The following is a 115,343-nucleotide window of genomic DNA, read 5'->3' as shown; positions in this document are numbered from 1 at the left end:
ACAAACACCAAAAATGAAAAACAGATCACGATCGAATTTCATGAACTTAGAGTCTTTTTTGATGGCGTTAAGGCTAGTTTTTTTCCGAACGAAGCTTCTTTTAAGGAGATCTCAACAGGCATGAGCGCTGACTACAAAATTGCCATAGAAGAAGGGAGTACAATGGTTCGTATAGGAAGCAGTATTTTCGGTAAGAGAATAATCAAGCATTTTAAAAATATATCGCCAAACTAATGAACTTAAATATTAGAATAGCCAAAGCAGATGATTGCCCAAGGATTTTGGAATTGATCCATGAACTGGCTGTATATGAAAAAGCTCCCGAAGAGGTAACCGTAGATATTAATCACTTTATCGATGCTGGTTTTGGAGAAAATCCTGTTTGGAAAGCTTTCGTTGCAGAAGTAGATACGGAAATTGTAGGTTTCGCCTTATTTTACACGAGATACTCTACCTGGAAAGGTTGTAGATTATACTTAGAAGATTTTATCGTAACAGAAGAAATGCGTGGCAAAGGTATAGGTAAAGTACTTTTTGAAAAGGTGATTGAAGAAGCCAAAAGTGAAAAATATACCGGAATGGTTTGGCAGGTATTGGATTGGAATGAGCCGGCAATAAATTTTTACAATAAATATACAGCACATTTAGAAAGTGGCTGGTTAAATGCAGCACTTTCTAAAGAACAAGTAAAGGCACTTTAATATGGATATTTTTAAGTTTGGGGGTGCATCGGTTAGGGATGCGGCAGGGGTAAGAAATTTAGCCACTATTGTTCATGATTATAGAAAAGGAAACCTTGTGATTGTGGTTTCCGCAATGGGAAAAATCACTAATCAATTGGAAGATTTAACCAAAGCCTATTTATCACAGGGTGACGAAACACATGCTATTTTCGATGAGATAAAAAATTTTCACTTTCAGATAATAGAAGCGCTTTTTGAAGGCAGAGCAAATCCGGTTTATAATGACGTAGCAAATTCTTTCGTAGAAATTGATTGGTTGATTGAAGACGAACCCGATAATGACGTCGACTATATTTACGATCAGATTGTTTCCATTGGCGAGGTAGTTTCAACTAAAATTGTAGCGGCATGGCTGAATGAAACCGGGAATAAATCACTTTGGGTTGACGCCAGAAATTACATCCAAACCGACAACACCTATCGGGAAGGGAAAGTAGATTGGCTAAAAACAAATCAAATTATTCAGCGTGACCTGGTGCCGATATTAGCAGAGAACATTGTGGTTACCCAAGGTTTTATCGGTGGAACAAGCGAAAATTATACGACCACGCTAGGTAGGGAAGGCTCTGATTATTCTGCTGCAATTTTTGCATCCTGCCTTGATGCCGCTGCACTAACCATTTGGAAAGATGTACCCGGGGTTTTGAATGCTGACCCTAAATGGTTCGATGAGACAGAGAAAATTCCGCAATTATCTTATCATGATGCGATTGAACTGACTTATTATGGCGCAACTGTTATTCATCCGAAAACCATTAAACCATTACAAAATAAAGGGATTCCTTTATTGGTTAAATCATTTATTCAGCCAGAAGGATCAGGTACTGCGATTACGGGCGAGAACAATCCCCTACCCATCCCCTCTTTTATCTTCAAAGTAAATCAGGCGTTAATTTCTATCTTTCCGAAAGACTATTCATTTATTATTGAAGAAAATTTGAGCAACATTTTCGAACTCTTTCACAAGCATAAAATCAAAATCAACACCATGCTGAATTCCGCCATTAGCTTTTCTGTTAGTGTTGATGATCATCCGGCCCAGATTGAAAAACTGATTAAAGACCTATCAGCAGAATTTACGGTAAAATATAATAAAGGCCTGGAATTAGTTACCATTAGATATTACAATCAAAATACGATTGATCGGGTTACGGTTGATAAAGATATTTTATTAGAGGTTAAAAGCCGTCATACCTGCCAAATGGTAATGAGGGGTAAAGGTAAATTTGCCTCAAATTAAGTGATACTTAAAAAGGATGAACAAAAATATTTTAGATGATGCAACTCAAAAATACATCGATGCAAACCTTGATGCTGATGTAAATAAAATTGTTTTGTCTAAAAGTAGTTTTGAAAAAGTTTCTTCCGTTGAACTGGCTCAACAGATTAGTGCAAAGAAAAAAGCACAAAAGAAATTGATTACCTGGTACAACACACCAAAAATCTATTATCCAGCGCCACTCTCGATTGAGCAAACCTCATCAGAAGTTACCGCCAAATACAAAGCAAAACTTGCAAAAGGCAATACTTTGATCGATATAACTGGCGGTTTTGGCGTAGATGCGTATTACTTTGCGCATGAAATCAAAGAGGTAACGCATGTTGAATACAATGACGATCTATCGCAGCTTGCTGAATATAATGCATCGATTTTAAATGTCAAAAACATCGGTTTTTTTGCTGGCGATGGAATCGAATACTTGAGAACAACGCCAAAAAGTTTCGATACCATTTATGTAGATCCAGCAAGAAGAGTTGATAGCGGCAAAGTTTTCATGCTGAAAGATTGTACACCAGACGTAGTTAGCAATCTTGATTTATTGTTATCGAAATCATCAAGGATTATCATTAAAACCGCTCCGCTACTAGACATTTCAGCAGGTTTATCAGAATTAAAAAACATAAGTGAAATACATATTGTAAGTGTAAAAAACGAGTGTAAGGAATTGCTTTGGGTTATCGACAGCAACTCGGATAAAGAAGTAAAAATTCATGCTGTTACCATAAACGATACTGAAAAAACCTTTTCTTTTCTACAACATGAATCAAATATCTCCACCACTTTTATCGAAAGTGTTTTACCACAAGATTATTTATATGAGCCGGATGCAGCATTACTTAAATCAGGTGCCTTTAATCTGATAGGAGAAAGATTTGGTTTAAGGAAACTTCATCCGCAAACACAACTCTATACCTCCGCAAAACTAAACACCGATTTTCCTGGAAGAATATTTATGATAAATGAAATTTTATCAGCCAAAGATTTGAAAAAAGGCTCAGCTTTAATTGGAAATATTATCGTAAGAAACTACCCTGCAAAACCAGAAGATTTAGCTAAAAAGTATAAAATAAAAGCGGGGAAAGATGAGTTCCTTATTTTCACCAAAGATATTTCAGGGAATAACATTATCCTAGAATCAACTATTCTTCAATATTACTAAAACGCAAAAAGCCTCTCCATAGAAAGGCCTAATGTGAGGATGATTAAGTTTATATATGTTCGCTTAAATCTTTTTAACGTTTACTGCTTGTAAACCTTTTCTGCCTTCAGCTACTTCAAATTCTACTGTGTCATTCTCTTTGATGCTTTCAATTCCGCCCAAAACATCTTTAAAATGGACAAATAAATCCTTGTTGTCTTCTTGAACAATAAATCCAAAGCCTTTTTGCGTATTGAACCACTTAACTTTTCCGGTTGCCATAAAAAATAAAAAATTGTATAAAAAAATAAACCCTTATGCTTTGATTCACCTCTTAATTAATCATTTTTTATCAAATAAATAAGCAAACAACCAGATTAAGCGCCAATTCCGAAACAAAACTATCAAATATAATAATTTGCAACCTTAAAACAACCTAACTGGCGCAACTCAACAAAAATGTTGCGAACAAAATCACTGATTCACGAAATTACTTGTTAGGCTGAGGTGTTGTACGCAAATATGGCTTAATCACCTGGTGTCCTTTCGGAAATTTTGCAGGTATATCTTCTGTTTTTATACTGTTTACCACAATTACATCTTCGCCATCTTTCCAATCGGCTGGTGTTGCCACACTATATTTTGCAGTTAGTTGAAGGGAATCGATTACCCTCAACACCTCGTTAAAATTCCTACCTGTCGAGGCTGGATAAGTAATGATCAGCTTGACTTTTTTATCAGGGCTAATGATAAAGAGAGAACGAACGGTTAAAGTTTCTGATGCATTGGGATGAATCATGTCATACAAATTAGCAACAACTCTATCAGGGTCAGCAATAATTGGAAATTCAACAGAGGTGTTCTGCGTTTCATTAATATCACTAATCCAACCTTTGTGTGATTCAGCAGTATCTACACTAATAGCCAAGACTTTTACATTACGCTTTTCAAATTCATCTTTCAGTGCAGCTGTGCGCCCAAGTTCAGTAGTGCAAACGGGTGTGTAATCTGCCGGGTGAGAAAACAAAACACCCCAGCTATCGCCCAGGTAATCGTAAAAATCTATTTCGCCAATGGAAGTATTTGCTTGAAAATTTGGTGCGGTATCGCCTAATCTTATACTCATAATATTCTTATTTTATAGTTGATTTAAACAAATCTAAACATTACTATACTAAATACATAGGCTTTGTATTATTTTAATACACTGAAATTATAATTGCAACAAAAAACCCTGAAGAGGTTAATCAACAGGGTTTCAAGAATATTAATTTGTTTGGGTAATTAATTATAAACTTTAATCATGAATACATAATCTTGCAATTTTTCAATTTGCTTCGTACGTTTTAAACCAGAAAGCAAACTCTTTTTACTACTTGCTGATAGTTTATTTGTGCCTAAAGAATCTTGAGGAATTGCTCTCATCGCTTCTAAGATATATTTTGATTTGATAGCAAAAGCTGCGCCCTCTGTTTGATCGGGTTTTCCACTGATAATACCAACCAAGTTGCCATTATTATCAAGCAGCGGTCCGCCACTGTTACCTGGATTCACAGGGATAGATACCTGATATTGCGTAGTATCACCAATAAATCCATTTTTCGAACTTACATATCCCTCACCTAAAACAGCATCATCCTTCGGATAGCCTAATGTATAAACCGTTTCGCCAATACTACTTGTTGTTTTTTTAATCGAATATGGAATAGAAGAAAGATGGCTAAAGTTTTTATCGCTGATTTTTAGAATAGCTATATCATTTTGCGAATCGGTGTAAATTGATTTCACTTTGAAAGATTCGCCTTTATTGTTTTGAACATATAAAGAATCTGCGCCGTTGATTACATGAAGATTTGTTAAAATGTAACCATTTGTAGATATGGCAAACCCAGTACCACCAAAGCTATTTTGTACAGCAGGTTTACCAGTTGTATTGGTGGTATTATTAATTTTTCTGATTAAATTATTTTGCGTTTTAATGGCTTTATTAACCTGATTACTCAATAAAACAAGTTGTTCTTTCTGTTTCGAGTTATGCTGAATAGAATAAACTGAAACCAGCGACAATACTAAAAACGAAGCGGCTACAGCAATGGCAGATTTATGTTTTCTCCATAATTGAACCACTTTTGATGGATGAGGCCTTAAAGCCGAAGCCAAGCCTTCTACATCGATCTCACTATGAATGGTATTCAACTGATCTTTTAAGCGTGATTGCGCAGCAAACACCTCCATCGATTCTAAAAAGAATTTATGTGAAACCACCTTATGATCAACTGCTGCATCATTACGGCGCAAAGTTTCAAAGGCTTCTGTTTCCTGTGGATTAAGTTTACCTAAAAGATAATCTTCAATAATTGCATCTAACTCCAAATCGTTTCTCATTTCAATTACTATGGTTGAAAAAATATTTTCTTTAACCTTTGCAGGCATTTATACTTTTGTGTTTTTGCGTTATCAGTATTGGTATAACCAAACTTTTCGCAAATATCCTGCATGGATAAATTGTGGATATAAAAATCCTGAATAATGGTTTTGCAAGGTTCGCCCAAATGATCAAGGGCGGATTGCATTTTAACAAATTGCAAATCCTTTTCCTCGTGCTCCTCCACATCTTCCTCAACAATTAAAACATCTTCGTAATCAGTAATGTTGCCGGCTTTTTTACTATTTAAGCTTAACTTTTTAAGCCAAATACGCCTGCAAACTGAATAAATATATGTTTTAAGCTTGCTACTGAGTTCAAAATTACCTTCCTTAATTTTGTTATATAAAATTATTATAGCCTCCTGGTAAACATCTTTTGCATCATCTTCATCTCCATTATTATTGAGAATAAACTGCAAAACCATTGTATAATAAGCCTTGTATAACTTGTTAAGTGTATCTTCAGAGTTATTTAGAATACCTAAAATAACCTCTCTATCTGTTGGAACTGAACTCTTTAAACTGTTATTCACTAGTTAATACATTTTTCTAAAAATAGTAACCCAATATTAGATAAAAAATTATTTATAGCTACTATCATTACTTAATACAATCTCCACAAATGTGGTAACCCAAGCCGGATAAAAAATATTTTCATTTTTTTGAAAATTGTTGGGTTACCTTTTTACCTTTGCGGCATTAACAAGAAAATTAATTACTTAAAAAATTCAAAAATGAAAAATGCATTCAAATTAGGCTTTTTAGCTATCGCTTTATCTTTATCAGTTGTTGCTTGTAACTCAGAGAAAAAAGCTGAAGGTACAGATACTTTAGGTGCTGATACTACTATCACTGCTGATACTACTGTTAAAGCTGATACTGTAAAACACTAGTTGATAGTCTAATAAGATATAGAAAAGCTTCAATCCTTTAAGGGCTGAAGCTTTTTTTTATTTTTTTTTATTTTCACGGGTTACCTTTTTAGGTTTCGTGTATTAAAAGTAAATTAATTAATCACTAAAACGAATTTTCAAAATGAAAAATGCATTCAAATTAGGCTTTTTAGCTATCGCTTTATCTTTGTCAGTTGTTGCTTGTAACTCAGAGAAAAAAGCTGAAGGTACAGATACTTTAGGTGCTGATACTACTATCACTGCTGATACTACTGTTAAARCTGATACTGTTGTAAAACACTAGTTAATAGTTTAATAAAATATGGAAAAACTTCAATCTTAATGGGTTGGAGTTTTTTTTTATTTAAATTAATTTTTCTGGGTTACCTTTTTACTTATTAGGTATTAAGAGTAAATTAATTAATCACCTAAAACAAAATTAAAATGAAAAATGCATTCAAATTAGGCTTCTTAGCTATCGCTTTATCTTTATCAGTTGCTGCTTGTAACTCAGAGAAAAAAGGCGAAGGTACTGATACTTTAGGYGCTGATACTACTATCACTGCTGATACTACTGTTAAAGCTGAYACTACWGTTGCYGAYACAGTTGTTAAAACTGATACTACTGTTGTTAAAAACTAATTAACGGTTTATATAAAAAAGCTCCAATCATAACTGATTGGAGCTTTTTTCGTTTATATCTTCGACCACAAAAAATGAAATAGTCCTGTAGGCTCAAATTTTATTTCATTCAGTCTATTTAATCCATCAATTGTAGTAAATTTGCGGCAAAATTATAATCCGCATAATGAATTTAACTTCGCTACAAGCAATCTCACCTATTGATGGTCGTTACAGAAAAACGACCGAACGTTTATCCAGCTATTTTTCTGAAGAAGCGCTCATAAAATATCGTGTCTTTGTCGAAATTGAATACTTTATCGCCTTATGCGAAATTAATTTACCTGGTTTAGAAAATTTCGACAAGTCGTTGTTCGCTAAATTAAGAACGATACACAAGAATTTTTCAGAAACTGATGCGCTAGAAATTAAGGAAACTGAAAAAGTTACCAATCACGATGTTAAAGCTGTTGAATATTTTATCAAAGCAAAATTTGATGCACTTTCATTACAAGACTATAAAGAATTTATCCATTTCGGCTTAACGTCGCAAGACATTAATAATACAGCCATTCCATATTCAATAAAACTAGCCTTAAACGAAAGTTATTATCCAGCCATTGATTCCCTAATTCATAAATTAAACGAGCTGGCTAGTGAATGGAAGGATATTCCAATGTTGGCGCACACGCATGGTCAACCGGCCTCACCTACTAAATTAGGAAAGGAATTTTTAGTATTTTCAGAAAGATTAAGTATTCAATTGGAAAGCCTGAAGACGATTCCAAACAGCGCAAAATTTGGTGGCGCAACAGGAAACTTTAATGCACATCACATTGCTTACCCACAAGTTAATTGGGTTGATTTCTCAAACAATTTCGTAAACTCAACGCTAGGCTTAACAAGAGCGCAACACACCACCCAAATTGAACATTATGATCAGTTTGCAGCACAATGTGATGCTTTAAAGCGCATTAATAACATTATCATTGACCTGGACCGCGATATCTGGACTTATATATCGAAGAATTATTTCAAACAAAAAATCAAAGCAGGCGAAATTGGTTCATCGGCAATGCCGCATAAGGTTAATCCAATCGATTTTGAAAATGCGGAAGGAAATGCAGGAATCGCTAATGCTTTATTTGAGTTTTTTGCAGCAAAACTTCCCATCTCCAGGTTGCAGAGAGATTTAACAGATTCTACCGTGTTAAGGAATGTAGGTGTTCCCTTTGGGCATACTTTAATCGCAATCAATTCTACTTTACGTGGTTTAAATAAAATTTTATTAAACGAAGGTGCTTTACACGCAGATTTAGATGATAATTGGGCTGTCGTTGCGGAAGCCATCCAAACGGTGTTACGTAGAGAAAACTTTCCAAACCCATACGAGGCATTAAAAGAATTAACCAGAACAAATTCAAAAATCAATGCGGCGAGCATTGCAGAATTTATTGAAGGGTTGGCTGTTACTGAGGAAGTTAAAGTACAATTAAGGAAGATAACTCCATTTAATTACACAGGCGTTTTTTAGCAGAATTAAATTGACGCTAAACAGACAGCAGTCAAAAGTATTATTGGCCACTAATTGTTAATTTTGTTTATTCAAATTGATTAAGACATGACGATTAACGTATATACAGAGCAAACTCCAAATCCGGCAACCATGAAATTCATGGTTAATAAGCTTTTAATTAACGGTAGTGAAGATTTCGCAACTAAAGAAAGCGCTGAACATTCTCCTTTCGCAAAGGAATTGTTCAAGTTTAATTTTGTTTCTGGTGTTTTTTTCGCCAGTAACTTTGTAACTATTACGAAAACTGACGATGCAGACTGGGCTGATATCGAAGCTATTTTAAAGGAATTTGTTAAGGGTGCGGTAGAATCTGAATTAAAGATAAAAGAAGCAACAGCTGAAGAAGCTCCAGCATTCGAAGGTTCAGAAACGGAGATTAAAATTCAACAAATTTTGCATGATTACGTTCGCCCTGCCGTTGAGCAAGATGGTGGTGCAATCACCTATAAATCTTTTGACGACGGTGTGGTAACTGTAGAATTACGTGGATCTTGCAGTGGTTGTCCTTCATCAACCATAACGCTTAAATCTGGTATTCAAAATTTATTACAAAGAATGGTTCCTGAAGTTACTGATGTAGTTTCTGAAGCTTTGTAACTAAGCATATTTATCAAACAATAAAGGCTCACTTTTCAAAATGAGCTTTTATTGTTTATGTTCTTTTTATTTAACTGAAATGCCTTTTAATGGCTTCTGATATTTCTTTGGTCAACTTACCGTTAGTGGCTAGAATTTCTCTTTTTGTGAAGTATTCATCTCCGCCAGAAAAATCATAAACCTCTCCGCCAGCTTGCTGAACGATAAAACATCCGGCAGCAAAATCCCACTGTTGTAAATTGTATTCAAAAAATGCATCGAAACGGCCGCAGGCCGTATAAACTAAATCTATCGCTGCTGCTCCTATCCTACGCACGCCGTGGCTTTTTTGCATCATTTCTTCCAGCAACTTCAAATACTGAGCTTGCTTATCGAACTGGTAATAAGGAAAACCTGTGGCTAAAAGACTGGATTTTAAATCAGGATTTATAGAAACCTGAATCTCTTTCTTATTTAAAAAAGCTTTTCCACCTTTATACGAGTAAAACATCTCACCCCTGTTGAGTTCGTAAACTACACCAATAACAGGCAAACCATCTTCGTAAAGTGCTACACTTATTCCATACGCAGGTATGCCATGAATAAAATTCGTTGTTCCATCTAACGGATCAATAATCCAGGTATGGCTTTTACCTTCTCTCGAAATAGTTTTCTCTTCGGTTATAAAGCCAGCATCGGGAATTAATTTTTCAAGGTTTTGAACCAATTTCAGCTCCGCAGTTTTATCAACGTAGGAAACCATATCATTTAACCCTTTGTATTCAATTTTTGTAGCATCAAATTGCATCGACTCTTTACGGATAAAATTTCCTGTAAGCCTTACAATGGATATTACTTTATTGCATAGTAATTCGTAATTCATAGCTGTTTAACAAAAACCTAGCAAGGTTGTTGGATTTAAAATGAATTTTTGGAAAGGATTTTAGGCGAGTTTATTCTTATTTCTTAAAGCATAAATACTTAAGGCAATACCGCCTAACACTAAGAAGGTAGAAATCATTTCAGCCTGAGTAAACCGCAAACCGAATACATGATATTTTGAATTTACACGAATCAATTCAATACAGAAACGTTCTATTCCATTCAAAATCATATAAATACCGAACATTAATCCTGGTGCTTTTATTTTATCACGGATGCTCCATAGAAATGCAAAAAGAATAAGGCAAACAATTACTTCATACAACGGTGTTGGATATACGCCTTGCGCCAACTCGTTACAAAATTTACCAGTACAGCCCGGAATTGGAATCCCTTCGCCCACCACATTGTTTGGATAAGTGTAAGACCACATCCAATCTGGCAACCAAGAAAATGGTTTCGGATTCGAATTTACAATTCCCCAATCGCCATCACCAGATAAATGACAACCAATACGGCCAACAGCGTAAGCCAGCATCATACCCGGTCCGCCAACATCCAGCATGTGTAAAGGTTTTATTCCATTTCTTTTGGCAATGATAAGTACTGCTGCACCCCCACAAATTAAACCGCCATAAAAGGTAAGGCCACTAAAGGATAACAATCTCTCAATTGGATTTTTAACAAAATCATCCCAATACTCTAAATTATCGAAAAATTTAGCACCCAAAAAACCCCAAATAGCAGCCCAAACAATTAAATTACTCATTAACTGATACGGATGAACTGTAACCTGCGTCTCTTTCGGCTTATCTAACTTGTTTTTATCTTTCTCTTTATAATCCCAATAAGCAAACAGACCAGCAAAAAACAAACCCCCAATAATGTTCCCCTTGGTAGACATTAAAATAGATTGAGCATCACTAACAAAGAGCGAATAATTTAGAAGTGCATAAACCAGCTTGTAACCGATAATGAAGCCAAAAAGTGCATTCATTATAATTTCTGATGTGGTAGCCGGTTTACCAATAACAACAGTTTTCTTTATGGGATGAAGAATTCCCAGTGCTTCTTTGCGTTTCAATTCTTTAGTGAAGGCCCAATAACCAGCTATAAATGCAATGGCAACAAAAACGCCAAAAGTGTTAAATGGCAATGGCAAATTAATACCAAACAGATATTCTAAAAAATGCGAAACGGTAGGAAACATAAAAATTATTTGTTGCGAAGATAGGAAAGAAACACCAAAGCTGAAAGGTATGGCGTAACTCTTAACAAGCCATGTTAAATTGAAAGATTTTATTACGATATTAAAGATTTGTTATGATTTGGAAAGCAATCTTCGGCTAAAATCGGCTGCCTCTGTCCTGCTCTACGCTTTATTCGCCAGCAGCCAGAAAAAGGCTGTTTCTCATGTTCGCTTCGATCAGGTTTAGACTACATCACTAAGTAATTCTTGGCATAACGAGGGGATCATACCAGAGTTTATAGCAATTTTTTGGGCGTATAGACGGGATAGCAGCGATATCCTTTTTGTTTCATTCACTTATATTAAAAATTAAGCAGATAGCCCGGGTAGTTTTAAAAGCAGCTTATAGATTGCGCTCTAAAAAATTAAATTCAGTTTAATGATGTGCGTATGTAGTTTCCAGTTCAGCCACTTCAACTTCTCCATCAGCTGTCATTTCCAAAAGCTTAACAGCCTTAAGTTCATTAACCATGATAGGATCGTATTTGGCACGTACTTTAACATAGTTTTTGGTGAACCCATGCATGTAACCCATTTTTTGATCAGCTTCAAACAGCACCTCTGCTTCGCTTCCAATTTGCGATTCGTAGAAAGCTCTGCGTTTCTTATCGGAAAGGATATGTAACATTTTACTCCGTTCGTTTCTTTGACTTCCAGGAACAACACCAGCCATTTCGGCAGCTACTGTTAATTCACGCTCAGAGTAAGTAAAAACATGCAAGTAGCTAATATCTAACTGGTTCAGAAACTGGTAAGTATCGAGAAAGTCCTCTTTTGTTTCTCCAGGAAACCCTACAATAACATCAACACCGATACAACAATGAGGCATTACTTCCTTAATCTTAGCAACACGTTCTACATACAAATCTGTACGGTAGCGACGGCGCATTAAACCTAAAATTTTATCAGAACCAGATTGTAAAGGGATATGAAAATGTGGAACAAAACGTTTCGAAGTAGAAACAAACTCAATAATTTCATTGCTCAATAGATTCGGTTCTATAGAGGAAATACGAATCCTTTCAATACCATCAACTTCGTCCAAAGCTTGAACCAGGTCGAAAAATTTATCTTCACGTTCGCCATTACGGATACCAAAATCGCCAAGATTAACCCCTGTCAGCACAATTTCTTTAACACCACCTTCTGCTATCATCCTCGCTCTACTTACTACATTTTCAATAGTATCGCTACGACTAGCGCCACGAGCTAATGGAATTGTACAATAAGTGCATGGATAATCGCAACCATCCTGAACTTTAAGGAATGTTCGGGTTCTATCTCCGATAGAATATGATGCAATAAAGTTATGATTTACCTTTTCAATGTTTTGTTGGTGAACTACAGCTTTAGGATTTTTCGTTAAGTCGGTGATGAAATCAACAATTCTAAATTTTTCAGCAGCGCCCAACACCATATCAACGCCTTCAATCTCCGCAATTTCCTGCGGTTTCAGCTGTGCATAACAACCAACAATCGTCACGAATGCATTTGGTGAATATTTTAAAGCTTCTTTAACAACTTTACGGCATTTTTTATCAGCGTGTTCAGTAACAGAGCAAGTATTGATTACATAAATGTCGGCCTGATCCTGAAATTCTACAACAAAATAACCCGCATCGGTAAATAACCGACCGATTGTGGAAGTTTCAGAGAAATTTAATTTACAACCTAATGTATAAAATGCGACCTTTTTCATTGAGCCTGCAAAGATAGGAAAATAGATTAGAGTATTGGAATAGGAGATTTGAGATATAAAGTAAATTACAGTGAATCAACATTCGAAATCAGGCTGCTCCATCGAACCAAAGCTTCAAACTCTATTACTTTTCATTCCAGCGATAACTTTCTTGCTCAAAACCTGCTAAGTCTAGCACCCGGCTAATTACAGTTCCAGCTACTTCTTCAATTGTTTTTGGAAGGCTGTAAAACGATGGATTTGCCGGACATATGATTCCTCCTGCTTCTGTTACCACTTTCATATTAGTGATATGGATTAAGCTAAATGGAGTATCACGAACCACTGCAATTAGTTTTCTTCGTTCTTTTAATACCACATCTGCAGCTCTCGAAATTAAGTCATTCGAGATGCCGTGAGCAATTCGACCTAATGTACCCATTGAGCATGGAACAATAATCATCGTGTCGTATTTTGCTGACCCAGAGGCGAATGGCGCATTAAAATCGTTTTTATTATAAAAAGTAAAGTCTTGATAGCTGCTGTAATCTTGGTTTCCGAGTTCGAACTGCCAAACCTCTTTAGCATTATCGCTCATCACTACCCCAACTGCTGCAATCTGATCGCTTAACTGTGCCAGCTTATCAAACAATACCTTTGCATAAATTGAACCGCTTGCTCCCGTTACCGCAACTACAACTTTCTTTTTATTCATAGTACAAAATTAGCGTTTTATAAATAGAATAAGCGACTATAAAAAAGGGCCAGAACAATGTTCTGACCCTACATCTACCTATGAAAAACATACCCTCGAAAGGGTAAGAACAAATATATATAAATTTTTAAAAAAAGATAATCAAGAAGTGTTAAATGGTAAAAATCAGATATTTGAGCTTGGACACATCTTAACAAACTGAATGATAACAGTTTATATAAATTTAATTCTTATCTTTTTAACGATCAGCGTATTTTTCCTGCACAATTGCAACATTGGAAGTAAAAATTAAATGGATTAAGGCTTGAAAAAACGTATAAATACTTAAAATATCGGCTGAATAAATAAGACTATAAGAAGGACTGATTAGCTTTATTAACTTTCAGCTGAGATTTTAGACCTCAATCTACTTAAAGTCTCCAATCGCATGCACAGAAAAGATGCAATATATTTTAGTGGTACACGATTGACCAGTTCAGGGTAGCTCTGCGAAAAACGCTTGTATCTCTTTTCAGCTGACTGCAATCTAGATATATAAGCCCTTTCGCAGGCATATAAGTAATGGATTTGTGTCATCTTTCTTCCTACATAATTGGCAATTTCGAAGTTATTATAAAGTTGCCTCGACATCGCATGCGGAACAGCAATAGCCTCTACGTCTTCCAAAGCTTGTACATACTCTTCTGTTGGCTGTTGCTCATCCCACAAGTTTCTGATGTTGCCCACAAGTTCATGTTCCTTTGCAATCCAGGTGGTTATTTCTTTATCTTCCTCCTTCATATACCCCCTGGCAACTCCCTTTAACAATAAAAAGATGAATTTATTGCGATGTAATGGAGATGAAATAAATTTGTTTTTTCTAAAAGCTACCGGAAATGTTTGCTCGTTTATGATCTGTTCAATTTCGGGAGACAAATCGTGAAAGGTGCGAAAGACAGTAATTAAAGGTGAAAATCCGCCATACGCTAACCACTTATCTGCATTATAGATTTTTTCGGGATTCATTTTAAAAATTTAGGGACGTGGAAAATGTTTTCGAGCCGTAAATTAGATATTAGGGAATAATGAATAACAATAATAAGAAAAAGTTTTAGAATTTGGAGTTCATGACATCAATTATGATGAATTGCAGTTAAAATTATCTTCGATTTAAATGATTTGAAAGTGATTAAGAGATCTAGAAAATATTTAACTAAAGAATTGAAATATTGACGGCTTTTAAACCATCTTCTAAGGTAATTTCGAAAGAAACCTGATCATCAACCTTCACAAAACCATTAACGAATTCCATACTAAATGTAATATCTTGAGCATTCTCATCTACGATTACGCCCAATTGTTTCTCGCTATCAATGTAGGTTATAGTGCCTACTCTCAATTTACTCATTTATATACTCCTAAAAATTCGACAAAAATAATTAAATATGTAGAATTAAAAATACATTAAGCTTGGTTTTAAACAACTTTTATCTATAATAAGATAAAAATATGCAAAAGAGATAAAAAAACACTGAGAACATTTGACTTGAAAAATTTCGAAAAAAGTTTAACAATGTAAGATAAATGCACAAATTAATTATCAACTTAGAATTACAAGCTCCATTTGCTTATTCATTGTTTAATAAAAACTAAAAAAACTGTTTTTATGAACAATCTACCTTCAGCATCTAACCAGAAAGCAGAAATTGTAAGCATTTCCGAAGAAAAAGATCTAATTTATTGGACCATTAAACCTGGAATTACAACGGAAGTACTTAAATCTGCAATCAGAGCAACCAGATGTGTCACTTTAAATGATATTTTCGTTTACTTGGACAAGAAAGACATCAAGCACTTTGCGTGAATGTATCCGCGTTATTTTGATCTACCGTAAATTGAAGTAATATCTGCTAGCCAATGTTTGATTGCTTTGAGCTTTTCCAGATCCAAGCGCCATAACCAGTTGCCATTTGCATTACCTGGAATATTCATCCTTGCTTCTTCATTTAAACCTAAAACATCCTGGATCGGCAAAATGGCTATTTTAGCGGTTGATGAAAATGCAAGTCTGATGAATTCCTGATGAATATTCTTTTCGTCAATCTGGCGACCGCAGTAGATTGTTATGCGCTCCTTTGTTTGTTGGTCAATGTCTTTATCATACCAACCAACTAATGTATTATTATCATGTGTACCAGAATAAACGATACAATTTTGGCTTGTAAAGTTATGCGGAATATGCGAAGATGCAGAAAGATCGCTTCCAAAAGCAAACTGTAGTACTTTCATTCCAGGCAATTTAAATTCATCCCTAAGCTTCTCTACTTCAGTGCTTATTTCCCCCAAATCTTCGGCAATAAAAGGCATGTCTGGAAATTTAGTTTTAATTAAGCTAAAGAAATTTTCGCCCCCACCCTTTTCCCATTTCCCATGAATAGCATTTTCTCTATCTGCAGGTATTTCCCAGTAGGATGAAAAAGCAATAAAGTGGTCTAAACGGAGCAGATCGAACATTTCCATATTCTTCTGTAATCTTTTAATCCACCACTCATAATTAGTGCTTTCCAGTACTGTCCAGTTAAAAACAGGCATCCCCCATAATTGGCCATTCTCATTAAAGTAATCAGGAGGAACACCAGCTACAAATGTCGGTTTCAAATCAGTATCCAATTTAAAAAGCTCGGGATCAGACCAAACTTCCACAGAATCATAATCTAAATAAAATGGCAGATCGCCTATGATTTTAATACCCTTTAAGTTCGAATAATCTTTAAGTTTATGCCACTGCTTAAAAAATACATACTGCTGCCATTTTACTTCATCAATTTCTTCAGTAAATTCGCTACGAAAAACATCGATTTTTTTGGTTTCCCTTTTTTTAAATTCTGCCGGCCAGTTATACCACTCTAATTGTTGATGATGATTTTTGATAGCGGTATATAAACCAAAATCGTTAAGCCATTCACTTTCTTTGGTACAGAAGTTGAAAAATCCTAAGTCATTATTTTCCGCATTGTTCTTTTTGAAAGCTTTATAAGCTTTTTTAAGCAACATGAATTTCGTCTGCTCGACATTAGAAAAGTCAACTTTATCTTCAAAAGGCAAAACGGAAGTATTCAAATCATCAACCGTAAGCCAACCTTCATCTACCAATTGCTCTAAATCAATTAGTAAGATATTACCCGCCTTAGCTGAATTACTTGAGTATGGACTATAGCCATTTCCAACTTTCGTGGGATTTAGCGGTAATATTTGCCAGTATTTTTGATTTGTATCTGCTAGAAAATCGACAAATCGATTGGCTTCAGCTCCAAAATCACCGATTCCGTATTTAGAAGGTAAGGAGGTAATGTGCATCAGGATCCCTGCAGATCGTTCAACAGGCTTATTTTTTAGCTCAATTAAACCAATTTGCAAATCACCAAATAATTGGTTCACCGAAATATTTTCGTTTAGGATATCTTTTACTTCATCTTTTTCAGTTATAATGTTGCGCCAGCTTGCAGGAAACTCTTTCGGAAGTATAATCTGGGTATCTAACCAATTAAAATTCACGATTTCTTCGGATATGCTTATCGTCGCTAAGCCTAAAGGAACCGCGATAACAACATATTTCTCTTTGTATTTACGAGCAAAAGCTAAAATATTATCATGATAAGTACCTTCTACTTTTAATGGAATATAATCCCCTTTAGTGAAAACATCCTGATTCGCTTTTCTAAAATTGATGAGTTTTTTAGTTAACCATAATTTGATTTTCCCGGAGTATCTTGAAGACCAAAGTTCTTTTAGCGATGATTCTTCTTTTATAAACTGATTTCGTTTTTCATAATCAACCGGCCTGCGATTGTCTGGATCAACCAAACTTAAGTCCCAAAGTTCTGTTCCCTGGTAAACATCTGGGATGCCTGGACAAACAAATTTCAAAATCAATTGAGACAAACTATTTAAAATTCCAAAATCTGCAATGCGTTTGAGAAGCTTAGATATTATGGAGAAGCTTTCTTCATTTTTATCAATTAATTGAAGTGCGAAATCCTGTAATAGTTTTTCGTATTCTTCATTCGGTTCTGCCCAATCAGACCTTTTCTTGGCTTCTCTTAATGCCTTTTCTATAAACTGAATCAAACGATTATCAAACTCATCTGCATCCTCGCCGGGGTAAGGGATAGCACCTAAAATAGTCTGGAAAATAAGATAAAAATCATTATTGTGGATTGACTTATAGATTTCGTTTAGTTTTTGAGAGTTTTTTATTGCTGAAATAAAATCCTGAACCGCTACTTGCCATACCTCCGGGAGATCGGTAAGTATATTTATTCTAGCTCTAAAGTCTTCACCCTTCTTGGTATCGTGGGTAGAACTTCCATTTAAAGACAATGGCCAATGCAACTGACGGTCAACCATTTTCTTATGGAATTCGCTGGCACTGAAACCAAATGCATCTGGTGCATCGCCAACTTCCGAGTGTCCAACAAAACGATTATAGGTAAACATTACGGTATCTTCTACGCCTTTAGCCATTAACGGCCCGCTAAACTGCATTAATCGCTGGTAAAATTTGCTCAGTTTACCATTATATTCAGCATCCGAGTCTAATGGTACCACTAGAAACATTCGTTTTAAAGCAGAAGCAGCTTCTTTTAGGTCTTCCTGATTTGCAGCGGTATCCAATAATGCTTTTAAATTTTCGCTATCGTTTTCTGGAAGTGGAAAATTGTAATTGTAATAGCGATAAACAGGCATCTGAATCAATAGCTCTGCGATTGCCCGTTTCAATTTTTCAGGCTTAACCCTGTTAATTTCTTCAGTTGAAAAAAGCTTTAAATCCGTAAATAAATCAAATAAATTATTTAGCTCTCCTTGCATGTATTGGAAAAGGAAAGTTTCTTTTTTTTCATTTATTAATATCTTTGGATCAAGATTTTTACCCGTGATTTCTTTATAAATTTCATCGAACTTGCCCCTATTCGTTTGGTTGGTGAATAGATTATTTGTCATGGCCAAAAAGTCATATCCTGTGTTGCCTTGTACCGGCCAATCGGACGGCAATTGTTCATCTCGCTCCAAAATCTTCTCTACAACAATATAAACTTCATCCCCAACAGCTTTTCTCAATCTATCTAAGTACCCTTTTGGATCATAAAGTCCATCAATGTGATCAATGCGTAGACCTTGAAAAATATCCTTTTTAATTAGCTCTAAAATGTATTTATGGTAAATGTTGAAGTTTTCCTGATCCTGAATATTCAAACAGATTAGTGCATTTACTGTAAAAAACCTTCTATAATTGATGGTATGATTAGTTTCTTGCCAGTTACACAGGCGATAAAATTGCTCATTTGCAACTTCTTTGATCAGTTTCTTGTCGATGATTTCATCGTCATTTTTACCAGCAAGCCTTTCATGAGTAGCCTGATTTATTGGCCAGTTTGAATCTCCATTGTTTAGAAAGTATTCACCTTTATTTTTGATTAATTTTAACGCTGAGCTTTCAATGGCATCTTCCAGATCTGAACCTAAAAAAGGTACCATCAGTTTTTGGTTATTCGAAATATCGATATCAAAAAAAGAGGCATATTTTGACTCGCTCCCATTTTTCAAGACATCCATTAACCATTTATTTTTTGGTGAGAATGCCATATGATTAGGAACAATATCCTGAATCCAGCTAATCTTGGCCGCCTTTAGCTTTGTGGAGATTTCTAACAATTCATCCTCGGTACCAATTTCGGGGTTTACCCTAAGTGGATTTAGAACATCGTAACCATGAGTACTACCTTCAACGGCTTCAAATATCGGTGAGGCGTAAATGGTATCGATCCCTAGTTTTTGTAAATAGGGAATGATGTTGTTTAATGATTTAAAATTAAAATCTTTATGAAATTGAATGCGGTATGTTGAAGTCGGTTTAAACATTTTGGCTAGTAAAAATTAGGATCGATTCTGGAAAAATGTTGAGGGCATTATCTGTAAAATCTACATCGTTATTGTGGTTTCCTCCCCACTGATCGCCTGCAGAATTTAAAATAAGTTTATAATCCAATCCATTCAAGATCGGCAAAACTTGCTGTTGCTTTGAAAAATTTAATGCGCATAATACTTTTTGATTTTGATGCCATCGGATCATCGTTAAACAATTTTGATCTCGATAAACATCAACCTTTAATTGTTGACGGTTAAGATGGGCCAATGCAGGTAAGGATTTTCGCAGCTTTATAATTGCCTTATAAAATGCGTGCATGATCTGGTGTTTACCCTGAAGCTGGCTTTGCCAATTTAGTTTTGAATAATTAAATGTTTCCTCACTTTGCGGATCAGGAACTTCTTCACCGTTGTGGAATGCGGCAAATTCTCTTTTTCTCCCTTCCCTTACTAGTCCGACCAGTTCTTCATCAATATGTGAGATAAAAAACATAAACGGATTTTCTTCAGCGTATTCTTCACCCATAAAAATGAGTGGTAGATAAGGACTCACAAATACAGTTGCAGCCATCAGCTTTAGCATTTCAAAACTTACAAGCTGGCTTGTCCGCTCGCCAAGCATTCTATTGCCAACCTGATCGTGGTTTTGAGAGAAAACGATAAATTGCTTTCCAGGATTGTCTTTTGCTTTTGTTCCGAATTGCTTTTCTCGATGAGCCGAAAACTGACCATCATATACGTAAGCATCTGTTAGGGCTTTACCCAAATGCTCAATTCCATCGAAATCTGAATAATAGCCGTATTTACGTTGACCCGCAGTTACGCGAAGCGCATGATGGAATTCGTCGATCCATTGTGCATCCATGCCGTAACCACCCTGCTCTATTGGATTGATGTATTTATTATCATTTAAATCAAGTTCAACTATAAGATTGAAATCCCTGCCAACAGTTTCAGAAAGAAGGTTTACGTTTTCCTTAATTTCTCTTAAAATGTGCTTGGCACTTCCATCCTTAATCGCATGAACGGCATCTAGTCTCAACGCATCGATATGGAAATCGCGAAACCACATCAATACGTTTTCGATATAATACTGCCTTACGGGGTCGCATTTTTCATCATCAAAATTGATTGCGCTGCCCCAGGGAGTATGATATTTATCCGTAAAATAGGGCCCAAAATCGCTGAAGTAATTTCCTTCCGGTCCTAAATGATTGTAAACTACATCCAAAATCACTGCAATGCCCTTTTCGTGACAAAGGCTTACCAGATGCTGTAATTCTGTTGGGCCGCCATAGGTATTTTGTGCAGCAAACGGATATACACCATCGTAACCCCAGTTGCGGTTGCCAGGAAATTGTGCCACAGGCATGATTTCGATCGCATTTATGCCCAAATCAACTAAATAATCCAGTTTGTTTTCAATGGATTTAAAATCTCCATCAGGAGTAAAAGTACCAGTGTGAAGCTCGTAAATAATATAATCTTCTAACGAGATGCCCTTCCATTCTTTATCTGTCCAATGAAATGATTTCAAATTTAACGCAGTTGACATTCCAGAAATGCCATCTTTTTGGTAAATTGATGCAGGATCTGCTCTTGTGATAAATTTTGCATCAGAAAGATCTTCGTTTGTTTCACCAGATTGCCAGATTTTAAAAGAGTATTGATCACCTTCGGAAATATAAGATGAGAGCGCATACCAGTAACCAAAATTTTGTTTCAATAATGGTATTTCTAAGTCTTTTTCTGTAATTAATAATGATACATTGTTAGCACTTGGAGCCCAAAGCCAGATTTCGACTTTATTATTTTTCAAAAAATTCAAACCAATGCTTCGCTTTCGGATATCTATTTTCATAATACCTGATATTATTGGTTTAGCGCAAAGCTGTAGATTTCCTTTCCTTCAGGGGTAACAAAATCAATTTTTGCTAACGTGATTTCGTCTACAATTTCCCCGATATGAGTTTTAAGATCAGCAGAAAGCTGATCAACATCTTCCATTTCCCCGATAACTATTTCCACCTCGGCAGGTCCTTTGCTTCGCACTTCTTCAACCCTGTTTCCTAAATATTTTTTTAATTGATTGATTAGCTCTTCCATAATTTTGTATATGAACAATCGCTAAAGGATAGAAAATGTTTGAATGAATTGTGATGCGGATGAAATTTTTTATTGATTAGATTGATATGGTTATTAATTTGATATAATTTGTAATAAAAAAAGAGCCTGAATCAATAAAATGACCAGGCTCTTAGCTTAACTAATTCGTTATTTTATTTTTGAGATGCTTCGGGTGCTTTGCCAATCAGATCCATAAATTGATCTAATTTAGGGGTTATGATGATTTGAGTCCGTCTGTTCTTAGCCTTACCAGCTGGCGTATTATTATCGGCCACCGGATTGTATTCACCTCTTCCACCTGCCGTCAAACGTTTTGGATCGACAGAATATTTGTTTTGTAATACCTGAACAACAGAAGAAGCACGTAGAGCACTTAAATCCCAATTGTTGCGAATATTAGGCTGCGAAATTGGAACATTATCTGTGTTACCTTCGATTAGTACATCATAAGAACTGTAATCTTGAATAATTTTAGCGATTTTACTTAGGGTTTCTCCTGCTTTATCGCTTACTTCAAATCCACCTGATTTATATAACATATTGTCGGCCAAAGAGATGTACACTACGCCTTTTAATACTTGAACATCAACATCACTTAATTCTTCCCTACTTAATGAGCGGGTTAAGTTATTTGTTAACACCATGTTGAGTGAGTCGCTTTTGTTTTTAGCATTAACCAATTGCTTGATGTATTTATTTGAACTGTTGATTTCATCAACCAATTTTGAAATGTTAACATTTCCCTGGCTGCTTGAACTTAAACATTTATTCAATGCATCTTGAAGGGAGGTCACATTTGCTTTTTCTGATGCAATTTGTTCTTCTAAACTTTTAACCCTGCTGGTTACACCAGTAATTTCTCTTTGACTATCCTGATATTTATTACTCAGCTCCTGGTTTCGTTCTCTGAGTTTAGCATAAGTATCCTGCAACTCTGTATATTTTTTGTTGCTAACACAACCAGATACCAGTACAATCGCCAGAAGCACTAATGGGAATGATTTGTATATTTTCATAATCTTATTTTTTCCAAATCCTTAACAAATTCCTTGCCGTAATATCAAAAACCCAGTTTCAGGCCAATTGAAGCATGTTGGCTCTTAGAGGAAGAACTCATTCTGCTTGAAAAAGTAATCCAAAGTCCATCTATTCTGATTAGAAGTGGCGACCGGTTATAAAAATTTTGAATATCTCGCGTGATAATCAATACCAAATAAAATGACTGATAGTAAACATATTTAATGAGATGTTGAACCTTTGGAACCAATAAATCGCCTTACTGATTTTTTTAACAATATTAAACTACTATAATTCAATAAGTTTCGTAAAAAAAGAGGTCAATTACATTTGTTTCTCCTTTAATATTGCTTATTTTGCAACATTATTAATATAAATGGCGATTATCAGGTCATATTAATAATTAAAATTATCCTTAGATTAACTTTCTTAATATGATTAAGCTTTTTGTCGGTGGTTTAGCAGATAATATCCAGGAAATGGATCTGGCAATTTTTATCAGCCTACATGGTAAAATTGAAACCATAAAAATTGTTAGAGATAGAGCAACCGGAAAATGTAAGGGTTATGCCTTTATAGAAGTACTCAATCAATCAGATGCTAGCAATATTATTTCTATGTTAAATGGTGAAACCTTTAAAGGAAATGTAATTACAGTGAAACAAAGCGCTGAAGAAGCACCGAAGAAAGTATTTAAGCCAAAACCTTCTGGTTCACAGCCTCAAAAAAGTAAAAGACCAAGAATGCAACGTTAAAATACCCAGTGTGAAATTAATTGCAACCAGAATAAATAAGGCCTATATTATTTAAACCTTATTTATCAACTAAAATTTAAGTAACCAACTCGGATCCATTATCTGTTTGTACCACGTAGGCATCAAGTTCCAGATTGAATCGCTTTTTATAGTCTATTTTCGCCCGAACAATCAGTTCGTCAATAGCTTCATCTTTTACAATATTGATGGTACAGCCTCCAAACCCACCTCCCATCATTCGTGCGCCAAGAACAGCATTGTCATTTTTTACAAGTTCTACCAGAAAATCAAGTTCAGCGCAACTCACCTCATAATCTTTGCTCAGGCCTTCATGGGTTTGGAACATCAGATTACCTAAAGCGGCAAGATCGCCATTTGCAAGTTGATCAGCAGATTTCACTACTCTTTCAATTTCTTCTACTACGAAGTTACATTTCTGGAAAACCTCTAAACTTTTTGGCTTAACGTATTGCTCAAGCATAACTCGGTTAACATCCCGTAAGCTCGTTACACCCGCAACAAATTCGCTTACCCATGCTACCCCTTGTTCGCATTGCGATCTTCTGGTGTTGTATGCCGAGTCGGACAGTGAATGTTTAACATTCGTATTTAATAAAACCAATTTATAGCCATCTAACTTAAGGGGGATGTAAACGTATTTCATCGAACGGCAATCCAGCATTACGGCATAATCTTTTTTACCAAAAACGGAAGCAAATTGATCCATAATCCCGCAGTTCACGCCTGCAAAAACATGCTCCGCTTTCTGTGAGATTAGCGCCCTATCCATTTGAGAGATACCGAGGTTGTTGAGATAATCAATGGCAAATACAGTAGCACACTCCAATGCAGCAGAAGAAGACAAGCCAGCTCCTAGCGGAACGTTACCATCCAAATAAAGATTAAATCCACCAAACTTATAACCTCTCTTCTTTAGCTGATCTGCAACACCTAAGATATAGTTTGCCCAGCCTTTGCCTGATTTCTCAATGCTTTCAATACTACAGTGGTGAAATTGCTGATAGCTTTCTGAATAAAGATGGATTTCGTTATCTGTCCGTTTAGAAACAGCAACATAAATGGCTTTGTTTATGGCAGCAGGCATCACAAAGCCTCCATTGTAATCGGTATGTTCGCCAATAATATTAATTCTACCAGGCGATTTTACAATGATTGGCTCCGCTTGAAAAAGGTTTTTGAAGGAAGCTTTTAGTCGTTCAATATCCATAACTGATTTTTTTTTAGTTTTGGGTTAATTTATAGTGTGTAGCCGGCATTTCTTTTAGCCTTTTGGCGGCAAACTCTGCGGTGATATCTCTTTGAGGACTAGCCAACATTTCGTATCCAACCATGAACTTTTTTACCGTTGCTGAGCGTAACAAAGGAGGATAAAAATGCATATGCCAGTGCCATTCAGGAAAATCACCACTATTTACCGGCGACTGATGCATTCCAGCTGAGTAAGGAAATGCGGTTTCAAAAAGATTATCATATTTCACTGTTAAGATTTTAATCGCATCTGCCAACGACTCGCATTCTGCTTTGGTAAAATATTTAATGCTTGTGATATGCCTTTTTGAAATGATCATCGTTTCATACGGCCAAACTGCCCAAAATGGAACCACTACCACGAAATGTTGATTTTCGTAAATGATTCTTTCTTGTTTTTTCAGTTCAAGTTTTAGGTAGGCTGATAATAAGCTCTGGCGATGTATGGCGTAATAGTTTTTTTGTCGTTCGGTTTCTTTTGCAATTTCTGCAGGAATATCGCTTTGAGCCCAAATCTGTCCGTGTGGATGTGGATTGCTGCAGCCCATGATCTCACCTTTATTTTCAAAAATCTGAATATATTTAATCCATTCAAACTCTGATAAACTATCAAATTCCTTTTGCCATAACGAAACCACAGCCGATATTTCCATGGTTTTCATTTCGGGCAAGGTTAAGTTATGTTTTGGACTGAAACTGATTACTTTACAAAGCCCTTTCTGATTTGTTGCTACCAATAAATCCTCTTCATTGAATATTCCTTCTGGTGTATTTTCCAAAAGTGCAGAGAAATCGTTTTTGAACACAAAACTCTCGGTGTATTCGGGGTTGGTATCTCCATCTGCCCTCTCATTACCTGGACATAAATAACATTTCTGGTCATATTCAGGCCTATTATCCGGTGTTAAATCTTCTAACTTGCCTTGCCAAGGGCGCTTGGTACGGTGAGGAGATACTAACACCCATTCTCCGGTTAAAATATTTAACCGCGTATGCGGGTTAGAATCTAGTTCGAAATTGTTATCCATTTGAGTTAAAAATTTTAGAAAGATTTGAACAAAGCTATTCATAATATATTAAATGTCAAAACGACAATTAATAATTTTGTTAATATTTTATATTTTAGTGGAAATTTAAATCATCACCCGATAATTACTAAACATGTTAGAATATTCTAGTCAACCTCATTATTTAGTCGCTGTAGATTGCATTGTGTTTGGATTTGACGGAGAACACTTGAAAATTTTACTCGTGAAGCGAGGCTTGGAACCAGAAATCAATAAGTGGAGTTTAATTGGGGGCTTTGTGGGCAGTAACGAAAGTCCGGATGAAGCCGCTCAACGTGTTTTAAAAAAGAATACTGGCTTAGAAGGAATTTATCTGGAACAATTGCAAATCTACGGAGAGCCTGCCCGAGACCCGATCGAGCGAACGTTTTCCGTTGGTTATTTTGCATTGATTGATATCAATAAATACAAAACGCAACTAAATGATGATTACCACGCGGAATGGTTTTTGATTAGCGAGCGACCTAAACTCATTTTCGACCACGACAGGATGGTGGGAGATGCGAGAGAAAAATTACGCTATAAAGCAGCCTTGCACCCTATTTTGTTCGAAATGTTACCTAAAAAATTCACCATTCCTCAGTTACAAATTTTATTTGAGGAGGTAAATGATACCAAGATTGACACCAGAAACTTCAGCAGGAAGATCAGCTCAACGGGCTTACTGATTAAGTTGGAAGAAAAAGACAAATCAGGTTCTAAAAAAGGCGCCTATTATTTTAAACTGGATAAGAAAAAATATCAGGCAAACCTTCAGGCGTTTTTAAATCTGATTCCAAACCTAAAACCTCTTTAGCCACCATCACTTTAATCCCAATTTAACATCATATCACTATTTTTGTAAATGCTTAAAATAGGAATAGCTGAAGATGATCCAAAAATTGCAGCATTGTTGCAAACTGCCCTGGAAGAAAACGGCTATCAGATAACTGTTGTTTCCAATGGAATTGATGCGTCGGAAAACTTCGGTCAGGAACAGTTTAACCTGCTAATTATCGACATTATGATGCCGGGTTTAAGTGGCATCCAGGTTTGTAAACGCCTTCGCGAGAAAAACATCCAGACTCCTATCCTAATGCTCACCGCTATGGGTACCGTTGATGATAAAGTTACTGGTTTAGATGCTGGCGCTGACGATTATTTGGTCAAACCTTTTCATTTGAAGGAACTGCTGGCCCGTGTTTCTGCACTTCTAAGACGACAAACTTCTTTAGAAAACGTTCCAAATCATCAACTTATTTTCGAGGATTTGATAATGGATACCTTAAGCAAAGAGGTAAGCAGGGCCGGGAAAATCATCGACCTCAGTGCCAAAGAATTTGTTTTATTAGAGTTGTTTTTACGAAATCCCAACCGCTTATTATCCCGTCGGTATATTGCTGAAATAGCCTGGGATATTAATTTCGATACGGGGACAAACGTAATAGACGTTTATGTTAATTTTCTGCGAAAGAAAATAGACAAAGACTTCGACAGAAAATTAATTCACACTAAAATAAACATGGGCTACATTTTTAAATAATGAAAATAAAAGATCGCATTGCGTTGTATTTTACTTTGATCAGCACTTCTTTGCTTTTCGCGGTGCTTTGCGTAGTGTATTTTACTTTCATGAAATTTCTGCAGGCTGATTTTTTTGAACGCCTTACAGATAGAACTATGGTTACGGCGAAATTGTATCTGGAAGCCGACGAAATTAGCAGAGATGCCTTAAATGAGGTGCGGCATAAATACCTGCAGAAGTTAAATGGTGAAGTTACCCGTATTTACGACTATAAAAATAGGGCAACCTTTATTGGCGATTCCGCACAATATTGGACAAAAGCTACAATAGAAAAGGTTAGAAAAAACAAACGCCTAAAATATACAGATGGAGAGCGGCAGGTTGTTGGCATTTATTACAAAGATAACCAAGGCGATTTTGTTATTCTGGCTTCAGCAACCGACCAGGGCTCTCATGACAGGCTTGTAAAGCTTTTGAAAATTATGGTTTTTGTTTTCGTAATGATTTCCATTATCGTTTTGCTTTTTAGTAGATGGATTGCTGAAAAAATGCTGCAGCCATTAAAAAAGTTTATGACCGAAGTGAAACAAATTGGCTTGAAAAACATGGAATTTAGAGTTGAAGAGCGCAACACAGAAGACGAAATCGGTCTTATCGCAAAAAACTTCAATCAATTGATGAACGAGTTGGAGCAGGCTTTTATCCTTCAGAAAACTTTTGTTGCGAATGCTTCGCATGAGTTGCGCACACCCGTTACGAGGATGATGATGGCAGCAGAACTGGCGCTATCTAAAGAGCGTGATAGTGATTCCTATCAAAAAGCGATTCAATCCATGCTGGATGACGCAGAAAAGATGGACCATATTATTACCGGATTACTGGCCCTGGCAAAAATGGATGTCGAATTGATTCAGTCACAGCTTTCTCCTGTTCGGGTAGATGAGCTGTTGATAAAAATTCAGCAGGAATGGCAGCAGCAAAAAAATCTAGAGATTGAAATAATAAACAATTTGGCAGGCAGCCAACCCCAGGTGTTGGCAAATGTTGTATTGTTACAAATCGTGTTTGATAACATTATTTCAAATGGTTTTAAATTCTCCGACAACAAAAAGGTAACCTGTGCACTGCAACCAAATGCTGAAAATTTAGTTATCGAAATAAGTGATCAGGGAAAAGGAATTTCTGCGTCGGAGCGAGAAGAAGTTTTTAAACCATTTTACACCCGCTCTAAAGAATTGGGGAAAACCGGGGAAGGAATGGGCTTATATATGGCTCAAAAAATTATAAATCTATTTAAAGGAAAAATTGAGATTTCAAGCTCAAGCACTCAAAAAAGCACCTTTATTATTACCCTGCCTTTATTTTAATCCGCTTTTAATTTCGATTTAATTCATGTTTAATTCGGCAAAGATAGTTTTGCCGCATGATGAGAATAAGTATTTTCCTACTTTTTATAATTACTATTTCTACCAAGGTAAGCTTTGCACAAACTGACTCTTTAAAGCTGAATCTAAAGCAAGCCGAGGTTTTTTTTCTGAAAAATAATTTTGACCTATTATTACGTAGTTATGAAATAGATGCAGCTAAAGCCGAAGTAATTACGGCAAAGCTTTTTGATAATCCAGAGCTAGAATACGAAAATCTTTTTTACAACCACGAAACAAAGAAATTCCTGCAAACATCCTTTGAATATGGCCAATATGCGGCTTCAATTTCTCAATTAATTAAACTCGCCGGCAAGCGAAACAAGAACATTAAGCTTGCCCAAACAGGCGTAAAATTGGCGGAACTGGAATATTTCGATTTGATACGCACACTTAAGTATGAGCTGCGCAATACTTTTTACAAGACTTATTTCTCCGCCCAAACAATAAAGGTTTATGATGACCAGATCAAATCGACTGAAAGCCTTTTAAAGGCGTACGATTTGCAGTTGAAAGCGGGTAATATTGCACTAAAAGATGTAATCAGAATAAAATCATTAATTATTGGTTTAAAATCAGAAAGGGTAAACCTGCTGAATGATTTAGAAGATCATTACAAAGACTTGCGGTTACTGTGCGGCCTGGAACCTAATGTTTCCCTGGTTTTAGAACTTCCAGAAAAAATGGAAAAGGATATATCATTAAATCAAATCCCCTATTCCAATCTGCTCGACTCTGCCAGAACACACAGGGCAGATTTAAAACTTGCCAAAACTGATCTGGAATATAACGAACTCAATTTAAAGCTTCAAAAAGCAATGGCCATTCCTGATGTTGAAATCTCACTGGCTTATGATTTAAAAGGCAATTACCCTGAAAAATATACGGGTTTAGGTCTAAAGATTCCTATTCCATTATTCAATAGAAACCAGGGAGAAATTAAAAAGGCAAAGGTTGGAATTGATGCTGCTACTTCGAACATAAGAAAGCAGGAGATCTTACTATCGAACGAGGTTTTTAACAGCTATCACACTGCTTTGAGAAATGAAAAACTTTCTTCAGAAATCGATCCTGCCTTCAATGGCGAATTTGATAAACTGATCATTGGGTTAATCAAAAACTTCAAAGAAAGAAACATCAGTTTGATCGAATTCCTCGACTTATATGAATCCTACAAGGAAAATATCCTGCAAATAAACAATCTGAAATTCGAAAGAATGAGTTCGAGAGAGGAATTAAACTACGTTACTGGTACGAACATTTTCAAATAACTAATATGCAAACCATCCACAAAAATATCATTAAGGCCTTTCTATTCACTTCAGTAAGTTTCGGCTTTGGCTGTAGCGATAAAAAAGCAGTGCCTCCATCTGAAAAATTTGCCATTACAGATTCGCTGTTGAACAGGCTTACTATCGACACTGTTCAGCAGGCAAATGGCAAAGCAGACATTATATTTTCTGCTAAAATCACAGCCAATGAAGATCGAAAATCAGAGCTCTTCCCCATGGTCAGCGGATCTGTAAACCGAGTAAATGTGCGTTTAGGTGATCAGGTTAAGGCAGGACAAACCCTCGCAACAGTAAACAGTGCTGAAATGGCTGGCTTTGATAAAGAAGTAATTGCCGGCAAAGCTGAACTTAAAACCGCAGATAGAATCTTTAAGCAAGCCGAACAACTTTATGAAAGTGGTTTATCATCGGCTAAAGAATTAGAAGAAGCTAAAAACGATTATCAAATTAAGAAAGCGGAGTTGAAAAGGGCCAATTCTGTTTTAAAAATAAATGGAGGAAGCAGCACGGGTTTATATGCCATAAAATCGCCATTGAATGGCTTCGTAATCGAAAAAAATGTTAACGATAATATGCAATTGCGTGGCGATAACGACAAAAGTTTATTTACAGTTGCCGATCTTTCTAATGTTTGGGCAATGATTAACATTTACGAATCGGATATCTCAAGAGTGAAAGCTGGCGATGAAGTGAATTTGTCGACCCTATCCTATCCGGAGAAACCTTTTAAGGGAAAAATAGACAAAATTTACAACCTGATAGACCAAGATAGTAAGGTTATGAACGCAAGGGTTGTCATTGCAAATCCTGATTTTTTACTGAAGCCAGGTATGCTCGGTACGGTAAAGGTTTCAGCTAGTTCAGGTGTAAATTTACCTGTGGTAAACGCTAGGACGGTAATTTTTGATGAGAATAAAAATTATGTTTTACTATTAAGCGGCGATAATAAAGTCCGCATTCAGGAGATCGAAATCGGCCGCAAAACTGCCGACAAGATCTCTATCAGCAAAGGTGTGAAAGCTGGCGATCGCGTCATTGCTTCGAAACAAGTTTTCTTATTTGAAAACCTGAAAACCCAGTAAAACCCCTCCAACATCAAACTTTAATCATGAACAAATTCATTAAAAGTATCATCGGCTTTGCGCTGAAAAATAAATATTTTATATTTTTCGCCACATTCATCCTCGTCCTTGCCGGTTATTTCAGCTTCAAAAGTACCACGATAGATGCGTTTCCAGATGTTACCAATACCAACATCACTATTATTACGCAGTGGCCAGGCAGAAGTGCGGAGGAGGTAGAGAAATTCGTAAGTCGGCCGTTGGAAATTGCCATGAATCCAACCGAGAAAAGAACCAGCATTCGTTCATCATCATTATTTGGATTATCGATAGTTAAAGTGAGCTTTGAAGATGATGTTGATTATGCCGAAGCGAGGGTTCAGGTAAACAACCACCTGGATGAGGCCGATTTGCCAGAGGGAATTCAGCCTGAAGTACAACCGCCATACGGACCTACGGGAGAAATTTTTCGCTACACTTTAAGCAGTGATCAGAAATCGGTTCGGGAGTTGAAAACATTGCAGGATTGGGTGATCCAGCGTGAGCTCCTATCCGTATCGGGCATTGCTGATGTAGTTAGTTTTGGTGGAGAGGTAAAAACCTACCAAATCACAGTTGATCCTCAGAAATCAATTCAATATGGCGTAACCGCTACCGAACTTTTTGAAGCTGTTTCAAAAAGCAACATCAACGTCGGTGGCGATGTTATTGTTCAAAGCGGGCAGGCCTACGTGGTGCGTGGAATTGGCGTACTCAACAATATAGATGAAATTAGAAACGTGGTAGTGGATAACGTAAATGGAACTCCGGTTTACGTAAAAACAATTGCCGAGGTTGCAGAATCGGCTTTGCCGAGATTAGGTCAGGTAGGTAGAGATTATGATCCGGATGTGGTTGAAGGCATTGTGGTGATGCGCAAAGGTGGCAATCCGAGTGAGGTAATTGCCCGTTTGAAAGAAAAGATCGATGTGATTAACGGTTCCATCCTACCCGATGATGTGAAGATTAAGCCCTTCTACGACCGTGAAGATCTGGTTAACTATTCTGTACACACAGTGATGGGAAACATGCTAGAAGGAATTCTATTTGTTACTCTGATTGTTTTCCTCTTTATGGCCGATTGGCGGACCACGCTGATCGTATCAATCATCATTCCGTTAGCGCTTCTATTTGCATTTATCTGTCTTAAACTGAAAGGAATGCCTGCAAATCTGTTATCTATGGGGGCGATAGATTTCGGGATCATTATTGATGGTGCAGTTGTAATGGTCGAAGGAATTTTTGTTACCCTGGATATGCGGGCGAAGAAGCTGGGCATGGATCGGTTTAATAAAATGAGCAAGCTCGGATTCATCAAAAAAGCCTGTATGGAAAATGGTAAGGGAATCCTTTTTGCCAAACTGATTATCATTACCGGTTTATTGCCGATTTTCACTTTTGAAAAAGTAGAGGGCAAAATGTTTTCTCCACTCGCCTGGACACTGAGTTTTGCGCTTTTAGGTGCGCTTATTTTAACTTTTACACTGGTGCCCGCAATGGCGAGTGTATTATTGAAGAAAAATGTAAAAGAAAAACACAATGTTTTTTTGGAATGGATGACTAAAGCCACTTTAAGATTCTACGATGCCTGTTTCAGTAAGAAAAAACTGGTTTTTTCCATCTCTATTATCGTGTTGCTGCTGGGCGCATTTAGCTTTAAGTTTTTAGGAACCGAATTTCTGCCGAGCTTGGATGAGGGTTCTATTTACGTTCGGGCAACAGGACCGCTGAGTATTTCTTTAGATGAAACCAAAAAGCTTTCTAATGATATGAGAAAGATTTTTTTGAGTTTTGAAGAGGTTAAACAGGTCATGTCGCAAACTGGCCGACCGAACGATGGTACCGATGCAACGGGATTTTACAACATGGAATTTCACGTCGATATTTATCCACGGAAAGAATGGAAAAGAAAACAAAGCAAAGAGCAGCTAATCGAGCGGATGCAGGAAAAGCTCAAAATATTTCCAGGGGTTAGTCTTAATTTTTCGCAACCCATTTCTGATAATGTGGAAGAAGCCGTTTCCGGCGTCAAAGGATCTATTGTGGTAAAAATGTTTGGTGAAAACTTCGAATTCATCGAACAGGAAGAAGAAAAAATTGAAAAGATTTTAAAAACAGTTGAGGGAATTGAAGATCTCGGAATTTTGCGCAACCTTGGACAGCCAGAATTACAAATTAACCTCGACCAAAAGAAAATGGCGCTTTATGGGGTGAGCACTGCCGATGCGAACGCGGTTATCGAAATGGCAATTGGCGGTAAAGCAGCCACGCAAATTTATGAAGGTGAGCGAAAGTTTGACCTTATTATTCGTTATCCGGAAGATTTCAGGAATGACGAAACTTCGATCAGCAAACTAAGGATACCGACTTTATCGGGCTCAAATGTACAACTTGGTGAAATATCGAGCATCAGAAAAATCACCGGACCAAGTATGATTTACCGCGATAAACATAAACGTTACGGCGCTATTAAATTTTCCATCCGTGGCCGAGACATGGGCAGCGTAATTGCGGAAGCACAACAAAAGGTAAATGCCCAAATAAAGCTTCCTAAAGAGTACAAACTAGAATGGGCTGGAGATTTTGAAAATCAGCAACGAGCCATTTCCCGATTATCGAAAGCCGTTCCAGTGAGTTTGTTGCTAATCTTCTTCATTCTGTTTGTCCTTTTCGGAAATATCAGAGATGCTTTGCTGGTATTAAACAATGTTCCATTTGCCATGATTGGTGGAATTTTAGCTTTGTTGTTTGCAGGTGTAAACTTTAACATTTCTGCAGGTATCGGCTTTATTGCCTTGTTTGGGATCTGTGTACAAAATGGAGTAATTCTGATTACCCGTTTCAAAACCAATATTACCGAACTGAAACACCACGAAACCTGGACATTTACCGATGCCATGAGAGATGGTATTGCAAGCAGATTCAGACCAGTTTTAATGACCGCTTTAATGGCGGCGATTGGATTAATGCCCGCTGCTTTATCTACCGGAATTGGATCTGAAGCATCGAAACCCTTGGCCATTGTTGTAATTGGAGGCTTAATTACCAATACGCTTTTCAACCTTTTTGTTTATCCGATTGTATTTTACTGGTCGTACAAGAAGAAAGTTGAAAAGATTAATCCTGCACAGGCATAGAAGCACAAAGCCTTTCGGAACCCGAAAGGCTTTGTTGATTAAAATAATTTTTTTCTAATATTGTCATTTGAGCTCATTTAAACATTGCTTCAGGAAATTTTAATAAGTCCTTCTAGAAGGTCAGGATGACATTGATGTTTTTGATACGCCCGCTGCTTGTTAATCCAGTTTCCAATCTGGTCTTTCAAAGTGGCAGGTATAACCATAAGGAATTTTTTGCAAGTAATCCTGATGATCTTCTTCCGCATTCCAGAAATCTCCGGCAGGAACAACCTCTGTAACAAACTTTCCAGGCCATTTGCCCGAATTTTCTAGTTCCTGAATCAATTCAATCGCCGTATTTTTTTGATCCTCACTCAGATAAAAAATCGCCGAACGATAAGATGTACCTACATCATTCCCTTGACGGTTTTTTGTTGTCGGATCATGAATTTGAAAAAAATACTCCAATAATTTCCGATAGGACATTTCTTCAGGATTAAATACAATTTCAATTCCTTCGGCGTGGGTGCCATGGTTTCGGTATGTAGCATTCGGCACGTCGCCACCAGTATAACCCACTACTGTTGAAATTACGCCTGGTTGATGGCGGATCAATTCTTCTACTCCCCAGAAACAACCTCCTGCTAATATTGCTTTTTCAGTATTCATACTTATATTATAATGTGTTATTTACAAAATTGACCGGATTAAGCCGCCTTCTACACGTATTGCCGCCCCGTTTGTGCCAGAAGCCAATGGACTAGAGTAGTAAGTTACTGCATTGGCAATTTCACTTACATCCAAAAACCGCTGGATTAACGAAGTTGGACGCATGTTTTTAAAGAAATCCTCCTCAACTTCGGCGATACTGATATTCCCTTTTTTTGCTAAATCTTCAATAAAACCGCCAACACCTTTGGATTTTGTCGGTCCTGGAAGGATCGAATTCACGGTAACATTTGTGCCTTTGCTTAGCTCAGCTAGACCTCTGCTCACACCCAATTGAGCGGTTTTAGTCATTCCATAATGAATCATTTCATCAGGAATGAACACAGCAGACTCACTGGAAATGAAAATGATCCTGCCCCAATTGTTTTCCAGCATCTTTGGAAAAATATGACGTGATAAACGAATTCCGCTCATCACATTCACTTCAAAAAAGCGTAACCAATCTTCATCACTAATTTGTTCAAATGATTTTGGTTCGAATATCCCAGCGTTATTTATTAAAATATCAACCTGTGGCAAAGCAGCGATTAAATCATTCACCTCCTCTATTTTTGAAAAATCAGCAGCAATTCCACTTACCGCGTTACTTCCAGTGGTCTTTTTCAAATCTTCTACGGCAGTATCAACAGTATCTTTCGATCTTCCGTTGATAATTACAGTGACCCCTTCCTTTAAAAAACTTTCGGCAATAGCATAACCAATACCAGCTGTTGAACCGCTGATAAAAGCTGTTTTATTTTTTAGATTTAAATCCATTTTGTAACTCCTTTAAAAACGTAATAATAACAAATACGTATTGAATCTGTTTATGCGAAAATGCATATTGATGTAAAATTCAATTAGCTGATTTTGTAGCGCTCGTTAAGGTTAGCAGATAAGGATAAAATGATAAGTAATTTTTGATACAATGCATTATTGCCAGCTGCTTCGCCGATGGACTGTTGATTAGATTCAAGTCTATTAGTAGAACTTTCCAAGCTTAAGTTCAGATTGAAATAAATCTCATTAAACACCTGATTGTTAATATCTTGATTTACTCTTTCTCCTGATAAAAAGATAGAAGTAACCATGGCATTAACTTTATAAATGATCACCTGCAACTCGTAGAAGTTTTTCAAATCTGTTGACGCCTGCTGAGGTTCCTGACTGGCAGATTCGATTGACTCGGACAAGCTTGACAGGCTAAGGTTTGCATTCTTGCGTGCTAGTCTGGCCGCATTTTCACCCTGATTAGATTCTGTTGTGGCGATCATAAAGTACTTCAAACTGGCATCTGCTGCTTCCTTTATCTTTTGATGTAGGTTTTTGCTGTCCCAGATTGGAAAAAGATAGGTAGCCATAATTGCTATGGCACAACCGATAGCAGTATATAGAATTCTATCATGCACAATATGATCAAAATGACCATGATAACTCCCTAGAGTAAGAATAACTGCAGGCGTAATGAAGAGCACGCTAATGGTATAATTGATTCTGTTAAAAGCATAAAAACCAAGCAGACAAATTTCCGAAATACACAATAGAACTGCCGGACTTTTAATGATGTAAACCAAAACCAAACCAATTACAATCCCCCCTAAACTGCCTTTAAGTCTTTGAAAATTTCGTTTCCAGGTGATGGAAAATTTAGGACGGGCGACAATTACCAGCGTTAGAAACAGCCAGTAGCTATATTTACTGTCTTGAAATTGACTGATTAAGATAAAACCAAAAAGAAAGCAAATCGCCATTCGCAAAGAAAAGCGAAAAATCGGGGATTTTAAAGTGAGATGATCGCTCAAGGCAAAACGGTCGGAACTTAAAAAACGAGGAAAAGCGATTTTTTCGCGACCAGCTTTGTGATGCGCAATAAAAGTTTGTTTATTACGAATGGAAGCTATAATATTGCTGATCTCGTCGACGTTTGCTAAGACATTTTTAACAAATTCTGTTTGAATTTCAGTAAGCGCTGGAATTTTTTGGATCAAAAGTATTCTACTTTCTAAAAACCTGCTCACCTCTGTTGATGAACTTGGTCGATTATTCTTTGAACGGATGTGCTGCTCAAGCGCTTCAATTTCTTCTGCAAGTTCAGCTATCAAACTGGCAATCAACGGCAGCACGTCAGTTCCCGCTAAGGTTTGCCTCACGTTTTCGTAATCGAAATGCACTGCGTTAAGTTGCTCATACAAATCAATAAGAAAGCCGGCCCTCGCCAGCAAAATTTGTCCCTTGCTATTTCCCGGATCCATTGCATAGCGATCAGTCAAAAGCAAATTCCGGATCAGTTCGTGCTTTTGATTAACACGAATATGAAGTTTGATGATTTCCTTTTGTTGATGATCCAGCGGGATACTAGGATCATAATTTTTAGCTTTTGCCTTTAAAAATTCGGCACTAGCCATCAGGCATTCAAAAATAGCGTGATTCAACGAACGATACGGTCTGATGAAGGTTTGAATCAAACTGATCATATAATACCAGATTCCTCCAAGTAACATGTAGCCACTAAAATAAATTGGCCGTGGCGGATGAAGCCCCATTACGAAGGCACATACAATAAGCGACATGGTACCTATCAAACCAATTTTTTGACCGTAAACACTTAAAAGTGAAAATGCGAAGGCCAGAAAGGTTATAACAAGTGCTTTAAAAATAGGATAATCTAACACCTGTGAAACCAGAAAAGTGGTAAATGAGAAAAACGCAAGACTTAGTAAAGCCGTTCTAAACTTGTTAAACCGATTATCGGGCAAATCGGTTAAACTAATGAGCAATGCTCCTACGCCAATACCGGTTGCCGCCTCTCTATTTCCAAGATAAAAGAAAAATATAATGGGAATGATAACTGTGAGCGTAGTGCGCAGCGCATCTGAAAAATATTCTCCAAGAAAAAAATAGGTGATAGATGAAATTACTCGTTTGCCTTTAGTAATCAAGATGAATATGAATGATTTTGTTAGTACTGCAAAGATAGCTCATCCATTCGTTAATCAGCGAAACATTGCTTGAAAGAAATACTTCCATAATGAAATATCGGTACTTCAAAGAAGTGTAGAATGACTTGAAGCATAGACCTGAAATTGTAAATAAGTCAAATATATTGTTTAGAGATCGATCTGAGTAATTTGCCAGGAAACTTAAACAACACTCGCTTAGGCTAGGAAAGCAAAAAAAAAGCAGATAGTGTTGTACTATCTGCTGCTCCTCTCTAGTGATAAATCGTCCCGATGATTTAATCTACAGTACAAATTTAAAGGGAATAGGATGATTTCAAAAAGGGTATTACTACCCATATAAGAAATTAAGTACGCTTAATTTTATCTTCAGATAGCAAAAAACCGATGAATAATAAAGTATTTAAAGCAATAGAAAAAGTTAAATACAATCTGCCAACAGGTAGATAATAGATTCATAATTTTTCCCGACCGCCTCAGACATTGCTATTTCGCAGGTTTTACCTGATGAATAATAGCCTTCATAGTTATCTTTTTTTACTTCTGTTGCCTCAGGTAGTGTAGCAGAAGCTGTAAGTTCAGGAAAAAGAAACCCACGATCGCCGGCCATTCCACAACAACCCGAATGAACAGGTAGCAGCACTTCATTGGCCAGTTGCTGAGCAATCTTTATGAATTTGCCTTCTAAACCCATTTTTTGCAAGGAACAGACCGGGTGAAGCGCAATCTTATTTTTCTTACGTACCACATTTGCCCTTGGCAATAAATAATCCAAAATATAGTCTACACTATCAATTATGGTTAAAGCATCATATTTAACCTTGCTATCCTCAGTTAAGGAAGGGTGACATTCTTGAAGCGTGTAAGTACACGAAGTAATGTCTAGCACAATTGGATTCTTACCACCCTCACTCCACTCCCATAATTTGTTAACAGCATCATTTACAGTATGTTTGAATGCATCATTAAAACCTTTTGAAGAGAAGATTTGTCCGCAACATGTGTTCTGAATATTTTGAGGAATATGGAAGTTGATATTTAGTTTTTCGGAAACTTGAAGAAATGTTTCGATGATGTTTTTTTGATCCGTTACGGCTCCACCCATAGTCCTGCTGATGCAGGTTGGGTAATAAACTACAGTTGGGGCATCACTAACAATTGATTTTGGTATGCTGTTGCCTTTTGAATGGGTTGGTTTTATTTGGTTCGACCAAAGCGGCACTCCAGAAATTATCTTTCTGGCGCCCTTGGTTAAGTTAGTCATGGCGTTTGCACCAAATACAGAATTCATCCCGGAGGCAACTTCAATGCCGAATTTAACAATAGAAGTTACCGGCTTAAAATTTTTGGCAACCATCAAGGCCAACCCGTTAGCAAATTTGCTATGGCTTTCTCTTCTCAAACGCTTCACTAACGAGCCGGTATTGATATCAACCGGACAAGCCGTTGCACAAAGGCCATCAACGGCACAGGTTTCCAGTCCGTCATATTCATACTCCTTAAGAAGCTCCTTGTAAGTAGCGTTATCGTTATTTCGCTTTAGCTTAAGTAACTCACGTCTCACTACGATCCGTCGTCGAGGAGTTAAGGTAATATTTCTGCTCGGACATTTGTATTCGCAAAAGCCACATTCCATACACTTATCAACCTCCTCTTCAACTTTAGGTAGATCTTTTAAGTTTTTGATATGAGCATGTTTATCTTCATTAATGATTACTCCAGGGTTTAGCAGATTCTGTGGATCAATAAGTTGTTTCAACGCCTTCATTACTTCGTAAATTCCCTCACCCCACTCAGTTGCAACAAATGGCGCCATATTCCTTCCCGTTCCATGTTCTGCCTTAAGGGCGCCTCTATATTTTTCAGTTACCAGTGTAACTACTTCATGTAGAAAACGATTGTAACGGTCAATTTCAGTTGCAGTATCAAATGCCTGCGTTACTACAAAATGGATATTTCCATCTTTAGCATGGCCGAAAATAATCGCATTGCTATACTCATACTTACTAAACAGCGCTTGCAGGTCTAAAATAGCATTTCCTAATTCAGCTACAGGCACAGCAATATCTTCCAGAATTACGGTTGTACCGCTGGCCCTAACAGAACCAACAGAGGGGAACATCCCTTTCCTGATCTTCCATAAAAATGCCTGCTCAATAGGATCGTTAGTAAACTCTGGTGCCAGCATAAGTTCAAGCGCATCAGCAACAGCAAGAAATTGTGCTAATTTAAAATCAATAGCAGCTTGCGTATGATCCTGATACTCGACCAAAAGTGCTGCAGCCTCCTCTGGTAACGACTTGAGAATTGCGGGAACACCTTTAATATCTTCAACAGAGCGGAGTGATGCCCGATCCATCAGCTCCACAGCTTCTGCTCCAGAATGCGTTAATGGAACAATTGCATTACAAGCGGCATAAATATTCGGAAAATACAGTAAAGCTGTGGTTTTCAAAGGATAATCCGGTACCGTATTAAGTACTGCTTCAGCAATAAATCCTAGCGTACCTTCCGCTCCAATCAAAATATGGGCAAGAATATCCAGCGGATGAGCATAATCGATAAAGGCATTTACCGAATAACCCACCGTATTTTTAGTTTTATACTTGTTTCTAATGAGGTTGAAAATTTCCTCATCAGATGTGATTTGCTCTTTTAACGTCAGGATTCCTGAGCAGATGTCTTTACACTCGTTTTCAAAACGAACATAATCATCCTTCTGCTCCGTTGAGTATCGCTTACCATTCGGTAAAACAAAGTTGATGTACTTAATGGTGTGGTAAGAATTTTTGCTCACGCCGCAGCACATTCCGCTTGCATTGTTAGAGAGTATTCCACCCATCATGGCGGAGTTAATACTGGCCGGATCTGGCCCAATTTTTTTAGAGTATTTTTTTAACTCTGAGTTGACGACAGCGCCTGTAACGCCTGGATACACACGAACTTGCTCACCACTGTTTTCTACCCGAACCAGATTCCAGTATTGGCTTAAATCGACCAGAATACCATCAGAAACCGACTGACCTGATAAACTTGTACCCGCAGCACGAAAAGTAATCGGAACGTTATGCTGATGGGAAAATCCGAACAAAGCGACCACTTCATCTATAGAAATAGGCTGAACAACTGCTTTTGGTCTCAAGTAATAAAATCCGGCATCTGAGGCATATGAAACCAGATCGATTAACCTGGTTTTGATTCGGTCTTCAGCAATTATTTTGCTAAGCAATTTTCCAATCTCGTTCATCTTTAATTCGCAATAGTCTTTCTAAAACAAAGATAGTTTAAACTATCAATCAGGTGCAACAACAAATTCCACGATTGGTAACAATATGAAGAGGAAATCCGAAAACTAAAAAGCTGCAGAAAACATCCGTTATTCTGCAGCAGTCTATCATTAACTATTATTTAAAATCTTTCTGTTATTTCTCCGCAATCACCTCTCCACAAGTCAGCATATTTTTAGGGTAATAAGGATTTGCGATTTTCTTTTCATCACTCACCCAGGTTGTTCCCATCATAGGGCATCTTTGCTGATAAAGAGCAGTGTTTGCTGGTTTATACTTTTCGATATTTGCCCAAAATTGAGTCGACAATTTTTCCATTAGCTTTCTCTGTTCGTTGATAGATGGGGCGACGGTGATGCTATCTGCAAGTGCTTTAATGCTTTTTCTGGCAACTGTTGCAGTGTTCATCTCCTCTAGCGTTAGTTTTTTAAACTTAAAAAGCGTAAGCGAATTAGAGAATTCTTTGGCATAGGCAGCTGTTTTTTTCTCATCAGAAAGCACAAGGCTATTTTTCATCCCTAAATAATTTGCGATTACTTCTTTTTTAAGTAATTCCCTTTTTTCTGCCAGTTCTGGAGTAGCTACTTCTTGTGCTGATGTTTTTACCTGGGCAGTTGCCGAAAAGCTAAAGGCAGCAATAGAAAGCAAACCTGTTAAAATGTATTTTTTCATGTTATGGATTTATGGTTGTCTTTTTAATTATTTTATCGATTTCGATGCGCATATCCTGCAAATGAAGGTTATTTATGCCCGTTGTTTGAGGGATGATTTCTTCTACCTTTCTTCTGATGGCTTTAATGTGCGCCAATGCTTCCAGCCGAACATCGCTCCGCTGGGCACCACTCATCATCTTACCATCTGCAACATCTTTTGGGTTGATGACCATACCTACTTTTTCTACATACGAACGTTGTAAATTCCTTAAGTAGGTATCCTGCTGAACATCAAGTGAAGGTTTTTTCCAAACTGTTACCATTAAATCATCCAGAAATTCGCTTACGGGATATGGATCAGCAGAGGTTAACGCTTTTTGACTTAGGTTATAGAGCATCCCTGGACTAAGAAACATATTTAACATCTGCGATTGCTGATCGGAAATTTGTTCCATCGGCTTTAAATCGATGTATTTAGCCAGATCAGCCGGGTACATCCAAAGTGGTGCCTCAAAAACCTGGCGACCAACATAACTCACCACGCTTTTCACTTTCTTTTTAGGAACCTCACTGTAAACCACTCCTTTTTCATCTACACTTCGGGTAGTTACGTAGCGATTGCCAATGTTTTTCATTACATGGTACAAATAACGACTGTATTGCTTAACAACTTCCTTGTGAAGTTCGGCCAGATTATTATACTGATCTCCAGGCTCGTATGTCCATTGTTTCAGATTTGCCACTACCCTCTTCAAATTCTTGATTCCGTAGTCGCTGGCAACAATGGCATCGTCACCTAAATCTTCCGATTGGCTACGTGGGTCTTCATCTTTACCTTCACCTCCGAACCATAATCTTGGGTTATTGGTGAGGGTATCGGTGGTCATCTTATCCAACAACTTTTCCTCTGCATATTCATCTTTCTGACCATCAAAATACCGGTAACCCCAGTTTATTGCCCATTTATCGTAGGCACCAATCCGGGCATAAATACCTTTTGGAGAAATATTGTCTTCAGGCTGCGCCACATAATTGAAGCGGGCATAATCCATGATCGAAACCGTATGTCCATTCTTTTCAACCCAACGCTTATCACGAAGTTTTTCTACCGGAGTTTGGCTGCTTGCACCCATGTTATGCCTTAATCCAAGCGTATGCCCAAGCTCGTGTGAGGAAACAAAGCGGATCAACTGCCCCATCAATTCATCATCAAACTGCATTTTTTGAGCTCTTTTATCTAGCGGACCAGCCTGAATCATATACCAGTTGTGCACCAGTTTCATCACATTGTGATACCAACCCACATGGCTTTCCATAATTTCACCACTGCGGGGGTCGCTAATTCGGGGACCATAGGCATTCGGCGTTTCCGATGCGTAATATCTGATCACCGAAAAGCGGGCATCCTCTAAACTCATCGTCGTGTCTGCAACAGGCCATTCTTTACCAATGATGGCATTTTTAAAACCCGCCTGTTCAAATGCTTTTTGCCAATCGTTTATCCCCTGGATTAAATAAGGACGCCATTTTTTTGGCGTAGCCGGATCTATATAATACACAATAGGTTTTTTTGGCTCAACCAAAATGCCCTTTTTGTACTTTGCAATATCTTCCTGCTTCGGTTCTAAGCGATAGCGTTGCACCAAATATTTGGTTTGCGTACGTTGATAATCATCATCAAAAAGGATGTATTTGTTATTGAAATATCCAACCCGCTCATCAGCAATACGCTTACGCATCGGCACTTTAGGCAAAAGGATAAAGGAGGTATTTAAACGCAATGTCACGGCGCCGGTTAAGGCTCCAGCGGGGATTCCCAAACCAGCACTTGCATATGTTTTGGTGGTTTTAATTTCGGTGTTAATCGGATAGCAGGATATCTTCTCAATAAAAGAACGATCGTCGGCTAAACTATTTAACTTTTTCGTTGATTTTTCATCTGCAGAAATAGAAACCACGGCCACGTCTTTCTTAAAAAAATCGGTTACATCGATTACATAATTCCCCGTAACAGGATTCTTAGCTTTTATATCGAAACTGGCCACAATCGGGCTTTCCTGCGATTGCATCATCGCTTGGAAGATAGGTCCATCGAGGCTTTTAGCTTCCTGGCGATATACAACACCTTTAAGAAACAAGTTATTGCTATTCCCTTTTTGAAAATATAATGTTTGTTCGTTCACTTTTTCACCACCGAAACTCCCAAAACCTTGAGGAGTGGTCACATATCGGGTCACGGCAAGCAAATATCTACCGAGCAAAGTATCAGGAATTTCAAAAAACCATTTTTGATCAACCTGACGAACATTGAAAAGTCCATCTTGCCCAATAGCACTGGCAGGGATAATTTTGCTGTATTCAACAGGAGCTTTTTTAACCGTACTATCGGGTTTTGCAACCGGTTTTTGACCAAATGCTGTTAAGGAGAGCGCAAATGAAATCGGAAGTAAAATTTGTTTAAAATTCATCTTAAAACGGAAGGGTTTCGTTGGTGTTTAATCTTAAATTGGGGTTAAGTTTCATTGCTCCCGATGGGAATGGAATGATATATAATCTTGAATTAGGGCTCAGTGAATATGTAACCTGAGGAACAGTTTTATTTACAATTGGAAAAGTATGTGTAACTGTCTTAGCATAGTCAGCCTCATTGTTTAACCTTTTTAAATCGAAAAAGCGGTGAAATCCAAGAAGCAATTCTTTCCTTCTTTCTTCAATAATGATGTTCATAGTTTCTTTTATAGTCTTTGGAATCGGAAGGGCGATTGTACCACTTAAAATGCGCTTAGCTCTTAATTGATTAATTATAGCTATAGCTTCTGAAAGACTACCTTCCCGCGCATAACACTCGGCTAACATTAAGTACACCTCAGTGGTTTTCATACCAACAGTTGGATAAAAGAATTTTGTATAATTAACACTGAAATAAGCAGTTCCAGCACCTGCATCAAGTAAACTGGTGCTTGAGGTATTCATAAACAGATTAAATCTTGCGTCATTTGTTCCAAAAAGCTTAACCAGCTCTGGACTAAGAATACATGTATATGCAAAGCTCATTTCTGTATATCCCGTCATATACATAAAGCTCAACACCTCTTGATTTTCTCCTGCTAAAACCGGAAGCATACTGGGCCCACCCAATTTGCTATATGCTACTAGATCATATATAGTATTATTATAACTTAATGATTTCTGGGCAGCTTCTTTAGCCAGAGAAAACTCATGTTTGAATAAATGAATTTTAGCTTTTAAACCATAAGCAAATGCTAAAGAAGGATGATATGGATCAACAGTTACTTTTTGAAGATAAGGAAGTGCATCTTCGATGTCTTTTTGAATAAAATCATATACCTGAGCAACTGTAGACTTTATTGGTTTTGCTTCAAGATCATATTTATCCATAATGCAAATTCCACCATCGGTAGCAGCAGTAGCCGGATCATATGCTTTCGCATAAACATTCACTAACATAAAATGATCAAAGGCCCTGTAAATTTTAGCTTCAGCTTTAGCTAACTGCTTGATATTATCTTCACCTTTACTTCCATCTACAAGTGATATAATTGTGTTCCATCTATTAATGTAAGAGTAGGTTTGATTATAGAAGGATGACCCTGATAACAAATTAGTACGGGCATCACTATCATCAAAGGTAAAATTAATAATGTCAATACTTTTTTTCTGGCCAATCACATAAGATTCACGAATCCATTGATCATCAACCAGGTATTGAAAGTTATTAATTGGATAGGCTCTATTAGGTAGCGAAACCAGTTTATAATAATCTTCAGCAGTTTCTACAACTATGGAACCTGTCGGAATGATATCAGTATATTTTTTGCAACCTGATACTAGAACTACTAATAAGATTACTATGATGTAAGTATATTTTTTCATCTTTTAATTAAAAAGTTACGTTAAGACCAAAAATGAATGTTTTAGGTATTTGCAATGATCTGGTGCCTGAATTTGCAGAATAGGTTTCGGGATCAATATCGTCGCCAGCCGCACTCCAATACCATAAGTTGTTAACCTGACCTGATAAACGAACATTACTGACGTGAATTAAACGGCTAACTTGCTGAGGTAAATTGTAAGATAGTATGATGTTACGCAACTTAATGTATGAAGCATCTAATATCTGAACGTCGGAATATTTCCATAATGAACTCAATGTGGAAGCATAATTTAATGCTGAGTTGGCATAATCGACATATAAACGTGGTAATTCGCTAATCGTATTAGCTGTCCATCTTTGAGTAATATCCTGATCGTAAACAGTATTCGATGATAAATCGGTTACGTCTTTTCTTAATTTATTACCACCCGAGAAAACCAACATTGCGCTTAATTCAAAGCTTTTATAGCTAACTCTTTGGCTAAATGATCCTGAATATAATGGAGTTAAAGATCCCATGTTTACAATAGCGCTTGTATTTGTGATATCTTTTACTGCTGTGGGTACTCCTGCAGCATTGAAGGTAACGTTAGAATTTCCGTTTTCATCTAAAAAGTATGGGTAACCGTTAGTCATACCGCCATAGCGGTAAGCGTATAAAGAATTATACTGTTGGTTGATAAAAAAGTAATTAGTTGGCGCACCTATATATGAATAAGCATTTTGAGCGGCAGTGTTGACTTCCATTACTTTGTTTTTGTTAAAGCCAATTACGAATTGCGAGCTAAACGCTAAATCATTGGCTTTATACCAATCTCCGGTAAGGTTTAATTCAATTCCTCGGTTTCTCAAAGCACCATTATTTAGCACCCTAGATATTGCTCCCACAGTTGGGTCTAATTCTGTACTTACGAGTAAATCGCTACTATATTTGTTGTATAAATCTATACTACCCCTTAATCTGTTGCTTAAAGTCGAAAAATCGATACCGAAGTTAGTTGAGGCAACTTTCTCCCAACGTAACTTAGGATTAGGTAGTGCTGATATGTTAGTATATTGAAGCGATGGAAATAAAACATCATTTCTTAATGTTGCGGTTAAATATGGTGATGAGTTTTGATCAACATTACCATTTATTCCATAGGTAGCTCTTAACTTAAGCATGTTTAACCATTCTACATTTTTCAAAAAATCCTCGCGGTTGGCATTCCAGCCTAAACCAACTGACCATAACGGACGATTTTTGTATTGAGGATCTACACCAAATAAGTCAGCTTGATCTACACGAATACTTCCGGTTAAGTTGTATTTCCCCTGAAAAGTATAGCTCATATTGCTATAAGCAGATAAGTATCTATGTTTAACTTGCTCTTGTTTAGTTGCCAAAGCACTCAATGTACGCGTGCCCCCAATATAACTGGCTACACCTGCAGTACTTAAAGCAGCCGTATTTAGAGTTGTCGAACTTAAAGTAACCGGATCATAACCATACCTTACGGTTTCCAAAGTTCTTGGTGTAAGCGTTTGCCTCATCTCTACCCCAGCAATTGCAGCTATATTATGTTCTTGATTTTTGCCAAAACTATTGTCATAGCTTAATTGATTTCTAAATGTATAACTGTTACTTTTCCTATTGATTTGATAATATCTGCCACCATCGGGTAGATTGCGGGTATAAATGCCTGTTGTGGCATTGTAACTTGTTAAATAATTATAGGCATAACGCATTCTATAACTATTCTTATCATGAAAAGATTCACTATCGGCATTTCTGTTTTCATACTGAAACTGCATGCTATAGCTTAAGCCCTTATAGATATTTGCCTTTACGTTTGCAAACGTTCTTAAATTAATTGCCTTATTTTTAGTTAAACCTTCTTGCATTGATTCGAGAAGATTGAAACCAAATGATTTAAAATTGTTATTATTCTTTAATGTAGAGATTACCGCTGCATTTACCGCACCGGAAGAGCTAAAGCCATCGCTCAAATTCACATAATCAGAATAAACCAAGTTGCCGTTTGCATCAGTGATTTGTGCATATCTCGGCTGTATCAAATAGTTTGTGTAGTCAAAATTGCTTGAGCTACTTGTATTATATGAAGCATTTATCCCAATTGTTGCGGTTAACCATTTTTTTAGGTTAAAGGTAGATTTGTTATAGATATTAAAATTTTCAGAATTATTATACTTCATACGCTCATCTGATGCATCATAGTTTAATGACAGATAGTTGCTGCTTTTTCCGTTGCCAGAGTTGAAAGACAAGTTGTAACGCTGTCTTACTTCATTTTGCCAAACGTTATCAACATAATCTTTAATGTAATCATTCTGCTTCAACTGATTAATAGTACTATTTAACTGAGTGGTGTTGATAGCTCCGGTAGCTTGTTGACGGTATAGTTCGTAAAGTGGTGAATAATACTTTATTGTGCCATTATTAACGTTTCCATAACCACTAAACATGGATTCTGTAGTGGTAAAACGAGCTCTTTCCGTATTATATACCGCAGTTTCATAATCTATCAAATCACTTGTCGATGCATAATGCATTTTATCTATATCAGGTTTTCCCGTAATAAACAAATCAGCATTTAGAGTTATGTTTACACCCTTTGCTTTTCCACCTTTGGTAGCAATTACAATAACCCCATTACCAGATCTTGAACCGTATATTGATGCTGCCGCACCATCCTTCAATACCGTAATTGATTCTACATCATATGGATTAATTTGATCGAGAGTGAGTTCTGAAGGTAAACCATCTACCACAATTAAAGGACTTGTACCTACGTTAGCAGAGTAAGTACCAACCCCGCGTAATACTGGTTGATCTGCATTTAACCCATTAGGATTTTTGGTATACATTAGTCCAGCAACTTTACCCTCTAGGGCTGCTAATAAATCGGGATTAATTTGCCTATTTAAGGTCGCACTGTCAACAACTGCAAAGGAACCTGTTTGTCTTTCTTTCGGTAAAGATTGATAGCCATTTACTACAACATCTGCTAATAAGGAAGCGTTACTTTTCAGTTTAATGGTAACAACATTTTGAGCGGCACTTCTCTCGATCTTTTTTGTTTCTGACAAATAACCGATGTAGTTTACATCTATGTTATTATAATTATTGGATAAACCAATATTAAAATGGCCGTTACCATCTGTGGTGGTATATTTATTGGCACCCTTAATTTTTACTGAAGCTCCCGGAAGCGGCCCACCAATACTATCGGTAACCATTCCATGAACAATGTATTCTTCCGGATTTTGAGCAACCGCTTTTAGTACAATGGTTTTGTTGTTGTTAATCTCGTAAGCAAAATCTTGTCCCTTAACCACCGCATCCATTAATATTCTGATACTGGTGGTACTAAGGCTTAAACTGATGGGCTTAGCTTTTTTCACCAGTTCCGCATCATATACAAATTCATACGAGGTTTTAGTCGAAATTTCCGAAATAACGGTATTCAGCGGTGCTTTAACAAAATTGTACTGGTTGGTTTGCGCCGATACATTTAGCGAAACTAGCATCGCTATGCATAGAAATGCCGACCAGTTTAATAAATAGCCGCATCCCGATCGGACGAAGCGAAAGTAGTGGTTTGTCATAAAATTTAGTTTGGTTGGTTGTTAACTGACGACGACGGGTATCTTACTTCTCTAAAACAATCTTATTCGATTCGATCTCGAATTGGTAACCGGTGGCTTTTGAAATGTTTTCTAAAACCTCATCAATATCCGCCTTGCGGGATATTTTGATGTAGAGGTTTTTCTGCGGCATCGCGGCTAAATCGACTTCAACTTTGTACCAGCGCCCAAGTTTTTGCATCACCACATTCAGCGGAACATCGTTAAACAAAAATTCACCTTTGGTCCATGCTGCAAAATCATCGGCCGAAACATTTCTCACCTCTAATTTGCTGTAGCCTGCAGAAACCTGTTGGTTTGGCTTTAAAATAACCTCGCGACCCGCATTTGAAAACTGAATGCTTCCCTCTAACAATGTTGCGGTTGTTTCCCGATCTTCGGGGTAACTGCTCACGTTAAACTGGGTTCCTAAAACCTTAATTTCACTGCCAGCAATGGCAACAATAAATGGTTTTGCGGCATTTTTAGCCACTTTGAAAAAGGCCTCACCTTCTACAAAAACCTTTCTTTCAGTTCCTCTAAAATCTGTTGGAAAAGTTAGCTTCGAGCCGGCGTTCAGCATTACAATTGAGCCGTCGCCCAAAGTAACTTTGTACTCGCCACCTTTCGGCGTTTCCAGCGTGTTCAGCCTTGAGGCCGTTGCCGAATCAGCATTTACAGCCATGTAAACAATAGTACCATCGGCTTTTGTACTTACCTGAATGCCATTTTTCTGATAAATCGTTGTGTCATGTCCTACCCCAAGTTTGGTCTTTTTACCATTAACACTTAATGTGGCAATTGTAGTTCCTGGAGTAATTTGGTGACCCGGATTTAAAAGCCTGTACGCAAGTAAGCCAAATAGTGAAATGAGGAGGAGACTTGCAGCAATTTTAAGCAAGCTGCCAGTTCTTACCAAGGTTAAAACTTTACTTTTCTTCTTCTCAAAAAGATGTTCAGTAAGTTTGGCATGAACCGCATCCAGACGCTGCTGATTTCCAAGTGCATCAAAGTCTTCGGCTTCAATTTCAGCGGCAATTAAGTTTTTCAACTCCAATTCATCAGCAACTTCGAAATACTGAAAAAGCTGGTTAAGCTCCGCAGCATTGCTCTCATTAGCAATAAATTTTTCGAATAGTTCCGGTTTTGTTGAGTTTTTCTCCATCGTTGTCATTATATATTATGCACGAGATGGACAAACACACTATCGCACTTTGATTTTTTTTGTTATTTTTTTAAATAAGCCAGAATACAGAGCATAATAAACTCCTGAGAATGAAAAAAAACATAGCGTTTTACGTATTTCGTTGCATTTACCAGTTGATTACTCACAGTTGAAGGACTTATTGCTAGAATTTCGGCAGCTTCCTGATAACTTTTACCTTCTAACCTACAAAGTTTAAAAATTTCCTTGCGTTGAGCTGGTAACTTATCTATCGCAGAGTTTAATAAAGCGTAACGTTCTTTGTTAAAAATATAATCTTCGGTTTGATTGTAGAATTCTGCAAAGGTTTCGATCAGGTATTTCTGCATTTTAATGTCTAAAGCTAATTTTCGATAGTAGCCATAAACCGTATTTTGCGCAATGGTAAAAATCCAGCCTTTAAAAGATTTAGATAAGTCGATATCATTCCTGTTTATCCAAACTTTTAGAAAAATATCCTGCAAAAGCTCATCAGCAACTTCATTATTCTTAACCATGCGCTGCAGTTTTGGCAATAGCAGCCGGCTATAAGTGGAATAAATGAAATCAAAACCCTCCCTGCGACCACTTTTTAAGTGTTCGAGGTATCTTAATTCGTCGCTATCGTTCAGATTTTCAAGGGACATTTTGTCAAAGCTACAAATTATGCTAATTAAATGTTAAGAAATCCTGAAAGCACAACCAATATGAATTAAATTTAAAGAATTTTAGCCATATTTTACATTAAACAGATGCCCTTGAGGAATTTACAATTGAAGTTGGCATCTGCAAACTTTCGTTATTTTTCCGTCGAACATTCAGACAGATTAAAAATTCAAGGTTGAATCAACTATTTCACGTGTTCAAAACAAACAAAGAGGTGTTAAATACGTTCTAAAAATTGTAAACTAAACTTAAAGCGCTCGGTCGCCTGCCGAACTTTCCTATTTGATGCATTCAGTTCTATTTTCTTTTAGTTTGTTGATTATCATTTCAACACTCATTCCATTCATCCGTCACGACTTCTGGATTTTCAGGGTGTTTGAATACCCAAGGTTGCAAAAGCTGGCATTAAACCTGGTGCTGGTTGGGATTATATTTTTATTTGATTTTCCAAAAACCACAGTTGATCTCGTTATTATAGTTGCTTTATTGCTTAACCTTTTTTATTTATTATATCTGATTATTCCCTTCACCATTTTTGGTAAAAAACAGATTATTGATGCTAAAAACAAGGAAACTTCTTCTACCCTAAAATTATTCATCGGAAACGTTTTTCAGGAGAATAGAAAAGCGAATGAATATCTTACGATCATCTCCGAGTGCAAGCCGGATGTGGTTCTATTGGTAGAAACCGATTTATGGTGGCAGCAGGAAATGGATTTCCTAAGCAACGATTATCCACATCAAGTTAAAATTCCGCTGGAAAATACCTACGGAATGCTGTTATACTCTAAATATGAATTAATTGATGGTCAGGTAAATTACCTCGTCAAAAGTGATATCCCCTCTATTGAAACTCTGGTGAAATTACCATCAGGACAGTTGATTAAATTGTTTTGTTTACATCCAGAGCCACCAGTACCGCAAGAAAATCCTCGATCTACAGAGCGGGACAAAGAGATTTTGTTGGTGGCAAACAAAGCAAAAGTTGATAAATACCCAGTTATTGTGATGGGCGATTTGAATGATGTGGCCTGGAGTTATACCACTGAATTATTCGGTAAAATTAGCGGATTGCTTGACCCAAGACGTGGCAGAGGATTTTTCAACTCCTTTAATGCCAATTATTTTTTCTTGCGTTTTCCATTAGATCACATCTTCTGCTCAACAGATTTTACGCTTAACGCTATCAAACGCTTGGAAAATTGTGGCTCCGATCACTTCCCTATGTGCGTGGAATTGCAACATAACCCGAAGGCAGAAAGCCAAAATGAAAAACCGCAAGCCACACAAGACGATCTTGAACTAGCAAAAGAGAAAGTTAATGCAGAAGTAGAGTAAATTACTTCATTCGATGGTAAACCTTTTTGCTATTGCTGGTAGATAACATCATTCTGGCTGGCGCTGCATAAAAGCTTACCGATGATTGCTTTCTACTTAAAGGATCAACAAAAAATAGACTTTTACCTTGCGTGTACCACTCCATCTTTTGGGCTTTACCATTTCCATTGGCATCAACTATAACATCTTTGGTTCCGCCAGCGCTTTTTCCAGACCAAGCAAAGGCGCTTCCATCCGCATTGAGCGTAAGAAAATAATCGGTAGAAAAAGATGAATAAAACTCTCCACTCCCACTGCTGATAACTTCGGTATTGCGCCAGGTGCCCAATAATCTCGAATCTCTTTGCTTAGTTAAATTGGCAGTGTTTAGCGCAATAATTTTAGTGAGCTCCATTTTAACCACCTGGTTATTATATTCTGGAAAAGTAATCGAAAAGAATAATTTGTTTGATTTTCGTTCTCCATAAAAAGCATAGACTTTACCACTAATATCTTCGATAATTTTCCCACTGGCAATATTTTTTGAAGCAATGCCCGAAATTTTGGCTGATTCTCCATTCAGGATTAATGATCCTGAAACCTTAACTCCATCGGCTTTCAAATTAATTGAAATGGCTTTAGCATTATTGATTCCTTCATAATTGCCTACAAATAATGGCGAAACTTGCTTTACCACAATTGCTTTTTTAACCACTTTTTTGTTTTGTGCATCTGTTTCACCGTAAGATGAAAGCATCAAAACAAGCAATAATATTTTGTACAACATAACCCTCTTTTATTTTCACTAAAATTGCCACACATCACGGTAGGATGCAATACCTCAAAGGGTGATTTCCATAAAAGTTTGTATCGGGATGTTAAATTTTATATTTTGCTAATCATCCTCCAAATTTAAAACATGAAATACATTTTGTCCACGACATTGCTTTTTACAGCATTATCTTTAAATGCTCAAAGCACCAGTCTGAAAGAGATATGGAAGTCTAAAGATCAGCTTGCCGTACCGGAATCGGTTGTTTATATCCCTCAAAAACAACAAATGTATGTGTCACTGATTGATGGTGCGGCGAATAAGAAAGACACCAAAGGCGGTATCGCCATTTTAAATCGAGACGGAAGCACTAAAAATTTAACCTGGATTACGGGTTTAAATGCACCAAAAGGAATGGCGATTTACAGTGGAAAGCTTTATGTAGCCGACCTTGATGTGGTACATGAGATTGATACTGCCACTGCTAAAATCACCGCAACAATAAGAGTTCCGGAAGCTGTTTTCCTGAATGATATTGCGATAGATAGACTTGGAATAATTTATGTTTCAGATACGAGAACAAATAAAATTCATCGGATAATTAACAACAAAAGCGAAATCTATTTGGAAAATGTAACAGCTGCTAACGGTTTAAAATTTATTAATAACGAACTTCATGTGTTGTCAGGCACAAAATTATTAAAGTTTAACAAGCATAAAGTTGCAACTCAAATTGCTGAAGATTTGGAAGCTTCTGGCGATGGCCTCGAACCTGATGGAAGGGGCAATTTTATTGTTACCTGCTGGGAAGGAATTATTTACCACATCAAAAAAGATGGCAGTAAGCAAAAGCTTTTGGATGTGAGAGGTAAAATGAACACTGCAGATATCGGCTACGATCCGAAAAACAAAATGCTTTATGTCCCAACTTTTAATGCCAATTCAGTGATCGCCTATAAAATGGAATTTTAGCATTATGCAATAAATAAAAAAACCGCATCGAAACATTTCGATGCGGTTTAACATTACTATAGGGATGATTATTTTGGCATTAAAACGGTATCGATTACATGGATAACACCATTTTTTTGATACACGTCAGCGATTGTAACGGTACTCATACCACCTTTTTCGTCTTTCAACATTAATTTTTTGCCTTCCATCCAAGCCCAAAGTTTACCACCTTCAACTGTAGTTAGTTCAGCTTTTCCTTTACCAGCTTTAATTGCTTTTGCAATTGCTTTGCTATCTAGCTTTCCTGATACCACATGATAGGTTAAGATTTTGGTTAACGTTGCTTTATTTTCTGGTTTAACCAATGTTTCAACTGTACCTGCTGGTAATTTAGCAAAAGCACTGTTTGTTGGTGCAAACACGGTGAAAGGGCCCGCTCCTTTTAATGTTTCTACTAAACCAGCTGCTTTAACTGCTGCAACCAATGTAGTATGGTCTTTTGAGTTCACTGCATTGTCTACAATGTCTTTCGATGGATACATTGCAGCACCGCCAACCATTTTGGTTTTTTCCTGAGCCTGAACTGATGTGTTTGATGCAATTGCGATAGCTACTATAGCCACTGCCGATAAAAATAATTTTTTCATGGTTTTTGTTTCTGTTATGACATGATGTACGCAAAAGTGATGAACCCCGGATTTTTTAAAATCAATTTTAACATCAAACAGTTGATTAACAGAATATTAAATTGAAATAAATTGATCAGAAGCGATTTAAAGAGGAAGAAAAAGCCAATCAGCGCTGGGTATATATAGTGAATTAAATACTTTACATTAGGTATCTAAACTTAACAATACTCTTTATGAAAAGAATTCTATTGATGATCGGCTTCCTGGCAGCATTTAACGCATTTGCTCAAACCGATAGCCTAGAATTAACCGGCCATATTGAATTTACCGCGAACAATAAGTATGTTTTCATTTATGATCTAAACTCAAAAAAGCAATATTTTCAACCAATAAATGGAAAGGATTTCGCGTTTGCATTTAAAAAACCATGTGAAATGGAAAATAAGCAAATCGCTATTTTTCTAGGCCCAGATTCGACTAAAACTTATGAAGAAGCCAAAAAGATATATGCTTTCCTGCCGAAATCTTATCGAATGTTGATTTTTGAAAATAACACCACCATTAACATTGCTGATGAAATTGATAGCGCTCAAGTTAGAGCTGGACATTTAAACATTGATTTGGATGATATGAACGCGACGATCAGAAACAAAAAATACCTGGAGTTTTTCTCAGCACATCCTGATGCTACAATTGCAATCACCTTTCTTAAAGTCTTATTAAAACTTAGGGGGCACCGGATGTTTAATGAACGTGTTGACTATGAAAAGTGCTTTTCGGCTTTGAGTAATACACTGCAGCAGAGCTCAGAAGGAAAAGAATTGAAGATACTTGTGTACGGAAAATAGCTTTTAAAACTTTTGAATCATAGCAAGGTTGTACGGACATGAACGACATAAACTTACTCATTATACCAGCTGCAAGAAAAGGAGAAATTGAAGTTTTAAAACTTTTGAATCATAGCAAGGTTGTATGAACATGAACGACATAAACTTACTCATTATACCAGCTGCAAGAAAAGGAGAAATTGAAGTTTTAAATGAATTGATTCACCGCAATGCAGACTTAAATTTTCAAGATGAAAAGGGATATACGCCTCTGATCATCACTTGTTATAATAATCAACCGGAAGCAGCCAAATTATTGATTGAGCATGGTGCCAATATCGATGCTGCTGATTTCGGCGGCAATACTGCTTTAATGGGTTCGGCATTTAAGGGTTATATTGGCATTGCCGAATTATTGATTAAACATGGGGCAGACTTAGATTTGAAACATGGAAACGGAGGAACGGCATTAATGTTTGCAGCTATGTTTGGTAGAAATGACGTTTTGCAATTACTACTGGCTAGCGGTGCTGATGCCAATTTAATGGATAATAGAGGACAACATGCGTTGGATTTTGCTGCGATGCAGGGGAATGAGAAAGGAATTGAGTTGCTGGAAGCGCATTTGGCAAAAATATCAGGATAACATTGACTATTTACAAAACCTTAAAACAAAAAAAATGGCGCCAAATGGCGCCATTTTTTTTTGTGATTATGCTGGAATTTTCCGTGGATTCTCACGTTCCCAAAAGCGATGGAGGGCAATCATTTCAATAAATGTACTTGTTAACTCTTTCAAATCTCCCGAAACTATAACCCCTTCTCTCAACACCGTTTCTTTCGAATATTCAGCTGGCAACTTCTTATGGAAATAAGTAGATTCTAACACCTGTATGGCTTCATTATCTGCGGCAATGGCCTTGCAATGCTTAAACGCTTCGTTTAAAAAGTGTACGGCGTTCGCTTCTGCCTCTAAAGTGGCTACACTATTCGCACCACCAGCAACATAAACCGCATCATATAACACCGAAGCTGCTGTAAGAAAACTTTCGTCAGGAACAATTTTTTGATCTCCTTCAGAAATGATTTCTCCTAATTTTGGAGCGATGATGTGTACTATGGCTCCTTCTGCTACTAAAGCAGTTTTAACGGTGCTTATTGCTTTTTCATCTACGCCATCAGCTGCCAAAATTGCGATCTTTCTTGTTTTAATAGTGTCCTTCACCGTTCCGGCCATACTCAATGCATCAGATTTTGCCAAACTTCCTTCCGGATTTTCAGAAGCATAATCTGCTCGATCAGCATCTGCTGGAATACTATTATTTAAATCTTCTAAAGCAATTTCTGGAATATGTAAACCTAGTGCATAAGCAACTTCCGCAGCTAAACCTCTATCAATTTGCGCCAGAACTGCCAACATGCGCTCACGAATTTCTACCGCCTTAACCTTACCAAGCTCAAAACTTAGGGCATCGATAATGTGGTTTTTCTCTGGATCGCTTTGCGAATTAAAAAACAATCTCGCTTGCGAGAAATGATCAAAGAAGCTTCTGCTTCTTGCCCGGATTTTCTTGGCATCGATTCGTTCGTTATAACTCACGAAACCACCATCAGCAGCTTTTACTTGCTGAGGATCTTGATTAGCAATACCGTTTGGACCGTAACTTGTTTTGCCGCGGTTTATCGTTTGGCGCATATAACCATCTCGTTGATTGTTGTGCACCGGAACTACCGGACGATTAATTGGAATTTCGTGAAAATTTGGTCCACCTAAACGGATAAGTTGCGTATCGGTGTACGAAAACAACCTGCCTTGCAATAATGGATCATTAGTAAAATCTATCCCAGGAACTACATGGCCGACATGGAAGGCCACCTGTTCTGTTTCTGCAAAGAAGTTATCTGGATTCCGATTTAAGGTCATTTTTCCAATTCTTTGAACAGGAACCAGCTCTTCTGGGATAATTTTCGTTGGATCGAGAATATCGAATTCAAACTTAAATTCATCAGCCTCTGGTACAATTTGAACGCCTAACTCCCATTCAGGAAATGCACCTGCTTCGATCGCATCCCATAAATCTCTTCGGTGAAAGTCAGGATCTTTACCAGAAATGTTCTGGGCTTCATCCCAAGCTACGGCATGAACTCCCAATAAAGGTTTCCAATGGAATTTAACAAAGTTGGAAACACCTTCTGCATTTACGAAACGAAAAGTATGCACACCGAAACCTTCCATCATCCGGTAGCTTCTTGGTAATGCCCTATCGCTCATGGCCCACATAATCATGTGCGCAGACTCAGGTAGCTGTGAGATAAAATCCCAAAAAGTATCGTGAGCGGATGCTGCCTGAGGCATTTCGTTATCTGGCTCTGGTTTAACAGCATGTATCAAGTCTGGAAACTTAATAGCATCTTGAATAAAAAATACAGGCATATTATTTCCCACAAGGTCAAAATTGCCTTCCTGGGTATAAAATTTCACGGCAAATCCGCGTACATCTCTTGCAAGATCTGTCGATCCTCTCGACCCTGCTACGGTAGAAAACCGAACAAACACAGGGGTTTCAGCACCAGGGTCGCATAAAAAAGCTGCCCGGGTGAGTTCAGACATATCTTCGTATACCTTAAATACACCATGTGCTGCTGATCCCCGAGCATGTACAACACGTTCTGGAATTCTCTCGTGATCGAAATGAGTAATCTTTTCCCGAAGGATGAAATCTTCCAGAAGTGTGGCTCCTCTATCGCCTGCCTTTAGTGAATTTTGGTCGTCATTAATTTTAACGCCGTGGTTGGTTGTGAGCTTTTGTCCAGTCGAATCAGCCACAAAAGCTTCTAATTTATTGGTTTTATCATTTTCCTGCTGTGCAGGCGCTGGACTATTTTCAGCATTTTTCTTTGCCATATTTTTAATCTTTATGCCTCCTCAGCCGCGTTGTAATTGATTTCGTTTTCTGCAATATCAGTTAGTTTTGTATCCGCTAATTTTTCTTCTTCAAGCGTTTGCGCCAATACATCAGCAACATCTGTTAAACCCAAAGTAATGGCCAATTGATGAAGGCCGCCATAACTGGCAATTTCATAATGCTCTACTTTCTGCGAAGCGAGAATAATACCCACATCTCTTGTTGCAGTTCCAGGTGGCGTTTCTTCAACAATTCCTTCCGCTTCTTTAGTTAAACCTTCCATGGCATCGCATTTCTTGGCGATGACCTTTTCGCCCATCAGCTCAAAAACCTGCTCTAGTCTTTTTACATGCGTTTTAGTTTCTTCTAGATGAGAGGTGATCGCTTTCTTAAGCGAATCCGCTGTAGCTGCCGAAATCATTTTTGGCAAGGCTTTAACCAGGTGGTTTTCTGCCCAATATAAATCTGCAATTGAATCCTTAAACAAATCGTTTAAGGCCGGAGAATCGTCAACAGTTGTTTTAGACGCGAATTTTGGATCGCTTCCTGTGTCTTTTGTTTTCATGGTATGTTCTGTAGGGTTGCTTTCTTTTACAACCATAGATTTTACCATTAAGTTTTGCTTATTAATTAAATCTGAAAACGGATAAAATTCTTAGAATCTATCTAAAACTATATTAGTTATTTACAACCTGAAATTTGGAAGGACATCCAGTGTCAGCAGCTCGCTAAAGGCGGATTTGTTCATTACGAGCAGTTAGTCGCAATGAAATTCAGCAACGAATTTATCAAAGACATATCAATCTGATAGAGAAAAAAAATTAAATAAGAATGGTAGTAAAGGGCTATATAACGCAATAGCAACAATAGCTAAATTTACAATGTCAAATTAGGAGCATCTAGTTTAACACGGGACGATCTATGCCTGGATAGGATAGAAAGATAGATTGCAAACCATAACATCTATAATATGGTTTGTTTCAGATAAAGCCTTTCAGAAATGAAAGGCTTTATTTTTATACAAGTAACTGATAATGAAGTTACCAAAATTTTGTGACTATGCTTCAATAAACTCCAAAAGATCTTTATTTATTGTCGCTGCTTCAGTTGTTGGCATTCCATGAGGAAAACCAGGATACGTTTTTATGGTACCGTTTTTCAATAATTTAATTGATTTTAAAGCAGCATTTTGATAAGGTACAATCTGATCATCTTCACCATGCAAAACTAATACAGGAATATCCACTGCTTTTAAATCTTCTCTGAAATCGGTTTCAGAAAATGCTTTGATTCCTTCATAGTGCGCCACAATTCCGCCCATCATGCCTTGTCTCCACCAGTTTCTCTGTACGCCTTCTTTCACATTAGCACCTTCTCGGTTATAGCCGTAGAAAGGAAAAGTTAAATCGATATAAAACTGCTGTCTGTTGTTCAAAGTCTGTTCTCTGATACCGTCAAAAACAGACATTGGAACTCCATCAGGATTGCTGTCGTTAGCCACCATAATCGGTGGAACTGAACTGATTAAAACTGCTTTTTTGGCTCTGCCATTGGCATATTTGTTCACATAGCGAATCACTTCGCCACCGCCTGTTGAGTGCCCGATGTGGATCACATCTTTCAGATCAAGAAACGCTACCAATTCAGCTGCATCAGACGCGTATTGCTCGATGGTATGGCTGTAAATATCCTGACTTGAGCGACCATGTCCTCTCCTGTCGTGAGTGACTACGCGATAACCTTTCTGTAAGAAAAATATCACTTGCGCATCCCAATCATCTGATGATAGCGGCCATCCGTGGTGAAACATTAAAGTTTGTCCTTTACCTTGGTCTTTGTAAAAAATCTCTGTTCCGTCTTTTAATTTTAGTGTACTCATGGTTTCTAAGTTTTAAGTTTATGATCAATATTTATAGGGTTTTTTAATTACTTCTAGTACAAATGTAGCTTTGAGAATTTCAGATCAAATTGATCTATGATAAAAATCAATCGCTTTCGGCATTAATTTTAAATATCGCAGCTGTTGTACCAATGCTATTCTTCTTCTGCGCTAATCAGTTGCAGTAAATCTTCTGCACCACCATCGAATTTTTTTCCGTTTACGTAAAACGATGGGGTACCATTTACGCCGCTCATCACCCCGCTTTCAAAGTCTGCATCGACTTTTTCTGCCAGCTTTGGACTTTTTATGTCTTCCTCAAATTGAGTAATATTGAGTTTTAATTTTTCAGCTAACTTCTTCAGTAGCGTTTCGTTTAGCGCTCGCTGGTTTTCGTAAATAGCGTCGTGCATCTCCCAAAATTTACCTTGCAAACCAGCGGCTTCGGCAGCCAGTGCCGCAGCTCTCGCATACTGATGCATTTCTGAAAGCGGAAAATTCCTGAACACAAATTTGATTTGATCTCCAAATTGACTCATTAATTTTTTAAGGATAGGATAAGCAGCTCCGCAGTATGGACATTGATAATCGCCATATTCTACAATAACAAGATCGGCATCCATATTTCCTTGTACATGGTCAGCATTGCTGACGGTTGGTTTTAGTGACATAATTATTTAGTTTTAAGGGTTCTAAAGTTTCCAGAATTCCATCAGCACCTGGATTAATTGCGGTTGGATTTATAAAATCGTGAGCAGATAAGCAGTACAAGTGCAGGCAATAGCAAGATCCAGGCACCAAAAATGATTAAGGCATAATGCGCCATAAATGCACCGGATAAAAAGCCAAGCCAAACCAGTAAAAGGTGTATGGCGTTTGATCTATACTTTGTATTTTCTAACTCGTCATTGCTCATGGTTAGCATTGCCGTATTCCTGGCGAGACTATTCAATGTCCCGGTTACAAAATCGGTATTCACATTTTGGTTGCCAACGGCGGTTACGATTGCGTTCATTAATCCCATCGCTAATCCAATAATGGCAACAGATGGAATAGCTGGTATCGCAAAAACATTGGCGGCCACTGTATAAACGATTAAGATTCCCGAAACGAGATAGAATGTTAAAGCTTTCGTTTTGTTAAGTTTTGATAACGATAAGCAGGTTCCCAAGTAAATGCCGCATACAAAACAGCCGATAACAGTAAGCGATATAATCATCGTTCCGAATTGATCCGAAGAAATCGCTGATCCTAACTGCGTGGTATTTCCACTCATAAAAGATACGTAAGTTTTCCACTTAATCAGTCCCGTTGCATCAACAAATCCGGCAACTAACGCCAGGCATATGGCCAACTTTTCTTGCATGGCTATCTGTGCCGGCTGTAAAGAGCTATTAACTGAAGAAACCATTGGCTGTTGCATTTTGGAATTTATCTTTGTAACCGACTATCAATTATTTTAAAGCTGTAATGGCCTGGCTAATACCTTCTCCAGCAGTTGTAAAGTAAGCTGGGCCAGCCAATAACGTTATTTTTTGAATCGGTTTAAAGTTTGCCATCTTTTTCGCTTTCAAAAACATCTGGGTTCTGTAGGCATTAACAGCGCCCGTTACGCCATAACCCGCAACTTCCGCTGTAGGAGAATCAATTCCCGCATCTTTAAGGTCGCTTGCGAATGCATATTCAGTAACTCCTAATCGCAATGCTTCCTCCATACCCACGCTAGCCACTTGCTTCATTAACTCGGGTGTAAATTTATTTCGATCGCCTAAACCGATTAGCAATAGTTTTTTTGCTCCGATAGTTCCGGCTGGTGGCGTAATTAATAAAGTTTCTAAAGAATGGCCTGCAAATTTACCTGATTTACGGATTTCAGTGATCAAACCATTCAGGCTTTTATCAAGATGTACCATTCCGTTTACCGCTTCGGGCAATGCTGGTGGAGAATTGAAAATATCGCCTTCGGTATATTCAAAAACGCAGGCAATTTGTAGCGGCGTAACTTCGGTAGAAGGACCTTGAACCATCCCTTCGATGGAAATTCCATCTACAGCACCCCAAATTTTTGAGGTATTGGCCTTTGCCGTCGGTGCTGAAGTTTGAGCCAGAGAAAATTGTACCGAGCCCAAAAGCATCACTAAGAACAAGCTGATGCGGGCTGTAATTTTAATTTGTGTCGTTTTCATAATTAATAGTTTAAATGAGGTTTGAAATTATATTTTAGGTTGAATAAAGATTTTTTCAGTTGGAAATTTTTCAATTTCACCGTCTTTTAATCCGAAGTTAGTTACCACTACATCTTTAGGATTTCCAGCCAGCCACTCGCTTAAATCGATAGATTGATAGGTTCCGCTATTGAAGCCAATCAGGATTTTACAAACTGTATCTCCTGTGTTTTTGATATAATGCCCCGCTCCCATTGGCACATAACCTACATCTCCAGCGTTAAATTGTTCGGTTACCACGGTAGATTCGGCCAGGAAAACCGACATCTCGGCCTGACCAGAAATGTAATATTGCCATTCGTCTGCATTTGGGTGCCAATGCATTTCTCTTAAAGCACCAGGTTGCAATTCGATAATAGAACCAGACATGGTACTGCTGATCGGGAATTCTTTACTGCTAACCAATCGCTGTAATCCTCCACCAGGTACAATTCTTGGTTGTTGCGCATGTAAAGGGTATCGGTGAAAACTAGTTAACTGAATATCTTTTTCATCTGGGCGAGCTTGCGCAACGAATGACATTTCATCAGGAACCACTCCCGCTGCAAAATAAGCTTCTTTTTGAGGTAGTGCGGCAACCTCTTCGAGCGTTAAACCCAAGTTCTGAGCTACAATTTCTGGTGGCATACAAGAAACAAAATCGGTAACACTGAAGGTGTGGTCTTCAGAAAAATTTCCATTATCAAATATCAAAATGAAATGGCAATCTTCCGTTCCGGTTGCCTGGATGGAATGACCATATCCTTTAGGGAAATACCAAACATCGCCAGGCTCAAAATTATCAACATAGCTATGTCCATCAGGATGAATAATGGTAGTACGAACGGTTCCTGAAATTACATACGCCCATTCTGCAGCGTTGGCATGCCAATGTAATTCACGCATACTTCCAGGTTGCAATCTCATTGAAACTCCGGCAATGCCAATCGATGCTGGAAAATCAGTAACAGATGCACCTCTCGTAGTTCCTCCATCATTGGTACGTGGTTCTTTTTTTTCCAATTCGTATCTAAAACTTAGTAATGTTGTTTTCATAGTCGTAATTTTTTGGTTCTTGTTTTTTTCTATTGTAAATCTATCTCAGAAACCTATCATTTTAATTTGCAATTCGGTGAATGGGCGAAAGTAATCGTTGAGATCAGCTGAGATAGATTTAGCAACTCATTGTGGTTGTTTAACGATTGAGCCTATTGAACTAAGCTCATGATCGGTTTTAAAAGGGTTGGTTATACTTTCCTGTTAATGCTTTGTTTTCAATACTTTTTGCAAAGTTTGGCGTTTCTTCATGGTTGTGCTCATCAGAAGCGGCTTGTCTGGAAGCGGCAGCTTCAGCTAAATTTATGTTATGCGCTTTTAAATATTCGAACATCTCTGGTGTAGCAGTGGCGTGAATTTCGTTAGTATACAAAGTGGTTTGTTCGTCTATTTTTGTGGCTTTAAGTTCCCAAAGTACCTGAACTTTTGTACGGCCACCTTTGGTAATCGAATCAGAAATGGAAAGCATCCGGCAATAATCCGGGCGGTGCTCAACAGCTAGATAATGTTGAACCATCAGCGCATCACCGATAGTTTCGACGTTTAGTGATACAGGCTGCCCATCGTAGGTTGAAGAAATGGCAGCACCAATATGCTGGGTTGAGCACCTTTGATATTCAGCGTCGGGAAGGTTTAATAACCAATCGGCGATATTTACTTTTTCAAACGGCGCATTGATGATGGCTGTTACTGTTGAATGAGATAATGCGTTTTCTGGGGTTTGTAGGATTTCCATAATGTTAGGGTTTTTTATTGTATTAGCTTGTTGGTGTAAAACTAATACAAGGCTCAAGCTCAAGAAATCACCCTTCGATGAACGGGCAAAAAATGTCGTTAAATAGAGGGCTAAGGCGATAAATGGGTGAGATTCACCTTTCATTCTGCATGAATTTTCCAATCCATCTGGGCGTTACCCAAGCTACGCAAGGGTCGGGCTTTGCAGGGCTCCGCTTCGCTACGGTACCAATAAAAAATTGGCACTAAACCCTTTCAATCCCTAACGCAAAACCCACCGAAGGCGAAATCAAAAAGAATTGATTAAGTTTCTGTTCTAAGGAAAACCGCAATAAAAAAGCAGCAGACAAATAGAATAATGTCTGCTGCTTTTTGAACAACTTGAAATGATAAAATGAAAATGCTATTTATAAAGCCACTTCTTAATAATTTTAGTGTAATTCGGCATTACCACGTAAACCATTAACAGCACAATACATCCAGAATTTATAAAGGCGTCAAAATAATGATTTACAGAAATATTCAACAGTCTTAACACAGGCAATGAGAGCAACGGCACTAGGATTGATAATGGGTAAATGGCCGACCAGGTGGCGAGAAATTGTTTCCAGCGAAGAGGCGTTTTGATGCCTTCACTTTCCTTGTTAAATAAAAAATCTAAACCTGATTTGATTTGATACCGATCATTTTTTCTAAAGAATGGCTGTGCCTTATCGATCATTCGTTTTCGATCGTCAGATTCCATCCAAACTTTGAGATGCTCAATAGTATCAAAACGAATAATTACGGTATACACAAAGGTAAGCTTCGGAATGGGCCTTACAATCTGTAGATCTATAAACCCTTCAGAATGGTTAGAGATAGGTATAATTTCACTTAGCCATTGTTCATATTCTTGCTGTTTATCGTTTAAAATATGATGGGTAATTACAACCGAAGCACCGTCTTTTTCCATATTGAAATCAGTTAATATAAACTAAAAAAGCTCTTTTATACTGCCAAGGGACTTCTATATCAACACCCAAAGCTTTAGCCGAGTGGAGAGCGAAATACGGATCACGTAGATGTTCTCTGGCAATGATAATCAAATCTGCCTTACCGCTAGCCACAATTTCATTTGCTTGATCGGCTCTGGTAATCATCCCGACAGCACCAGTGGCGATGTTCACTTGCTCTTTAATGGCAGCTGCAAACGGAACCTGGTATCCAGGAAAAACCTTGTCTTTACTTACATTGGTAAATCCTCCACCAGAGGCGGTAACAAAATCCACCCCATTTTCTTTAAGTGTTTTTGAAAGCGTTATACTATCTTCCAAAGTCCATCCTTCTGTGGTATCGATGTAATCTACAGCCGAAATTCTGACCAATAGCGGCATGCCTTCTGGAATTACGCTTCTTATTTCGTTAACGGTTTCTACCAAAAAACGAATTCGGTTTTCCAAGCTGCCGCCGTATTCATCTTGTCGCTTATTGATCACGGCAGAATAAAACTGGTGAAACAGGTAACCATGACCCGCGTGGATTTCTATGGCATCAAAGCCGGCTTCTACCGCACGTATTGCTGCATTAGCAAAATCCCGTTTTAATTCAGAAATTTCTTCAAGGGTAAATGCTTGCCAGGCTACTCCGTTCATCTCTATTGCGGAGCACGATTTCACCGTCCATCCGCCTTCTTCTGGCGTTAATGGCTTCATCCCTTCATTTGGATGTTTTAAACTTCCCTTTCCTCCCGAATGCCACAGCTGAATCGCAATTTTAGCATCTTGTTCGTGAACAAAATCTACAATAGTTTTCCAGGAATTTTTTTGTTCCTCATTCCAAATCCCTACATCACTTAAAGTAGCTAAACCTTTAGGCGCTACCGCTGTGCATTCGGTGATAATTAAACCAGCACCACCAACTGCCCGGCTTCCTAAATGTACCAAATGCCAGTTTCCAGGAATGCCATTTTTTGCACTGTATTGCTGCATTGGAGAAAGCACTACCCTATTCTTTAACGTTAAGTTGCGTAGGTTAAAAGGAGAAAACAAATCCATAATCTAAATCTTTTTAAAGTTGTGGTAAGAATATTTTTGCTTCGGCAACTGCTTGCATTAACACGTATTCTAAATCTTTTAGTGTGTGTTCCGTCACTTGATTTTGTTCAGAAACCAATTCAATAAGATCCAATTTTTCTACCAGGGTATCTAACAAGCCGAGCATGGCAATACTGGTTTTAAAATCGTGCGCCCGCATATTTACCGTAACAAAATCATTATTTTGATAGGCAGTTTTTAACTGCTGTAAATGCTTGGGTACATTGGTTATAAATTGCTGAGTAACTGTTTTTTCAAAATCGACATCGCCTCCACTAATTGATCGCATGTAATCCAGATCGATAAATTTAAAACTATTTTCAACAGTTACATTTTCTACCGTTTGTTGAGGATGCTCCTGCAATCCAAAACTAGAAATCAGCTTAAAAAGTTCTTCTTCTTTAATTGGTTTAGAAATGTAATCGTTCATACCCCTGCTTAAACATTTCTCTCGCTCACCTGCCATTGCATGTGCCGTCATTGCAATTATTGGAGTATCCAATTGCAACACTTCCCGAATTTGCTGCGTTGCCGTATAACCGTCCATCTGTGGCATTTGTATGTCCATCAAAATTAAATCGTAAACATGCTCACGCAACCGATTAACTGCCTCTAATCCGTTAGCAACAATGTCAAAATCCACGTTCCACTGCAACAACAAATGCTTCATTAAACTTTGGTTAATGGCATTATCATCTACCACTAAAACCCGCCAAGGCATATTATTTTTATCCTTAAAATGATTTACATCTAATGCCGGTACATTTTGTATTTGTTCTGCAGAAATGCCATAAGGGATGTAAAAATTAAAAGTTGTTCCCTTACCTTGTTCACTACTCACTTCGATGTTTCCATGCTGTAGCAAAATCAGATTTTTTACAATAGATAGGCCTAAACCCGTTCCACCGTAGTTTCTGGTGATGGAATCCTCGCCCTGATTAAATCGTTCGAAAACTTCGGTTAATTTTTCTTTATCTATTCCAATCCCTGTATCAGAAACCTTAAAACCGACTGTAATTTTACCATCAAGCTGTTCTTTATTATAAACTTCGATATTTACGTTTCCCTGCTGTGTAAATTTAATGGCGTTTCCGATGAGGTTGACCAGAATTTGTGTAAGTCTGGTAGCATCTCCAATTAATGTATCTGGAATAGATGGATCTACCTGACTCGATATGGTCAGTTTTTTCTCTTTCACACGCTCGGAAAACAGCGTCTCCACAGAGTTAATTAAACCGTTAATACTGAACACGCCTGGCGTGATGCGCATCATTCCAGCTTCAATTTTGGAGAGATCGAGAATATCGTTGATGATGGCCATGAGATTTTCTCCCGAGCGCTGAATAGAGGAAACAAATTCCGCAGCGGTATCATCCAAAGGTCTTTTTTGTAATAGATTGGTAAAGCCCAATATTCCACTCAAAGGCGTTCGGATTTCGTGGCTCATATTGGCCAAAAAGTTTTCTTTGGTTTGAGCGGCCACGGTGGCATTTTTTTCGGCAACATCCAGTTCCTTAATTAAAAGGTGTTGCCTACGAAACTGGCGAATGATATGGAAACCAACAATCGCACCGCCAATAACAAGCAAAATCAAAATGTAGATATCATACAACCGCGATTTATCTCCCATTTCCTCGCTTTTTTTACTCAGGTCGATCATGTGTAATTGACGGCTTCGATAAATTTTCGCGGTAATAGAAGTAATCTCGTTAGATATTTTTCTAGCCCGGGGATTTGCAATCGAAGTTTGATCATTCATATTCCCCAGCTCGTGGTAACGATGTAAGAGTATTTCCTTCACCACTTTTTTATCCATGGCAAGCACACTCAAACGGGTAATTAGATGTTCTTCAGCAGTATCTGCATTGTCTTTAGAAAGCGAATCTAAAAAAGTTTCAATCTGGTTGATCTTCTGATCAATACCCTCCAAATGTGTCGTATCGTTAGTCGCAATAGATGCTCTTATCCGACTTTCTACGCCTAGAATATCCCGATCAATCTCCCGCAAATGATTGCTTGCGTGGAGTTCGTGCAATAGCGTATTGTTGTTATTAATGAGCGCTTTGGTATTTCTGGCCGAATTTATTTGTACTGCAATTAGTAAAGCAGAGCCTGCAACAAAGGTAAGTACAATCAAATAAGCAAATCGTTTATTGCCCATAACTGTCGAAATGTTGATCATAAATTAAAATATAAAGTCGATAATTATGATTGTATCAGCCTTAAACCTGGTAGAATTTCAAAAGCGAAACTTAAGCTAAAAAACGTTCATTCTGGTATTCAATGCTTTGCGATAGGCATCGGCTACGGGAATAAATTTCCCGTTGATGATGATTCCCCCGTCTTGCAAAGTATCTATTTTACCTACGGCAACGATATACGAACGATGAACCCTGATAAAATTATCTCGTAGCAAACGCTCTTCGGCTGCTTTCATGGTTCCATGAATGGCAAACATTTTCTCCCTGGTGTAAAACTTCACATAATCGCCCATGGCCTCCGCATAAAAAATATCGTCTAGTTTCAATCGCCTGGTAATATTGGCATCTCTAACAAAAAGAAATTCGTCCTTTTCATATTCTACACTTTCTTTTTTACTATCAAATATAGCCTGGGCTTTAGTCACCGCCTGTAAAAATCTGGCTGGCGTAAAAGGCTTAAGCAAATAATCTGCAATATTTAACTCAAAGGCTTCCAGCGCATATTCTTTTTTAGAAGATGTAAAAATGATAATGACATCCTTTCCCGACAGATTTTTCGTAAGTTCAATTCCTGTCATTTCGGGCATTTCGATATCTAGAAATATCAAATCTACTGGTTGTGATAGTATATGGCTATAAGCTTCAATGGCATTAGCATATTCATTTACGATAGTAAGATTTGGAATTTTCTTCGCCAAGTGTGCCAAAGTAGTTCTGGCAATGTCGTTATCATCAACAATTAGGGCTTTCATAGAGATGTTTATTTATGATTTGTACCAAATATAATTACTCTATTTTGTTTTGAAGACCCTGGAAATGATTATCTGAAATATGAACGAATCATCCAGGCCATTTCTTCGTGAGTTTCCATTAAACCTGTAATAAAATCGCTGGTACCATAATCTTTATACTTCTCTGCAAAAGGAACAATGTTGCCACGTAAAAACTCGATAATGCTTTCATGGTCTTGCAACAAATCCTTCATAAAGCCAAGTCCATCATTGCTTCTTTCGCTATACTCAGTTAGTTGGGTTAGCTCTAGATAGCTTTTTATTGTTGCTGGAGCGAAATGACCTATTTTTCTCATGCGCTCGGCCACGCTATCGATCAGTTCATCAAGTTGTTTGTACTGATTTTCGAAGAAAATGTGGTTAGCATGAAAATTATCGCCAGTAACATTCCAATGTGCGTTTCTTGTTTTAGTGTACAACACAAATTCATCAGCTAATAATTTTGCTAATTCTACAGCGACAGCGTCTGTGTTTTTTTCGGTGATTCCAATGTTGGTTTTCATGGTTTTAAGTTTTAATTTAAGCGGTATTGCTTTGTTTTATAATCTAAAAATGCGGCGATCCTGTTCTAAAATAATTTGCCTTTCGGTAAGTAGGCAAAAACAATCGTTGAAATATAAGCCCGAAAGGATCGAGCTTATTTACTTCTCAAATCCTATTAACGCTAATACCCACCATTAGCCTTGGCAAAAACCCACCTGATACTTTTAGAAGATAGGTAAAACTGCTTTTTCACAAAGAATAGATGTACTTTAAAACCGAGATTAATTTCTCCATAATTTTGGCTCTCATCTGTAATTGCAACAACTAACTTTTTTGAGGTATGGTTACCGGCCAAAACTATATTGCACAAAAAAGCGCCCAACACTTAATGTATCGGGCGCCGAAATTCTTTATTGCTTTTAAGCTTGACCAAAAAGATCAAAAAAAATTTTGAAGGGTTACTTTTTAGCTTTTAGGTTTAAACCAATTTCTACATCTTTTGATATCATCCAGTTTTCAGGACTACCTTCGGCTTTATAATTAATTCCCCAGGCACTTCTATCAATTACAAATTTAGCAGTTGCAGTAACACCAGTTGCAGAAACTTCTACTTTTGATGGGAAAGTGATGTTCAAAGTACTGTCTTTTAAAGTCAGATTACCGCTGATCAAATAATTAGGATCTTTCAACAGATTAGATGTTTGAGTTCCAGAGAATGGCTCAACTTTAGTAATCACAAATTTTGCAGTAGGATATTTAGCTACATCAAAGAAATCAGGACTTTTTAAATGTCCTTCCAAATCACTTGCTTTTTTATCTTTTTCTGTAACTGAAGCAGGATCAACTTTTAACGAACCTAAATTAATAACGAATTCTCCACCACTTAACGAATCTTTATCAACTGAAATGGATCCAGAGTCTACACTGATTTTGCCCCAACGTGGCGCTAAACCACCTTTGTGTGCCGCTTTCCAATCAACTGAAGTGCCAGCAGTATCCAATGTTAGCGTTTCGCCTTTTTGCGCTGCCGCGGTTTGCTCAGTCGTTGTTTTTGCATTATCAGTTGAAGATCCTCCGCAAGATGCGAGTAAAAATAGCGCCGGAAGCGCAAAAAATAATTTTTTCATGGTTTGAAATTTAAATTAATTATAAGTTTGATTTATTGAAAGACTCATTCGTCAAAAGTAGTGCCCAAATTACATTCTTCAATTGATGTATGATAATAAATTGACTGCACACAATGAGTTACCTTGATACATAAATGAAATTTTTGAAATCCATCAGGACAAATTTAACTTTTTTGATTGCTATCATTGGGTATAAGACAACCTTACCAAACCCACTTCATTCTCATTTCAGTTTCCAAAATGTTATCAATTATTAATGAAATTCTCGCTCCGGTAGTTTACCAAAACTTCTACTATTAGAGGCATGGGGGGCGGATTCGAACCGCCATGAAAGGTTTTGCAGACCCTTGCCTAGCCCCTAAGTCATCCTGTTTTTTTGCGTAGCGTTTTAATAATTCAGAGACAGCCCCACACCAAAGCCCATATCGCTATCATAATGGGTACGAATACCGATATTTTTAGTGATGATGTATTTTAAATCACCCATAAATTCTTTATCGGTATTGACCATAAATCCAGCCCTCAATCTTTTTGAAATGGGAATGTCCTCACGCATTAATGATAGGCGAACAATTCCATCATGATAAACTTTCGCCTGAAAATTAACCAGCATTGGCAAAGTGTACATAAATCCTAAACTAACGGCTCTACGGGTGTCTTTTTTGTTTGTTTGTCCGAATAAATTGGTTTCTTGTTCGTCCATTCCCATCTTTCTATATCGATAATCAAAACCGATGAACGGCATCAACCATTGCATTTTTCCGATATATCTTCCCAGGTGGGTTTCAACTTCATAACCATGCATGTCGCTATAGCCTAAGCGCCATTCTGTGCCCAAGCTCCATCTGGCATTTTGAAGCATTGCTTCTCCATCATTACCGTTGGTTGCGAAATCATTTTGAGCCATAAAGTGGGGCATATTGCTTTCGTGTTGCAACATTTTGTAGGCTTTTTCTTTGTCTGGAAGTAATGGATTTTTGTAATCGCCCACTGCAAAAACCCTGTCCATACCGGCCATCATGTGGTAAAGGATATGGCAGTGGAAAAACCAATCGCCTTCTTGGTTTGCGAGAAATTCTATGGTATCAGTTTCCATCGGCATAATGTCCAGCACATTTTTGAGCGGTGATTTTTCGCCTTTGCCATTGATTACCCTGAAATCAAATCCGTGTAAGTGCATCGGGTGTCGCATCATCGAATTGTTGTAAATCGTAATGCGTAGAACCTCTCCTTTTTTTACCGGAATTTTATCAACTTCAGAAAGGACTTTATTATCCATACTCCATACATAGCGGTTCATGTTTCCGGTAAGGGTAAAGTTTAATTTTTTTACAGGAGCATCTTTGGGAAGTTCAGTATTGTGAGGTGATGAAAGCATGGCATAATTCAGCGTTTTAATTTTGCCTAAAGCGTTTGCATTGTAACGATTTTCATCCTCCATATTGTGTTTGCTATGGTCTTTTTTTGGTTCAATTTCACCCGTAATTTCAGGATACATCGCCACATTCATATCCATTTTATTCAGACTCATTTTCATGCCCATATCATCCAAATCGCCATTCATCTTCATCATATCGTTCATCATCTTCATCCCTTCAAAATATTTCAATTTCGGAAGCGGAGCAATCAGCTTTCTAACGCCGTTACCTATAAAATAACTTGAAGAATTGGTGCGGTCTTCGGTAGTGGCCATAAACTCGTATGCATTGCCGTCTTCGGGAATGGTTACTACCACATCATAGGTTTCTGAAACCGCAATGATTAATCGATCCACTTCCACCGGTGTTACGTCGTTGCCATCATTCGCTACTACGGTAATTTTTCCGCCGGCATATCGCAACCAAAAATAAGATGAAGCACCACCGTTTGAAATTCTTAACCTCACTTTATCGCCCGCTTTAAGTGTTTTGCCATCGATATTTTTTAAATCTGTGGAAGCATTGCCGTTCATTAAAATTTTATCATAGTACACATCGCTTACGTCCATTGCCAACATCCTTTTCCATTCGTTGGCAATTTTCGTTTTGAAATGCCCTGCCCGAATGGCTTCTGCATACGACTGTGTAGTGCCTTTTTTTATCGCCGACCAATCGCTGGCGTTGTGCAACATCCGGTGTACGTTATTCGGATTTAAGTTAGTCCATTCACTCAAAACAATGGGTATGGTCGGCAAATCATCTATCCCTTTTCTAAAAGTTTTATCACCAGCTTTCTTGAGAAATACAAGGTTGCCATACATCCCTATTTGCTCCTGCAAACCCGAATGTGAGTGATACCAATGCGTACCATTCTGAATAACAGGAAAACGATACGTGTGCGTAGTTCCGGGTGAGATTTGAGGTTGCGTAAGATAAGGCACGCCGTCTTCTTTATTGGGTAAAAATACACCGTGCCAATGCAGTGAAGTGCCTTCTTTTAATTGATTATGCACCACAATTTCTGCCGTGTCACCTTCTGTAAAAGTGAGGGTGGGCATTGGTATTTGTCCGTTTACGGCGATGGCTCTTTTCTCTTTTCCGGCGTAATTTACCAACGTGTCTTTAACGTACAAATCGTATCGCACTACTTTTTGGGCAAATGCAGAGGATGCCGTTAACAACAAAACTGCCGTTAGAATTAAGGACTTATTTTTCGCTTTCATTGGTCTGATATTTAGATACAAAATTGGAATTAAACCGTATGATAATCGTTGTGGTATTTTGGTTAATAATTGTAAGATTTACGTCGTCGTTGGTGAATTAAAAGCTTCGTGACTTTTTACCAATGGTAAATCTCTAATTAAAGCCGTTTGCTACCTTTACAATGGAAAAATTAATTGAATATATACTGCGTTTTGGCAATTTGAACCAACAGCAAATCGACTTTATTAAGTGCAAGACAACGGAACTGGAACTGGAAAAAGATGATTATTTTTTCCGAAGCAGGAAAAATTCCAAAATACATTGGTTGTGTTTTTCGGTGTTGCTATTACAATAATAAAGGTGAAGAGATAACCAATTACTTTATTGACGAATACAGCTTTTTTTCAGACCAGCAAAAATTTGATGCACAGGCAGCAGCAACAGATTATATTCAGGCCATTACCGATTGCAAATTGCTCGCTTTTACTAAAAAAGATTGGGACGCACTCTCGAACACAATAGTTGATTGGGACAGGATTGCAGCTAAAATAACCCAAAAATGTTTAACAGATGCGATGGATAGTCCGTTGGTTTCGGAAGATGGCTCAACCCGTTACCTCTCATTCCTTGAAAAATATCCAATGCTTATCAATCGTGTTCCGCTATCATTGGTCGCTTCGTAATTAGGCGTTACCCAACAATCGTTGAGTAGAATTAGAAAAAACATCCTGTAAAATCTCTTTTTACAAAATGGAAAATGTTTGAATTTTTTAAAGCTCGGAATTTTGTACCATTAATTTTAAATAAAATATAATGAACAAAAAAGTTGTATCAATTACCGGAACAAATAGCGGGTTTGGATGGCTTACTGCAAAAAGCGTTTCAGCCTTAGGACATTGCAGCATTAAAAATAAAACCTTCATTCTGTGAAGGTTTTATTTTTTGGCGACAAGTTCTGATAGAATTTAGAAACTCGTTCAGTTGATGATTGCCAAATAGCAAACGCCCAACTAAAGACAATTTTTAACGCTGTGTAATGGATAATTACAACGATGTTAAATACCGCTGATGGGTGAGGTATTTTTTTAAATTACTTTATAGGTTCTATCTTAAACCCGGCTTTTTGAACGGTTTCTATTACTTCCTGTTCAGTAATTCCTTCAGATTTTAGGGTGAGGATTTTTTCTCTATTCGTAGTATCTACTTCCCACTGCCCTATACCTTCGGCGTCATTTAAGAAAGGGGTTACTTTTGCTACGCAGCTACTGCAATTGATATTTGTCTTGAATTGTAAATCTTGATTATTATTTTCCATTTCGTTATATTTTATTTGATAGTACAAAGTTGCGTCAATCAACGCGTTTTATCGTTGTAGTTTTCTTCATTTGATTTATGATATTTACTGATTTATTTCTTCCACTTCAATCTTAAACTATTACTCACCACACTTACGCTACTCAAAGCCATTGCCGCTCCGGCTATCATTGGGTTTAACAAGAAACCGTTAATTGGATATAATAATCCAGCAGCCAGGGGAATGCCAATCAGGTTGTAAATAAATGCCCAAAAAAGATTTTGCTTAATGGTGGCCACGGTTTGTTTTGATAAACGTATTGCCTGCGGTATTTTGGTAAGGTCTGAAGATATGAGGGTCATTTTGGCTACATCCATGGCAATGTCGCTGCCTTTTCCCATGGCAATACTTACATCTGCTGTTGCCAGAGCGGTACTGTCATTAATTCCGTCGCCTACCATGGCTACTACTTTGCCTTGCTGCTGCAATTCTTTTATAAAATCAGCTTTGTGTTGTGGCAATACTTCAGCTTTGTAATGCAGGATGCCTGTTTGCTCGGCAATTGCCTTGGCTGTGGCTTCATTGTCGCCGGTTAACATATACAAGTCGATACCCATTTCCTGCATTGCTGCAATTGCCTGAACCGATGTTTCTTTGATTTTATCGGAAATAGCGATAACAGAAATTGCCTCTTTGCTGTTTGCAAACCAAATGACCGTTTTAGACTGTTTGCCCCATTCATCGGATTGGGTTTGTAGTTGTTCTGCAATCGCAATGTTGTTCTCTGCCAGGAGTTTTTTGTTTCCTACGAAATAGGTTTCGTTGTTATGATTGGCTTTTGCACCTTTACCCGTGATGCTGTCGAAGTTGGATAAATCTGTGGTAGCAACGCCTTCCAAATGTTTCACCACGGCTTCCGCCAATGGGTGCTCTGATTGTTTTTCGATGCTCAGTAAAATTGCCTTGGATGTTTCATCATCGTTTAGCCATTGGATGCTGGTTACCTCAGGTCTTCCTTGTGTTATGGTTCCGGTTTTATCCAAAACTATTGCATTCACTTTCTTAGCCAATTCAAGGCTTTCGGCATCTTTAATTAAAATGCCATTTTCAGCACCTTTACCAACACCCACCATAATTGCAGTTGGGGTAGCCAAGCCCAATGCACAAGGACAAGCAATCACCAACACCGTAACGGCTGCTAATAATCCTTGCACCAAACCGTTTTCGCCACCCAAAATAATCCACAAAACAAAGGCAAGGATGGCAATACCAATCACCACCGGAACGAAAATTCCTGCAATTTTATCCACCAATTTTTGAACGGGGGCTTTACTGCCTTGCGCATCCTGCACCATTTTAATGATTTGGGCAAGCATGGTTTCCTTACCAACTTTCACTGCTTTAAATTGGAAACTACCCTTCTGATTAATGGTTCCGGCAAATACTTTTTCGTTTTCTGTTTTTAGTACCGGAACGGGTTCGCCACTCAGCATACTTTCGTCTACATACGAATTACCGGAAGTGACCATTCCGTCGACCGCAATTTTTTCGCCGGGCTTTACCAGGATTATATCGTCAACATTTACGGCTTCAATAGGGGTTTGTTTTTCGGTTCCGTCCGGTGCTATTACCATCACGGTTTTAGGTTGCAAGCCCATCAGTTTTTTAATGGCAGTAGAGGTATTTCCTTTGGCTTTTTCTTCCAATAATTTACCTAAAAGGATAAAGGCGATGACCACTGCAGCTGCTTCAAAATAGACGTGTGCGTGCAATCCTCTCTGGTGCCAGAAATCCATAAAAAGCATATTAAACACACTGAATAAATACGCAATTCCTGTACTCAAGGCAACCAAAGTGTCCATATTGGCAGACCGGTGTTTGGCCTGTTTCCACGCGTTGATGAAGAAATCTTTACCTAACCAAAGCACCACAGGAGTGGAAAATAACCACATAATTTCGTTACCGTAGGGCATATCCATAAAGAACATCCCGATGATTACCACGGGTAATGATAATATAACGGCCCAAATAGTTTTGTTTTTTAGCTTTTTGAATTTATCCGCATGGATAGTCTCCAGAGATTGCTGTTGTTTTGCTTCTTCAACAATGAGCAGGTCATAACCAACGCCCTGAACGGCTTTTTGCAGTTTGGTAGCATCCGTCATATTGGGAAGGTACTCAACGGTCAGATTTCCTGTGGCGTAGTTGACCGAAGCTTCAATTACCCCTGGCTCATACTTTACGATGCTTTCTGCACTTCCAGCGCAAGAAGCACAGGTCATTCCCAAAACAGGAAAGGTATTTTTTATAGATGAAACACCGTAGCCCAAGTCTTTAATAGCCGCAACGGCTTTGCCAACTGTCTCATTACTTGTAACGGTAATGGCTGCTCTGCGGTTGTTGAGTTCTACTTTCGGGGATGTTACACCATCAACCTTTGCCAATCCCTTTTCAACGATTAAAGCACAATGTTCGCTTTCTACATCTTCTAAAGGAATGTAAACCGTTTCGTTATTGTTATTTGTAGCCATAATTCTATTGCTTTATTTACAATACAAAATTGGCAACAAGATGGAGAATAGTTATTGTGGAATTATGGAATTGATTTGTAAGATTTACTAAACCTGGTCTAATGGTTTCCGTTTCTCTTCATTTATTTGTTTGAAATGACTTGGCGTCAATCCCGTTACTTTTTTGAATTGGTTACTTAAGTAGGCTACGCTTGAATAGTTCAGTCGGAAAGCAATTTCGCTCAATGACAGCTCATCATAAACCAATAGTTCTTTTACCTTTTCAATTTTCTGTGCGATAAAATATTTTTCGATTGTGGTACTTTCCACCTCCGAAAATAGGTTAGAAAGGTAATTGTAATCGTGGTGCAGTTTCTCACTTAAAACGTCCGACAAATTGGTTTTAGCGTCATTATCCTGATGATGTACCAACTCAATGATTACATTTTTGATTTGTTCTATAATTCTGCTTTTTTTATCATCTATCAGCTGAAAACCTAATGGTACCAACGCACCTTCCAAAGCAGTTCTTTCTCTAGCAGTTGGCTCTTTTTCAAGCGTAACTTCTCCCAGTTTTATATGTTCTACGGCTAATCCAAGCTTATCCATTTCACTTTGAACCACCATAATGCAGCGATTGCAAACCATATTTTTTATAAAGAGTACGCTCATATTTCTAGTCTTGGTAGATCCTCAATGTGTGGTCAAATCTACGATATAATTCAATGAGTAATTAGCGGCAATTAAAAAATTGACCGTCCATTGTTTTAAAAGACATTAGAGCCAAATAAGACCTAAAACTCCAACACCAACGTTAGCATATCAAAATCTCACCGACAAAAATTTATTCATTCCGCTGAGCTAATTCTAGTTTCATTAAAATGTCGATCTGCCTGTCATCGCCCAATATAAATACATGTTGATCAAATGCTACAAATCCATTTTTTTTATAGAAGGCAATGGCCCTAAAATTCTTCTCCCATACACCTAACCAAACATAATCTGCTTTCATTTCCTCGGCTACTTTAATAGCGTGGAGATAAAGCAATTGGCCGACCTTCTTACCGTGAAATTCCTGCAATACATAAATGCGTTCTATCTCAAGTGCGTTGTCATTTTGGTTCTCTTTTTGCGCCTCACCTGTATTTAGTTTCATATAGCCGATCACCTCATCATTCAACTTTGCAAAATAAAATAGTGATGACTCATTGTGCAACTCTTCATTCAGCTGATCAATAGAAAAGCTGTCCTCCAGATATTTGGCCATATTTTCTTCGGAATTAATAGCTGAAAATGTTTGAGAGAAAGTCAGTTTGCTGATATCCTGAAGATGAAGCACATCTTTAGCTTTGACCGGAAGTATTTCTAAGTTTTCCATATTCCAAATTTACAAATTCAACAAATGCAATGAAATGCTATTTACTCAATTATTAATGATTAAATTGCATTAATGAACCTCCAGCAAATCAAATACTTTTTGGCACTTTCAGGTGAACTTCACTATTGGAATACGGCAGCGAAAATGAACATTACGCAATCTGCCTTAAGCCGTCAAATTCAATCGTTGGAAAATGAATTAGGGCTTTTACTATTTGAGCGTAACAAAAGGAATGTAAAATTAACACCGGCCGGCAGGTTTTTAAAAGATAAATGGGAAGTGCAGTTGAGCGAAATTGAGTATATCCATCAATCGGCAAAGCAGATTCATCTGGGTGAAAGCGGTACCATAAAAATTGCCCATCCCGATTCGATTTCCGCTTCCATAATCCCCGATATTTTGGCGAAAATTTCTATCAAATACCCTCAATTACAGGTTGAACTCCTTCAGATTTTATACGAAAACCAACAGGAATTTTTGAGGAACTATAAGATCGATTTGGCAATAACCAGAGATATCAATATTATCTCTGGACTTAAATCAAAGAAAATTTATACGGATCATTTAGCCTTAGTGATACCCGAAAACCATCCCTACCAAACCTTCAAAGATTTAACCAAGGAAACCCTCGAAAAGCAAAAATTTATCCTTCCAACTATTGATGAGGGAAGTAGTTATGGGTACATTATCCAAAAGCTATTTAATTCTTTTGATTTCGTTCCCGAGGTTTACCTTCATTCTGAATTCGGCTCAACTATTATTGCCTTAGTGCGAAAACGTTTGGGGATAGCCGTGTTGCCAGATTCGTATTCTTATCACGAAAGTCCGGGTTTACGATTTATCAAGCTTCCCTTCCAAACTGAGCTATATCTTAATTGGCGAGCCGATGATCATAATCCAATTCTTTCTAACGTATTGAAGTTGATTTTGTAATCGACTGCCATTATTATTACCTAAGTTAATACTCAAACAGTCGCTTTTATTCTGAAACCCAATGAATTTGCTGGTTGTGTATAGAAAATTATTTGCCTAGGGCTACCACCTTTTCTGAAGCGCCGTTTTTTAGTTCCAGATTCTTATTTGCCTTCTTCAAATCTGTATTGGTAATCACAATATCCCTATTTTTATCTCCATCAATTGATAGTAGCAGCGGTGTTCCTGTAGAAAACTTTAATTTATCCAGATGAACGTTCCTAACGCCTGCAACAGATATCAATGGTGCTTTATTCTGCGTAAACACGCCAACATTATCGAAACGAATTCCGGATGCATCTGTAAGTTCGATGCCTTTTTCGGCTACTAAATTCGAGTTGAGTATGGCGATATTCTGAACAGGCATTTCAGATAATCCCCGGATAAATACCGCAACCTTGGCTCCCTGGCAGGTAATATTTTCAAATAACATATTTTTGAAAACGGGAGTACCCTCGTTAACTGTCGGAGAATCGTTACGCTTACCATCTGTTGCAAATTTTACAAAATAAAACATGTCGAAGAAAATCGCCTCCTGATGAATATCTTTCATCGTGATGTTTCTGGCATAGATTCGCTCCACCACGCCCCCTCTTCCACGGGTCGATTTAAAGCGTAGGCCTTTGTCTGTACCGATAAAAGTGCAGTTTTCTATAAAGATATCTCTTGCACCACCACTCATCTCGCTTCCTATTACCACCGCTCCATGTCCGCTATAAACCGTATTTCCACGGATCACCCCTTCTGCACAGGCTACTCCCCTCTTTCTACCTTCTTCATCTTTTCCCGATTTGATACAGATGGCATCATCTCCAACATCCAACACACAGTTCTCAACCAGAAACCGTGTACATGATTCTATGTCGATGCCGTCGCCATTTTGTGCGTAGTGAGGATTTTTGATTGTCACATTTTCGACAGTCAGATCCTCACACAAAAGCGGGTGAATGCACCAGGCCGGAGAATTCTGAAAAGTAACTCCAGCCAGCAATACCTTTTTGCAGTTTTTAAGCACCAACAGATTGGGGCGCAGGTAATCTTTCATATCATTGAAAGATTCCAGCGGTTTACCAGCCTGAAGCAGCATGCTTTTACCCTCTAAATGTGTCTTTTTAAATTGCTCGCTAGGATACCAGGTCTTTTTGTCATCACTCAACACCCCACCAGAGGCCACTTTTGCAGACCATTGTGAAGCTGTAAGTTGCGATTGCCCTACCGCACGCCATACATCACCGTTTGCATCAATAATGCCATTCCCCGTGATGGCCACATTTACCAGATCGTTTCCGTTAATCGGTGATTCATTTCTGGCAGCCGGTTTCCCCTCATAATCTCCCTCTATCAGTTTATACAATGATTTGTCTTTACTAAAAATCAAATTTGCTCCTCTATCCAGGTGCAGCTCAACGTTACTTTTCAAATATAACGGACCTGTGTGCCAGATACCTTGAGGTATTAACACCGTGCCTCCTCCATTCTTACTGCATGTTGCAATCGCAGTATTGATGATTTCGGTGTTTAAAAATATACCATCGCTTTTAGCGCCCAATTTTGCAATTGAAAGGGTATCAGCCTTAAATGTTGGTCTGCTGATTTTTGGTAGATTTTCCCAGGAAAACGAGTTGGTTTTATTTTGAGCGAATGCCGAACAGGTAAGGGTCAATAATGTGAGCAATAATATCCTTGATTTCATAATTAGTTTGCTGCTATTTTAATCGAAAATTTCTGTTATTTTATTTTAGTGCGATCGGAATGATATCCATTTCATACATCCATTTTTCGCAGAGTGCTGTCCATAGTTCAGCACTTCCGGGGTTGTTTCTTAAAGCAATAGCATGCGCCCCTTGCGGAAACACATGTAAACTGCTCGGAACTTTGTGTTCGAGCAGGGCCTGGTAAAAAAGCAGGCTATTGTGTGGATCTACGGCCTGATCGTTAAAGGCGACAGCAATAAAGCTGGATGGGGTTTCTTTAGTTACAAGTAACTGTGTAGAATATTTGGCTTCCAATGCAGCATCTTCTCCTGGTCCGAGCAGGTTCTTTTTGCTGCCCTTATGGGCGTATTTTCCCATATCAATTACTGGAGACACCAAAATCATGAAATTGGGCCGGGCCGATACCTGATCTAAACTATCAGCAATTTTCGATATATCGCTTAGGCTGGTTCCTGCCATACTGGCCAGATGCCCTCCGGCCGAAGAACCCTGTATTCCGATTTTGTCGGGCTTGATTCCCCATTTTAAAGCATTGCTTCGAACAACCTTGAGTGCCCGTTGTGCATCCTGTAGCGGTGCCTTCGCATTTTCTATTAAATCGGCATCATTTGGCAAACGGTAGTTAAGGACAAACGCCGAGATGCCCATTGTATTGAACCATTTGGCCAATTGTATTCCGCTAATTACATAGGCCAAACGCTCGTAACCACCTCCAGGACAAATCACTATCGCTGCCCCCTTATTTTCTTGCTTTGAAGGAAAATAACAGTACATCCCAGGATTTGCTACCCGAAATATCCGTTCATTAGCAATACTATCCTTTCTAGTGGTACCCTTCGAATTTGGAATTTTATCTTTAGGATATAGTGGGATGAACTCCTGTGCACTGGCAAAACTTAACCAGGAGGCAACTAAAAACGCCGCTATTTTTATCGAATACATTTTAAAGCGATTTAAAAGTTGGCAACCAGTTACCTAAAATATTTTTGATTGTATAGCGCCCTGCCTCTCTTTTAGAAAGCTGCTTTGACCATGCCACTCTACCCGTTAGTTTAGCTCCTGGCCCAACATTTCCATACTCCGCATAAAATGCAGTTTTATCTTTATCTGGAAATAACGGATCTCCAGGCCAGGCATGCCATCCTTCAGGAACAATATGCGATCCCATATCACAGCGGATGAAAACGGTTTTTGCAAATGGACGCCAGGGACGGCCGAGGTAAACTTTTTGAACTCCTGGAGCGGCGATCAGCTTACATTCCAAAAATACGTATCCGAAAGCCTGCTCTTTGGTGGTTGATGCCGCCGTGATATAAGAGTTAGCCAAACTTTTGATAATACACTTGTAAAACACTGCTGTAGCTTCACCAAAAATAAAGTCGGTAGTGCCCTCAATGTAACAGTTATCAAAATAACACCGTCCATCTTTGGAAGTGTAAAGCGTATCTTGATGACCCAAAATCGAGCAGTCTTTAGCACTGAAACGATCGGCTTCAATGGTTAGTGCTACTGCCTGTCCAACCGTACCAGCCGTATTTTCAATGGTCATATTTTCTATACTGCAATCATTTCCCTGTACCAGTACGGTATATGAAGTGTAGGTGCCGTATTTTGGATTGCCTGTAAAGTCTTTGCTGGGAAAAGGTTTTCCCGTATAATCACCATTAGTGATAATTGTTTTTTCCTTGCCCTCTCCTATAAGCATGATATTCTTTTTCCAGGCTGGGATCACCAGTTTTTCACGATAGGTTCCCGCTTTCACAAAGATTGAAACCTTGAATTGCATGTGATCGCGAACGGCATTGACGGCTTCCTGAATAGTCTTAAAATCTCCTTTTCCATCCTGCGATACGGTAAATTTAATGTCGGGCTGTTTGGCATTCACGGATTGGCTTAGAAATATCAGTAAAAAAAGAAATATTTGGATTTTTCTCATAAGTTTTTGCTTTGTTTATCTATGCGAGATAGATTTTTATATCAGTCGATTTTCTTTAAAACACTGACCTGGATTTTACTACAACTTTTTTTCTGATGATATAAACGCTCAAACCACTAATATTTCTAACGAAATTGACAGGCGTAAAAGCTAGACTGTTAGGGCCAGAAACATAATAGCCATCGGTTTGGTTATTTTGTGCAAGTACCGAATCGGCTTGATGAAAGTTAGATAGAATGTCCTCTTCATAAATAAACAGCTTTGCGAAACGGCATTGGTTTAGCAATTGGAGTTGAATCATATCTGGCTTAGTGATGAACAACGCACCATGAGAAGCGACACCCGCAGCAACACGAAAATTGAAATTCGTATAGGTTCGTATCCTTAAGAATGCAAGTGATTTTCGGATATCTCTTCTGGTCTTTCCTTTTAAGCGTTCAGAAATGGGGCCAAATGCTCTCGAGAAAAAATAGTCATCATTATTGATAAATACCCGGGCTCCAGAAATCCTCAGGTGTTTAACAAACTGATTAAGTGGGGAATTTGTATCCGATCGGCTTAATTCTGACCAACCTATTGAAGGCAATGCTCCATATAAATTAAGTACAGCCTTTTGAACAAACTCTGTTAGCGATTGCGACTGAAGATCTTTAGATAAAATTTTTGACATCATTTCTCAGTTTTTTAAATGTTAGCAACTCCGATGAGATCAATTGAAAAACAATGATTGTGTGCATGTTTATTAGGTTTAGAGAATAATTATTCGGCTTTGCAAAAACCTATTTGAAGCTTTTGTAAGACAAGCAGATAGATAATTCTGTATTTCAATCATAGCAACCAAAACTATTTCATGCTGAAAACCTTTTTCATGAAATCGGAAACATAATTAGCGGTTTCATCAGCCCAGGGATGGAATAGCCAAAACGGATGAATCTTCACATTAAACTTGTGCACTTCCTGGTAAATACCCCATTCTTTAAGGCTACCTACCAACTCATCCTGACCAGCATGAAAACGGGAAAAACCGCTATTAATGAACAGCATTGGAACGGTAGATTCATTTGCCCAATAACCCGCAGAAGCTTCACGCCATATCTCAGGCTTTTGCTGGAAACTGCCACCGAGCCAGGCAATATCTGGAGAATCTGGTTTCCGATTGAGGTTAAGTGAACTTGGGCCTATAAAACTGATCACACCATCTATATCAATAATGGCATTAACTTTACTCGAAGCAATGGAATTAGCCCTATCTCCTTCAAATTGAGGTAAGCCGTTTGTGGTGCCAACAAGCGCTGCAAGCTGACCGCCAGCAGATGTTCCGGAAATTGCAATTTTATTGGTATCAACACCATATTTTTCCCAGTTTGTTTTTAACCAACGAACAGCCGCTTTCAAATTATGAACGGCCGCCGGATACGGCGCTTCCAAAGAGAGTTGATATTCAACCGGCACGGTAACAAAGCCTTGTTTTGCGATCAATTGTGCCAACGGAACTTCCATTGATTTATCTCCAGACCGCCAGCCTCCGCCGTGAACCATAATCAAAGCCGGCAACAGCTTCTTGGTTTTCGGTCTAAAAATATCTGCATGTAATTCTCTTTTTCCAAAACGCGTATTAGACAAAGTAGTGTAAATCACATCCCTGAATTGGCTAACGTTAGCAGGCAATTCATCTTTAACCAACGTGGCGTAAGGATAATCTTTGTGAATTTGACTGTAAACTTTTTGCGCATTGTAAGAGGAGTCTTTTGGTATGGTTGTGCTATTCTGTGCAAAACATACAGTTAAATTAATGGTAGTTACAGCAAAGCCCAATAAAACTTTTAATCTCATATTTTCCTGAATGATGGTTGAAGTATGATAATTTTTCAAATTGATAATGGAATAAACCTTTTTCTCCATTGCATTAAAGGTACAAAGCCAGGCCGTCTAATTTCTCAACCTTCAGGCCAGGCATTGTATTTTAATCATCAGTTTTCAGAGGGGATATTGCATTTAATATCCATAATCTTGTTTAAGGTTGGGGTTCAAATCCAAAATACTCCTATGAATAGGTAAAACTTCGGAATGGTTAGATTGAAAAGTACGCCCTAATTTTTCTATTGCGCCACCAGCTGTAGTGGTTAAATTCTGCCTCCAATCTATACGGATATATCCCGTTGGATTGGTAGTGGCATTGTATAATGGCGCAGGTGCTACGGCAGGATCAGGCAGATAATAGCCTGTTCCCGGCAGGAATTCGAACTCTTCCCCCACATTTCTGTAATACAAATACCTCGCATATTTAGCTGGCGTATTCACAATCGTCGTCATTTCTGCTTTGGCTTGAGCAAGTTTTGCCCCCAGTAAATTCCATCGGATTAAATCGTATTTCCTGATTCCTTCGCCACCTAACTCCCATGATCTTTCCTGTACGATTGCATTAAAAAAAGCCGTTTTAGAAGTCGGGGTTACACCTACTTTACCAGGATTTGCTGAGAAAGCCCGCTTGCGCACATCTTCATAGGCTTTTATTGCCGAGGCATCAGGTGATCCATTAATTTCATTTACTGCTTCGGCGTACATCAACAAAATATCAGAATAGCGTAGCATAATCCAGTTAATTCCCAGGGTTTGGGTAGCACCTGCAATGATAGGCCTCCAGTCTCTACGGTACTTTCCGTCGTTCATTTCCGTTATTCTGGCCGGGCTTTTCAAATTATTTGCATCGATATTGTAATGAGCGATAGTAACCTCTTTTCTAGGATCAGATACATCAAAAGAATAAAAATAACTAGCCGTTGGATTTAATGCTCCACCACCAGGTCCGTAGCGAGATCCATCAGCAATACGGGTACCGCTAGCCCTTCCTAGTTTACTGTCATAGTTGGCATTTCCACCAGCCTGCGCCACTTCGAGCATGCGTTCGCCATATACGTTGTCCAAGGTCAGCTCGTTGGCTTTTTTGAATACATCATAAAAACTAGGGTTAAGGGCATGTTGATTTGATTTCATTATCGTATCGCACTCATCTCTCGCCATCGTGTAATATTTTAAATAATCAGGTAAACGTTCCATCACTTTTGACGACCGGCGCAGCTGATATCCTCCTCTGAATAATGCTATTCTGGCCCTCATTCCACGGGCAGCACCCTGGGTAATACGCTCATCAATAGTGGTTTCTTTGCGCCAAGGCAACATGCGCTCAGCAACTGCGATATCACCTAAAATCTGATCGTAAATGACATCACTATTAGTTTTACTAAGGTTAAAATCCATTCCTGAAACCGAAGGTTCCAATTGCATGGGCACATCGCCCCAATTTTTAACCAGGTCAAAATAATAGATTGCTCTAAGCACCAGGGCTTCGGCATAAAGTCTTCTCAATTCTTTTTTATCTGAAACAGACCCATTGTTATAAGCTGCCATTTGAGGGATATATTTGATGCATAAGTTAGCACGTTCAATTCCCTGAAACCCTCTGGTGAAAGTAGCGGCAAGCTCACTATTTCCGGCATCGGCACTGTAGCGGGCAAGTCCTCGGGCACCAGCATCAACATCGCCACTTCTTGAAAACTCGTCGGTATCGTTTACAAACACCAGTGATTGCCGCTGGCCGTAACCATCATCTCCAGCTAAAAGCTGATAAACGCCCATGATAGCCGAATTTGCACTAGAAACATTGCTGAAAATATCTTCAGGCGAAAAAGCAGATTCTGGTTTAATTTCCAAATACTTTTTACAAGCGCCTAAGCTGAATATGGCAGAGGCCAACATCGCTCCGAAGGCAAATCTTTTAATATTGTTGAATTTCATATGCTGAAATTTTAGTTTTAAAAAGTTAAGTTAATTCCTAAAAGGATGGTTCTAGATCTTGGATATGCAGAATAATCTACTCCAGGCGTCAATCCTCCATTTGTACGGGTATTTACTTCAGGATCAAAACCTGAATAACCAGTAATGGTAGCCAAATTGTTTACCGTAGCATAGAAACGAAGGCTAGACAACTTGATTTTCTTCGCCAGATCAGTCGGTAGCGTATAACCCAGCGTAATATTGTTGATCCTTAAAAACGATCCGTCTTCTACAGCCCAATCAGTAAACAAGTTACTGTTCTCATAAGGGCGCCAAGTTGTTGCATTGGCATTGTATTCCTCTAGCTTTGCAGGGTTATTGTAAATCGACTTACCATTCTGATCTATCGTGGTAAATCTGCCATTCACAGATTCTAATAGGTTTACACCACGTAATCTCGAGTTTGTCAACTCAATTTTATTGGCATTATAAATATCATTCCCTACACTAAAGTTCACGAAAATACTCATGTCCCAGTTCTTGTAAGAAAACTGTTGATTCAAGCCTCCAATAAATTTTGGCGCTGCATTTCCTATCACCGTCCTGTCTTCATCAGTATGGATCGCCGGACTACCGTCAGGATTTTTGATCGAGCCACCCAAATCCAAAAGTTTCATTGTACCTGGTTGAATGGTGCTTCTCGTTACACCAAAAAATGAAGCAACATCAGGCTTGAGGGTATAAACCCCTGTAGTTGCATTAAAATTAAAATCACTTACTTTATAATATCCGTCTGATCGGTATCCGTACATCTGGCCAAGTGGCTTTCCAACTTCAACTAAATAGTCGTTTCCTGTATTGCTATCCCAACCTGATGCATAACCTTTACTCGTGATGCCATCATTAAGCTTTTCAACCCTGTTACTATTGAAAGACATATTATAACTTGCTGAATAGCTAAAATCTTTGGTTTGCACAATCAATCCAGACAATTGAAACTCTATACCGCGATTTGATGTGGCCGCAATATTTTGGGTTTGTTGCGTATATCCAGAGGTTTGTGGAATAGGATTTTGCAGTAATAAATCTTTGGTACTGTTGTAATAAATATCAGTTGTAAACTGCACTCTGTTTTTGAAAAAACTTAAATCAAGGCCAAGGTTCCTTGATACTGTAGTTTCCCATTTCACATTTGGATTAGCCAACTGTGTGGGTACTACGCCTGGTACAAGTTGCTCATTCAATCCATAATAGGTGTTGGAAGAATAAAGCGGTAAGTAACTAAAATCATTGATCCGGTTATTACCTGTAGAACCGTAACTCAATCTCAGCTTGGCATCAGAAACCACGGGTTTGATAGCTTGTGCAAATTTCTCATCAGAAATTCTCCAGGCAAGTGCTCCTGAAGGGAAAAATCCCCATCGTTGCCCATCCATAAACTTTGAGCTACCATCGGCCCTGGCCGTTAACGTAAGCAAATATTTTTTGTCTAGCCCATAATTCACACGTCCAAAAAACGAAAAAGTTCTGGCCATCACATTGTTAGTTGTAGGACGCGGCTGTGCCTGGCCTGCGGGTGGATTTCCCAAATTCATATTGGATAGTGCCTTTTCCGGACTGATGCCTAAAGGAAAATACCTGGTTTCGGCATTAAACTGCTCATTTCTGGTTTGATAGGATTCCTGACCAATCAATACATCGATGTCATGATGTTTTGCAATATTCTTCTTGCTGTAAGTAACCGTATTTGAATTATTTAACGAATTTACTACGCCCGTTAATATTGAAGCAATTGGCATTGCGGAATAAAGCGAGGCCTGACCGGTAATTTCTGAATAGAAGTTGTTTGTTCTGGAATTGTTATTGTCATAACCAACGGTCACTCTTGCGGTGATTTCAGGAGTTAATGCATAGCTCAGATACCCAGACAGGTTGTATCTCTTCCCAAAAGTTTTCCGGTAAACCGCGGTGGCATTAATTACCGGGTTTCTCAAATCGGAAACTGCAAGATATTGGGCATCGTAGAAATCAATATCTGTCGGGTTTTTACTATCTATCGGGCGATAGGAAAGTGTATTCTTCAGGAAATTATCTCTGGCCAAACCAGGGCTTGATACGCCAGCCCCATTAATTCGTTCATCAGTATATCTTACATTGAAACCAGCTCTAAATTTTTGATTAGGCCTTAACTCCATTTTGAAACCTAAAAGCTTACGGTCGAAGTCTGAATTAATCATCACCCCTTCCTGGCCGTTGGTGGTTAAGCTTAGGTTATAGTTAATTTTTTCATCTCCCCCGTTTAAACTCAAGTTATGCGTTTGCTGCAAAGCAACTTTTCCGAAAACCTCATTTTGCCAGTCGCGGCCTTTATCACGATACACTTCAAGGGTATCAAATGGACCATAATTATTCACGAACGAAGTACTATCAAGCACATTTCCGCGGCTGCGCTCGTATTGATATTTAAGGTAATCAGTCGCATCCAGCACATCTAACTTACCCAGAATTTTACTGGCGCCAACAAAACCATTGTAGCTAGCGGTCATTTTTCCACGCTTACCGGTTTTAGTGGTAATCAATACTACACCATTTGCACCTCTCGCCCCGTAAATGGCGGTAGAGGCTGCATCTTTAAGCACATCAATAGATTCTATATCCTGAGGTGACAGTGCTCTAAGCGCATTTTCAACCTGTACTCCGTCAACAATATATAATGGAGAATTATCTTGTGTTATAGAACTCCCACCCCTGATTCTGATCTGTACGTTGGTTCCAGGAGCGCCATCGGTAGCGGTTACCTGCACCCCCGCAAGCCGACCTGCAAGAGCCTGTTCGGCAGAATTAATTGGAATATCCTTAATCTGGTCAGCACGAAGAGAAGAAACAGAACCGGTTAGGGCTTCGCGGGAAACTGTACCATAACCCACATTAACGATGGTAACTTCCTGGAGGACATTAACATCGTCCTGAAGCGTAATTTTAGCAGTCGTACCATCGGCAGCAATATTCACCTCCTTTTTAACATACCCCACAAACTGAACCACTAAAGTGGCCACCCCTGATGGAACTGCGATTGAGAATTTACCTTCGCTATCAGTATTAACTCCCCGGTTGGTACCTTTTAAGGATATGGTTGCGCCTACTATTATACCGCCTTTTTCATCGGTTACCTGCCCTTTAAGTGTTCGATTTTGTGCCCATGCAATTTGTGCTGAACACAAAATCAGGGTTATAAAAATGTATATGTACTTCATAATCGATCAGTTGATTGGTGAACAATTAAATAATTGTAAGCAGAAATTATCATGGCTTAGCTCTTTTGGGCTCTTCAATAATCGCACTCGCTGAAAAGCCTCTTTTTTGAAATAGATGTTGTAGTTTTTCCTCATAATTTAATTGGTTAGCTTGGGCCCTCGAAGATGAAAACCCGGGTTTTTATTTTGACAGTGATTTCAATGCAAACGGTTGCATAACTAGAATCTAAAATTGGTTGTAAATCTGATGTTGTAAAAAAATAAGTTGACTTTTGAATTTAGTACTTAAGAAGATTCTCTTAAACGATTAACAATTTGAAAATTTGGTTAGCAATAAAATGTGACTAGGGCGAAGCCTTACTCCATTTTGATAAACAAATTTAAATTGAGCCACAAAAAATAGGGTAAAAAAATTGACCAAAATAGTCTGTTTTCTGTGCAAATCCACCTTATTGTCCTTAAAAGCGATTTGTTTGAAGTCTATTCGGATTAGCGAGCGTTAAAAATATATTTCTCACCAGCAATAGTATCAAAATCAAATAGATTAGTTTTCGGAATTGCTATGCCTTTTAATTTTGCTTCCGTAGATAACATCGGACTTTTGATTTTATTTACCTGATAAAACTTATTTGTATTGTCTCCTTTTGATTTTACAAGCTTTGCATTTCCGTTTAAACTTACCTGATCTGAAAGCCTTAATCTGCAGTTTCCGCCGATGGTCGATTGAACAATGAGGTTTTTCAATTTTCCATCTTTCCACTCCATATCAACCTCGAAGCCACCCCGAGCTTTAAGCCCTGTTATCTTCCCGCTAGCCAGGGCATCGGGTAAAGCTGGCAACACGTAAATATTGCCATCATAACTCTGTAGTAACATTTCGGCAATACCTGCAGTACAGCCAAAATTACCATCAATTTGAAACGGTGGGTGTGCATCCAAAAGATTTGGATAAGTACCACCAGACTGGCCTTTGGTTTCCATCGGGGCTGGAGTTAGCTGATCCGAAATCAGCTTGTAAGCTTTATTTCCATCCAGCATTCGGGCCCACCAATTCACCTTCCATCCCATAGACCATCCTGTTGATTTATCTCCACGGTAAATCAGAGAATTCTTCGCAGCTTCCAGTAATTCAGGATTCCGAAACGGGGAAATCTGTCCAGAAGGATACAAGCCATAAAGATGAGAAATGTGTCGATGTTTATCATCTGGCCGATCTAAATCCTGTAGCCACTCTTGCAACTGATTGTATTTACCGATTTGCATGGGTGGCATTTTAGCTAATGCGGTTGATACAGAATCAGAGAACGATCCGTCGGTTTTTAAGATTTTCGCAGCATTAATCAGGTTGTTAAACGTATCGAAAATAAGCTGGTTATCCATAGTAGTTCCGGCAGCAACGCCTACGTTTTTTTCATAAGTATTTTCTGGCGACATCGACGGTGCCATTACCAGCCATTTTGTTCTGGGCTCTTCCTTTAATACATCCAGATAAAACATGGCCGCACCCTTTAAAATTGGATAGTTTTCTCTTAAGAATTTGTCATCGCCTGTAAAAAGATAGTGTTGCCACAAATGCTGTGTAAGCCATGCGCCACCCATTGGCCACATGCCATAGAAACCGCCATCAACAATACCGGTAATTCGCCACAGATCGGTATTGTGGTGCATGTTCCAACCCCTTGCATGATACATTTGAGATGCACTTTCCTTGCCAGTAGTGGCCAGATCTTTTAGCATGGAAAATAATGGCTCATGCATTTCAGATAAGTTGGTAATCTCAGCAGGCCAGTAATTCATTTCCGTATTGATGTTAACGGTATATTTGCTATCCCAGGGAGGCGAATTTTTATCATTCCAAATTCCTTGAAGGTTTGCTGGCTGACCGCCGGGCTGTGAACTTGAAATTAAAAGATATCGCCCGAATTGAAAATAAAGTGCCACAAGCTGTGGATCTTTATGATCGGCAAATTCCCTCACCCGAACATCAGTTGTTTTTTTAGATTGCTCGGAATCTCCCAATTCTAATGTTACGCGATTAAAAAATGACTGATATTTCTTCTGATGTGCGGCAAGAGCCTCTTCATATTTTTTAGCAATGGCTTTATTTAAAATTGATTTTGCTTTTACCAATGGCTCAGCGGTCAAATCTTTATAGTTTTTAAAGTTTGTAGCAATGGAGATGTAAAAGATTACCGAATTAGCTTGGCTCACCGTTATTGATGAATCAGTTTTATTAACCAATCCACCTTGTACAACAGGGGCCACTAATGCCTCAAATTTAATTTTTCCCTTTTTATTATCTACACTGCCACTATTGCCCGAGAGCTGAAGATAACTTCCGTCATTTTTAATCTGGTGATCTTTTTGTATACTGGATAAGCCTAATGTAAAATTGATGCTATTGGCCTTGTCGGCAGTAATTTTCATCACAATGACATCATCAGTAAGAGACGCGAACACTTTTCTTGTAAATGTGGTATGGTTTACCTGATAGCTTACTGTTGATGTAGCATTGCTGATATCTAAATCGCGATAGTAATTGCTATAGTTTTGGTGACCTGGAAAAGTGATCCACAAATCTCCTACGGTTTGATAAGGCATACCGTAATTGAGATCAGCGGGCGCCTGGCGGGGAAAGGTTTGATTGGAAAGGTTTTGAGCTTGTTGGTTTTTACCCTGAAAAAGTAAATTCCTGATTTCATTTATTTGGCTCGAGGTATTCGCTGGCACATTATTTCCAGGTTCACCTGCCCAAACGGTTTGCTCGTTCAACTGTAAATGTTCCCTTTCAGGATTTCCAAAAGCCATTAAACCCAATCGGCCATTGCCGAGCGGTAGTGCTTCGTTCCAATTTTGGGCCGGTTTATCATAGTGCAATTTAAGGAGCTGCTGTGCAACTGCATTAAAGGAGCTGACCGTAAAGGCTAACAGGAGGAATAGGCCGAAAATAATTTTGCTAGGGTTAATGCTGGTTTTTATACTTCTCATATCTTTCTTATCCTTTGCAGATTGATGAATACCGAACACATTCAACAGTCTTTATATTGGTTAGTAATGAGGCAAAAATATCATCAGAAGGATAAAAAGGGGTTTAAAAAATGTGCAAAGGGGTTTAAGTATTAGGCAAAATTAATTACTCACCTATTGATTTCAAATATTCTGAAGGAGACAGTTTGTATTTCTCCTTAAAGCAAGTGCTGAAATATTTGGCATTGGTAAAGCCCACGGTATAGGCAATTACCGAAATACTTTTTTCTCCGCCATCAAGAAATTGTTTTGCTCTCTGCAAACGCATGTGGCGTACAAATTCTACAGGGGCGAAATCTGTCAAGCTTTTAAATTTCCGGTAAAAGGTAGATCGCCCCATGCCAATGGCTTCTGCAACAGAATCGATGTTGAAATCGGTATTTTCCATGTTCTGCTCCACTATTTCAATTACCTTTTCCATAAACAGCTTATCTTTGTCGGTAATCACAATATCCGAAGGTTCAAGCGGCGGCAAATGTTTGTTTTCTACCAACTCAGTGAAAATCCTTTTCCGTTGCTTTATTAAACCAGCAATAGCGACCATTAAAAATTCATTGTTAAAAGGCTTGGTAATATAATAATCTGCTCCATATTGCAAGCCTTTAATCTGGTCTTCAATTGAAAATTTTGCAGATAACAATACCACAGGGATGTGACTGGTCGAAATATCATTTTTTAATTGATCAAGCATATCAATACCGCTCATTACCGGCATCATCACATCACTTAAAATCAAATCGGGTATTAATTTCTGGGCTTTTTGCAGACCTTCGGCGCCATCTCCAGCCGTCTCCACCTCATAAAACCGATTAAGCTGGGTAGTCAGAAAGTTTCTTAAATCATCATTGTCCTCCACTAATAGCAGCTTCGCTTTCGGTCGTAAGTCATCACTAAGTACCGGGGTTTTCCCCTCCCCTTTCGGTGCCTGTTTGACTGGCAGACTAACCTGTTGGCTTTCGATAAATTCTATATTTTCTCCAACAAAATGAGATTTATCAGTTAGCAAAGCCACTTTTACGGTCAGACCTCGATCCTCGTTTTGATGTGCAGAAATCTGTCCTCCATGCAGTTCAATTATTTCTTTTGAAAGTGCCAAACCAATGCCCGAACCTTTTTGATTCATATCATTCTGATGATCGACCTGATAGTAGAGGTTGAATATCTCTTTCAGTTGATTTGCCGGAACACCAACACCCTGATCTTCAACTGAGAGATTAACATACTTCATTGAGAAGTCATTATCAATTTTCAAACAAATATTTGAATGATCATCACTAAATTTAAAAGCGTTGGAAAGCAGATTATAAATTACAATCTCTAATTTGTCCTTATCACCCCAGATATTAAAAGCTAAATCACTTGGTAAATGGCTAAGGCTGATATTGCGTTGCAATGCAGTTTCGCGAAAATAAGTCAATACCTCTTTAACCAGCATACTTAAATCGAAATGAGCGATTTGCAACTTTGCCTTACCACTTTCCAGCTTTCTGAAATCCAGAAGCTGATTGATAAAACGTATCATCCGGTTAGAATTCTTTTTTACAATTTCAATCTGATTAAATCCCTGAGGACTTAAGGCTTCGTTTTTTCCAATTTCTTCAATGGGATTCAAAATTAACGTGAGTGGGGTGCGTAGTTCATGAGATATATTATTAAAAAAGTTGCTTTTTAATTCTGCCATCTTCCGCTCAACGGTAATCTTATTTCTAAGGCTGATCATGGTTGAGATAATTCTCCTGGCTCCCTCTATAAGCCCCAAGGCGATTAAAATATAAATGAAGTAAGCCCACCATGTTTTCCAAGGTGGAGGTAAAATGGTAACGGCTAACTGTTTGTAAGGAAGATGAACAAAACTTTCGTTATCCAGGCTTTTTACCTCAAATACATATTTACCCGGAGGCAAATTGGTGTAGGTGGCTCTTCGCCTTTCCCTATTAATATTCCAATTTTGTTCAAAGCCCCGTAAACGATAAGCATATAATTGCTTAGCTCCTTTCTTCGAATCCAGCACGGCATAATCAATGCTTAAAATATTTTGATCATAATTTAGCTCCAGCTTATTTAAATAGTTAATATCGGCGTTGATTAAGCCATTCGAATCTGGAAACTGATCGACATTGTTTACCTGCAAATTAGTGAACACCATTTTTGCAGCACTTTTCTTATTCACAATACTATCCGGATGGAAATGAATATAACCACGATTGGTGCCAAACACAATAGATTGATCGGCAAAACGCTGGCTTGCCGACTCAGAGAAAGTGACTTTAGGTAAGCCGTTATAAGTACCATAATTGGTAAACTCTTCTTTTAAAGGATCAAATTTTGATAATCCGTTTTGCGTAGCGGCCCAGATATAGCCGTGGCGATCCTCTGTACTGCTTAGCACGTAATCATTCGGGAGCCCCTGCTGGGTAGTATAATTTTTAAAACTGATTTTTTTAAAAGGATTCTGTACGAATGCTTTATCCAGACCACCACCAGAGGTACTTAACCACATGCTATTTTTATGATCTCGGAAAATAAATTGGATATCATTATTTCCCAAACTATTTTTTACACCAGGCACTTTAGCATAGTTTGCGAATCGCATACCGGGAGCACCAGCAGAACCTGCATCCTTAACCAATAAACCGCTCGTAGTTCCAATCCATATATTTCCGGCGCCATCTGATGCCAGGGTTCTAATCTTTTGAAAACCTTCGTGCGGGTAACCTTTTAAACCGTTTTGCTTATTCGAGAACTTAGTACTCCCCCCATTAACAATGGCTACATTTAAACCTTCATCAAAAGTACCGATCCAGATTTTTCCAAATTTGTCTTCCAGGAGAGAATAGATTTCATTGCTATTTAATGAATACGGCTGCGATTGATTTTTTTTGAAATGAGTGAGTGAATAACTGGTCCTTTCTGCATTCAGTGGTTTAGCCAGATATAAACCATTGGCCTTTGTACCCAACCAAATATTATTTTTACTATCTTCTAATATGCAGTATACCGCACCTAAAGCATTCTTTTCATGATCAACAAATTTGATAGGGACTTGCTTTCCATCCCTTAGCACATAAATGTTCCTGCTTTTTTGCCCAAGCCAGAGGCGGTTTTTACGGTCTACTAAAATACCACGCACATCATTATCCGATCTTTGTATCGTTTTTTCTGTGGGAAACTTTTGTTTAAAAAACCCCTCCTGGAGCACTACTTTATTCACACCCCGATCTACACTGCTAAACCAGATTACGCCGTCACCTTCATAAAATAAAGCTGTAACGGCATTTGGCAGATTATCGAATGATGGATTTTTATCGCTATTAAATATTTTAAATTTACTTTTATCGCCTTCCAGATAACCTAACCCAGCATTTTTCATACTCACCCAAACCCTTCCTTTGTTATCTTCAAAGGCCCTAAAGTATGTTCCATTATAAGTGTAGCCATCATCGCTTGTTGCCGTTATTTTATTGAAACTATTGGTTTTTGGATTATAGGAGATTACGCCATTATTATCAGGTTCAATCCAAATTAAGCCTGTTTTATCCTCGAACATCCAAGCCAATTTCTCGCCTGCCTGACTTGTTCGAACAACCTTAAATGGATTAGCAGTTACGGTAATGAGTTCTCCAACTGAGGTTGAAGTATAAATATTTTCACTAAACTTCGATGCCAAAATGCTATTAATTTTGCCTTTGGATATCCGATTTATAGTTGCTGACAGATTTGATTTATTTACCACGAGTAGATTTCCAGTGGCTGATCCGAAATAAAGGCTGGATTTACTTTCTGCAGAGGAAGCAAAATCCTCATTACTAAAAATGCTGGAATTAAGTTTTAACTGCACAAAACCTTTGTTCCGCTTCATTAAACAAATAAGACCTTTGTCAGTAGAGATCCAAATTTTTTTTTGAGCATCCTCCTGAACAAAGTTGACAACGTTAGATGGGAATCTTACTGAAGAGGAGGATCTCGTAGAGAAATGCGCATATTTTTCCGGGAATTTCGGATCTGGGATGACAACTAAACCATCATTTTTGGTAATTAAAAATATTTCGCCCCCGCTGCCAACCTTTATCCTATTAAAAAGTATTTTGCCATGTTTGAGGCTGAACAGATTAAATTCTTCTTTAACTTTATCGAAACGGTAGATCTGATTATCATAAGCTTTAATCCATAAATTTGTCCCAAAATCTTCTACAATTTGATCAATCCTATCGTTTTTTAACCGCGAAAGATCTCCAGGAAAAGATTTGAATGATCTGAAATGATGGCCATCAAAACGGTTAATTCCATTCCAGGTACCAACCCAAATGAAACCTTCACGATCTTTCATGATGTTTGTCACCGCATCGTGAGAAAGGCCATTTTCTGTTGAATAAAAATCACTTTTGAAAGTCAGTTGGGCGTTTACCTGAATGCATGAGAGTAAAAACAAAAAAGAAAAGAGAAAGGTTAAGCGGCTCATATCCGGTTTAGGAAACTGTACTTTATCTGGTAAATCTGCAGTGCCGAAAAATCTAATGGACTACGGTTAAATGTAGTGAATAATTCAAAACAATCAATTTTAGTTTGGTTTTAAATTAGCATCATCTGCTCAATCCCTTTAAGTCTATTTACAGATTTATTTGAAGTGTTAACCTATAATTAAGTCTTTTCTTGTCTCCATAAGAATAAGCATCCTGAAAAAGAGGAATATTAACTGGCATGACATTTAATTCCTATTATTGAGGTAACTAACTAATTGTAAGTATATTAATATCTCAAACTTAAAAAAATCCCTACAATGAAAACAATGTTTAGCACGGCTATACTTTTCCTGTTGACCATTATTGCGCAGGCGCAGGTAGACACAACCACTTATCCGAAAGAGCGGTTAGAAATAAAATAATTGCTGCGTAGCCAGAAACCCGGTACAGTAATTGATTGATACGATTTTATTGCAGTTGGGCCACAAGGCGATATTTCTTTCACCCGCCAGCAATGGATCGAAGCACAGAAAAAAGAAAAAGTTGTCTTTAAATCTGTCATGCCCATTGCCGGACAAGAAATCATTAAGATTTACGAAGGAACGATGGCGGTTGTGAATGTACTCAGAAAAGAGGAGCCTGTGGCGAAATTCCAGGCCGCAGGCGGATCAGCTTTTTTTCACTTGAAGGACGTAAATGACAAAGCCACATTAGAGAAAGTCAGAAAGAAGATGGCTTTTCTTCCAAACGATATCCAGCAGATGTTCAGGATCGTCGAACGTACTGAACTGGATAAAATTGGGGCCGACCCGCATGCCAGTTTCGCCCTTGCAGCGGCGAATGGCGTATACATCCAGGATGCTAATTCAGGAAAGCTAGTTAACATTAAGAAAGGAGGAGCCCACGGATACTTTCCAGACAGCAAAGAAATCAGAACAGGGTTTATCATTGCCGGTGCTGGTGTTAAAGCGGGAATTGCACTAGACTCCATTAACCTGGAAGACGTTGCTCCTACTGTTGCAAGAATATTGGGTTTCCAATTGCCTCAGGCAGATGGCAAGCCTGTTATTCAGGTATTGAAGTAAATCAAAAACATTTTACTCCCGGTCTGCATTTTTGGAGACCGGGAATTTTTAATTTAAGCCTTTGAAGAAGTTATCGTTTTAATTCAGATTCTGAAAAACACAATTCCTCAGCTAATTATTAAATGAGCTTTATATTTGCCTTTGCATAATAGAAGTGAGCTATTGCATGGTTCAAGCCTCAAAAAAAATGCTAATCAACTATCTAAACTGAAGAGTGAAATTGGGATAAGCGTCTGGTCGATCAAAAGAGAGACCATTGATAAGAGAAAAATCAAAGAAAAACTAAAACTAAGCGAAAAGACCCTAAAAAATACGATGAAAGAGCGCTGAATAAAAATCGTAAAACCTAAAATTTGTAAACAAAAAGAAATATAGTTAAAAGCCCATCTTTTTCAGAAATTGCTTGTAAGCTATGCTTGAGCAGTCGGCGTAAATTTAAAAACTCAGATTTCTCTTTTCAAGGCACTAATCGTTTCCAGCACATACCGGATAGCTGGATTATCCAGATCTGGACCACGCAACACCTCACGAAGTTGATCATTCCAGTCCATTAACGCATCTTCAGGCGTCTCACCTTTTCCGCATATTCCATTTTTCAGATCAGAACCTAAAACGGCAAAATATAACTCACCATTTTTGAAAAGCAGCGGTTTAAACTCATTAACATATTGTGGTAAGCGAAAGCGACTAAATTCAAAACTCACTATTTGCTCCGGCTGAACATACATCTGTTCCATCATGATTGATTCATTTATAAGATATAACACAATTAATCTTTGCTTGTTTTGTAAGAGACATTAAGAAAATATTAATTTTTATCCTTCGAAATAGTAAGCTTAGGGTAATAAAACTCCCACTCTGTTGTAACAGAATCATCGAGCGATACATGCTGTTCTATTGTATTTGAAGCAGCAAGACTACCTGATGCTTTCCATAAAATGCTCTGACATTTCAGCAGCTTCAAGCATAAAGTTGTGCAGTTCATAATTTTTGACAAAAGGTTTTAGTTTCTTTGAGCCTGGGCCAAACATCGTCAATTCTACATAATCACCGGAATGATTCATTCCTGCCCATTGTACATCCGTATATTTACCTAATATCCTCCCGTACTCGTAAAACGGAAGATTGGAATCATTGTAAAGCTGATTCGGACTGATGTCTTTAAAATGATTCAAAAGGAATTTTGCGTCCTCAGGTGTCATTACAAAACCCTGATTTTCCTTAATCAGGTCAATGATCTTCTGTTCACTAAAAGACTGGTTCAGTTTTGACAATAACCAGGTGTTGCTATGTTTGAAATGTTGCAATTCATCAAACTTTTTATTATCGTCATCTGCATTGAACAAACCCGGATTAGAATTTCCATGGTCAGTTGTGATGATGACCAAGGTATTGCCGTCTTTTTCCGCAAATTCGATTGCTTTACCAACCGCCTCATCAAATGCTAGCTGATCGAAAATCAAACCGCTTACATCATTTGAATGTGCTGCCCAATCCACCTTGCCGCCTTCTACCTGCAATACAAAACCATTTTTATGATCCTTCATCAGTTCGATGGCCTTAACAGTCATTTCAGCCAGAGAAGGTGTGGATTTCATTAATTCCTCATCATGTCTGCGATCCACTTCATAAGGCAATCCATCATCAGCGAACAATCCCAAAAAGGGTTTGGCGCCATTCAAATGCATCATCTCATCTCTATTTTCAGCTAGCTGATAACCTTGAGTTAAATATTTCGGAAGCAGATTCCCACCTTTTCTTTTGTCTGCAAAATACTTGTGACCACCACCCATCATGACATCAAACTTCAGGTCCAGGTACAGTTCTGCAATGATGTCCTGTCCGCCCCGGTTATCGATATTTACACAAAACCCTGCAGGCGTGGCGTGTGTAATAGGAACCGTCGTTACGCAACCAACTTTCTTTCCAGCTTCTTTAAACTTTTGAAGAATCGGTTGTGGCTTTTCTCCGCGTGGCCCAACGTTGAGCGCACCATTGTTAACCCTCATTCCACCACCCCATGATGAACTTGCTGCAGCAGAGTCTGTTACCATAGAATTGGCCGATGCCGTATCCATTAAGGCCCTTACCGCTTTATTGTCGCGATATAAATCCAACCACTTGCTACCTACTCCCAGTATTCTTTTTGAATAAATGTCGGCCATATTCAATGTGCCGGTACTCATGCCATCACTCACCAGCATGATAATATTTTTAGCTCTTTCAGCTGAAGAATTCTTCGTACTTCCTGTTACGTCTCTTAATCCAACGAATGGCAAACCAATTCCTGCAAGCAGGCCCCCTTTTAGTAATGATCTTCTATTCATTTGTGTGTATTTTTTGTTGCTTTACTCTTTGTAGATTCAGGCTAAACTAAACGCATGGAAAAAATCACCATCCTAAGCCTGGTCGAAAGACAGGTTGTTGTTTGTTTTTGAGCATTGAAACGCCTTAAAATAACATTAGACTGAGAACAGTTATGATAAATTAGTGATATCTGCCTCATTCTCGCTATCATAATTTTTTGAATTTAGCGGGTACCGCCATATCAATTGCAGTTTGCCTTGAATTAACAAACCAAGCAATATGATCCATTTAATCACTCATCCTACAAATTTAACACTGACAGATAAACAGAATTTTACCAGGTTGTTAAGTTATAAAACCAGCAATGTGGTAAACTTAAAACGGCGACTCAATGGAAGGCTTTTTATTATCACCGTTTAAATGACCTCCAAGGGATTATACTGATTTTCAACGCTTCCATCAGCGTATAAATTCATGATTGCATAACCAGGAGGCGTTTCCTGATAATAATATTTGCCTGCTGATTCTTTATCGCCTTCACCCCACCAAAAACCGCTTAATGAGCCATTGCAAAAGTAGGATATACCATTATAGCTTACTTCATCTGCCAAATGCTGATGTCCACTCAGGCAAACTTTTACTTTATCCCTATGTTGAAAAAAAAGCGATTTTAATTCTTTATAATCTCCATGCTGGCCGCCACTCCAGGCACAAGTTGACGAAAGTATTGGATAGTGAGACATGATTAGCACTGGCGTGTTGGGCTGTAGTTTAGCTAAATCATTTTTGAGCCAGTCCATTTGATCAACATCCAACCTGGTTCCCTTCTGATTACCATCAAGAATAATAAAGTGCCAACCCTTTTTGTCAAAACTATAATAACGGTGCGGCATTTTTAAGCGTTTCGCAGCGTAATCAAGTCCATACATTTCATCTGTTTTAGACGGCGCTTTCCACCAGGGATCATGGTTTCCGATACAGCTATATACCTCCAAATCAGTTTCACCAATGAACTCATCCCAGACAGCCCACTGCTCGGTAACCATTTCGCGGGTAACATCGTCATAAGATGCATCAAAAATAGCATCACCACCATTTAAGATAAAGTGAACCTCATGAGCGGATAAAGCCTTTTTTAAATATCCGGCTGCTCTTTTGGGGATATTATCACTGGTTTTAATATGAACGTCGGTAATGTGGGCAATTGTCAAAACTGGCTTTTGCTTTTCAACCTCTTTTATGCTGACTTTTGTTAGCACGGTCCCAAAGCCAAGGGCTAGCGAGCCATGAAGAAAATCTCTCCTTTCCATTATGAATCTGGTTTATTTTTTCTAAGTTGATCAGTGTACATTCCATAACCTGCTATAATTGCCCAGGCAAGATTAACAAAAGTTGCAGGGTAGGAAGCATCGTAAATGGTACTTGCACTCAATAAAACACCCCCAAGTATATTGCAGATATGGAAAGCAAACGATGTAGCTAACCACCGCTTACTGATGAGCAAAAAGTAAGAAATCAGGAAAAGCAATGCACCAATCCATCCGAGGGTATCAAATATCAAATTCAAAACTAATTGGTGCATAGCATTTAAGATTATTTATTATTAACGATCCAACGGTTTACCGTGTTGTGAGCCCCCTCAATTATCACTTTATAAATTTCGGATTTAGGGTACTGAGACAGATCGATATCAAAACTGCCCCTGTTTACTGGCACTTCTGCCAAAAAAGTGTAGCTATCGCCCTTTCCCATTTGTTTATAATTGTTGGTATTTGCGAGTGATATTTTCACTTTTCCATCATCTTCTCCACTCACCCATTTTAACTTCACCATATCTCCCGTTCGTTTTGCTTCAACATTATAGAGCGAAACCTTTCCTATCAGACTCACACCATCCAATTCACGTTTTTGATCATCTGAAAGCGATACGCCTAAATGTGTGGCCAAAGTTGGCAGGATATCCACTACACTAGCCTTTCCTTTTTGTGCATAAACATTTAAGGGTTTAGCATCCGTAGCAATCCATGAGGAACGCTCCCGATCAGACTGGCCGCCATGACCGCGACCGTTTTTTGGATCACGCCCATGATCAGTAGTCACTACAATGATCCAATCTTCATTGAACTGTTTTTCACGTTCCTTTACAGCTGCCCAAATCTGCCCAATTCTCTGATCCGCAGCGACAACGGCATCATTATACTGTTTACTGTCGCCAAAAGCATGCCCCATATCATCCGTAAATTCTAAATAGATCCATGATAAATCTGGCGCCTGCTCACGGATGCAACGGGCAGCTTCTTCGGTTACCGCCTGATCGATTTTTGCCATAAACTGGCGGGCTTTATCATGAGGATACTTATTGGTATCAAGCTCCAAACCGTCAAATTTATAATCTATCTGAATGTTACCAGTTTGTGGCAAAGCATCACCAACAAGCTTAGTTCTGTTATCTTCCCAACTGGAGAAAATACCAACCTTTTTTTCCGGATATTGGTTTTTAAAAAACCTGAATATCGTTGGATAATAATAGTTGGGTGCCTTGATGCTATTATCGGGAACATTGTGTTTATTAAACCAAACGCCCGTAAGGATATTGGTATAACCTGGAGCTGAGATGGTAGGTGTTTGGTTGTACTCCCCCCTTTCTCCGCCCTGATATGCACTAAGCAGCTTCCCTTCTTTGGCAATAGCATAAATGTTTGGCGTTGCCAGTTTCTCTATAACATCCTTACCTACACCATCAATAATGATGAATACAGCCTTCTTCTTTTGAGCATTTACATTTAGCGCTATTCCCGCAAAAAGTGCAATTAAAATTATTTTTTTCATTGTGTATTATCAATCCGTTTACCAGCCGAATATCTGTTTTAAATTAGGGTTCAGCAACACCTGGCTTTGAGGAATTGGTCTGTAATAATATTTAGGCTCCACGAAAATACCGTTGTCTGCGATGGTTTGTACCGTACCAGAGGTTCCGTTTTTCAAAAATACACCGGCATCCTGCCCAATGGTTCCGGTGCGGTAGTAAATAAAATCTTTACCCAATGAATTTTTTTCCTTAACAGCAGGAATAGATTCATTATTGGCCAGTAAAATAATATCCGGAACATTATCACCCGTTAAATCGTGCCTGCCCAAACCAGAAAAATAAATACCTTCCTGTTCTTTTTCCAATAACTTCCCTGCGTTCCAGCGCATTAAATCATCAAAGCGATAACCTTCCAATGCCATTTCAATTCTGCGTTCCCTGCGAATCTCCAATAAAGCCGCCTTTTGTGCCCCTGAAACATTTGCATAACGGGCATTTTGCACCGGATCAACAGTAGGATTAAGAGGCATTGCGGGCATTCCTGCGCGGGTTCGGATCAGGTTAATACTTTGATCAAGATCTGATTGAGTCAGCTCACCAAGTTCTGCTCTGGATTCAGCAAAAATTAACAATATCTCCGCATATCGTAAAATAGGAACGTCTACTGTTTGCATGGCTGCTGTTGCCGGGTCATTTACAAAGCCTTTCAGCTGGTGGTAGCCCGTAAAGTTTTTCGCCAGTTGTTGCACATATAAACCACCACCTTGAGAGTAAGTACGCACATTAGCAAGATTGAAACCGGGGTAAGCATAGGTTTGGCTTAACCGAGGATCGCGGTTCTGAAATTCCTGTACAAATGAAAAGGTAGCATAACCTGGTTGATTGGTATAATAACTTCCATCTTTCATCAGGTAATCCTGTAATAAATCTTTCGCCGGAGAAACCTCATAGTTTCCGAACACCGTTTCACTCCAGCCACTATTGCGAATACCACTTTCGTTGTAAACGGCTAGTAAAACTTCAGGGTTATTGAGCAAACTTGGCTGGATAAACAGATTCATGTAATCCTGAGCCGGATTGCCAGTACTGTAAAGTCTGTACTTGGCACTTGTCATGATATCCCGCGAAACATCCCTGGCAACCTGAAGAAATTGTGGCGCAGTGCTGGCCAGATTCAATTCACTATGATAACGCCTGTAGGTTCCCTCATAAAGGGCAAATTTAGCTCTGTAAGCTTTAACAATAGCACGGTTGATAGCCCCTGTTTCAGCAGTTTCTCTCACATATTGAGCCGCGAAAGCATAGTCCTCCATAATTTTATCTACCACCGCAGCACGTGGATCCCGGCTTTTCATCAATAGCTCATTATCATTGGTACCTATCGTTTTATCATAAAAAGGAATATCTGAATAGCGTTTCAACTTTGCTACATAAAACTGAGCCCTAAAAAATCTGGCCAGGCCCTCGTAATGATTAAGGACTTCCGCTCCCAATGCTGCTTTTCTAAAATTATCAAGAAAATAGTTGGCACTTCGCAACTGCCCCCAGTCCCATCCGCCTGTGATGGTAGATGGACCAGGATTTCCGACCATCATGGTTTTAATTTCCACGTTTCCGGTTGTGGCCGCATTATCGGTTGCCCGGTCATCGTTAAAAATACCCACGCCTGCAAAGTTGTATAAATTGGTGATGTATAGCTTCAAATCCTGCTCGTTGTTGAAAAAGTTGTCGCTACCAATAGAAGTTTGTGGTTGTCTGTCTAAAAAGTCTTTTTTGCAACCACTTAAGCTCAATGTTGCCAAAGCAACACCAACAATATATTTATTAAAGTTTTTCATTTTGCTTTGTTTAGAAATTAAGATTTAAACCCACCGAGAATCTTCTTTGCCACGGGTATGCGTACCCGTTTCCTGAACGGTTGGTGTTTGTGGCCTGTGGGTTGAGTACATCATTTACGTTAATTGATTCCGGATCGTAGAATTTTTTAAGTGCAGACCACTCATAAATATTTTCACCACTCACATAAAACCTCAGGTTGGAAATGTGCCATTTTTTAGTAATTGAAGCCGGAATGGTATAACCAATGGTTACGTTTTTCAGACGAAGATAGGAGCCATTGAGCATGTACCCTGTTTGTGGGATAGCCAATCCTTTGGCATCTCTGATATTTGTACCCAGATTTACATCAGCTAGCCAGGATTGCAAAATCGGGTATCGCGCATCCAGATTTTGATTGGCCAACCCTGCATTGATATAGGCCTGCGAATGCTTTGCCATATCCACCGGGCTGTCATTGTTTGGACGATAAAAATCAAGCAAGTGAGAATAACCACCAGCATAGGGCTGCTGGTAAAATCCCCAGTATAGGTAATCCAAAGGATAATAATCCCGTTTGGCAACCCCCTGAAAAAATGCCCTCACATCGAATCCTTTCCAACTTGCGTTAAGGTCCAGACCAAAACGGAACCTCGGAGCAGAGTTTCCAATGATTGATAAATCCTTTGCAGCATCAGCGGTCAAACCGGTTTCAATTTTGCCATTGCCATCCTGATCGATAAACTTAGGCCATCCTGGTACAATGGAGAGTGCTCCCCATGGAATAATAGAGGACTGATCTAATGCATTGATTTCCGCCTGGTTTTGGAACAATCCGTTGCTTTGCAGCCCCCAGATTTCGCCAAGTTCCATGCCCTCACGATATTGCGTTAAACTCTGGTTTGGGTTTTCAAATCTTGTGATATACGATCTGCTGTCAGACAACAAGAACCGGGCATTGAAGTTAATGGGATCTTTAGCGGTTTTAAAACTTGTTTGGTAAGCAAGCGACAACTCCCATCCGCGGTTGCGCAAATCAGCAGCATTTTCACGGGGCTCTGTAGCGCCCAGCACATCTGGTAAATCTCTTCCGTTAGCCAGCATGCCTTTGGTATTTCGCTGATAAATATCAAACGTTAAATTTAATTTGTTGTTGAACAGGCCAATATCAGTTCCAAGGTTTGCGGTGTTCACCTTTTCCCAGGTATAATCCGGGCTTACCAGGCCTGGTGTAGTAACCGTCAAGGGAAGAGAGCCGCCGATAAGGTACCCAGATCGTACCGGGTTAAAGGTAGAAATATAGCCGTAGTTTGATGCAGCCTGATTTCCCAAAGAACCATATGAAGCACGCAATTTAAAGTTACTGATTACCGGGCGCAGACTTTCCATAAATGCTTCCTGATCAATCCGCCAGGCAGCAGAAGCGGAAGGAAAGAAACCCCATCTCTTATCAGTTGGGAAGCGGGAACTTCCATCATAACGGCCATTAAGCTCCAGAATATATTTATCATTAAATATGTAATTCAGGCGAAAAAACAAGCCCTGTACTGCCCAATCATTAATCGATTGAGTAGAGGAAAGTTCTCCGGTCGCCAGGCCTATCGTTGGATAGGATGAAGAGATTAAATTGGTTCTCCTGGTATCATTTTCTTCTGACCTGAAATATTCTTGGTTATAACCTATCAGAGCCGTAAAATCATGCTTTTGCCAACGTTTGTTAAAGGTAACATAGGCATTCAGTACCGTATAATCTTCAAAACCTGTCCATTTTCGTGCATAACTATTTCCTTCTTCCCTCACATCATCAGGACCAAAGCCGATCTTATAAGGTACCGTATTCTCATCATAGTTTGTTGCTCCCCTGCGATAAGTGAAATCGGTATTAAATTTCAACATGTTTTTTAATAATGAAGCTTCGCCATTAAACTGCGTTTGAAGACTAAAATACTTATCACTTGCTTTTCCACCGTTTGTAAGCTGTGCACCGGTGCGGCCCACCGCGTTATTTGCCCATGTTCCGTCAGGATTTTTATCATAATCAGTTGGAAAAAGATTATAAATACCTGTGATCGAATATTGACTCGGGTTTTCTCTTTGTGTCTTAGTTAGGAATGTGTTATTACCAAAACTTAACCATGGCGTTATCTGATAATTTACTTTACTACGCAGATTATAGCGGTCGAAATAGTCATCAGCAATCTTGAGCATTCCATTTTGCTTGTTATAATTTCCAGAGATATAATACTGCGCCTTTTCAGATTTCCCACTTACTGATAATGCATGGTCATGTGAGTAGGTTTGATCATTAAAGAAATAGCGTGTCCAATCCTGGTTACCCATGTACTCCCAAAGTTTATTATCACTGGGATTGACCCTCACACCAGAAATATCAGGATTGTCTGACCTTTCTTTTGCATATTGGTAGAATTGGTCGCTATAGTTTACATTATCCCAGGGGGTATTGTTGGTGGATAACTCCAGTAGACGCGAATAAATATAGGGATCGGTAACTTTATCAGGAATAACGGTAGGTTTATTCAGTGAGATAAAATTACTGTAGTTTACCGTTACGCCGTCTTGGGTGCCCGTTTTGGTCTTGATCAGAATCACCCCAAAGGCCGCCCTTGCACCATAAATGGCAGAGGCTGATGCATCTTTAATCACCGAAATGTTCTCAATGTCCTGTGTAGCTAAACGATTAAGTTCTGCAGCATCAGAAGGCACATTATCAATCAAGATGAGTGGATCTCCACCATTGATGGAAGTAATACCACGAATATTGATCTTTGCTGTAGCGCCCGGTGCGCCGGACCCAAAGTCGATGTTCAGGTTTGGCACCAGACCCTGTAATCCCTGAGCCACGTTTGCAATAGGTCTGCTGGCCAGTGTTTTTGCATTCACCTGATCTACAGCGCCCGAAAGGTTTACCTTTTTCTGGGTTCCATAACCTACTACAACCACCTCGCTAAGGTCGGCGTCGTTTTTCTTTAAAATTACATCTACTGTTTTGCGGCTCCCAATAGCAACCTCCTGTTTAATGTAACCGATATAGGTAAAAGTTAATACCGCATCAGGATTACTCACCGTTAATGAGTAGTGCCCATCGACATCTGTCTGGGTACCGTTAGTTTTTCCTTTTTCCTGTATGGAAGCACCCACCAGCGTTTCGCCAAGGTCATCTTTTACGGTTCCGCTTATTTTTTGCTGTGCAAAAACATTAACAGAACCAAGTAAAAAACATACCATTAGCGATAAGTAAATTCTTTTCATGTTGTTTGATTTATGCTGCAAAGGAACTATCGGAATGTTAAGGCATCATAAAATCTTTATTAAATAAATTGACCATTCAGTAAATCTATTTTAAAACGTGTTAATTCGCAGAAAATTTATAGTTTAGGATTCTTATGGGTAGAAAAAGCTTAAAGGAAGGTCAGCAGAAAAAGATTATACAAGCCTTCTATGAAATTGCCAGAATAGAAGGCATTGAGAATGTTTCCTTTGGGAAGATTGCCAAAGAGCTCGATATGCACCAGAGCCTGGTGGTGCACTATTTCTCCAATAAAGAGGAAATGTTGCTCGGCCTGATTGATTTTATTGTTACCGGTTACCAAAACGTCTATGAACCCCAGCAAGAATATGCGGATCCACTGAGCAAACTAAAAGTGGTGATGGAAAATATCTTTTCACGAAAGTGGAACAGTTATGTAGATGACAGTATTTTTTATAACTGCTTTGCCCTGATTTTCCGGAATAAGAAAATCCGGGAACATTTCCGGGACCTGCATTTGATATTGAGGAAATGGCTTGAAAAGCTTATACAAAACTGTATAGATAAAGAATTGATCCAAATTCAGGATGCAGCGGAAGCTGCTGATATTATTTTTGTCATTTCCGATGGGGCCTATTATTTTCTGAGTATGATTGCTGATCAGGAATCCTATAACAAACACCTGCAGAGATATAAAAAGGAGGCTTACAAAGTGCTTGGTTTTGAACTATAGATCATTCATTAAAGGCACTCACTTAACATCATCCCACTCGAATTCTAATCATTTCACCAGCTATCAAATCAAATCATTTGAGTGATATAACCTCAGAATCGTGAATTTTTGAAACATCAACCGCTCTTAATGAACCGTTAACAAAAGCAATATCAAATTGAACAAAATCTAAACGGCTGACCTGCTCTTTGCTTTCCAGGTGAAATTTTATTTTCTGGTTATTGGTATCTTTAATAATTCCATGCCCGATTTTGGTGTTGTAAGCAATGACTGTCCCTTTTCTCATTTAAAATATAAATTTTGTGTAAACGAAACCGGGACAAGTAAATAAAACAGATCAACAGGTATTTGGTTTTAAAAAATCAAAGAAATAATTTCCACAGTAGGTAACCTTTTAGAAATTCCTATGTACTATGACTGAAGTATCTCACGAAACCCCATTCGTAAAATTAACTTTAATATTGGAGTTGTTCTTCTGAAAAAACTGTCTGTCGACTGGAGATTTCATCGTCAGTAACCAACAGATTCAGTAGTGGATCTTACATTCTTGAATTTACTTGCCATCTTATTACAGATAAAACTTCCAAAAAAACGATCACTTTTTTAAATTGATACGAACGCAAGTTATTACGTTTTATTTATTTTATTTTAAAACCAATTCAGTTGACCCCTCTTTGCCAAAACACTAACACAAAGACAAGCAATAATTTACGCTAAATACATTTCTGGCGGGACGGGGTCAGTCTATTCTTAAAGCCATATTCGCAGTACTTTGATTATTGCTCACGTTAGTACCGATAATCGGGATTACTTTCGATACATGAAAGCGTTTTTACTGCTTATTGAGCCTATTGTAATTGATTCAAAGGAAAGGACTGATTTTATGTAGGAATTATCAAATAGGCTGGATCAATTATCATAAAGATTAACAGAGCAGATTTTTGAAGCATATAATATCTAGCCCAAACATCATTATCAGACTGGAAGTTCCAATGAGAATGCAATTTAAATTTCCTTATCCAATTGTTTGGCAACCCATTTGAAGGGAATGCAAAGCACCATAAATAAAAAGTTAAAAATTATTTCCATAATACTAATATAGTAAAAAAAAATATTGATTTTTTTGAAAGTTTAATTCACAAAGCTAAGGTCGTATCTCTCCAATTATATTTTTTTTTCAGATGTAAACAGTTTTTCAAAAATTTCGCCGAAAAGAAAAGCCCTTATCATAAAAAGATTAAGCTAACAATATTATTGACTAACCAAAGCAATGCAATTTTCAAAATTATATACCTATTATCTTACCTCATCTGAATCTTCCAGTCAAATTTTATTTAAAGATTTACGCTTAGCTATTTTTGTCGAGCGGATATAGATACCGAGCGGTATTTAGGATAAAAGATGTCCTAACCTGTTGATTTACCATTTACTAATACATATCGCTGTTTTTTTCTTATAGGAGTTGTAAGACCATGGTGAACGCATAAAATCTTTTCCCATAGAATAAATAGTTAATGCTATAGTGTTCATTGCTGATTAGATGGATCGTGTACACAGTTTTTTTTCAACACCGGAGTACTACCGCTTGAAAGGATCTATTTTTGTAAAATCTACTGATGCACATTCGTCGTGTCAAGCTTAGCAATGCTATAGATCCCAATGATTATTTCTTCCCAATTTTTGCCAAACCATATATTTTGTCACCCTGTTTAAAAACTGTTAGAAAGACTTAACAAGCAAGAAGTTTTACAAAACTAATTCGAACCTCACACTGCGCAAAAAATATCGAACAATTCTTGACTAATCATTCCCGGAGTGTTGGTTTCTTGAACGAACAAAAGAAATAATCAGAACAAACAGGTAAGGGACACAAAACAGCACGCCCGGCCAAGGTTCATCCCACATGGCAAGCAATAAAAATAACACAATCAAACTTGGCAGCAGGAAAAAACTCAGCGCCTTGTAGAGCATATTAAAGCGAACCGATTCCTTAAGATTAAGCAAAATAGTAAGGCTCCCAATAAAGAAACATAGATTGATGCCCATAGCGATACCATAAGGCAGGTTTCTGAAATCAGTATCTGCTTTTCCAATCAAAGCAGTAGATTGCAGAACAAACACTCCACCCAGGCTGATCACAGAAGCTAGAAGAAAACAAAAAACAACTGTTTTAAAATATTTCATAAGTCAAAGTTAATTAAATTACGTATTGGGCTGTTAGAAACGGGGATCATAGAATCTAATCTGTATAAATGATTTGATGTTAGAAAGCTCATGATCATATCATCTGGATCATACGCCCAGAAAATAACCATAACGAATTAATAGGGCTAAAAAATTTCAAAGCAATTCATGCTTTGTTTGTTGGTTTCCTTGTTGTCAAGATTTTAACACGCTATACAGCAAAAAAGGCGCTTTCAAAACTGGGTAGCGTCTTTGTAAGTGATTTCTGACACGTTTACAGTTTCCGATCTTTTTCATCGATAGCAAGGTCATTGATGCTTGCGAACCTCTTATCCATTAGCCCGTATTCATCAAATTCCCAAAGTTCGTTACCGAAACTTCGGAACCATTGTCCTTGATCGTCATGCCATTCATATTCAAAACGGACAGCTATCCTGTTCTCACTAAATGACCAAAGTTCTTTTTTAAGTTTATAGCTAAGTTCTTTCTCCCATTTTGTAACCAGGAATGCTTTCACCTCCTCTCGCCCTGAAATAAACTGTGAACGGTTTCGCCACTGTGTATTTAGGGTATAGGCCATACATATTGTTTCGGGATCACGGCTGTTCCATGCCCGCTCTGCCAACATTACTTTCTCTATCGCGGTTTCATAGTTGAACGGCGGTACCGGCGTTTTAATTTCCATTTTTATTCGATTATGTTATTTAGCAAGAGCCCGGAAAATACTGGTCAGTTTTGCCTGGTGTCAATTACTTGATAAACAGACCTTCCCAATCATTACCCAATATTTATAAGGCACTTATATATCTCGTTTTATTCTATTACCATCGCAACATCTGCTTTTATTGCGGCAGCGCAGTAAGAAAGTTCAATATTTCATTTCCAATCTCTTTAACATGCGTTTCGAGCGCAAAATGACCTGTATTATAGAATTTCACAATAGCATCAGGCATATCCCTTTTATATGCTTCGGCCCCTGCTGGCAAAAAGAACGGATCTCTGTTTCCCCAGACAGCCAAAAATTTGGGTTTATAGGTTCTGAAATATTCCTGGAATTTAGGATATAGCGCAACATTTGTTTTATAGTCATTTAAAAGGTCGAGCTGGATTTCTGCAGATTCAGGCCGATTAAGAAAGTGCTGGTCGAGCGTATAAGATTCAGGTGCGATCATGGTGGTATCCTCAACCCCAGTGAAATACTGGAATCTTGTTTGTTCTGCAGTGACGAATGTCCTCAGGGCATCTCTATTTTCCTTGGTGTCATGCTCCCAATATTTCTGCATCGGGTTCCAGCCGTTACTCAGCCCTTCAACATAGGCATTCCCGTTCTGTGAAATGATGCCTGTTATTTTTTCAGGGTTTGCAAGGGCAAGGCGGAAACCTGTCGGCGCACCATAATCAAAAACATAAATGGCAAATCTTTTAAGGCCAAGCTTATCGACAAAAGATTGCATGGTTTTGGTGAGGTTGTCGAATGTATATTTGAATTTTTCTCTGTCCGGTGCATCGCTGTAGCCAAAGCCGGGTAAATCCGGAGCAAGAACGCGATATTTGCCACTGAGCATGGGAATAAGTTCCCGGAACATATGCGACGATGTCGGATATCCGTGCAGCAGCAATATCGTTGGCGCCCCTGCCGCTCCAGCTTCACGGTAAAAAATATTTTGTCCGTTTGCAATTACTTTGCGGTAATGGACCTGCGCTGAAGAATCTTCTCCTTCATTTTTCTTAGTTATTTTTGATTGTCCCATGATGGTTAGGTTTGTGAAAAGACCGGCCAGCATCAGAATAGTGGCCAATTTATTTTTTTTCATTTTATTCTTTATTTTCTCAAAAGTACCCACTATATTTAATCAAATAAAATGATTTAATATGATGTGTACTATCGTTATTTATGATATATGAATACAAACGATTTAAATTTATTCGAAGCTGTGGCACAACACGGTAGTTTTACAAAAGCTGCAGAGGAGATGTTTACCGTTCAGTCTAATGTGACTGCGAGGATAAAAAGTCTTGAAGAAGAATTCGGGACTCTGCTGTTTGACCGCTCATCCCGTAAGGTACGTTTAACACCCGCTGGAGAAACGCTGATGGTATACAGCAAAAAACTGAACCAGCTGATTGATGAAGCCAAGCGATCAGTTGGAAACACAGAAGAGCTAAAAGGGCAGGTAAAAATTGGTGCGCTGGAGACCATGATGGCGACCAAGGGACCTGAGCTGGTAAACCGTCTTGCCTCGAAATTTCCATTTATCGACCTGGAGTTTACTTCGGCTATGCCCAGATCACTGATAAGCGATGTGGTGAATTACCGTTTGGACGCCGCATTTGTTCCCGCTCCACTTAACGTTCCCGAACTCGATCAAATATGGATCAGTGACGAAGAAGTAGTTGCTGTTGTACCGGAAGACTGCAAAAACATAGCGGAACTACTCAAACGAAATCCGCTCAAGGCAATCGTTTTTGACCAGGGCTGCGTGTTCAGGGCAAGGCTCGAATCCTGGCTGGTTAGCAAAGGAGTTTCGCAATACCATAAAACTGTAATGAACTCAATTGAGGGAGTTGTTAATTTTATTGAGTCCGGCATCGGCTTCAGCTTCCTTCCCAAAGAGATTATTTCTACGTTTTATGGTAATCGAAAAGTCAGGACCCTCTCTCTGCCCAGGGAGCTGGCCTTGATGACGACAGTTCTTACCTTTAGAAGAGATGTTCCTCTTTCACCCACTTTAAAAGCCTTTATAAGCTTGTACGATCGTACCGAAAAAAATCGGTTTTTAGATCCGAATAAACTTAACAAATCCAGTTAACGTTTAAATGGCATATGGCAAACAAACCTTAAGACGCCCAATGATCCATTTACATGATGGAAATAATGCATGGTGCCATCGAAGTAAAAAAGGAGCCAGAA

The 115,343-nt window shown here is 38.3% G+C and carries 93 protein-coding genes (1 of these 93 running past the window's edge); 26 read left to right on the top strand and 67 right to left on the bottom strand.

Features of this window, described 5'->3' with window-relative positions; translation table 11 throughout:
- The 4 genes in view from ASE92_RS10250 to ASE92_RS10235 are tightly spaced (at most 16 nt apart) and all read left to right on the top strand, a layout consistent with a single transcriptional unit that may run on beyond the window.
- Positions 1-234, top strand: partial view of a YggS family pyridoxal phosphate-dependent enzyme gene (locus tag ASE92_RS10250; RefSeq protein WP_056849989.1) — the end only. It extends 465 nt beyond the left edge of the window; 234 of the gene's 699 nt are visible here — the last part of the coding sequence; its start codon lies beyond the left edge, outside the window; it ends in the stop codon at positions 232-234.
- Positions 234-701: a GNAT family N-acetyltransferase gene (locus ASE92_RS10245; RefSeq protein WP_056849988.1), complete on the top strand. Its 468-nt coding sequence runs from the start codon at positions 234-236 to the stop codon at positions 699-701. The genes ASE92_RS10250 and ASE92_RS10245 overlap by 1 nt, the downstream gene beginning before the upstream one ends.
- Position 702: 1 nt before the next feature.
- The gene (locus tag ASE92_RS10240; RefSeq protein ID WP_056849987.1) at positions 703-1,983 is read left to right on the top strand and encodes an aspartate kinase; all 1,281 of its coding nucleotides are present in this window, start codon (positions 703-705) and stop codon (positions 1,981-1,983) included.
- Positions 1,984-1,999: 16 nt separating this feature from the next.
- Positions 2,000-3,184, top strand: a complete 1,185-nt coding sequence (locus tag ASE92_RS10235; RefSeq protein WP_056849986.1) for a class I SAM-dependent methyltransferase — start codon at positions 2,000-2,002, stop codon at positions 3,182-3,184.
- A gap of 63 nt (positions 3,185-3,247) precedes the next feature.
- Here ASE92_RS10235 and ASE92_RS10230 read toward each other — a convergent pair whose 3' ends face one another.
- The 4 genes from ASE92_RS10230 to ASE92_RS10215 form a co-directional block, all read right to left on the bottom strand.
- On the bottom strand, positions 3,248-3,445 hold the full coding sequence (locus tag ASE92_RS10230) for a cold-shock protein (RefSeq protein WP_056849985.1): 198 nt from the start codon (positions 3,443-3,445) through the stop codon (positions 3,248-3,250).
- A 208-nt stretch (positions 3,446-3,653) separates the two neighbouring features.
- Positions 3,654-4,289: a peroxiredoxin gene (locus ASE92_RS10225; RefSeq protein WP_056849984.1), complete on the bottom strand. Its 636-nt coding sequence runs from the start codon at positions 4,287-4,289 to the stop codon at positions 3,654-3,656.
- Positions 4,290-4,447: 158 nt separating this feature from the next.
- On the bottom strand, positions 4,448-5,548 hold the full coding sequence (locus ASE92_RS10220; protein ID WP_056849983.1) for a S1C family serine protease: 1,101 nt from the start codon (positions 5,546-5,548) through the stop codon (positions 4,448-4,450).
- An 8-nt stretch (positions 5,549-5,556) separates the two neighbouring features.
- The gene (locus ASE92_RS10215) at positions 5,557-6,123 is read right to left on the bottom strand and encodes an RNA polymerase sigma factor (protein WP_056849982.1); all 567 of its coding nucleotides are present in this window, start codon (positions 6,121-6,123) and stop codon (positions 5,557-5,559) included.
- A gap of 201 nt (positions 6,124-6,324) precedes the next feature.
- Here ASE92_RS10215 and ASE92_RS21375 point away from each other — a divergent pair, with 201 nt between their 5' ends.
- The 5 genes from ASE92_RS21375 (at position 6,325) to ASE92_RS10195 (ending at position 9,277) form a co-directional block, all read left to right on the top strand.
- A complete protein-coding gene (locus tag ASE92_RS21375) occupies positions 6,325-6,483 on the top strand; it encodes a hypothetical protein (RefSeq protein ID WP_200926394.1) in 159 nt (52 codons plus the stop codon).
- 142 nt (positions 6,484-6,625) lie between these two features.
- Positions 6,626-6,787, top strand: a complete 162-nt coding sequence (locus tag ASE92_RS21370) for a hypothetical protein (RefSeq protein ID WP_200926393.1) — start codon at positions 6,626-6,628, stop codon at positions 6,785-6,787.
- A gap of 140 nt (positions 6,788-6,927) precedes the next feature.
- On the top strand, positions 6,928-7,125 hold the full coding sequence (locus ASE92_RS10205) for a hypothetical protein (RefSeq protein ID WP_056849980.1): 198 nt from the start codon (positions 6,928-6,930) through the stop codon (positions 7,123-7,125).
- Between the two features lie 166 nt (positions 7,126-7,291).
- Entirely contained in the window at positions 7,292-8,638 is a 1,347-nt protein-coding gene (gene purB / locus ASE92_RS10200; protein WP_056849979.1) for an adenylosuccinate lyase, read from the top strand.
- 87 nt (positions 8,639-8,725) lie between these two features.
- Positions 8,726-9,277, top strand: coding sequence for a NifU family protein (locus ASE92_RS10195; protein WP_056849978.1), 552 nt, complete (start codon positions 8,726-8,728; stop codon positions 9,275-9,277).
- A 70-nt stretch (positions 9,278-9,347) separates the two neighbouring features.
- Here the strand turns inward: ASE92_RS10195 and ASE92_RS10190 are convergent, their stop codons facing one another.
- From ASE92_RS10190 to ASE92_RS10165, 6 genes are all read right to left on the bottom strand, one after another.
- Complete coding sequence (locus tag ASE92_RS10190) at positions 9,348-10,139, bottom strand: inositol monophosphatase family protein (protein ID WP_056849977.1); 792 nt, start codon at positions 10,137-10,139, stop codon at positions 9,348-9,350.
- Between the two features lie 60 nt (positions 10,140-10,199).
- Positions 10,200-11,348 (bottom strand): prolipoprotein diacylglyceryl transferase, encoded by a 1,149-nt coding sequence (locus ASE92_RS10185; RefSeq protein ID WP_056849976.1) that lies wholly within the window; start codon positions 11,346-11,348, stop codon positions 10,200-10,202.
- 415 nt (positions 11,349-11,763) lie between these two features.
- A complete protein-coding gene (gene mtaB, locus ASE92_RS10180) occupies positions 11,764-13,086 on the bottom strand; it encodes a tRNA (N(6)-L-threonylcarbamoyladenosine(37)-C(2))-methylthiotransferase MtaB (protein ID WP_056849975.1) in 1,323 nt (440 codons plus the stop codon).
- Positions 13,087-13,210: 124 nt separating this feature from the next.
- Positions 13,211-13,780 carry a UbiX family flavin prenyltransferase gene (locus tag ASE92_RS10175; protein WP_056849974.1) on the bottom strand — a complete coding sequence of 190 codons (570 nt, stop codon included), beginning with the start codon at positions 13,778-13,780 and terminating at the stop codon, positions 13,211-13,213.
- Between the two features lie 375 nt (positions 13,781-14,155).
- On the bottom strand, positions 14,156-14,785 hold the full coding sequence (locus ASE92_RS10170) for a Crp/Fnr family transcriptional regulator (protein WP_056849973.1): 630 nt from the start codon (positions 14,783-14,785) through the stop codon (positions 14,156-14,158).
- Between the two features lie 187 nt (positions 14,786-14,972).
- Positions 14,973-15,167: a hypothetical protein gene (locus ASE92_RS10165; RefSeq protein WP_056849972.1), complete on the bottom strand. Its 195-nt coding sequence runs from the start codon at positions 15,165-15,167 to the stop codon at positions 14,973-14,975.
- A 258-nt stretch (positions 15,168-15,425) separates the two neighbouring features.
- Between ASE92_RS10165 and ASE92_RS10160 the strand changes: the two genes are divergently transcribed.
- Positions 15,426-15,623 (top strand): hypothetical protein, encoded by a 198-nt coding sequence (locus ASE92_RS10160; RefSeq protein WP_056849971.1) that lies wholly within the window; start codon positions 15,426-15,428, stop codon positions 15,621-15,623.
- A gap of 11 nt (positions 15,624-15,634) precedes the next feature.
- Here the strand turns inward: ASE92_RS10160 and treY are convergent, their stop codons facing one another.
- The 4 genes from treY to ASE92_RS10140 form a co-directional block, all read right to left on the bottom strand.
- Complete coding sequence (gene treY / locus ASE92_RS10155; protein ID WP_056849970.1) at positions 15,635-19,678, bottom strand: malto-oligosyltrehalose synthase; 4,044 nt, start codon at positions 19,676-19,678, stop codon at positions 15,635-15,637.
- Positions 19,671-21,545: a malto-oligosyltrehalose trehalohydrolase gene (gene treZ, locus ASE92_RS10150; protein ID WP_082455007.1), complete on the bottom strand. Its 1,875-nt coding sequence runs from the start codon at positions 21,543-21,545 to the stop codon at positions 19,671-19,673. Before treZ ends, treY begins: the two co-directional genes overlap by 8 nt.
- Positions 21,546-21,556: 11 nt before the next feature.
- A complete protein-coding gene (locus ASE92_RS10145; RefSeq protein WP_056849968.1) occupies positions 21,557-21,790 on the bottom strand; it encodes a hypothetical protein in 234 nt (77 codons plus the stop codon).
- A 173-nt stretch (positions 21,791-21,963) separates the two neighbouring features.
- A complete protein-coding gene (locus tag ASE92_RS10140) occupies positions 21,964-22,827 on the bottom strand; it encodes a flagellar motor protein MotB (RefSeq protein ID WP_056849967.1) in 864 nt (287 codons plus the stop codon).
- 435 nt (positions 22,828-23,262) lie between these two features.
- Here ASE92_RS10140 and ASE92_RS10135 point away from each other — a divergent pair, with 435 nt between their 5' ends.
- Positions 23,263-23,583 (top strand): RNA-binding protein, encoded by a 321-nt coding sequence (locus ASE92_RS10135; RefSeq protein WP_056849966.1) that lies wholly within the window; start codon positions 23,263-23,265, stop codon positions 23,581-23,583.
- Positions 23,584-23,659: 76 nt separating this feature from the next.
- On the opposite strand, the gene galK is transcribed toward ASE92_RS10135, so the two are convergent.
- Entirely contained in the window at positions 23,660-24,811 is a 1,152-nt protein-coding gene (gene galK / locus ASE92_RS10130) for a galactokinase (protein ID WP_056849965.1), read from the bottom strand.
- A gap of 13 nt (positions 24,812-24,824) precedes the next feature.
- Positions 24,825-25,880: a UDP-glucose--hexose-1-phosphate uridylyltransferase gene (locus tag ASE92_RS10125; RefSeq protein ID WP_082455022.1), complete on the bottom strand. Its 1,056-nt coding sequence runs from the start codon at positions 25,878-25,880 to the stop codon at positions 24,825-24,827.
- Between the two features lie 133 nt (positions 25,881-26,013).
- On the opposite strand from ASE92_RS10125, the gene ASE92_RS10120 reads away from it, so the two are divergent.
- From ASE92_RS10120 to ASE92_RS10095, 6 genes are read left to right on the top strand one after another with little or no spacing between them, the layout of a single operon-like run.
- Positions 26,014-26,715 (top strand): NUDIX domain-containing protein, encoded by a 702-nt coding sequence (locus ASE92_RS10120; protein ID WP_056849964.1) that lies wholly within the window; start codon positions 26,014-26,016, stop codon positions 26,713-26,715.
- Positions 26,716-26,763: 48 nt separating this feature from the next.
- Entirely contained in the window at positions 26,764-27,441 is a 678-nt protein-coding gene (locus ASE92_RS10115) for a response regulator transcription factor (RefSeq protein WP_056849963.1), read from the top strand.
- Positions 27,441-28,790: a HAMP domain-containing sensor histidine kinase gene (locus ASE92_RS10110; RefSeq protein WP_056849962.1), complete on the top strand. Its 1,350-nt coding sequence runs from the start codon at positions 27,441-27,443 to the stop codon at positions 28,788-28,790. The genes ASE92_RS10115 and ASE92_RS10110 overlap by 1 nt, the downstream gene beginning before the upstream one ends.
- A 56-nt stretch (positions 28,791-28,846) precedes the next feature.
- Entirely contained in the window at positions 28,847-30,118 is a 1,272-nt protein-coding gene (locus ASE92_RS10105; protein ID WP_235527333.1) for a TolC family protein, read from the top strand.
- Between the two features lie 5 nt (positions 30,119-30,123).
- Positions 30,124-31,221: an efflux RND transporter periplasmic adaptor subunit gene (locus ASE92_RS10100; protein ID WP_056849961.1), complete on the top strand. Its 1,098-nt coding sequence runs from the start codon at positions 30,124-30,126 to the stop codon at positions 31,219-31,221.
- Between the two features lie 26 nt (positions 31,222-31,247).
- Positions 31,248-34,376, top strand: coding sequence for an efflux RND transporter permease subunit (locus ASE92_RS10095; RefSeq protein ID WP_056849960.1), 3,129 nt, complete (start codon positions 31,248-31,250; stop codon positions 34,374-34,376).
- Positions 34,377-34,535: 159 nt separating this feature from the next.
- Here ASE92_RS10095 and msrA read toward each other — a convergent pair whose 3' ends face one another.
- The 10 genes from msrA to ASE92_RS10045 all read right to left on the bottom strand — a co-directional run bounded on the left by msrA (position 34,536) and on the right by ASE92_RS10045 (position 51,315).
- Positions 34,536-35,027, bottom strand: a complete 492-nt coding sequence (gene msrA, locus ASE92_RS10090; protein WP_056849959.1) for a peptide-methionine (S)-S-oxide reductase MsrA — start codon at positions 35,025-35,027, stop codon at positions 34,536-34,538.
- Positions 35,028-35,048: 21 nt separating this feature from the next.
- On the bottom strand, positions 35,049-35,843 hold the full coding sequence (locus ASE92_RS10085) for an SDR family NAD(P)-dependent oxidoreductase (protein ID WP_056849958.1): 795 nt from the start codon (positions 35,841-35,843) through the stop codon (positions 35,049-35,051).
- Positions 35,844-35,926: 83 nt separating this feature from the next.
- The gene (locus tag ASE92_RS10080) at positions 35,927-38,005 is read right to left on the bottom strand and encodes an FUSC family membrane protein (RefSeq protein WP_056849957.1); all 2,079 of its coding nucleotides are present in this window, start codon (positions 38,003-38,005) and stop codon (positions 35,927-35,929) included.
- Between the two features lie 439 nt (positions 38,006-38,444).
- The gene (locus ASE92_RS10075) at positions 38,445-41,270 is read right to left on the bottom strand and encodes an FAD-binding and (Fe-S)-binding domain-containing protein (protein WP_056849956.1); all 2,826 of its coding nucleotides are present in this window, start codon (positions 41,268-41,270) and stop codon (positions 38,445-38,447) included.
- 175 nt (positions 41,271-41,445) lie between these two features.
- Positions 41,446-41,982 carry a DUF3347 domain-containing protein gene (locus ASE92_RS10070; RefSeq protein ID WP_056849955.1) on the bottom strand — a complete coding sequence of 179 codons (537 nt, stop codon included), beginning with the start codon at positions 41,980-41,982 and terminating at the stop codon, positions 41,446-41,448.
- 1 nt (position 41,983) lies between these two features.
- Entirely contained in the window at positions 41,984-44,431 is a 2,448-nt protein-coding gene (locus ASE92_RS10065; protein WP_056849954.1) for a zinc-dependent metalloprotease, read from the bottom strand.
- A 1-nt stretch (position 44,432) separates the two neighbouring features.
- Positions 44,433-45,857: a RagB/SusD family nutrient uptake outer membrane protein gene (locus ASE92_RS10060; RefSeq protein ID WP_056849953.1), complete on the bottom strand. Its 1,425-nt coding sequence runs from the start codon at positions 45,855-45,857 to the stop codon at positions 44,433-44,435.
- Between the two features lie 7 nt (positions 45,858-45,864).
- Positions 45,865-49,467 (bottom strand): SusC/RagA family TonB-linked outer membrane protein, encoded by a 3,603-nt coding sequence (locus ASE92_RS10055; protein ID WP_235527332.1) that lies wholly within the window; start codon positions 49,465-49,467, stop codon positions 45,865-45,867.
- Positions 49,468-49,510: 43 nt separating this feature from the next.
- The gene (locus ASE92_RS10050; protein WP_056849951.1) at positions 49,511-50,650 is read right to left on the bottom strand and encodes a FecR family protein; all 1,140 of its coding nucleotides are present in this window, start codon (positions 50,648-50,650) and stop codon (positions 49,511-49,513) included.
- Between the two features lie 62 nt (positions 50,651-50,712).
- Complete coding sequence (locus tag ASE92_RS10045; RefSeq protein WP_056849950.1) at positions 50,713-51,315, bottom strand: RNA polymerase sigma factor; 603 nt, start codon at positions 51,313-51,315, stop codon at positions 50,713-50,715.
- Between the two features lie 304 nt (positions 51,316-51,619).
- Between ASE92_RS10045 and ASE92_RS10040 the strand changes: the two genes are divergently transcribed.
- Positions 51,620-52,672, top strand: a complete 1,053-nt coding sequence (locus ASE92_RS10040; protein ID WP_056849949.1) for an endonuclease/exonuclease/phosphatase family protein — start codon at positions 51,620-51,622, stop codon at positions 52,670-52,672.
- 1 nt (position 52,673) lies between these two features.
- Here ASE92_RS10040 and ASE92_RS10035 read toward each other — a convergent pair whose 3' ends face one another.
- Complete coding sequence (locus ASE92_RS10035) at positions 52,674-53,438, bottom strand: hypothetical protein (RefSeq protein ID WP_056849948.1); 765 nt, start codon at positions 53,436-53,438, stop codon at positions 52,674-52,676.
- Between the two features lie 132 nt (positions 53,439-53,570).
- Here ASE92_RS10035 and ASE92_RS10030 point away from each other — a divergent pair, with 132 nt between their 5' ends.
- The gene (locus tag ASE92_RS10030; protein WP_056849947.1) at positions 53,571-54,395 is read left to right on the top strand and encodes an SMP-30/gluconolactonase/LRE family protein; all 825 of its coding nucleotides are present in this window, start codon (positions 53,571-53,573) and stop codon (positions 54,393-54,395) included.
- A gap of 68 nt (positions 54,396-54,463) precedes the next feature.
- Here the strand turns inward: ASE92_RS10030 and ASE92_RS10025 are convergent, their stop codons facing one another.
- Complete coding sequence (locus tag ASE92_RS10025; protein WP_056849946.1) at positions 54,464-55,024, bottom strand: fasciclin domain-containing protein; 561 nt, start codon at positions 55,022-55,024, stop codon at positions 54,464-54,466.
- A gap of 215 nt (positions 55,025-55,239) precedes the next feature.
- Here ASE92_RS10025 and ASE92_RS10020 point away from each other — a divergent pair, with 215 nt between their 5' ends.
- Positions 55,240-55,854: a hypothetical protein gene (locus ASE92_RS10020; RefSeq protein WP_056849945.1), complete on the top strand. Its 615-nt coding sequence runs from the start codon at positions 55,240-55,242 to the stop codon at positions 55,852-55,854.
- Between the two features lie 130 nt (positions 55,855-55,984).
- On the top strand, positions 55,985-56,479 hold the full coding sequence (locus ASE92_RS10015) for an ankyrin repeat domain-containing protein (RefSeq protein WP_056850044.1): 495 nt from the start codon (positions 55,985-55,987) through the stop codon (positions 56,477-56,479).
- A 66-nt stretch (positions 56,480-56,545) separates the two neighbouring features.
- On the opposite strand, the gene ASE92_RS10010 is transcribed toward ASE92_RS10015, so the two are convergent.
- The 15 genes from ASE92_RS10010 to ASE92_RS09940 all read right to left on the bottom strand — a co-directional run bounded on the left by ASE92_RS10010 (position 56,546) and on the right by ASE92_RS09940 (position 73,931).
- Positions 56,546-58,738 carry a catalase gene (locus ASE92_RS10010; protein ID WP_056849944.1) on the bottom strand — a complete coding sequence of 731 codons (2,193 nt, stop codon included), beginning with the start codon at positions 58,736-58,738 and terminating at the stop codon, positions 56,546-56,548.
- 11 nt (positions 58,739-58,749) lie between these two features.
- A complete protein-coding gene (locus ASE92_RS10005) occupies positions 58,750-59,340 on the bottom strand; it encodes a ferritin-like domain-containing protein (RefSeq protein ID WP_235527331.1) in 591 nt (196 codons plus the stop codon).
- Between the two features lie 456 nt (positions 59,341-59,796).
- Entirely contained in the window at positions 59,797-60,618 is an 822-nt protein-coding gene (locus ASE92_RS10000; protein WP_056849943.1) for an alpha/beta fold hydrolase, read from the bottom strand.
- A gap of 155 nt (positions 60,619-60,773) precedes the next feature.
- Positions 60,774-61,289, bottom strand: coding sequence for a thioredoxin domain-containing protein (locus ASE92_RS09995; RefSeq protein WP_056849942.1), 516 nt, complete (start codon positions 61,287-61,289; stop codon positions 60,774-60,776).
- Positions 61,290-61,342: 53 nt separating this feature from the next.
- On the bottom strand, positions 61,343-62,029 hold the full coding sequence (locus ASE92_RS09990; protein ID WP_162237756.1) for a YoaK family protein: 687 nt from the start codon (positions 62,027-62,029) through the stop codon (positions 61,343-61,345).
- A gap of 43 nt (positions 62,030-62,072) precedes the next feature.
- The gene (locus tag ASE92_RS09985; RefSeq protein ID WP_056849940.1) at positions 62,073-62,804 is read right to left on the bottom strand and encodes a M17 family peptidase N-terminal domain-containing protein; all 732 of its coding nucleotides are present in this window, start codon (positions 62,802-62,804) and stop codon (positions 62,073-62,075) included.
- Positions 62,805-62,831: 27 nt separating this feature from the next.
- Complete coding sequence (locus ASE92_RS09980) at positions 62,832-63,878, bottom strand: cupin domain-containing protein (protein WP_056849939.1); 1,047 nt, start codon at positions 63,876-63,878, stop codon at positions 62,832-62,834.
- Between the two features lie 178 nt (positions 63,879-64,056).
- Positions 64,057-64,614 carry a hypothetical protein gene (locus ASE92_RS09975; RefSeq protein WP_056850042.1) on the bottom strand — a complete coding sequence of 186 codons (558 nt, stop codon included), beginning with the start codon at positions 64,612-64,614 and terminating at the stop codon, positions 64,057-64,059.
- 402 nt (positions 64,615-65,016) lie between these two features.
- Positions 65,017-65,568, bottom strand: a complete 552-nt coding sequence (locus tag ASE92_RS09970; RefSeq protein WP_056849938.1) for an antibiotic biosynthesis monooxygenase — start codon at positions 65,566-65,568, stop codon at positions 65,017-65,019.
- Between the two features lie 7 nt (positions 65,569-65,575).
- Complete coding sequence (locus ASE92_RS09965) at positions 65,576-66,649, bottom strand: NADH:flavin oxidoreductase/NADH oxidase (RefSeq protein ID WP_056849937.1); 1,074 nt, start codon at positions 66,647-66,649, stop codon at positions 65,576-65,578.
- Positions 66,650-66,662: 13 nt separating this feature from the next.
- Positions 66,663-68,870: a response regulator gene (locus ASE92_RS09960; protein ID WP_056849936.1), complete on the bottom strand. Its 2,208-nt coding sequence runs from the start codon at positions 68,868-68,870 to the stop codon at positions 66,663-66,665.
- A 75-nt stretch (positions 68,871-68,945) separates the two neighbouring features.
- The gene (locus tag ASE92_RS09955; RefSeq protein ID WP_056849935.1) at positions 68,946-69,641 is read right to left on the bottom strand and encodes a LytTR family DNA-binding domain-containing protein; all 696 of its coding nucleotides are present in this window, start codon (positions 69,639-69,641) and stop codon (positions 68,946-68,948) included.
- Between the two features lie 68 nt (positions 69,642-69,709).
- Positions 69,710-70,183 carry a Dps family protein gene (locus ASE92_RS09950; RefSeq protein WP_056849934.1) on the bottom strand — a complete coding sequence of 158 codons (474 nt, stop codon included), beginning with the start codon at positions 70,181-70,183 and terminating at the stop codon, positions 69,710-69,712.
- Between the two features lie 438 nt (positions 70,184-70,621).
- Positions 70,622-71,290: a YceI family protein gene (locus ASE92_RS09945; protein WP_056849933.1), complete on the bottom strand. Its 669-nt coding sequence runs from the start codon at positions 71,288-71,290 to the stop codon at positions 70,622-70,624.
- A 388-nt stretch (positions 71,291-71,678) separates the two neighbouring features.
- On the bottom strand, positions 71,679-73,931 hold the full coding sequence (locus ASE92_RS09940) for a multicopper oxidase domain-containing protein (RefSeq protein WP_056849932.1): 2,253 nt from the start codon (positions 73,929-73,931) through the stop codon (positions 71,679-71,681).
- A 261-nt stretch (positions 73,932-74,192) separates the two neighbouring features.
- Here ASE92_RS09940 and ASE92_RS09935 point away from each other — a divergent pair, with 261 nt between their 5' ends.
- The gene (locus tag ASE92_RS09935; RefSeq protein WP_369817407.1) at positions 74,193-74,594 is read left to right on the top strand and encodes a hypothetical protein; all 402 of its coding nucleotides are present in this window, start codon (positions 74,193-74,195) and stop codon (positions 74,592-74,594) included.
- A gap of 407 nt (positions 74,595-75,001) precedes the next feature.
- On the opposite strand, the gene ASE92_RS09930 is transcribed toward ASE92_RS09935, so the two are convergent.
- The 4 genes from ASE92_RS09930 to ASE92_RS09915 all read right to left on the bottom strand — a co-directional run bounded on the left by ASE92_RS09930 (position 75,002) and on the right by ASE92_RS09915 (position 79,093).
- Positions 75,002-75,226 (bottom strand): heavy-metal-associated domain-containing protein, encoded by a 225-nt coding sequence (locus ASE92_RS09930; RefSeq protein WP_056849931.1) that lies wholly within the window; start codon positions 75,224-75,226, stop codon positions 75,002-75,004.
- Between the two features lie 92 nt (positions 75,227-75,318).
- Positions 75,319-77,736, bottom strand: coding sequence for a heavy metal translocating P-type ATPase (locus ASE92_RS09925; protein WP_056849930.1), 2,418 nt, complete (start codon positions 77,734-77,736; stop codon positions 75,319-75,321).
- Positions 77,737-77,823: 87 nt separating this feature from the next.
- The gene (locus tag ASE92_RS09920) at positions 77,824-78,387 is read right to left on the bottom strand and encodes an AraC family transcriptional regulator (RefSeq protein ID WP_056849929.1); all 564 of its coding nucleotides are present in this window, start codon (positions 78,385-78,387) and stop codon (positions 77,824-77,826) included.
- A gap of 172 nt (positions 78,388-78,559) precedes the next feature.
- Positions 78,560-79,093, bottom strand: a complete 534-nt coding sequence (locus ASE92_RS09915; protein WP_056849928.1) for a GNAT family N-acetyltransferase — start codon at positions 79,091-79,093, stop codon at positions 78,560-78,562.
- Between the two features lie 72 nt (positions 79,094-79,165).
- On the opposite strand from ASE92_RS09915, the gene ASE92_RS09910 reads away from it, so the two are divergent.
- Positions 79,166-80,026: a LysR family transcriptional regulator gene (locus tag ASE92_RS09910; protein WP_056849927.1), complete on the top strand. Its 861-nt coding sequence runs from the start codon at positions 79,166-79,168 to the stop codon at positions 80,024-80,026.
- Between the two features lie 88 nt (positions 80,027-80,114).
- On the opposite strand, the gene ASE92_RS09905 is transcribed toward ASE92_RS09910, so the two are convergent.
- The 9 genes from ASE92_RS09905 to ASE92_RS09865 all read right to left on the bottom strand — a co-directional run bounded on the left by ASE92_RS09905 (position 80,115) and on the right by ASE92_RS09865 (position 98,230).
- Positions 80,115-81,758 carry a glycoside hydrolase family 28 protein gene (locus ASE92_RS09905; protein WP_056849926.1) on the bottom strand — a complete coding sequence of 548 codons (1,644 nt, stop codon included), beginning with the start codon at positions 81,756-81,758 and terminating at the stop codon, positions 80,115-80,117.
- 40 nt (positions 81,759-81,798) lie between these two features.
- Positions 81,799-82,722, bottom strand: coding sequence for an alpha/beta hydrolase (locus ASE92_RS09900; protein WP_056849925.1), 924 nt, complete (start codon positions 82,720-82,722; stop codon positions 81,799-81,801).
- 1 nt (position 82,723) lies between these two features.
- Positions 82,724-83,716: a pectinesterase family protein gene (locus ASE92_RS09895; protein ID WP_056849924.1), complete on the bottom strand. Its 993-nt coding sequence runs from the start codon at positions 83,714-83,716 to the stop codon at positions 82,724-82,726.
- 55 nt (positions 83,717-83,771) lie between these two features.
- The gene (locus ASE92_RS09890; RefSeq protein ID WP_157255700.1) at positions 83,772-84,389 is read right to left on the bottom strand and encodes a hypothetical protein; all 618 of its coding nucleotides are present in this window, start codon (positions 84,387-84,389) and stop codon (positions 83,772-83,774) included.
- Positions 84,390-84,559: 170 nt separating this feature from the next.
- On the bottom strand, positions 84,560-85,618 hold the full coding sequence (locus ASE92_RS09885) for an alpha/beta hydrolase (RefSeq protein ID WP_200926392.1): 1,059 nt from the start codon (positions 85,616-85,618) through the stop codon (positions 84,560-84,562).
- Positions 85,619-85,711: 93 nt separating this feature from the next.
- A complete protein-coding gene (locus ASE92_RS09880) occupies positions 85,712-87,511 on the bottom strand; it encodes a RagB/SusD family nutrient uptake outer membrane protein (RefSeq protein WP_056849922.1) in 1,800 nt (599 codons plus the stop codon).
- Between the two features lie 17 nt (positions 87,512-87,528).
- Positions 87,529-90,744, bottom strand: coding sequence for a TonB-dependent receptor (locus ASE92_RS09875; protein WP_056849921.1), 3,216 nt, complete (start codon positions 90,742-90,744; stop codon positions 87,529-87,531).
- 489 nt (positions 90,745-91,233) lie between these two features.
- Positions 91,234-93,732, bottom strand: coding sequence for a glycoside hydrolase N-terminal domain-containing protein (locus ASE92_RS09870; RefSeq protein WP_056850040.1), 2,499 nt, complete (start codon positions 93,730-93,732; stop codon positions 91,234-91,236).
- A 145-nt stretch (positions 93,733-93,877) separates the two neighbouring features.
- A complete protein-coding gene (locus ASE92_RS09865; protein ID WP_056849920.1) occupies positions 93,878-98,230 on the bottom strand; it encodes a hybrid sensor histidine kinase/response regulator transcription factor in 4,353 nt (1,450 codons plus the stop codon).
- 561 nt (positions 98,231-98,791) lie between these two features.
- Here ASE92_RS09865 and ASE92_RS09860 point away from each other — a divergent pair.
- Positions 98,792-99,316 (top strand): hypothetical protein, encoded by a 525-nt coding sequence (locus ASE92_RS09860; RefSeq protein ID WP_056849919.1) that lies wholly within the window; start codon positions 98,792-98,794, stop codon positions 99,314-99,316.
- A gap of 443 nt (positions 99,317-99,759) precedes the next feature.
- Here the strand turns inward: ASE92_RS09860 and ASE92_RS09855 are convergent, their stop codons facing one another.
- From ASE92_RS09855 to ASE92_RS09825, 7 genes are all read right to left on the bottom strand, one after another.
- Entirely contained in the window at positions 99,760-100,056 is a 297-nt protein-coding gene (locus tag ASE92_RS09855; RefSeq protein WP_056849918.1) for a hypothetical protein, read from the bottom strand.
- Between the two features lie 177 nt (positions 100,057-100,233).
- The gene (locus ASE92_RS09850) at positions 100,234-101,643 is read right to left on the bottom strand and encodes an alkaline phosphatase (RefSeq protein ID WP_056849917.1); all 1,410 of its coding nucleotides are present in this window, start codon (positions 101,641-101,643) and stop codon (positions 100,234-100,236) included.
- A 396-nt stretch (positions 101,644-102,039) separates the two neighbouring features.
- Positions 102,040-102,933: a metallophosphoesterase gene (locus ASE92_RS09845; protein WP_056849916.1), complete on the bottom strand. Its 894-nt coding sequence runs from the start codon at positions 102,931-102,933 to the stop codon at positions 102,040-102,042.
- A complete protein-coding gene (locus tag ASE92_RS09840; protein WP_056849915.1) occupies positions 102,933-103,205 on the bottom strand; it encodes a hypothetical protein in 273 nt (90 codons plus the stop codon). The genes ASE92_RS09845 and ASE92_RS09840 overlap by 1 nt, the downstream gene beginning before the upstream one ends.
- 11 nt (positions 103,206-103,216) lie before the next feature.
- Positions 103,217-104,452, bottom strand: a complete 1,236-nt coding sequence (locus ASE92_RS09835; RefSeq protein WP_056849914.1) for an alkaline phosphatase family protein — start codon at positions 104,450-104,452, stop codon at positions 103,217-103,219.
- Positions 104,453-104,470: 18 nt separating this feature from the next.
- Positions 104,471-106,270, bottom strand: coding sequence for a RagB/SusD family nutrient uptake outer membrane protein (locus tag ASE92_RS09830; RefSeq protein ID WP_056849913.1), 1,800 nt, complete (start codon positions 106,268-106,270; stop codon positions 104,471-104,473).
- 10 nt (positions 106,271-106,280) lie between these two features.
- Positions 106,281-109,517 (bottom strand): TonB-dependent receptor, encoded by a 3,237-nt coding sequence (locus ASE92_RS09825; protein ID WP_056849912.1) that lies wholly within the window; start codon positions 109,515-109,517, stop codon positions 106,281-106,283.
- Positions 109,518-109,651: 134 nt separating this feature from the next.
- On the opposite strand from ASE92_RS09825, the gene ASE92_RS09820 reads away from it, so the two are divergent.
- Positions 109,652-110,248 (top strand): TetR family transcriptional regulator, encoded by a 597-nt coding sequence (locus ASE92_RS09820; protein WP_056849911.1) that lies wholly within the window; start codon positions 109,652-109,654, stop codon positions 110,246-110,248.
- A 73-nt stretch (positions 110,249-110,321) separates the two neighbouring features.
- Here ASE92_RS09820 and ASE92_RS09815 read toward each other — a convergent pair whose 3' ends face one another.
- The 4 genes from ASE92_RS09815 to ASE92_RS09800 form a co-directional block, all read right to left on the bottom strand.
- Entirely contained in the window at positions 110,322-110,534 is a 213-nt protein-coding gene (locus ASE92_RS09815; protein WP_056849910.1) for a hypothetical protein, read from the bottom strand.
- Between the two features lie 1,514 nt (positions 110,535-112,048).
- Complete coding sequence (locus tag ASE92_RS09810; RefSeq protein WP_056849909.1) at positions 112,049-112,432, bottom strand: hypothetical protein; 384 nt, start codon at positions 112,430-112,432, stop codon at positions 112,049-112,051.
- 274 nt (positions 112,433-112,706) lie between these two features.
- Positions 112,707-113,117: a nuclear transport factor 2 family protein gene (locus tag ASE92_RS09805; RefSeq protein WP_056849908.1), complete on the bottom strand. Its 411-nt coding sequence runs from the start codon at positions 113,115-113,117 to the stop codon at positions 112,707-112,709.
- Positions 113,118-113,274: 157 nt separating this feature from the next.
- Positions 113,275-114,246: an alpha/beta fold hydrolase gene (locus ASE92_RS09800; RefSeq protein ID WP_056849907.1), complete on the bottom strand. Its 972-nt coding sequence runs from the start codon at positions 114,244-114,246 to the stop codon at positions 113,275-113,277.
- Between the two features lie 87 nt (positions 114,247-114,333).
- Here ASE92_RS09800 and ASE92_RS09795 point away from each other — a divergent pair, with 87 nt between their 5' ends.
- Entirely contained in the window at positions 114,334-115,242 is a 909-nt protein-coding gene (locus ASE92_RS09795) for a LysR family transcriptional regulator (RefSeq protein WP_056849906.1), read from the top strand.
- The last annotated feature ends 101 nt before the right edge of the window (positions 115,243-115,343 follow it).

This window comes from Pedobacter sp. Leaf41, assembly GCF_001422545.1.
Lineage (GTDB): Bacteria > Bacteroidota > Bacteroidia > Sphingobacteriales > Sphingobacteriaceae > Pedobacter.
Note: the sequence above shows the minus strand (reverse complement) of the source record. Positions and strands in the feature narration are given on the sequence as shown.

Bases quoted from the DNA above. Each gene is read 5' to 3' on its own strand.
- treZ (WP_082455007.1), bottom strand. From the start codon at position 21,545: ATGAAAATAGATATCCGAAAGCGAAGCATTGGTTTGAATTTTTTGAAA.
- ASE92_RS10185 (WP_056849976.1), bottom strand. From the start codon at position 11,348: ATGTTTCCTACCGTTTCGCATTTTTTAGAATATCTGTTTGGTATTAAT.
- ASE92_RS09870 (WP_056850040.1), bottom strand. From the start codon at position 93,732: ATGAGAAGTATAAAAACCAGCATTAACCCTAGCAAAATTATTTTCGGC.
- ASE92_RS10230 (WP_056849985.1), bottom strand. From the start codon at position 3,445: ATGGCAACCGGAAAAGTTAAGTGGTTCAATACGCAAAAAGGCTTTGGA.
- ASE92_RS10135 (WP_056849966.1), top strand. From the start codon at position 23,263: ATGATTAAGCTTTTTGTCGGTGGTTTAGCAGATAATATCCAGGAAATG.
- ASE92_RS10190 (WP_056849977.1), bottom strand. From the start codon at position 10,139: ATGAATTACGAATTACTATGCAATAAAGTAATATCCATTGTAAGGCTT.
- ASE92_RS10040 (WP_056849949.1), top strand. From the start codon at position 51,620: ATGCATTCAGTTCTATTTTCTTTTAGTTTGTTGATTATCATTTCAACA.
- ASE92_RS10170 (WP_056849973.1), bottom strand. From the start codon at position 14,785: ATGAATCCCGAAAAAATCTATAATGCAGATAAGTGGTTAGCGTATGGC.
- ASE92_RS10035 (WP_056849948.1), bottom strand. From the start codon at position 53,438: ATGTTGTACAAAATATTATTGCTTGTTTTGATGCTTTCATCTTACGGT.
- ASE92_RS09930 (WP_056849931.1), bottom strand. From the start codon at position 75,226: ATGGAAAATAATAATCAAGATTTACAATTCAAGACAAATATCAATTGC.
- ASE92_RS09815 (WP_056849910.1), bottom strand. From the start codon at position 110,534: ATGAGAAAAGGGACAGTCATTGCTTACAACACCAAAATCGGGCATGGA.
- ASE92_RS09850 (WP_056849917.1), bottom strand. From the start codon at position 101,643: ATGAATAGAAGATCATTACTAAAAGGGGGCCTGCTTGCAGGAATTGGT.
- ASE92_RS09880 (WP_056849922.1), bottom strand. From the start codon at position 87,511: ATGAAATTCAACAATATTAAAAGATTTGCCTTCGGAGCGATGTTGGCC.
- ASE92_RS10160 (WP_056849971.1), top strand. From the start codon at position 15,426: ATGAACAATCTACCTTCAGCATCTAACCAGAAAGCAGAAATTGTAAGC.
- ASE92_RS09865 (WP_056849920.1), bottom strand. From the start codon at position 98,230: ATGAGCCGCTTAACCTTTCTCTTTTCTTTTTTGTTTTTACTCTCATGC.
- purB (WP_056849979.1), top strand. From the start codon at position 7,292: ATGAATTTAACTTCGCTACAAGCAATCTCACCTATTGATGGTCGTTAC.
- mtaB (WP_056849975.1), bottom strand. From the start codon at position 13,086: ATGAAAAAGGTCGCATTTTATACATTAGGTTGTAAATTAAATTTCTCT.
- ASE92_RS10065 (WP_056849954.1), bottom strand. From the start codon at position 44,431: ATGAATTTTAAACAAATTTTACTTCCGATTTCATTTGCGCTCTCCTTA.
- ASE92_RS09945 (WP_056849933.1), bottom strand. From the start codon at position 71,290: ATGAAAAAATTATTTTTTGCGCTTCCGGCGCTATTTTTACTCGCATCT.
- ASE92_RS09835 (WP_056849914.1), bottom strand. From the start codon at position 104,452: ATGAAAAAAATAATTTTAATTGCACTTTTTGCGGGAATAGCGCTAAAT.
- ASE92_RS10020 (WP_056849945.1), top strand. From the start codon at position 55,240: ATGAAAAGAATTCTATTGATGATCGGCTTCCTGGCAGCATTTAACGCA.
- ASE92_RS10175 (WP_056849974.1), bottom strand. From the start codon at position 13,780: ATGAATAAAAAGAAAGTTGTAGTTGCGGTAACGGGAGCAAGCGGTTCA.
- ASE92_RS09955 (WP_056849935.1), bottom strand. From the start codon at position 69,641: ATGAAAGCCCTAATTGTTGATGATAACGACATTGCCAGAACTACTTTG.
- ASE92_RS10025 (WP_056849946.1), bottom strand. From the start codon at position 55,024: ATGAAAAAATTATTTTTATCGGCAGTGGCTATAGTAGCTATCGCAATT.
- ASE92_RS10010 (WP_056849944.1), bottom strand. From the start codon at position 58,738: ATGGCAAAGAAAAATGCTGAAAATAGTCCAGCGCCTGCACAGCAGGAA.
- ASE92_RS09935 (WP_369817407.1), top strand. From the start codon at position 74,193: ATGATTATTTTTTCCGAAGCAGGAAAAATTCCAAAATACATTGGTTGT.
- ASE92_RS09845 (WP_056849916.1), bottom strand. From the start codon at position 102,933: ATGGAAAGGAGAGATTTTCTTCATGGCTCGCTAGCCCTTGGCTTTGGG.
- ASE92_RS10055 (WP_235527332.1), bottom strand. From the start codon at position 49,467: ATGACAAACCACTACTTTCGCTTCGTCCGATCGGGATGCGGCTATTTA.
- ASE92_RS10005 (WP_235527331.1), bottom strand. From the start codon at position 59,340: ATGGTTGTAAAAGAAAGCAACCCTACAGAACATACCATGAAAACAAAA.
- ASE92_RS09910 (WP_056849927.1), top strand. From the start codon at position 79,166: ATGAACCTCCAGCAAATCAAATACTTTTTGGCACTTTCAGGTGAACTT.
- ASE92_RS10095 (WP_056849960.1), top strand. From the start codon at position 31,248: ATGAACAAATTCATTAAAAGTATCATCGGCTTTGCGCTGAAAAATAAA.
- ASE92_RS09920 (WP_056849929.1), bottom strand. From the start codon at position 78,387: ATGAGCGTACTCTTTATAAAAAATATGGTTTGCAATCGCTGCATTATG.
- msrA (WP_056849959.1), bottom strand. From the start codon at position 35,027: ATGAATACTGAAAAAGCAATATTAGCAGGAGGTTGTTTCTGGGGAGTA.
- ASE92_RS09795 (WP_056849906.1), top strand. From the start codon at position 114,334: ATGAATACAAACGATTTAAATTTATTCGAAGCTGTGGCACAACACGGT.
- ASE92_RS10045 (WP_056849950.1), bottom strand. From the start codon at position 51,315: ATGTCCCTTGAAAATCTGAACGATAGCGACGAATTAAGATACCTCGAA.
- ASE92_RS10240 (WP_056849987.1), top strand. From the start codon at position 703: ATGGATATTTTTAAGTTTGGGGGTGCATCGGTTAGGGATGCGGCAGGG.
- ASE92_RS09900 (WP_056849925.1), bottom strand. From the start codon at position 82,722: ATGTATTCGATAAAAATAGCGGCGTTTTTAGTTGCCTCCTGGTTAAGT.
- ASE92_RS09960 (WP_056849936.1), bottom strand. From the start codon at position 68,870: ATGATCAACATTTCGACAGTTATGGGCAATAAACGATTTGCTTATTTG.
- galK (WP_056849965.1), bottom strand. From the start codon at position 24,811: ATGGATATTGAACGACTAAAAGCTTCCTTCAAAAACCTTTTTCAAGCG.
- ASE92_RS09810 (WP_056849909.1), bottom strand. From the start codon at position 112,432: ATGAAATATTTTAAAACAGTTGTTTTTTGTTTTCTTCTAGCTTCTGTG.
- ASE92_RS10140 (WP_056849967.1), bottom strand. From the start codon at position 22,827: ATGAAAATATACAAATCATTCCCATTAGTGCTTCTGGCGATTGTACTG.
- ASE92_RS09825 (WP_056849912.1), bottom strand. From the start codon at position 109,517: ATGAAAAGAATTTACTTATCGCTAATGGTATGTTTTTTACTTGGTTCT.
- ASE92_RS09925 (WP_056849930.1), bottom strand. From the start codon at position 77,736: ATGGCTACAAATAACAATAACGAAACGGTTTACATTCCTTTAGAAGAT.
- ASE92_RS10195 (WP_056849978.1), top strand. From the start codon at position 8,726: ATGACGATTAACGTATATACAGAGCAAACTCCAAATCCGGCAACCATG.
- ASE92_RS09890 (WP_157255700.1), bottom strand. From the start codon at position 84,389: ATGATGTCAAAAATTTTATCTAAAGATCTTCAGTCGCAATCGCTAACA.
- ASE92_RS10120 (WP_056849964.1), top strand. From the start codon at position 26,014: ATGTTAGAATATTCTAGTCAACCTCATTATTTAGTCGCTGTAGATTGC.
- ASE92_RS09905 (WP_056849926.1), bottom strand. From the start codon at position 81,758: ATGAAATCAAGGATATTATTGCTCACATTATTGACCCTTACCTGTTCG.
- ASE92_RS10235 (WP_056849986.1), top strand. From the start codon at position 2,000: ATGAACAAAAATATTTTAGATGATGCAACTCAAAAATACATCGATGCA.
- ASE92_RS09840 (WP_056849915.1), bottom strand. From the start codon at position 103,205: ATGCACCAATTAGTTTTGAATTTGATATTTGATACCCTCGGATGGATT.
- ASE92_RS09855 (WP_056849918.1), bottom strand. From the start codon at position 100,056: ATGATGGAACAGATGTATGTTCAGCCGGAGCAAATAGTGAGTTTTGAA.
- ASE92_RS10125 (WP_082455022.1), bottom strand. From the start codon at position 25,880: ATGGATAACAATTTCGAACTAGATTCTAACCCGCATACGCGGTTAAAT.
- ASE92_RS09875 (WP_056849921.1), bottom strand. From the start codon at position 90,744: ATGAAGTACATATACATTTTTATAACCCTGATTTTGTGTTCAGCACAA.
- ASE92_RS10060 (WP_056849953.1), bottom strand. From the start codon at position 45,857: ATGAAAAAATATACTTACATCATAGTAATCTTATTAGTAGTTCTAGTA.
- ASE92_RS10000 (WP_056849943.1), bottom strand. From the start codon at position 60,618: ATGAGTACACTAAAATTAAAAGACGGAACAGAGATTTTTTACAAAGAC.
- ASE92_RS09965 (WP_056849937.1), bottom strand. From the start codon at position 66,649: ATGGATTTGTTTTCTCCTTTTAACCTACGCAACTTAACGTTAAAGAAT.
- ASE92_RS10115 (WP_056849963.1), top strand. From the start codon at position 26,764: ATGCTTAAAATAGGAATAGCTGAAGATGATCCAAAAATTGCAGCATTG.
- ASE92_RS09995 (WP_056849942.1), bottom strand. From the start codon at position 61,289: ATGTCACTAAAACCAACCGTCAGCAATGCTGACCATGTACAAGGAAAT.
- ASE92_RS09820 (WP_056849911.1), top strand. From the start codon at position 109,652: ATGGGTAGAAAAAGCTTAAAGGAAGGTCAGCAGAAAAAGATTATACAA.
- ASE92_RS21375 (WP_200926394.1), top strand. From the start codon at position 6,325: ATGAAAAATGCATTCAAATTAGGCTTTTTAGCTATCGCTTTATCTTTA.
- ASE92_RS09830 (WP_056849913.1), bottom strand. From the start codon at position 106,270: ATGAAAAACTTTAATAAATATATTGTTGGTGTTGCTTTGGCAACATTG.
- ASE92_RS10075 (WP_056849956.1), bottom strand. From the start codon at position 41,270: ATGAACGAGATTGGAAAATTGCTTAGCAAAATAATTGCTGAAGACCGA.
- ASE92_RS09805 (WP_056849908.1), bottom strand. From the start codon at position 113,117: ATGGAAATTAAAACGCCGGTACCGCCGTTCAACTATGAAACCGCGATA.
- ASE92_RS09990 (WP_162237756.1), bottom strand. From the start codon at position 62,029: ATGGTTTCTTCAGTTAATAGCTCTTTACAGCCGGCACAGATAGCCATG.
- ASE92_RS09860 (WP_056849919.1), top strand. From the start codon at position 98,792: ATGCCCATTGCCGGACAAGAAATCATTAAGATTTACGAAGGAACGATG.
- ASE92_RS09940 (WP_056849932.1), bottom strand. From the start codon at position 73,931: ATGAAAGCGAAAAATAAGTCCTTAATTCTAACGGCAGTTTTGTTGTTA.
- ASE92_RS10050 (WP_056849951.1), bottom strand. From the start codon at position 50,650: ATGGAGAAAAACTCAACAAAACCGGAACTATTCGAAAAATTTATTGCT.
- treY (WP_056849970.1), bottom strand. From the start codon at position 19,678: ATGTTTAAACCGACTTCAACATACCGCATTCAATTTCATAAAGATTTT.
- ASE92_RS10110 (WP_056849962.1), top strand. From the start codon at position 27,441: ATGAAAATAAAAGATCGCATTGCGTTGTATTTTACTTTGATCAGCACT.
- ASE92_RS10100 (WP_056849961.1), top strand. From the start codon at position 30,124: ATGCAAACCATCCACAAAAATATCATTAAGGCCTTTCTATTCACTTCA.
- ASE92_RS10030 (WP_056849947.1), top strand. From the start codon at position 53,571: ATGAAATACATTTTGTCCACGACATTGCTTTTTACAGCATTATCTTTA.
- ASE92_RS09980 (WP_056849939.1), bottom strand. From the start codon at position 63,878: ATGAAAACAACATTACTAAGTTTTAGATACGAATTGGAAAAAAAAGAA.
- ASE92_RS09985 (WP_056849940.1), bottom strand. From the start codon at position 62,804: ATGAAAACGACACAAATTAAAATTACAGCCCGCATCAGCTTGTTCTTA.
- ASE92_RS10070 (WP_056849955.1), bottom strand. From the start codon at position 41,982: ATGAAAAAATACATTTTAACAGGTTTGCTTTCTATTGCTGCCTTTAGC.
- ASE92_RS09970 (WP_056849938.1), bottom strand. From the start codon at position 65,568: ATGGAAAAAGACGGTGCTTCGGTTGTAATTACCCATCATATTTTAAAC.
- ASE92_RS09885 (WP_200926392.1), bottom strand. From the start codon at position 85,618: ATGGAGAAAAAGGTTTATTCCATTATCAATTTGAAAAATTATCATACT.
- ASE92_RS10165 (WP_056849972.1), bottom strand. From the start codon at position 15,167: ATGAGTAAATTGAGAGTAGGCACTATAACCTACATTGATAGCGAGAAA.
- ASE92_RS10245 (WP_056849988.1), top strand. From the start codon at position 234: ATGAACTTAAATATTAGAATAGCCAAAGCAGATGATTGCCCAAGGATT.
- ASE92_RS10145 (WP_056849968.1), bottom strand. From the start codon at position 21,790: ATGGAAGAGCTAATCAATCAATTAAAAAAATATTTAGGAAACAGGGTT.
- ASE92_RS09915 (WP_056849928.1), bottom strand. From the start codon at position 79,093: ATGGAAAACTTAGAAATACTTCCGGTCAAAGCTAAAGATGTGCTTCAT.
- ASE92_RS10085 (WP_056849958.1), bottom strand. From the start codon at position 35,843: ATGGATTTAAATCTAAAAAATAAAACAGCTTTTATCAGCGGTTCAACA.
- ASE92_RS09895 (WP_056849924.1), bottom strand. From the start codon at position 83,716: ATGAGAAAAATCCAAATATTTCTTTTTTTACTGATATTTCTAAGCCAA.
- ASE92_RS09950 (WP_056849934.1), bottom strand. From the start codon at position 70,183: ATGAAAACCAACATTGGAATCACCGAAAAAAACACAGACGCTGTCGCT.
- ASE92_RS09800 (WP_056849907.1), bottom strand. From the start codon at position 114,246: ATGAAAAAAAATAAATTGGCCACTATTCTGATGCTGGCCGGTCTTTTC.
- ASE92_RS10105 (WP_235527333.1), top strand. From the start codon at position 28,847: ATGATGAGAATAAGTATTTTCCTACTTTTTATAATTACTATTTCTACC.
- ASE92_RS09975 (WP_056850042.1), bottom strand. From the start codon at position 64,614: ATGGAAATCCTACAAACCCCAGAAAACGCATTATCTCATTCAACAGTA.
- ASE92_RS10220 (WP_056849983.1), bottom strand. From the start codon at position 5,548: ATGAGAAACGATTTGGAGTTAGATGCAATTATTGAAGATTATCTTTTA.
- ASE92_RS10015 (WP_056850044.1), top strand. From the start codon at position 55,985: ATGAACGACATAAACTTACTCATTATACCAGCTGCAAGAAAAGGAGAA.
- ASE92_RS10225 (WP_056849984.1), bottom strand. From the start codon at position 4,289: ATGAGTATAAGATTAGGCGATACCGCACCAAATTTTCAAGCAAATACT.